Annotated in this window: 92 protein-coding genes (2 of these 92 cut by a window edge); 34 read left to right on the top strand and 58 right to left on the bottom strand. The window is 43.0% G+C overall.

Annotated elements, in window-relative coordinates; translation table 11 throughout:
• From B2746_RS01515 to B2746_RS01540, 6 genes are all read right to left on the bottom strand, one after another.
• On the bottom strand, nucleotides 1–770 hold the beginning of the coding sequence (locus B2746_RS01515) for a bifunctional UDP-N-acetylmuramoyl-tripeptide:D-alanyl-D-alanine ligase/alanine racemase (protein WP_290790181.1). The gene continues 1,705 nt to the left of window position 1, outside the view; 770 of the gene's 2,475 nt are visible here — the first part of the coding sequence; its start codon is at nucleotides 768–770; its stop codon lies off the left edge, out of view.
• Nucleotides 771–772: 2 nt separating this feature from the next.
• Complete coding sequence (locus B2746_RS01520; RefSeq protein WP_290790184.1) at nucleotides 773–1,732, bottom strand: TerC/Alx family metal homeostasis membrane protein; 960 nt, start codon at nucleotides 1,730–1,732, stop codon at nucleotides 773–775.
• Between the two features lie 6 nt (nucleotides 1,733–1,738).
• Entirely contained in the window at nucleotides 1,739–3,445 is a 1,707-nt protein-coding gene (gene gldG, locus B2746_RS01525) for a gliding motility-associated ABC transporter substrate-binding protein GldG (protein WP_290790186.1), read from the bottom strand.
• Nucleotides 3,442–4,173: a gliding motility-associated ABC transporter permease subunit GldF gene (gene gldF, locus B2746_RS01530; protein ID WP_290790189.1), complete on the bottom strand. Its 732-nt coding sequence runs from the start codon at nucleotides 4,171–4,173 to the stop codon at nucleotides 3,442–3,444. Before gldF ends, gldG begins: the two co-directional genes overlap by 4 nt.
• Before the next feature lie 227 nt (nucleotides 4,174–4,400).
• Nucleotides 4,401–4,733 (bottom strand): HesB/IscA family protein, encoded by a 333-nt coding sequence (locus B2746_RS01535; protein ID WP_290790192.1) that lies wholly within the window; start codon nucleotides 4,731–4,733, stop codon nucleotides 4,401–4,403.
• A gap of 21 nt (nucleotides 4,734–4,754) precedes the next feature.
• On the bottom strand, nucleotides 4,755–5,918 hold the full coding sequence (locus tag B2746_RS01540; protein WP_290790196.1) for a cysteine desulfurase family protein: 1,164 nt from the start codon (nucleotides 5,916–5,918) through the stop codon (nucleotides 4,755–4,757).
• Between the two features lie 78 nt (nucleotides 5,919–5,996).
• On the opposite strand from B2746_RS01540, the gene mce reads away from it, so the two are divergent.
• The gene (gene mce / locus B2746_RS01545; protein WP_290790198.1) at nucleotides 5,997–6,407 is read left to right on the top strand and encodes a methylmalonyl-CoA epimerase; all 411 of its coding nucleotides are present in this window, start codon (nucleotides 5,997–5,999) and stop codon (nucleotides 6,405–6,407) included.
• 254 nt (nucleotides 6,408–6,661) lie between these two features.
• Here the strand turns inward: mce and B2746_RS01550 are convergent, their stop codons facing one another.
• The 4 genes from B2746_RS01550 to B2746_RS01565 all read right to left on the bottom strand — a co-directional run bounded on the left by B2746_RS01550 (nucleotide 6,662) and on the right by B2746_RS01565 (nucleotide 9,582).
• Nucleotides 6,662–7,096 carry a VOC family protein gene (locus B2746_RS01550; protein WP_290790201.1) on the bottom strand — a complete coding sequence of 145 codons (435 nt, stop codon included), beginning with the start codon at nucleotides 7,094–7,096 and terminating at the stop codon, nucleotides 6,662–6,664.
• 115 nt (nucleotides 7,097–7,211) lie between these two features.
• Nucleotides 7,212–7,943 carry a ribonuclease III gene (gene rnc / locus B2746_RS01555; RefSeq protein WP_290790204.1) on the bottom strand — a complete coding sequence of 244 codons (732 nt, stop codon included), beginning with the start codon at nucleotides 7,941–7,943 and terminating at the stop codon, nucleotides 7,212–7,214.
• Between the two features lie 55 nt (nucleotides 7,944–7,998).
• Nucleotides 7,999–9,252 carry a beta-ketoacyl-ACP synthase II gene (gene fabF / locus B2746_RS01560; protein ID WP_290790206.1) on the bottom strand — a complete coding sequence of 418 codons (1,254 nt, stop codon included), beginning with the start codon at nucleotides 9,250–9,252 and terminating at the stop codon, nucleotides 7,999–8,001.
• 93 nt (nucleotides 9,253–9,345) lie between these two features.
• The gene (locus B2746_RS01565) at nucleotides 9,346–9,582 is read right to left on the bottom strand and encodes an acyl carrier protein (RefSeq protein WP_026751146.1); all 237 of its coding nucleotides are present in this window, start codon (nucleotides 9,580–9,582) and stop codon (nucleotides 9,346–9,348) included.
• Nucleotides 9,583–9,774: 192 nt separating this feature from the next.
• On the opposite strand from B2746_RS01565, the gene B2746_RS01570 reads away from it, so the two are divergent.
• Nucleotides 9,775–10,206 carry a GNAT family N-acetyltransferase gene (locus B2746_RS01570; RefSeq protein WP_290790209.1) on the top strand — a complete coding sequence of 144 codons (432 nt, stop codon included), beginning with the start codon at nucleotides 9,775–9,777 and terminating at the stop codon, nucleotides 10,204–10,206.
• Here the strand turns inward: B2746_RS01570 and B2746_RS01575 are convergent.
• Complete coding sequence (locus B2746_RS01575) at nucleotides 10,198–10,872, bottom strand: HAD family hydrolase (RefSeq protein WP_290790212.1); 675 nt, start codon at nucleotides 10,870–10,872, stop codon at nucleotides 10,198–10,200. The two genes, B2746_RS01570 and B2746_RS01575, sit on opposite strands and share 9 nt — an antisense overlap.
• Nucleotides 10,869–14,294 carry a transcription-repair coupling factor gene (gene mfd, locus B2746_RS01580; RefSeq protein WP_290790215.1) on the bottom strand — a complete coding sequence of 1,142 codons (3,426 nt, stop codon included), beginning with the start codon at nucleotides 14,292–14,294 and terminating at the stop codon, nucleotides 10,869–10,871. The genes B2746_RS01575 and mfd overlap by 4 nt, the downstream gene beginning before the upstream one ends.
• A gap of 126 nt (nucleotides 14,295–14,420) precedes the next feature.
• Between mfd and B2746_RS01585 the strand changes: the two genes are divergently transcribed.
• Nucleotides 14,421–17,411 (top strand): T9SS type A sorting domain-containing protein, encoded by a 2,991-nt coding sequence (locus B2746_RS01585; protein WP_290790217.1) that lies wholly within the window; start codon nucleotides 14,421–14,423, stop codon nucleotides 17,409–17,411.
• Nucleotides 17,412–17,439: 28 nt separating this feature from the next.
• Here B2746_RS01585 and B2746_RS01590 read toward each other — a convergent pair whose 3' ends face one another.
• Complete coding sequence (locus B2746_RS01590) at nucleotides 17,440–17,799, bottom strand: transmembrane 220 family protein (RefSeq protein ID WP_290790220.1); 360 nt, start codon at nucleotides 17,797–17,799, stop codon at nucleotides 17,440–17,442.
• Between the two features lie 121 nt (nucleotides 17,800–17,920).
• On the opposite strand from B2746_RS01590, the gene B2746_RS01595 reads away from it, so the two are divergent.
• Nucleotides 17,921–18,670 (top strand): ferredoxin--NADP reductase, encoded by a 750-nt coding sequence (locus B2746_RS01595; RefSeq protein WP_290790223.1) that lies wholly within the window; start codon nucleotides 17,921–17,923, stop codon nucleotides 18,668–18,670.
• Between the two features lie 11 nt (nucleotides 18,671–18,681).
• On the opposite strand, the gene B2746_RS01600 is transcribed toward B2746_RS01595, so the two are convergent.
• From B2746_RS01600 to dtd, 5 genes are all read right to left on the bottom strand, one after another.
• On the bottom strand, nucleotides 18,682–18,951 hold the full coding sequence (locus B2746_RS01600) for a hypothetical protein (RefSeq protein ID WP_290790226.1): 270 nt from the start codon (nucleotides 18,949–18,951) through the stop codon (nucleotides 18,682–18,684).
• A 50-nt stretch (nucleotides 18,952–19,001) separates the two neighbouring features.
• Nucleotides 19,002–19,289: a hypothetical protein gene (locus B2746_RS01605; RefSeq protein WP_290790229.1), complete on the bottom strand. Its 288-nt coding sequence runs from the start codon at nucleotides 19,287–19,289 to the stop codon at nucleotides 19,002–19,004.
• A 20-nt stretch (nucleotides 19,290–19,309) separates the two neighbouring features.
• On the bottom strand, nucleotides 19,310–20,764 hold the full coding sequence (locus B2746_RS01610) for a glycine--tRNA ligase (RefSeq protein ID WP_290790231.1): 1,455 nt from the start codon (nucleotides 20,762–20,764) through the stop codon (nucleotides 19,310–19,312).
• 88 nt (nucleotides 20,765–20,852) lie between these two features.
• Nucleotides 20,853–21,212, bottom strand: a complete 360-nt coding sequence (locus B2746_RS01615) for a nucleotide pyrophosphohydrolase (RefSeq protein ID WP_290790233.1) — start codon at nucleotides 21,210–21,212, stop codon at nucleotides 20,853–20,855.
• A 76-nt stretch (nucleotides 21,213–21,288) separates the two neighbouring features.
• On the bottom strand, nucleotides 21,289–21,741 hold the full coding sequence (gene dtd / locus B2746_RS01620) for a D-aminoacyl-tRNA deacylase (protein ID WP_290790235.1): 453 nt from the start codon (nucleotides 21,739–21,741) through the stop codon (nucleotides 21,289–21,291).
• Between the two features lie 19 nt (nucleotides 21,742–21,760).
• Between dtd and B2746_RS01625 the strand changes: the two genes are divergently transcribed.
• On the top strand, nucleotides 21,761–22,540 hold the full coding sequence (locus B2746_RS01625; RefSeq protein ID WP_290790238.1) for an MbnP family protein: 780 nt from the start codon (nucleotides 21,761–21,763) through the stop codon (nucleotides 22,538–22,540).
• A complete protein-coding gene (locus B2746_RS01630) occupies nucleotides 22,537–23,523 on the top strand; it encodes a cytochrome-c peroxidase (RefSeq protein ID WP_290790241.1) in 987 nt (328 codons plus the stop codon). The genes B2746_RS01625 and B2746_RS01630 overlap by 4 nt, the downstream gene beginning before the upstream one ends.
• A 45-nt stretch (nucleotides 23,524–23,568) precedes the next feature.
• On the opposite strand, the gene B2746_RS01635 is transcribed toward B2746_RS01630, so the two are convergent.
• Entirely contained in the window at nucleotides 23,569–24,219 is a 651-nt protein-coding gene (locus B2746_RS01635; protein WP_290790244.1) for a hypothetical protein, read from the bottom strand.
• Between the two features lie 86 nt (nucleotides 24,220–24,305).
• Between B2746_RS01635 and B2746_RS01640 the strand changes: the two genes are divergently transcribed.
• Nucleotides 24,306–25,799: a lipopolysaccharide biosynthesis protein gene (locus B2746_RS01640; protein ID WP_290790247.1), complete on the top strand. Its 1,494-nt coding sequence runs from the start codon at nucleotides 24,306–24,308 to the stop codon at nucleotides 25,797–25,799.
• Between the two features lie 101 nt (nucleotides 25,800–25,900).
• Here B2746_RS01640 and B2746_RS01645 read toward each other — a convergent pair whose 3' ends face one another.
• A complete protein-coding gene (locus B2746_RS01645) occupies nucleotides 25,901–26,539 on the bottom strand; it encodes an MBL fold metallo-hydrolase (protein ID WP_290790250.1) in 639 nt (212 codons plus the stop codon).
• 70 nt (nucleotides 26,540–26,609) lie between these two features.
• On the opposite strand from B2746_RS01645, the gene B2746_RS01650 reads away from it, so the two are divergent.
• A complete protein-coding gene (locus tag B2746_RS01650) occupies nucleotides 26,610–30,086 on the top strand; it encodes a hypothetical protein (protein ID WP_290790252.1) in 3,477 nt (1,158 codons plus the stop codon).
• Between the two features lie 48 nt (nucleotides 30,087–30,134).
• Here the strand turns inward: B2746_RS01650 and creD are convergent, their stop codons facing one another.
• The 3 genes from creD to B2746_RS01665 are packed head-to-tail and all read right to left on the bottom strand — an operon-like array spanning nucleotide 30,135 to nucleotide 32,891.
• Entirely contained in the window at nucleotides 30,135–31,928 is a 1,794-nt protein-coding gene (gene creD / locus B2746_RS01655) for a cell envelope integrity protein CreD (protein WP_290790254.1), read from the bottom strand.
• 36 nt (nucleotides 31,929–31,964) lie between these two features.
• Nucleotides 31,965–32,261 carry a winged helix-turn-helix domain-containing protein gene (locus tag B2746_RS01660; RefSeq protein WP_290790256.1) on the bottom strand — a complete coding sequence of 99 codons (297 nt, stop codon included), beginning with the start codon at nucleotides 32,259–32,261 and terminating at the stop codon, nucleotides 31,965–31,967.
• 12 nt (nucleotides 32,262–32,273) lie between these two features.
• The gene (locus B2746_RS01665; protein ID WP_290790258.1) at nucleotides 32,274–32,891 is read right to left on the bottom strand and encodes a hypothetical protein; all 618 of its coding nucleotides are present in this window, start codon (nucleotides 32,889–32,891) and stop codon (nucleotides 32,274–32,276) included.
• Nucleotides 32,892–33,013: 122 nt separating this feature from the next.
• Here B2746_RS01665 and B2746_RS01670 point away from each other — a divergent pair, with 122 nt between their 5' ends.
• From B2746_RS01670 to B2746_RS01690, 5 genes are read left to right on the top strand one after another with little or no spacing between them, the layout of a single operon-like run.
• A complete protein-coding gene (locus B2746_RS01670; protein WP_290790260.1) occupies nucleotides 33,014–35,533 on the top strand; it encodes a DUF5686 family protein in 2,520 nt (839 codons plus the stop codon).
• Between the two features lie 48 nt (nucleotides 35,534–35,581).
• A complete protein-coding gene (gene glpK / locus B2746_RS01675; protein ID WP_290790262.1) occupies nucleotides 35,582–37,081 on the top strand; it encodes a glycerol kinase GlpK in 1,500 nt (499 codons plus the stop codon).
• Nucleotides 37,082–37,109: 28 nt separating this feature from the next.
• The gene (locus B2746_RS01680) at nucleotides 37,110–38,663 is read left to right on the top strand and encodes a glycerol-3-phosphate dehydrogenase/oxidase (RefSeq protein WP_290790264.1); all 1,554 of its coding nucleotides are present in this window, start codon (nucleotides 37,110–37,112) and stop codon (nucleotides 38,661–38,663) included.
• 15 nt (nucleotides 38,664–38,678) lie between these two features.
• The gene (locus B2746_RS01685; RefSeq protein ID WP_290790267.1) at nucleotides 38,679–39,389 is read left to right on the top strand and encodes an MIP/aquaporin family protein; all 711 of its coding nucleotides are present in this window, start codon (nucleotides 38,679–38,681) and stop codon (nucleotides 39,387–39,389) included.
• Nucleotides 39,390–39,435: 46 nt separating this feature from the next.
• Nucleotides 39,436–39,951, top strand: coding sequence for a RidA family protein (locus tag B2746_RS01690; protein WP_290790271.1), 516 nt, complete (start codon nucleotides 39,436–39,438; stop codon nucleotides 39,949–39,951).
• Here B2746_RS01690 and B2746_RS01695 read toward each other — a convergent pair.
• From B2746_RS01695 to B2746_RS01710, 4 genes are all read right to left on the bottom strand, one after another.
• On the bottom strand, nucleotides 39,932–43,321 hold the full coding sequence (locus B2746_RS01695) for a TraB/GumN family protein (protein ID WP_290790274.1): 3,390 nt from the start codon (nucleotides 43,319–43,321) through the stop codon (nucleotides 39,932–39,934). The genes B2746_RS01690 and B2746_RS01695 overlap by 20 nt on opposite strands.
• Before the next feature lie 113 nt (nucleotides 43,322–43,434).
• Nucleotides 43,435–44,622, bottom strand: coding sequence for an aspartate aminotransferase family protein (locus B2746_RS01700; RefSeq protein ID WP_290790276.1), 1,188 nt, complete (start codon nucleotides 44,620–44,622; stop codon nucleotides 43,435–43,437).
• A 288-nt stretch (nucleotides 44,623–44,910) separates the two neighbouring features.
• Nucleotides 44,911–46,005: a type IX secretion system outer membrane channel protein PorV gene (porV, locus tag B2746_RS01705; protein WP_290790279.1), complete on the bottom strand. Its 1,095-nt coding sequence runs from the start codon at nucleotides 46,003–46,005 to the stop codon at nucleotides 44,911–44,913.
• Nucleotides 46,006–46,016: 11 nt separating this feature from the next.
• Entirely contained in the window at nucleotides 46,017–49,970 is a 3,954-nt protein-coding gene (locus B2746_RS01710) for an MBG domain-containing protein (protein ID WP_290790282.1), read from the bottom strand.
• Between the two features lie 235 nt (nucleotides 49,971–50,205).
• Between B2746_RS01710 and B2746_RS01715 the strand changes: the two genes are divergently transcribed.
• From B2746_RS01715 to B2746_RS01735, 5 genes are all read left to right on the top strand, one after another.
• Nucleotides 50,206–50,727 (top strand): gamma carbonic anhydrase family protein, encoded by a 522-nt coding sequence (locus tag B2746_RS01715; RefSeq protein WP_290790285.1) that lies wholly within the window; start codon nucleotides 50,206–50,208, stop codon nucleotides 50,725–50,727.
• Nucleotides 50,728–50,796: 69 nt separating this feature from the next.
• The gene (locus tag B2746_RS01720) at nucleotides 50,797–50,967 is read left to right on the top strand and encodes a hypothetical protein (protein ID WP_290790288.1); all 171 of its coding nucleotides are present in this window, start codon (nucleotides 50,797–50,799) and stop codon (nucleotides 50,965–50,967) included.
• 50 nt (nucleotides 50,968–51,017) lie between these two features.
• Entirely contained in the window at nucleotides 51,018–51,356 is a 339-nt protein-coding gene (locus B2746_RS01725) for a hypothetical protein (RefSeq protein WP_290790291.1), read from the top strand.
• 134 nt (nucleotides 51,357–51,490) lie between these two features.
• The gene (locus B2746_RS01730; protein WP_290790293.1) at nucleotides 51,491–53,854 is read left to right on the top strand and encodes an ABC transporter permease; all 2,364 of its coding nucleotides are present in this window, start codon (nucleotides 51,491–51,493) and stop codon (nucleotides 53,852–53,854) included.
• 93 nt (nucleotides 53,855–53,947) lie between these two features.
• The gene (locus tag B2746_RS01735; RefSeq protein ID WP_290790296.1) at nucleotides 53,948–55,210 is read left to right on the top strand and encodes a PQQ-dependent sugar dehydrogenase; all 1,263 of its coding nucleotides are present in this window, start codon (nucleotides 53,948–53,950) and stop codon (nucleotides 55,208–55,210) included.
• Between the two features lie 173 nt (nucleotides 55,211–55,383).
• On the opposite strand, the gene rsgA is transcribed toward B2746_RS01735, so the two are convergent.
• Genes rsgA through B2746_RS01760 form a run of 5 tightly spaced genes read right to left on the bottom strand, consistent with a single transcriptional unit; the run spans nucleotide 55,384 to nucleotide 60,117 of the window.
• A complete protein-coding gene (gene rsgA / locus B2746_RS01740; protein ID WP_290790299.1) occupies nucleotides 55,384–56,310 on the bottom strand; it encodes a ribosome small subunit-dependent GTPase A in 927 nt (308 codons plus the stop codon).
• Between the two features lie 38 nt (nucleotides 56,311–56,348).
• On the bottom strand, nucleotides 56,349–57,359 hold the full coding sequence (locus tag B2746_RS01745; protein WP_290790302.1) for a vWA domain-containing protein: 1,011 nt from the start codon (nucleotides 57,357–57,359) through the stop codon (nucleotides 56,349–56,351).
• Entirely contained in the window at nucleotides 57,356–58,273 is a 918-nt protein-coding gene (locus tag B2746_RS01750; protein WP_290790305.1) for a hypothetical protein, read from the bottom strand. Before B2746_RS01750 ends, B2746_RS01745 begins: the two co-directional genes overlap by 4 nt.
• A gap of 3 nt (nucleotides 58,274–58,276) precedes the next feature.
• Nucleotides 58,277–59,146: a DUF58 domain-containing protein gene (locus B2746_RS01755; RefSeq protein ID WP_290790309.1), complete on the bottom strand. Its 870-nt coding sequence runs from the start codon at nucleotides 59,144–59,146 to the stop codon at nucleotides 58,277–58,279.
• An 11-nt stretch (nucleotides 59,147–59,157) separates the two neighbouring features.
• Nucleotides 59,158–60,117: an AAA family ATPase gene (locus tag B2746_RS01760; protein WP_414655275.1), complete on the bottom strand. Its 960-nt coding sequence runs from the start codon at nucleotides 60,115–60,117 to the stop codon at nucleotides 59,158–59,160.
• A gap of 185 nt (nucleotides 60,118–60,302) precedes the next feature.
• On the opposite strand from B2746_RS01760, the gene B2746_RS01765 reads away from it, so the two are divergent.
• The gene (locus B2746_RS01765; RefSeq protein WP_290790314.1) at nucleotides 60,303–60,776 is read left to right on the top strand and encodes a lipocalin family protein; all 474 of its coding nucleotides are present in this window, start codon (nucleotides 60,303–60,305) and stop codon (nucleotides 60,774–60,776) included.
• A gap of 80 nt (nucleotides 60,777–60,856) precedes the next feature.
• Here the strand turns inward: B2746_RS01765 and B2746_RS01770 are convergent, their stop codons facing one another.
• Nucleotides 60,857–62,566 carry an NAD+ synthase gene (locus B2746_RS01770; protein WP_290790317.1) on the bottom strand — a complete coding sequence of 570 codons (1,710 nt, stop codon included), beginning with the start codon at nucleotides 62,564–62,566 and terminating at the stop codon, nucleotides 60,857–60,859.
• Between the two features lie 82 nt (nucleotides 62,567–62,648).
• Between B2746_RS01770 and B2746_RS01775 the strand changes: the two genes are divergently transcribed.
• The gene (locus tag B2746_RS01775; protein ID WP_290790320.1) at nucleotides 62,649–63,671 is read left to right on the top strand and encodes a hypothetical protein; all 1,023 of its coding nucleotides are present in this window, start codon (nucleotides 62,649–62,651) and stop codon (nucleotides 63,669–63,671) included.
• Between the two features lie 5 nt (nucleotides 63,672–63,676).
• On the opposite strand, the gene B2746_RS01780 is transcribed toward B2746_RS01775, so the two are convergent.
• The 4 genes from B2746_RS01780 to B2746_RS01795 all read right to left on the bottom strand — a co-directional run bounded on the left by B2746_RS01780 (nucleotide 63,677) and on the right by B2746_RS01795 (nucleotide 70,462).
• A complete protein-coding gene (locus B2746_RS01780; RefSeq protein ID WP_290790322.1) occupies nucleotides 63,677–64,747 on the bottom strand; it encodes a fatty acid desaturase family protein in 1,071 nt (356 codons plus the stop codon).
• A 53-nt stretch (nucleotides 64,748–64,800) separates the two neighbouring features.
• Nucleotides 64,801–65,286, bottom strand: coding sequence for a YcxB family protein (locus tag B2746_RS01785; RefSeq protein WP_290790325.1), 486 nt, complete (start codon nucleotides 65,284–65,286; stop codon nucleotides 64,801–64,803).
• A 3-nt stretch (nucleotides 65,287–65,289) separates the two neighbouring features.
• Nucleotides 65,290–66,651 (bottom strand): alkaline phosphatase D family protein, encoded by a 1,362-nt coding sequence (locus B2746_RS01790; RefSeq protein WP_290790328.1) that lies wholly within the window; start codon nucleotides 66,649–66,651, stop codon nucleotides 65,290–65,292.
• 433 nt (nucleotides 66,652–67,084) lie between these two features.
• On the bottom strand, nucleotides 67,085–70,462 hold the full coding sequence (locus tag B2746_RS01795) for a vitamin B12-dependent ribonucleotide reductase (RefSeq protein ID WP_290790331.1): 3,378 nt from the start codon (nucleotides 70,460–70,462) through the stop codon (nucleotides 67,085–67,087).
• Nucleotides 70,463–70,786: 324 nt separating this feature from the next.
• On the opposite strand from B2746_RS01795, the gene B2746_RS01800 reads away from it, so the two are divergent.
• Together B2746_RS01800 and B2746_RS01805 are read left to right on the top strand one after the other, a co-directional pair.
• The gene (locus B2746_RS01800) at nucleotides 70,787–71,539 is read left to right on the top strand and encodes a DUF2490 domain-containing protein (RefSeq protein ID WP_290790334.1); all 753 of its coding nucleotides are present in this window, start codon (nucleotides 70,787–70,789) and stop codon (nucleotides 71,537–71,539) included.
• Nucleotides 71,540–71,597: 58 nt separating this feature from the next.
• Nucleotides 71,598–72,356 (top strand): geranylgeranylglyceryl/heptaprenylglyceryl phosphate synthase, encoded by a 759-nt coding sequence (locus tag B2746_RS01805; protein ID WP_290790337.1) that lies wholly within the window; start codon nucleotides 71,598–71,600, stop codon nucleotides 72,354–72,356.
• A 2-nt stretch (nucleotides 72,357–72,358) separates the two neighbouring features.
• On the opposite strand, the gene B2746_RS01810 is transcribed toward B2746_RS01805, so the two are convergent.
• From B2746_RS01810 to B2746_RS01825, 4 genes are read right to left on the bottom strand one after another with little or no spacing between them, the layout of a single operon-like run.
• A complete protein-coding gene (locus tag B2746_RS01810; protein WP_290790340.1) occupies nucleotides 72,359–73,288 on the bottom strand; it encodes a M28 family metallopeptidase in 930 nt (309 codons plus the stop codon).
• 23 nt (nucleotides 73,289–73,311) lie between these two features.
• Nucleotides 73,312–74,601 (bottom strand): M28 family peptidase, encoded by a 1,290-nt coding sequence (locus B2746_RS01815; RefSeq protein ID WP_290790343.1) that lies wholly within the window; start codon nucleotides 74,599–74,601, stop codon nucleotides 73,312–73,314.
• Between the two features lie 44 nt (nucleotides 74,602–74,645).
• Nucleotides 74,646–75,377: a LytR/AlgR family response regulator transcription factor gene (locus B2746_RS01820; protein ID WP_290790345.1), complete on the bottom strand. Its 732-nt coding sequence runs from the start codon at nucleotides 75,375–75,377 to the stop codon at nucleotides 74,646–74,648.
• Nucleotides 75,378–75,387: 10 nt separating this feature from the next.
• Nucleotides 75,388–76,446, bottom strand: coding sequence for a sensor histidine kinase (locus B2746_RS01825; RefSeq protein WP_290790348.1), 1,059 nt, complete (start codon nucleotides 76,444–76,446; stop codon nucleotides 75,388–75,390).
• A 195-nt stretch (nucleotides 76,447–76,641) separates the two neighbouring features.
• Between B2746_RS01825 and dxs the strand changes: the two genes are divergently transcribed.
• Nucleotides 76,642–78,570: a 1-deoxy-D-xylulose-5-phosphate synthase gene (dxs, locus tag B2746_RS01830; protein ID WP_290790350.1), complete on the top strand. Its 1,929-nt coding sequence runs from the start codon at nucleotides 76,642–76,644 to the stop codon at nucleotides 78,568–78,570.
• A 97-nt stretch (nucleotides 78,571–78,667) separates the two neighbouring features.
• Here dxs and B2746_RS01835 read toward each other — a convergent pair whose 3' ends face one another.
• Nucleotides 78,668–78,985 carry a hypothetical protein gene (locus tag B2746_RS01835; RefSeq protein WP_290790353.1) on the bottom strand — a complete coding sequence of 106 codons (318 nt, stop codon included), beginning with the start codon at nucleotides 78,983–78,985 and terminating at the stop codon, nucleotides 78,668–78,670.
• Nucleotides 78,986–79,310: 325 nt separating this feature from the next.
• Between B2746_RS01835 and B2746_RS01840 the strand changes: the two genes are divergently transcribed.
• Both B2746_RS01840 and B2746_RS01845 read left to right on the top strand, forming a co-directional pair.
• Nucleotides 79,311–79,883, top strand: coding sequence for a murein L,D-transpeptidase catalytic domain-containing protein (locus B2746_RS01840; protein WP_290790355.1), 573 nt, complete (start codon nucleotides 79,311–79,313; stop codon nucleotides 79,881–79,883).
• 94 nt (nucleotides 79,884–79,977) lie between these two features.
• A complete protein-coding gene (locus B2746_RS01845; protein ID WP_290790358.1) occupies nucleotides 79,978–84,984 on the top strand; it encodes a PKD domain-containing protein in 5,007 nt (1,668 codons plus the stop codon).
• On the opposite strand, the gene B2746_RS01850 is transcribed toward B2746_RS01845, so the two are convergent.
• From B2746_RS01850 to mscL, 3 genes are all read right to left on the bottom strand, one after another.
• A complete protein-coding gene (locus B2746_RS01850) occupies nucleotides 84,976–85,755 on the bottom strand; it encodes a segregation and condensation protein A (protein ID WP_290790361.1) in 780 nt (259 codons plus the stop codon). The two genes, B2746_RS01845 and B2746_RS01850, sit on opposite strands and share 9 nt — an antisense overlap.
• A gap of 58 nt (nucleotides 85,756–85,813) precedes the next feature.
• The gene (locus tag B2746_RS01855; RefSeq protein ID WP_290790363.1) at nucleotides 85,814–86,848 is read right to left on the bottom strand and encodes a DUF3078 domain-containing protein; all 1,035 of its coding nucleotides are present in this window, start codon (nucleotides 86,846–86,848) and stop codon (nucleotides 85,814–85,816) included.
• A gap of 82 nt (nucleotides 86,849–86,930) precedes the next feature.
• Complete coding sequence (gene mscL / locus B2746_RS01860; RefSeq protein WP_290790366.1) at nucleotides 86,931–87,344, bottom strand: large conductance mechanosensitive channel protein MscL; 414 nt, start codon at nucleotides 87,342–87,344, stop codon at nucleotides 86,931–86,933.
• A gap of 84 nt (nucleotides 87,345–87,428) precedes the next feature.
• Here mscL and B2746_RS01865 point away from each other — a divergent pair, with 84 nt between their 5' ends.
• Nucleotides 87,429–88,319, top strand: a complete 891-nt coding sequence (locus tag B2746_RS01865) for a DMT family transporter (RefSeq protein WP_290790369.1) — start codon at nucleotides 87,429–87,431, stop codon at nucleotides 88,317–88,319.
• Here B2746_RS01865 and frr read toward each other — a convergent pair.
• Both frr and B2746_RS01875 read right to left on the bottom strand, forming a co-directional pair.
• The gene (gene frr, locus B2746_RS01870; RefSeq protein WP_290790372.1) at nucleotides 88,316–88,879 is read right to left on the bottom strand and encodes a ribosome recycling factor; all 564 of its coding nucleotides are present in this window, start codon (nucleotides 88,877–88,879) and stop codon (nucleotides 88,316–88,318) included. The two genes, B2746_RS01865 and frr, sit on opposite strands and share 4 nt — an antisense overlap.
• Nucleotides 88,880–88,917: 38 nt before the next feature.
• Nucleotides 88,918–90,045: a glycosyltransferase family 4 protein gene (locus B2746_RS01875; protein ID WP_290790375.1), complete on the bottom strand. Its 1,128-nt coding sequence runs from the start codon at nucleotides 90,043–90,045 to the stop codon at nucleotides 88,918–88,920.
• A gap of 141 nt (nucleotides 90,046–90,186) precedes the next feature.
• Between B2746_RS01875 and B2746_RS01880 the strand changes: the two genes are divergently transcribed.
• Nucleotides 90,187–91,023 (top strand): transketolase, encoded by an 837-nt coding sequence (locus B2746_RS01880; RefSeq protein WP_290790378.1) that lies wholly within the window; start codon nucleotides 90,187–90,189, stop codon nucleotides 91,021–91,023.
• Here the strand turns inward: B2746_RS01880 and B2746_RS01885 are convergent.
• The gene (locus tag B2746_RS01885) at nucleotides 91,020–92,240 is read right to left on the bottom strand and encodes an FtsX-like permease family protein (protein ID WP_290790380.1); all 1,221 of its coding nucleotides are present in this window, start codon (nucleotides 92,238–92,240) and stop codon (nucleotides 91,020–91,022) included. The two genes, B2746_RS01880 and B2746_RS01885, sit on opposite strands and share 4 nt — an antisense overlap.
• Before the next feature lie 24 nt (nucleotides 92,241–92,264).
• The gene (gene rbfA / locus B2746_RS01890; RefSeq protein WP_290790383.1) at nucleotides 92,265–92,651 is read right to left on the bottom strand and encodes a 30S ribosome-binding factor RbfA; all 387 of its coding nucleotides are present in this window, start codon (nucleotides 92,649–92,651) and stop codon (nucleotides 92,265–92,267) included.
• 96 nt (nucleotides 92,652–92,747) lie between these two features.
• Here rbfA and B2746_RS01895 point away from each other — a divergent pair, with 96 nt between their 5' ends.
• From B2746_RS01895 to B2746_RS01905, 3 genes are all read left to right on the top strand, one after another.
• Nucleotides 92,748–94,568: an ABC transporter ATP-binding protein gene (locus B2746_RS01895; protein ID WP_290790386.1), complete on the top strand. Its 1,821-nt coding sequence runs from the start codon at nucleotides 92,748–92,750 to the stop codon at nucleotides 94,566–94,568.
• 25 nt (nucleotides 94,569–94,593) lie between these two features.
• A complete protein-coding gene (locus B2746_RS01900) occupies nucleotides 94,594–96,705 on the top strand; it encodes a S9 family peptidase (RefSeq protein ID WP_290790389.1) in 2,112 nt (703 codons plus the stop codon).
• A 116-nt stretch (nucleotides 96,706–96,821) separates the two neighbouring features.
• Nucleotides 96,822–97,931 (top strand): Gfo/Idh/MocA family protein, encoded by a 1,110-nt coding sequence (locus B2746_RS01905; protein ID WP_290790392.1) that lies wholly within the window; start codon nucleotides 96,822–96,824, stop codon nucleotides 97,929–97,931.
• A gap of 87 nt (nucleotides 97,932–98,018) precedes the next feature.
• Here the strand turns inward: B2746_RS01905 and B2746_RS01910 are convergent, their stop codons facing one another.
• The gene (locus B2746_RS01910; RefSeq protein ID WP_290790395.1) at nucleotides 98,019–99,122 is read right to left on the bottom strand and encodes a TraR/DksA family transcriptional regulator; all 1,104 of its coding nucleotides are present in this window, start codon (nucleotides 99,120–99,122) and stop codon (nucleotides 98,019–98,021) included.
• Between the two features lie 38 nt (nucleotides 99,123–99,160).
• On the bottom strand, nucleotides 99,161–102,550 hold the full coding sequence (gene ileS, locus B2746_RS01915; protein WP_290790397.1) for an isoleucine--tRNA ligase: 3,390 nt from the start codon (nucleotides 102,548–102,550) through the stop codon (nucleotides 99,161–99,163).
• 178 nt (nucleotides 102,551–102,728) lie between these two features.
• On the opposite strand from ileS, the gene B2746_RS01920 reads away from it, so the two are divergent.
• A complete protein-coding gene (locus B2746_RS01920; protein ID WP_290790400.1) occupies nucleotides 102,729–104,861 on the top strand; it encodes a gliding motility-associated C-terminal domain-containing protein in 2,133 nt (710 codons plus the stop codon).
• 337 nt (nucleotides 104,862–105,198) lie between these two features.
• Here the strand turns inward: B2746_RS01920 and B2746_RS01925 are convergent, their stop codons facing one another.
• Both B2746_RS01925 and B2746_RS01930 read right to left on the bottom strand, forming a co-directional pair.
• Complete coding sequence (locus B2746_RS01925) at nucleotides 105,199–106,047, bottom strand: hypothetical protein (RefSeq protein WP_290790403.1); 849 nt, start codon at nucleotides 106,045–106,047, stop codon at nucleotides 105,199–105,201.
• A gap of 42 nt (nucleotides 106,048–106,089) precedes the next feature.
• On the bottom strand, nucleotides 106,090–107,385 hold the full coding sequence (locus B2746_RS01930; protein ID WP_290790405.1) for an OmpA family protein: 1,296 nt from the start codon (nucleotides 107,383–107,385) through the stop codon (nucleotides 106,090–106,092).
• Nucleotides 107,386–107,586: 201 nt separating this feature from the next.
• Between B2746_RS01930 and B2746_RS01935 the strand changes: the two genes are divergently transcribed.
• The gene (locus tag B2746_RS01935; RefSeq protein WP_290790408.1) at nucleotides 107,587–109,605 is read left to right on the top strand and encodes a tetratricopeptide repeat protein; all 2,019 of its coding nucleotides are present in this window, start codon (nucleotides 107,587–107,589) and stop codon (nucleotides 109,603–109,605) included.
• Here B2746_RS01935 and B2746_RS01940 read toward each other — a convergent pair whose 3' ends face one another.
• Complete coding sequence (locus B2746_RS01940) at nucleotides 109,606–110,223, bottom strand: FMN-binding negative transcriptional regulator (protein WP_290790411.1); 618 nt, start codon at nucleotides 110,221–110,223, stop codon at nucleotides 109,606–109,608.
• A 100-nt stretch (nucleotides 110,224–110,323) separates the two neighbouring features.
• The gene (locus B2746_RS01945) at nucleotides 110,324–111,631 is read right to left on the bottom strand and encodes a hypothetical protein (RefSeq protein WP_290790413.1); all 1,308 of its coding nucleotides are present in this window, start codon (nucleotides 111,629–111,631) and stop codon (nucleotides 110,324–110,326) included.
• A gap of 193 nt (nucleotides 111,632–111,824) precedes the next feature.
• Here B2746_RS01945 and B2746_RS01950 point away from each other — a divergent pair, with 193 nt between their 5' ends.
• The gene (locus B2746_RS01950; protein WP_290790416.1) at nucleotides 111,825–112,880 is read left to right on the top strand and encodes a sensor histidine kinase; all 1,056 of its coding nucleotides are present in this window, start codon (nucleotides 111,825–111,827) and stop codon (nucleotides 112,878–112,880) included.
• Nucleotides 112,846–113,559: a LytR/AlgR family response regulator transcription factor gene (locus B2746_RS01955; RefSeq protein WP_290790419.1), complete on the top strand. Its 714-nt coding sequence runs from the start codon at nucleotides 112,846–112,848 to the stop codon at nucleotides 113,557–113,559. Before B2746_RS01950 ends, B2746_RS01955 begins: the two co-directional genes overlap by 35 nt.
• A 7-nt stretch (nucleotides 113,560–113,566) precedes the next feature.
• Here B2746_RS01955 and B2746_RS01960 read toward each other — a convergent pair whose 3' ends face one another.
• The 3 genes in view from B2746_RS01960 to B2746_RS01970 are tightly spaced (each overlapping or abutting the next) and all read right to left on the bottom strand, a layout consistent with a single transcriptional unit that may run on beyond the window.
• Complete coding sequence (locus tag B2746_RS01960; protein WP_290790421.1) at nucleotides 113,567–113,962, bottom strand: hypothetical protein; 396 nt, start codon at nucleotides 113,960–113,962, stop codon at nucleotides 113,567–113,569.
• A complete protein-coding gene (locus B2746_RS01965) occupies nucleotides 113,959–114,711 on the bottom strand; it encodes a class I SAM-dependent methyltransferase (protein ID WP_290790424.1) in 753 nt (250 codons plus the stop codon). The genes B2746_RS01960 and B2746_RS01965 overlap by 4 nt, the downstream gene beginning before the upstream one ends.
• Nucleotides 114,702–115,343, bottom strand: partial view of a DUF2071 domain-containing protein gene (locus B2746_RS01970; RefSeq protein ID WP_290790426.1) — the 3' portion only. Its footprint extends 96 nt past the window's final position; only the last 642 of its 738 coding nucleotides appear in the window; its start codon lies off the right edge, out of view — the gene reads right to left on this strand; the stop codon is at nucleotides 114,702–114,704. Before B2746_RS01970 ends, B2746_RS01965 begins: the two co-directional genes overlap by 10 nt.

Genomic DNA, 115,343 nt, shown 5'->3' on the forward strand with positions numbered 1-115,343 from the left:
GCAGATACAATACGCAGATCCGCCTCCGGATGCTGTCCCCATCTCAGTAGCTGCTGCCCTTCTTTCAGTTGCCCTTCTATATAGGAATTGATCCAGTCTTCCTGATAATGTGAAATAATAAGCTTACAATTGAGAAAGAGTTTCCATTTCTCTTCCAGTTTATCTTGCATCGACGCAAACCCTTCACTATGTGCCAAACCAAGATTGGTAAAAATTCCGATAGTTGGTTGAAGAATTTGTTGCAGTTTATCCATCTCCCCATTTCGTGAAATGCCGGCTTCAAAAATCGCGAGCTGGTGGCCCTCATTCATCAGCCACACACTAAGAGGCACACCAATTTGAGAATTATAACTACGGGGACTCCGAACAATACTGAAATCCGGTTCCAGCAATTGGTTCAACCATTCTTTTACGATTGTTTTCCCATTGCTACCCGTTATCGCAAGCAGGGGAATACTAAATCTGGAGCGATGATAGGCCGCCAGCACCTGTAAGGCCTGAATGGTATCCGGCACCAACAGCAGGTTGGCATCCGGATAAGAAGCTGCCTGAATTTCTTCACTGATCAGAAAATTCCGAACACCCTGCTGATACAAAGCGGAAATAAACTGGTGACCATTTCTGCTGTCTGAAACCAGTGCAAAAAAAAGCGTGGTTTCCGGAAAAAGCAGTTTTCGGCTATCATTTAATAAATGCTGTATAGTGCTGTTCTCTGCCCTTTGCAACCAACGGGCAGCTGTGATTTCAGCAATATCAGCAATGCGGTACATGTTTAGCTGGGTTCTGAGTCGGTGGTTGCAGTATCCTGCAACGCTTTTTTGTTCGCCACCATTATAGAATATACAATGGAAGCCCCTATACAAAATACAATCACCAGCAGCGATACATACACCGGCAGCTTAATATCAAAAAATTCAATCAGCATTTTAACGCCGATGAAAACCAATACCACCGCAATTCCCTGTTGGAGGTAGGAGAATTTATTCACGGCACCTTTCAGGAGGAAAAACAGGGAACGTAACCCCAATACAGCAAAAATATTGGAGGTATAAACCACCATGCGATCCTGTGAAATGGCGAATACAGCAGGAATTGAATCCAGTGCAAAAATAATATCGGTGGTCGCCAGCATTATCACAACTACAAACATGCTGGTATAATACCGTTTACCATCTTTCCGGATCGTGTATTTACCACCACCATCATGCGCAACAAGGGGAAGAATCCGTTGCAGGAATTTATATACGGCATTCTCTGACATATCGGTTTCTTCATCGTGTTTGGCAGAAAACATTTTGATACCGGTATATAATAAGAGGGCTCCAAATACATATAGCAGCCAATGGAACCGTTCTATCAGAACAATACCCACGGATATAAAGATGATGCGGAAAACGATGGCGAGGACAATGCCGATCAGCAATACCCTCGGAACATAATCTGTTTTAACACCAAAAAAAGTAAAGATGAGGATGAATACAAAGATATTATCAATACTGAGCGACCATTCCATCAGGTAAGCACTCAGGTATTCCAATGCAGGTTTCTGTCCATCTTCAAACCATACAAATACAAAAAAAGCAAGCGCCAGTGAGACCCAGAAAATGGTTTGTCCCAATGCCTTTTTGATGGTGATCTCGGTTGATTTTTTACTCATCAATCCCAGGTCAAAAACCAGGGCGAGTACTACAACTACTCCAAATACTAAATACGTAATCTGTTCAGGTGTCATGTATATTTATTTGTGCTGAAAACGACGCTTTCGGATGAATTGAAAAAGCCATCCAAATACCACCATCAGCAGTACGGGTAAGGCGATATTAATAAATTGCCAGTTGGTCTTACTCTCTTCCAGTTTTTTCTGATCAAGTAAGCGGAGACTGAAATCTTTCGAACGTGTTTCCATAATTCCAGATTCATCCACGAGGTATTCGATGGCGTTCTGGATAAAATCACGGTTCGCAAATTGAAATTTGGTATAGGGATTCATGCCCATTGGCATCGGCCCTTCATTTTGTGTTACTGCATTGAGCGCAATATCGCCATCCGCAATAACAATCATTTTATTTTCCGGTGATTGGGCATTCATGGTTTGACCAAGTGATGCAATCAATTCTCTTTGTTCCGTATTCAGTCGGTTGGCATAAAGTGAGGTGAATTGTCCCTCCAGCAAAACCGCCACCGGTACTGCTGATTTGTTGAAGGTATTAAAATCGGCTTCTGACTGCACGGAATTCCAGCTTACTTTAGCCGGTGTTTCGAGTGTACGTGCCTGTTGTGAACTTGCCAGCAGGATGGTTTTACGAATTCCTTTCGCCTCCACCGTATCAATGGTATTGGGAAATTGGGTTAATACATAGTCCAGATTTTTTGCAATCGGATGACCACTGTAATTGGATAAAAGCGGATTGTAAAACCAGGGTAATAATTCAATCTGCGGTTTGCCACCCACTGAACCGATAACCGAAGGCATTTTATCAGCGTTCAGATCCTGCAATAAATCCTGGTTGATTCGAACTCCATAACGGAATAGCTGATCATCCAGTTCGAGTCCGCGATCAAAGGCAATAAATTCATTTTGCGTTCTTTGCAGACTATCCATTTCTGCATAAAGCTTATCAATCATCCAGAGCAGCTTTCCCCCCTGCATTACGTACTGGTCGAGTTTGATTTTCTGTTCATCACTGAAAGCCAGGGTTGGTTTGGTAATGATGAGCGCATCAAAGACGGGCGGAATCAAGGGAACACTATCGATCGGTAAAATGCGGAAGGCATAATTTTTTCGTAACACATTTTCGATAAGATCCACCACCTGGTCGGTTAGAGGCTGTCCATTTCCTACGAGGTATCCGATCAGCGGCACCGTATCCTGATTCAATTGTTTGATGGCATTGGCAAATTTAAATTCCAGCAATGCTTCTGCTGTGTTGAGCGATTCCAATCCGCCGCTTGCACTCACCCCCTGCAATAAATCAATGGCGGTTGTTCTGCCTTTCAGGCTGATCACAGCACCTGGAAAAACCAATCGTTCTTCCTGTCCCTCACCTTCCTTTGTTTGCGCTTTGATATTGGTTGGATTCAAACCGAGTTGTGAGAGTGAATCATATAGGAAGGCTTTGGCTGTATCATTCAATCCATCTCCCGGTTTAATGAACTGAAAACGCAGGTTGGATTTGCCAACAGCTTTGAATTCCCGAAGCAGGTCGTTGGTACTGGCGGCTAGTTTTTTGAACCCGGCGGGCATATCGCCATTGAGTAAGACATCGATCTGAACCGGTTCATCCAGGCTGGTCAGTAATTTTCGGGTGGGGGCAGATAGGGTATACCTGCCTTCTGCGGTGAGGTCCATCCGCATCGGCATTTGCTCAGCAAGCCAGTTGATTGCCAGCAGTAATAGCAACAGCAGGATCCAGTAATATTTGTTGGAGAAGATTGTTTTTTTCATACAGCCTGGTTCAGTGCAATTTTTCGGTTGGTGATCAAAAGGAAAAAAGCAAGGAGGCTGCCGAAATAAATAATATCCCGACTATCAATTACACCCCGGCTGATACTTTTATAATGAAAATCGATTCCGATTTTTTGCAGCAGGTAATCGGCTGATCCTTCCAGAGCCGGCAATTGGCTGAGGGCATCAAATCCGGTATATAAAATAAAACACATAAAGGCACTGAGTAAAAAAGCGATTACACTATTCGAGTTAAGGCTGCTGCACCAGGTTCCGATGGCGGTGAATACGGCAGCAAGTAAAAACAAACCGATATAGGAGCCGATGGTTGCCCCCCAGTCGATTCCCTGATCAACCGCCAGCGCTTCCACGCTGAAGGCATAAAGAATGGTTGGAAGCAGTGCAATCACTACGATGGTATAGGCACCCAGGAATTTTCCAACCACCAATTGGGTGGCGGTAAGCGGGCGGGTTGCCAGAATTTCAAAGGTTCCGGCTTTGAATTCATCGGCCCAGCTGCGCATGGTTACAGCTGGCACCAGGAATAAAAGAATCCAGGGAGCTAATTGAAAAAACTTATCCAGGCTTGCATATCCATAATCCAGGATACTGGAATCAGGGAATACAAAGAGGAACAAACCATTTAACAGCAGGAATACGACGATGGCAACCAGGCCCGTCAGACTTCCCAAAAACTGCCTGATTTCTTTTTTTGCGATCGACCACATATGGAGTAAAAATAAGGGGAATAAGGGGAATAGTCAATGGTGAATAAGTGAATGATGTGAATAGTCAATGGTCAATAAGTGAATGAGGTGAATAGTCAATGGTGAATAAGGTGAATTAAGTGAAAGGTAAGTGGTAAATTGGGCAAATATTCACTTTTTTCACTTCCTTCACCTTATTCACCATTGACTATTCACTATTCACCTTTCAACTTTCACCTTATCTCCTCCTACACCGCAAAGCTTTCGCCGCAGGCACAGGTTCTACTGGCATTCGGATTGCTGAAATAAAATCCTTTGCCATTTAGACCGTCAGAAAATTCCAGGGTAGTATTTACGAGGTAAAGGAAACTTTTAAGATCGGTTACCACTTTAATGCCATTATCTTCAAAAACCTGATCAGCAGGTTTACTTTCATTATCAAAGTCAAGTTTGTAACTGAGTCCCGAGCAACCGCCTCCAACTACGGATACCCGCAGGAAATAATCGCCGGTTTTCTTCACATCTGCTTCATCCAGCAGCTTCACAACCCGCTCTTTCGCTTTATCACTTACAAATAACATAATTGGTTTCTTTTAAAGGAATTATGCAAAATTACGACTATTTAGGTTGGGATGGAACAGCTCCAATACCTGCTCGATTTCGGCTTCGGTGGTGAAGCGGCCGAGGCCGAAACGGAGGGCGGAATAGGAGCGCTGATCCGGGAAACCCATCGCCTTCAGTACATAAGACGGTTCCAGGGTGGCAGAAGTACAGGCAGATCCTGCAGACAACGCAATTTTCTTGTTAAAATGCAGCAGCAGGCTATTGGAATCCCGATCAGGAAAGGAGAGATTAAGGGTATGAGGCAGCCGGTTGACCGGATGCCCGTTCAAAACTACACCGGGCAGGGATAATAATCCATCCTGTAAGCGGTTTCTTAATTGTTCCAGCCTTCCGGATTCTTCCGGCATTTCCTTTAAGCAAAGTTCCGCCGCTTTTCCAAGGCCTACAATACCCGGAACATTCAGAGTGCCCGATCGCACCCCCCGTTCATGTCCACCGCCATCCAGTTGAGGGGTCAATTTTACCCGGGGGTCTCTTCGCCGTACATAAACGGCTCCAACACCTTTGGGTCCATAGAATTTATGTGCGGAAAGGGTGAGCAGGTCGATGCCATCGCGCTGTACATCCACCGGTATTTTTCCAGCGGCCTGAGTGGCATCGGTAAAAAAAAGTACGCCGTGCTTTTTTGCGATCTGACCGATTTCTGCAATGGGCTGGAGCACACCGGTTTCGTTGTTGGCATACATGATGGCAAGCAGGATGGTATCGGTACGAATGGCTTTTTCCAGCTCCTGCAAATTGATGAGTCCGTTGGTATCTACCGGTAACCAGGTGATTTCTGCGCCTTTCTTTTCAAGGTGTTTACAGGTATCAATTACGGCTTTGTGCTCGGTTTCACAAGTGATTATATGGTTTCCTTTTCCGGAATACATTTCTGCAGCCCCTTTTATGGCCAGGTTCACTCCTTCTGTTGCGCCTGAAGTGAAGATGATTTCCTGGGGCACTGCACCAATCAGGCGGGCAACCCGTTCCCGGGACAGTTCCACGGCTTCGGCTGCGGCCCAGCCATAGGCATGGGTTCGGCTGGCGGCATTCCCAAAATGCTGTTGGTAATAAGGCAGAAATTCTTCCAATACCCGCGGATCAACCGGTGTGGTGGCATTGTTATCAAGATAAATGGGAAACTGAAGATTTGAACGCATACGTTAAGAACATAAAGTTAGCCCGATTCGTTGGGATGAAAGCTTTGCGGCATTTATACATTTTTTATAGCTTGCTACATGAACAAAATTGAACATATCGGGATTGCAGTGAAAGATCTTTCAAGCTCCATCCCTTTGTATGAGCTGCTGCTGAATACGCCCTGTTATAAAACGGAGGAAGTGGAAACAGAAAAGGTGCGGACGGCATTTTTTAGTGTGGGGGATAGTAAGATTGAATTGCTGGAAAGCACTGATCCATCCGGAGTTATCGCCCGTTATATTGATAAAAAAGGCGAAGGCGTGCATCATATTGCTTTTGCCGTGGAGGATATCCGTGCTGAAATGGCCCGCCTGCAGGCTGCCGGCTTTGAACTACTGAGCGCCGAACCCAAACCCGGAGCGGATAACAAACTGGTTTGCTTTTTGCATCCGAAGGGAACAAATGGGGTGTTGGTGGAGTTGTGCGAGGAGGTGAAAGGTGAAAGGTGAGCCAATTCCGGTAAAAATGAACCAATTAAAGGCAAAATGAGCCAATTAAACAGCATTTTGAGCCAATTATTTGATAACATGAGCCGATTCAGTAAATTACAACTAGTTGAAAATCATAATTATATTTATAATTTTCAATAATTGCACCACCTAATCCTTCGTAATCCTCCGTCTTCCTTCGTATATCTTACGGTCTGAGCTTTGCCCTCCATTTGCCCACCTTCTCTTTACTTTCACTTTAGCCGCACTCTACCTTATTGGGCTGAATTAGGGTCATAATCTACCATCCACTCAATCCCAAATCGATCTCTGAACATACCAAAATAGGATCCCCATGGACTGTCAGCCATGGGTACTTCAATTTGTCCTCCTGCAGAAAGGCCATTAAATAATTTATCCGCTTCTTCTTTGCTTTCTGCGCTTATTGAAATTTTGCTTCGGTTCTCGTTTTCGTTGACTTTCCCGAGGAATTCAGGCACATCATTTCCCATCAACAGATTGGATTTTCCGATTGGCAGAGCAATATGCATGATTTTGTTCTCCTCCTTTTCTGCTACGGGAAATTCAGCACTTGCCAGGTCTTTAAGTCGAACAAGCTTTGCAAACTCTCCGCCAAATACTGATTTATAAAACGTAAAGGCTTCTTCGGCATTGCCATTGAAGTTGATATGAGGATTGATAAGTGGCATGGGCTGTATTTATAGTGTTATCCAAATCTAACCCTTCCCCTAAAATTCAGTGTGGTATAAAAGCGCCAATAAGGAGGATGTTTGCGCCATTCCCCCACCCGTCGGGTAAACCCTTTCAGGTTTCACTTTCCTTATTCAGTCCCAGTTTCACTACGGCGGCCTGGGCGGCAACCTGGCTGGCGTCTTTTTTATTGTAGGCTTTACCCTGGGCGAGCAGTTCGCCATCAACGACAGCACCGATGGTGAACAGGCGGCGGCCGCCTTCGAATTTCTCTTCGAGGGTTTCGAATTCGAGGTTTTTGCCGTTTTTATTGGCCCAGCCGTAGAGTTTGTTTTTATGATTGATTTCCAGAATTTCCAGGTCATCCATAAACATATAGGGAAGGATGATCCGTTCCAGCACCCAGGTTCGGGTTTTTTTGAATCCTTTATCGAGGTAAACTGCCCCCACTACCGCTTCCAGGGTATTCCCGAAAATCTGGCTCACTTTCAGTGAATTATCAAACTTGTTGAAGTAGACGATTTTTTTTAGTCCCATTTTGATGGCTACCTCATTCAACGTAACACGGTTCACCATTTTGGAGCGCATTTCCGTCAGAAAACCTTCTTCGCGATAGGGATATTTTTTAAAGAGAAAATCCGCTACAATACCGCTTAGAATAGCATCACCCAGATACTCCAGCCGTTCATTGTTATCAGCAGAAGAATCTTTCACCGACCGATGCGTCAGTGCTGTTTTGTACAGGTCGGTATTGCGTGGCGCAAAACCCAGGACGTTCTTCAATTGTTTTTTGAATTCCGTCGTTTCGGGAGAGGAGCCTTTCAGAATGCTATCAAATAAACCCACAGATTTCGTTTAGTTACCGGGGTCAATATAAGCGATTGGCGCCAGACTTTATAAATTAACCTTCAAATTTCTTCACAATCACGCAGGCATTATGCCCTCCAAAACCGAAGGTATTGCTGAGTGCTGCACGTACCGGACGCTTCTGTGCTTTATTAAAGGTAAAATTCAGTTTGGGATCCAATTCGGGATCGTCGGTAAAATGATTGATGGTAGGAGGAATAATATCGTGCACCACGGCCTGAATAGCTGCAATTGCTTCAATTACTCCTGCTGCACCCAGGCAATGCCCGGTCATGGATTTGGTAGCGGAGATATTCAGGTTATAAGCGTGGTCTCCAAATACATTCATGATGGCCTTCACCTCGGCAACATCACCCAGGGGTGTGGAGGTTCCATGTGTATTAATATAATCGATATCAGCGGGTTGCATTCCGGCATCTTCCAGGGCTGCCAGCATTACATTCCGAGCACCGAGTCCTTCCGGATGCGGCGCCGTAATATGATGCGCATCGGCTGTTGCACCACCACCGGCAATTTCACAGTAGATTTTTGCACCGCGGGCTTTGGCATGTTCCAGTTCCTCAACAATCAGGATACCGGCTGCTTCTCCCATTACAAAACCATCCCGGTCTTTATCATAAGGGCGACTGGCAGTAGCGGGATCATCATTGCGCTCGCTCATCGCTTTCATAGCATTGAACCCACCTACACCGGCTTCGCTGATAACAGCTTCAGATCCACCGCTTACAATAATATCAGCTTTACCCAGCTTAATAAGATTAACCGCTTCAATAATGGCATTGGTGCTACTTGCGCATGCACTCACCACCGCAAAATTGGGTCCTCTCAGATTGTGCCGCATGGAAATTTGTCCGGCTGCAATGTCAAGAATCATCTTAGGTATGAAAAAGGGATTGAACCTTGGGGTTCCATCGCCCTTGGCAAAATCCATCACTTCGTTTTGGAAGGTAATGAGTCCGCCGATTCCACTGCCAAAAACTACCCCGATTCTGTCCGGATTAATATTCTCCTTATTCAGTCCGGCATCTGCCATGGCTTCATCAGAAACCACCAGTGCAAATTGCGTGAACCGGTCGATTTTGCGGGCTTCTTTTTTATCAAGAAACTGCGTTGGATCAAAGTTCTTAACCTCACAGGCAAACCTTGTTTTGAATTTGGATGCATCAAACAAAGTAGTGTTGGCCGCACCGGGAGTGCCATTAATCAGCCCTTCCCAGTACTCCTGCAGGGTATTCCCGATTGGAGTAAGAGCGCCCATACCTGTGACTACAACTCTTTTAAGTTCCATGTAGATTGCCGGATTTTAAAAGTGAATAATCCGCCTTCTTAGCGGAAATGCTTTCGAGAGGCGGATTAAATATTGCCTGTAACGGAGTTCCGTTTACTTAGCGTGCTCTTCTAAATAAGCAACAGCCTGGCCTACAGTAGTTATAGTTTCAGCCTGCTCATCCGGGATAGAGATATTGAATTCTTTTTCGAATTCCATGATCAGTTCTACTGTATCCAGAGAGTCAGCTCCAAGATCATTGGTAAAAGAAGCTTCGTTAGTCACTTCTGCTTCGTCTACTCCTAATTTGTCAACAATGATCTTTTTAACTCTTGTTGCGATGTCTGACATTGTAGTAAAGTTTAGTTACGGCTGCAAAAATATACTTTTTGGGTAAATAACAATTTTTGCTGCTTTTTTTAATTTCCGGGGACAAAATACTACTCTTTTACTAACACACAGTAGTAATTTCCGGAGGGGGCGGTTTTCGGTAGACCTATTTTTGTAATTTAGGAACCCGAACAACACACTAAACAACAGCAGATGGCACTAAAAATTATCGACCACGGTACTCCGGAATACAATCAGATGATCAAACTTCGGGATGAGATTCTGAGGAAACCGTTGGGACTTAGTTTTAGCCAGGAGGAACTGATGCAGGAAAAAGACCAGATTCTGATTGGCGCATTTGATGAAGATAAGATGCTTGGCTGTTGCATGCTGGTAAACGAAGGTGATGGAACGGTTCGCCTGCGACAGATGGCTGTCAACAATAATCTGCAGGGTAAGGGAATAGGACGTGCCCTGATGAATTTTGCGGAGAATATTGCCCGCGACCAGGGATTCAAAAAACTCACCATGCATGCCCGTAAAACCGCTATTGGCTTTTACGAACATCTTGGTTACCAAATCAGTAGCACCGAGTTTGAAGAGGTAACCATCCCCCACTTTGTGATGGAAAAGCGCTTACGATAAGGGAAGTCGGGGCTTAATTTCCTGATCCGTTCCAATAAATTCAAGTCCCTCTTCCACCAGCAATAATTCCTCAAAATTTCGAATATTCCATTGTACACGATCTGGTTGATAAACCGGATTATTCAGCGCTATTACCTGCATTCCAGCAGTCAGGGCTGATCGGATACCACTGTCAGAATCTTCAAAAACCAGGCAATGTTCCGGTTCGACGCCTAATTTTCCTGCTCCCTTCAAATAAGGTTCGGGGTCGGGCTTGCCTTTACTGACATCTTCAGCGGTTATGCTGTCAGTAAAAAACCGATCCAGCTGATGCAATTTTAAAAAATGCCAGGCCCGCTTATGAGGCGAACTGGTAACGAGCAGAAAAGGCACATTACGTGCAGTTAATGCCGCAAGAAAAGGTTCCACTCCAGACATGAGGGCAGGTTTCATCCGCAAATCATAGGCAACACCATCATCATAAATGGCTTGTTTGCGCGCATCGTCTGATTGGTGAAAAAGGGTATGGATGGTTTCCCAGGTGGTTCGGCCATGTATGGTTTCTTTAATCACCCGTTCATTAAACTCCACTCCTTCTTTTTCAGCCCATCCTCCCCAGAATTCCTCAATAACCGGATTGGAATCCAGAATTACGCCATCCAGGTCGAATAATATTGCCTTTATCATATCGTTTGTTCTTTTGTTTCCAGTTGATTTGTTCCCAGTACCTGTGAATGCATCCGTTGCAGGAATAACAAAATTGTTGCCATGTCTTTCATACCATCCACTACCAACAGGAAATTTTTTCCGCTTTGTTTTAATCGTGCATTGTTGGTATAGGTCTGCAAATAGGATAAGATGCCATGAAATAAGCCCGATTCAAAATAAGGCGAATCATGTTTGTTAACGAAGAAACATTTCAGCACCTGATCTCGCAACAGCAATTTTTCGAATCCTAATTCAACACTGAGTTTTCGGATTCGTACTGTATCAAAGAGATCTTCTACCTGAGGTGGCATGGGTCCGAACCGGTCGGCCATCTCCTGATGAAAGGCCTGCAATTCTTCTTCGTTATCGCAGTTATCCAGTCGCTGGTAAAGTGATAAACGTTCACCGATACTTTCCACATATTCATCAGGAATCAGAATTTCCAGATCCGTATCAATGGTACAATCCTGCACATAATCTTCCTGTTTTGCAATTTCCTCTTTAAACAGTTCTCTGAAAGAGGTGCGTTTCAATTCACGGATGGCTTCATCCAGAATTTTCTGATACATTTCAAACCCGATATCAGCCATGAAACCGCTTTGTTCTCCTCCCAGCAAATTACCGGCACCGCGTATATCCAGATCCCGCATCGCGATCTGGAATCCGCTGCCCAGTTCACTGTGCTGTTCCAGCGTCTGTAATCGTTTTTTAGAATCCGATGGCAGGGTACTCATTGGTGGAGCCAGTAAATAACAGAAGGCTTTTTTATTACTTCTGCCAACACGACCTCTCAACTGGTGCAGATCACTTAATCCAAACTGATGTGCATTGTTGACAATAATGGTATTTACATTGGGAATATCCACGCCGCTTTCCACAATATTGGTACAAACCAGTACATCGTATTTTTTATCAATGAAATCCAGAATGCGTTCTTCCAGTTCATGACCTTCCATTTGCCCGTGTGCATATCCGATACTCAAATCCGGACAATGACTTTGAATGATGGCAGCCATTTCCGGCAGGCCCTTCACGCGGTTGTGAATGAAGAATACCTGTCCACCTCTTTCAGTTTCAAAATAAATTGCATCTCTGATAAAATCTTCATTGTAAACCTGCACTTCTGTTTGAATCGGCTGACGATTCGGCGGTGGCGTATTCATGATACTAAGATCACGCGCGCCCATTAAACTAAACTGCAGGGTTCTTGGAATAGGTGTTGCCGTTAGTGTAAGGCAGTCCACATTGGTACGTAGGGTTTTTATCTTTTCTTTATGGGCCACACCAAATTTCTGTTCCTCATCAATGATCAGGATACCGAGGTCTTTAAACTTAACTTCTTTGCCAAGAATACCATGTGTACCAACAAGAATATCGATTTTACCTTCTTCCAGTTTTTTGAGTGTTTCTTTTTTCTCTTTGGAGCTTTTAAAACGGTTGATATAATCTACTGTAACCGGAAAATCTCTCAACCGGTCTGAAAATGTTTTATAATGCTGAAAGGCAAGAATAGTTGTGGGAACCAGGATAGCAGCCTGTTTACCATCCACAACCGATTTGAATGCGGCTCTTACCGCGACCTCCGTTTTACCAAATCCCACATCACCACAAACCAGGCGATCCATGGGTGAAGGAGCTTCCATATCTTTTTTTACATCGGCCGTTGCCTTGCTTTGATCGGGCGTGTCTTCATAAATAAAAGAAGCTTCCAATTCTGTTTGCAGATAGGTATCCGGTGCATGCTGAAAACCATGCTGGGCTTTACGTTGCGCATATAACTGAATCAGATCAAAAGCAATTTCCTTCACTTTTGTTTTCGTCTTTTCCTTCAGTTTATTCCACGCATCGCTGCCGAGTTTGTTCACTTTGGGAACCGTTCCTTCTTTGCCTGTGTATTTGGAGATTTTATGCAGTGAATTAATATTCACATAGAGGATATCGCTGTCTTTATAAATTATGCGGACGGCTTCCTGCAATTTTCCATTTACATCCAGTTTTTGCAAGCCGCTGTAAACACCCACCCCATGATCAATATGCGAAACGAAATCGCCGGGTTGTAATTCTCTTAGTGTACGTATGGTAAGGGCTTTGTTTTTATTATAAGCCTGCTTTACCTTGTATTTGTGGTAGCGTTGAAAAATCTGGTGATCGGTGTAACAGAGAACCTTGTTTCCTTCGTCAATAAATCCACCGTGAATGGCAACGGGAATGGGAGTGAAATGGATCTCTGCTTTCAGGTCAGCAAATATGCTGTACATCCGTTCGAGCTGTTTGGGATTTTCGGCAAAAATGTAGAGACTGAGTCCTTTCTTTTCCCATTGCTGCAGGTCTTTGATCAGCATTTCAAACTGCCGGTTAAAAGCAGGTTGGGGTTTGGTTTGAAAATCCACTTCATAGGTCACTCTTCCTTTCCAGGTGGAATGGCCTTCGAGTTCAACGAGATGGTGTGCTGAAAGAATCTGTTCAATTTCTGCAGCTGTCAGGAACTCTTCTTTTTTTACGGCAGTTCGGATGAGTTTATCTTCCTCCTCTTCTTCCTTTACCGGAAAGGTTTCTGTTCTTTGTAAAAACAGTCCCAGTTCTTCTTCCTGCAATTCCAGGCGTTCTTTTACAAACTGCCATTCATTCATCCACACAACCGTATTGCCGGGCATGAAATCGAAGAGTGAAATACTGGCTTCTTCCGGCATCTCTGCCTGCAGATTCGGAATGATGCTTACCTGCAAAAGTTTACGTTCACTTAATTGTGATTCCGGATCAAAGAGGCGGATGCTGTCCACTTCATTTCCGAAAAGCTCCACCCGATAGGGTTTTTCATTACCGAAGGAATAAATATCGAGGATGCCTCCCCGAACGGCAAATTGTCCGGGTTCATACACAAAATCGGTTCGGGTAAATCCGGCATCGGTCAGTTGTTCGTATAATTGAATGGTATCGAGTGTGTCGTTGACCTTGATCCGGATTATATTACCGCTAAGTGTTTCGGGCTTAACCAGTTTTTCAACCAGGGCTTCCGGGTAGGTGATGACAATTTTTTTATTACCACCGGCACTCAGGCGGGTGAGGGCTTCTGTCCGTAACATTACGTGGCTGCTGTTTAGGAGCCGGTAATTTTTTTTGGTCCGGAAAGAGGAAGGGAAATAAAAAAGATCGAGTGCATTACTCAGGTTTTCCATGGTATTGTGGAAGTAAGCGGCTTCTTCGGCATCGTTTACTACCACAATATGGTTAAGCTGTTCGGTAATGGAATGTCTGAAAATGCTGGTCAGAAGAAATTCCGGGGAGCTGCCGGAAAGGTTTTTCAGCACGAGGTGCTGGGGTACAGACAAAGTGAGCTTGTCCGCCAATTGAAAAAGGCGGGGATCCTTTGCGTACTGCTCCAGTAAGTGTTCCAAATTCATTACACACAACCGCCTTAAAACAGGGCGGAAGCTGCAAATGTAATACGAATAAGTTTTTATATCTTGTGTCAACCACTAAGCTTATAAAAACGTTTAGATTTAGAACGTTTGTTTTAATAACTCCGTATGAACAAAGCAATCCTAACTGCTTCACTTACCGCTGTAACACTGACCATGGCCGGATTATTACTTATTTCCGGTGAAAATGAGCATTCCGCCACCATTAACCGTGGCAATAAACCAAGAAAAAAGAAAACGCAGGCCGAACGGGCATTTTTCAGTCAGCAGCGGGTGCAATATGAATATGATATGCTGAAGGATGGTGGCACGGGAAAATTTCCGTTAGGCATCCATGACAGGGAACTTTCCATGGCGAAACGTATACCGGTAAAAGAGACGGTGCAGGGAGACTGGTTATCGCCTTTCGCAGATAATTCCTATACGGCGGCCGGGCCGGTAAATTTTGGAGGTCGCACCAGAACCCTGGCTTTCGATAAACGATTTGGAACCGGAAGTAATCAGGTAATCATTGCCGGTGCTATCAGTGGTGGAATTTTTCGTTCAACAGACGGGGGCAATTCCTGGACCAATGTTACTCCTGAAAATGAAATTCACAATGTTTCTGCTATTGCGCAGGATCCCCGTGCCGGTCAGGAAAATACCTGGTATGCCGGAGGTGGCGAAGCACTTGGGAACTCGGCCTCTCCCTCAGCAGGCGGTGCCTTTTATTTAGGAAATGGTTTATTTAAATCAACCGATAACGGGGCCACCTGGCAACGTCTTGCCATTACATTTCAGGGAAACCTGGAAGTATTTGATGCACCATTTGATATCGTACATAAAATTGTGGTACACCCATTAAACGGACATGTGTATGTTGGAGCGCATCGCCGATTGATGCGGAGTACGGATGGTGGAACCAGCTTCACGGATGTATTTTCAGGTTCACAGGCGGCGGCGGCGGATAATGGACAAATGGATCTGGCAATTACCAATACCGGGCGTATATATTTGGCCGTTAATGGTGGTTTTGCAGATCAGAACCGACGGGGATTATGGTTTTCTGAAACCGGGAATCTCAATTCATGGACCCGGTTTGCAGGTGGACAAACGCTCAATACCGATTCAATAACCGGATGGAGAGCCAACAGTTATACCAATTCCGGTGCTGTTTCAACTACTTCAAAACGAATTGTATTGGCGCTTGCACCGTCTAATAATAATATTCTATATGCGATGTATGAGAATGGATTATCGCAGGAAGGAACCAGTGGTTCACCGGAAGCAGATCTTTTCAAATTTGATTTTACTGCTTCTACCTTTACGAATCTTTCATCGAATATGCCCAATTTTCCCGGACAACGGGATGGCATAGATCCATTGGCCTTACAGGGTGGTTACAATATGATGGTGGTAGTGAAACCGGATAATCCGAATGTGGTATTTGTTGGTGGCACCAATCTATATCGCTCTACCAATGGATTTTCCAACACCACGGCAACAAGCTGGATAGGCGGATATGAATACTGGGGAGCCAGTGCAACAACCTTTAATGTACAGACCTACGATAATCATCACCCCGATGTACATAACCTGGTCTTTGATCCAACCAATGCCAACCGGGCAATCTGTGCAACAGACGGTGGAATGCATATCACGGAAAATATAATGGGAACTGCAAATGAAACCAATCCGGTGAATTGGGATATGATAACCGGATATCAGACTGCACAATATTATCATGTAAACATTCAGCACAGGGATGCAGCCACACAGGTAAATAATTTTATCGGTGGGATGCAGGATAACGGAGCTTCTTTCCGCAATAATTCAAACGATCATGTGGAAGCCGGGTCTGGTGATGGTGGTGCTGCGGCAATTGGAAAATTCAACAATTTCAATGATTACACACTATTTGTATCAAGTCAGCTCGGTTCGGTGGCGCGGTTAACGCCGGGTGCAGCCACTTCGATTGAGCCAAATGGATTAACTGCTAATCCGGGTGGTGGAGAAGGTGAATTTGTAACCTATTATACACTTGACAATGATAATCCGGAAAACCTGTATTATGCCAATTATAACCGGATCTTCCGGACAACAACTGCAACCACGGTAACCAGTGGAACTGGCTGGACAGAATTAACGGGGGTTGCATCGGCATTGAATCCTGGAAGTCCGGGTGGAACTGATATTGGCATCCGTGCCATCAAATTAACCTATGGCCCCTATAGCACTTCCAGCACCATGTATATCGGAACAACAGAAGGAAGGGTATTCCGGTTGAATGATCCAAAAAATGCGGCAGCTGCAACACAACCGGTGGAGATTACTCCGCCTGCAATCAATACTATTCTTAATACTGCGCGGGTGAATGTTGGAAGCATCGCTGTGAATCCGAATAATGACAATGAGATCATGGTAGTTTATACCAATTATCAGGTAACAGTTGGTGGTAATGTTCAACGTGAATTTAATATCTGGGTAACCAACAATGCTAAGGCCGGGAATCCTACCTGGAAACTGGCGGAAGGCAATCTTACTTTGCCGTCTATCCGCAGTTGTGCCATTGTTGCCAGAAAAGACGGCTCCGGCAATGAATTCACAGAGTATTATGTTGGTACTTCGGTGGGTTTGTATAGTGCAATCAGTATTCAGGATTCTCTTACGGCAAACCGGCCGATTGTTTGGAAACGGGAAGGTGGCCGAACCCTGAATTATGCAGTGGTTACCTCTCTTGCATATCGTCCGCAGGATAATGTGTTGCTGGTTGGAACCCATGGTAATGGTATGTATTTTACCACGATTCCGCAACCCAATTTCAAACCGAATGTAGGAACGGGTGTAAATGATCCGATCCGGAATGATAAAAACTTTATTCGTTTCTCCTATCCTACCATTACTTCCGGCGATCTGCAATATCGGGTAGGTAATATGTTTGAAGTAAAAGAGATGGTGGTTCAGGTATATAACCTGAATGGACAGCTGATGTTAAAGAAAACGAGTGGCTATCAGAATGGATCATTGGATGTAAGTCGATTGTCCAAAGGCACTTATATCCTAACCATTACCAGCAGCGATTATAAGCAGCAGTTTGTTAAGAAATTCCTGAAGAATTAAGAGGGCTTAAGTACCCGACGGGAAAAATTCATTTCCGCATCCAATTCAATCCTGCAGATAGTAATAAAATCAGCAGTCCGCCGAATTCGCGGGATTGTTCAATCCAGGGTTTGGTTGCTTTCATGGAAGTAACGAGGCTTTCGGCATCGTGGTCCTGAATCCAGCTGAGCACTCCATTGGTGGCAAGGAATAAATAGAGGGCATAACCAATATAAACAAGTGCAGAAATCAGGTACAATAAGGGGGGAAACTTCTTTTTCAATGCGAGCCGGCAAAGCCAGGCTCCCCATAAATAAAGTGGTATCCACACATACGGATCCGGATCATTGTATTGAAGTGCAGCGCTTAAAATAAAGAGCACAATAAAAATATAGTTAACCCATTTCATGTGCCCAAGTTCGGGAAAAACTTTTCTCCTTTTTCTCCTTTGTCTCCTTTGTCTCCTTTGTCTCCTTTTCTCCTTTGTCTCCTTTGTCTCCTTTTCCTTATCTTACTACAAATTGCTGCCTATGCTCCAGCCCTGGCAAACAGGAACGGTCATTCGGATTGAGAATGAAACTTCCAGTACCAAACGTTTTTGGATTCAGGTAAATGAAATGGAACGATTTGATTTCAAGCCGGGGCAGTTTGTGACGCTGGACCTTCCTATACATGAGCAGAAAAACAAACGCTGGAGAAGTTATTCCATTGCTTCCTGGCCGGATGGAACCAATGTATTTGAACTGGTTATTGTTTTATTGGAAGGCGGACTTGGTACAGAATATCTTTTCAATCAGGTAAGTGTAGGATCTGAGTTGACACTTCGCGGGCCGGCAGGTGTATTCGTTTTGCCGGAAACCATTGACCGCGACCTGTTTTTTGTTTGTACCGGAACAGGAGTGGCGCCCTTTCGATCCATGGCGCATTATATTCTTGAGAATAATGTTCCTCATCAGCATATCTACCTGATTTTCGGCTGTCGAAAATTTGGAGATTGCTTATACGGACCTGAATTAAAGCAATTGGAAACCATGGTTCCCTCCTTTCATTATATTCCAACTTTTTCAAGAGAGGAAGCAGGTGATCATCTGGTCAGAAAGGGATATGTTCATCAGGTATATGAGGAAATTTGCCGCGAAAAAAAGGAGGTGGCGAATGAGGGTGCCTATCGCGCCCATTTCTTTTTATGTGGATGGAAGAATATGATTGATGAAGCAAAACAACGAATTCTCGCATTGGGATACGAGAAAAAAGACATTCATCTTGAGTTATATGGATAATACCTGATTTCTTAGGAATGCTTTCGCACAACGGAAGAACCGGATTTATGTAAACTTATAACGGGAACTGTTTCAATCAGCGGCTCTTCCTGATCGGAATGGAGCTTGTGTAAACGAAGAATTTCGGCATGGTTGGTAACCATTTCCGTCTCTAATTCAAGAATTCTTTTCTGGGATTTTTTCAGCTGCCTGGACCGGCACACAAAACCAAGCAACGCACCGGCGGTGAATACCGCAATAGCGCCTAATAAGACGACCATGTTGATACTGGATGGCATCATAGATATTGGTTTGGTACTATAACGCCCGTTTTTTGGGCCTTATTGCCCGTTTATTGGGAGGCTCGCTTGTTTTTCGATAAATCGCCAGCGGCCAATTCCTTTTCCATTAAAGGGACAACGGGTGTTGCGGCTTGTTGATTATACTTAGCATGCTGAATATCAGCCAATTGCTTCTGAAGTTGCAAAATTTCAGCATGGTCCTGCATTTTCTCCCGCTCCAGTTCCAGAATTTGTTTCCGGAGCGATTTTACCTGCATCATCCTGAATAACAGGCCTACCACAAAAGCCGACCCCAGTCCCAGGGCCAACAGTCCAAAGTGTACAGTAATTTGCATCATAGTGTCTGTCAATAAAATTGTTACGACGCGATGGCTTTTTCAACCATCCCTTTTACGGCACTCATAGGTATTCTTTCCTGCGTCATACTGTCCCGATACCGAACGGTTACCGTTCCATCTTCCTTTGTCTGGTGGTCGATGGTTATACAAAACGGTGTTCCGATGGCGTCCTGCCGGCGATAACGTTTACCAATGGCATCCTTTTCCTCGTAAAAACAACGGAAGGATCCCTTGCATTCGTCCATCAGCTGGCGGGCGATCTCAGGCAGGCCATCCTTCTTAACTAAAGGTAAGATGGCCAATTTTATTGGACTTAACTTGGGTGGAAACTTTAATACAACCCGACTGTCTTCCTTGTCGGCTGTGCTAAGGTCCTGTATTTCATAGGCTTCGCTGAGAACCATCATCACCGTGCGGTCGAGCCCGATGGAGGTTTCAATTACATACGGAATATAGTTTCCATATGGTTTTCCATTCGCGTCCAAATCATTATCAAAATACTGCATTTTTTTCTTACTGTACTCCTGATGATTGCGAAGGTCAAAATCGGTACGGGAATGAATTCCCTCCACTTCTTTGAAACCAATAGGGAAATTATACTCTATATCACAGGCTGCATCCGCATAATGCGCCAGTTTAACATGATCGTGGAAACGGTATTTATCAGCCGGAATACCCATGCCGAGGTGCCATTTCATGCGTTCTTCTTTCCAATATTCATACCATTCTTTCTGCGTGCCGGGGCGGATGAAGAATTGCATCTCCATTTGTTCGAATTCACGCATGCGGAAAATGAACTGCCGGGCCACGATTTCATTGCGGAAAGCCTTTCCTACCTGCGCAATTCCGAAGGGGATTTTCATCCGTCCGGTTTTTTGCACATTCAGGAAATTTACAAAGATACCCTGAGCGGTTTCCGGCCGCAGGTACACCATATTATCGTCGTTTTCCCCGGATACTGCTCCAAATTCGGTGGCAAACATGAGGTTAAATTGCCTCACATCGGTCCAGTTGCAGGTTCCGCTGACACTGCATTTTATTTTATTTTCCTCAATCAGGGATTTGAGTCCGGCGAAATCTTCTTTTGCCAGGAGTTGCTCCATTTTGTTCACCAGCGCTTTGGAAGCTTCTTCCGGAAGGGTATCGGCAAAACCTTCAATGAGGTGATCTACCCGGTAGCGTTTTTTGCTGTCCTTATTATCGATCATCGGGTCACTGAAATTATCCACGTGACCGCTGGCTTTCCAGGTGGTGGGATGCATAAAAATGGCTGCGTCAATCCCTACAATATTTTCATGCAACTGGGTCATCCATTTCCACCAGTCGTCGCGGATATTCTTTTTCAGCTCGCTACCGTACTGGCCATAATCGTATACCGCACTTAGTCCGTCATAGATCTCACTGCTCTGAAATATGAAGCCATATTCCTTACAATGGGATATAATCGCCTGAAACTTATTGTTATCATTTGCCATAAGTGCGCAAATATAGGAATAGGTTCGGAATCTTCCTTCTCACCGGTCGGGTGCCACCGGTCGGGTGCCACCCGACCGGTGAGAGGGATTACTGCAGTTTGGGGTTGGAGCGATGGCGATCCTGGTCGCGGGTATTTTTTTTGGCGATGTTTTTCGCAAGGGCGGCGCTGAGGTCTACGCCGGTTTGGTTCGCCAGACAAATCAGCACCCAGAGGACATCGGCCATTTCATCAGCCAGATGATCACCAAAATCAGCCCCCTTGCCAGGACTCTTTTCCGATTCCTTGAAGGATTGCTCTCCGTATTGACGAACCATCAGCCTGCTCAGTTCCCCCACTTCCTCCATCAAAATACCCAGATTCGTGAGTTCATTAAAATACCGCACCCCTACCGTGCGGATCCATTCATCCACCTGCTGCTGTGCTTCTCTTATAGTTATTTCTTTCATATGCTACTTTTATTCACCGGTCGGGTGCCACCGGTCGGGTGCCACCGGTCGGGTGCCACCCGACCGGTGGAGGGAGTTATTCCTTGTTTTTGGTGTCGATGAGGATGGTAACGGGGCCGTCGTTTATAAGGGAAACCTGCATATCGGCGCCGAAAACGCCGGTAGAGATGGGTTTACCCAAATCGGCCTCGAGCCGGGCAATGAGTTTTTCATAGAGGGGCACCGCCACAGGTGGCTTACTAGCACGGATATAAGAGGGCCGGTTGCCTTTCTTCGTGCTGGCATGCAGGGTAAACTGGCTCACCAGCAGCAAATCGCCCCCGGTTTCCAGCAATGAACAATTCATCACCCCGGCAGCATCATTAAAAATCCGAAGCTGCACAATTTTAGGACTCAGCCAGTTGATATCCTCGTCAGTATCCAGATCCTCTATCCCAACCAGGACCAATAAACCCGCACCAATAGCTGCTGTTTGCTTTTCGTCGATTTCCACGGATGCCCGTCGAACCCTTTGTATAACTACTCTCATTAATTTGTACCTTTCCTGTGTGAGAATCGAAAATAGATATTCTGTACTGATCCTGCTCTGCTGGACTCTATTGATTTTACCATCCTGTCAAAAAAATATAGGGGATGAAAATCCGGCAACAGCCCATCTCGAAATCCGATTTCACCCACAACTGGATGGCTTCCCGCTAGAATTAGGCAGCACTTACCAACTGCCAACCGGGGAATCCTTCGAACCTACCGTTTTCAAATTTTATACCGGCAATATCGCGCTTCAGCAAAATGGAGGATCGCTTATTTCAACTACTAAGGATCCCTATTATTTAATAAATGCGGCCAGTACTGAAGAACTAATTCTTCGTACCAGCATTCCGGAAGGAAATTATACCAACCTTGAATTCTTATTAGGAGTTGACAGCGCAAGAAATGTGAGCGGAGTTCAAAGCGGTGCACTTGATCCGGTCAAAGGCATGTTCTGGACCTGGAACAGCGGTTACATTTTTGCCAAACTGGAAGGAATAAGTCCGCAATCAACCATTCAGGGAGATCAGGTTGAATACCATGTAGGCGGATTCCGGGTCCCTTATAATGCAGCTCAAAAAATAAGGCTGGCAATCCCAAGGTATGGCAACTTTCAATTGAAAGCCGGACAAACCTGCATCATCGATATTGATATTAACCTGGAAAACTGGTTCACGGGACCCTACCCGTTAACCATTGCAAGTCATCCTGTTTGTATGACACCGGGGGAATTGGCCTGGAATATTTCCCGCAATTTCAGCGGACTCTTTTCCGTTACCAATCTCAGCATTGAAGAATGAAAACCATTTTTTACATCTCGGTTATCCTGCTTTTATTTGCGGTTGCGCAATGGGGTATCGGTTGTTCAAAAAAAGACACGGATGGAAATAAACTCAACCTGATTCAATTTCCGAAACCCGCCGACTGGCCTGATCCTGTTTACGATTTCGCATCCAATCCGCTTAGCAAAGAAGGCGTAGCGCTTGGGAAAAAATTATTCTTTGACGGACGCCTTTCGAAAGATGGCAATTTCCCCTGCGTAAGCTGTCATCAGCCCTTTGCAGCATTCGCTACGTTTGAACATGATTTCAGTCACGGTTTTAATGACCAGTTTACCACGCGAAATGCACCCGGCTTATTTAACCTGGCCTGGCATAGCAGTTTTCATCATGATGGCGGGATTACCCACCTCGATTTGCAACCGCTCGCACCGATTACAGCTCCCAATGAAATGGCAGAAACCGTTCAGGGAGTCTTGGATAAACTGAATGCAGACGCAGACTATCAAAAGCAGTTTGCCAAAGTATTCGGTACCCCCGAAATCAGTACGGCGAATATGACCAAAGCTTTATCGCAGTATATGCTGATGCTGGTTTCCTCCAATTCCAAATACGATCTGGTGAAACAGGGAAAAGCCGGTTTTGATGTAAATGAAGAAGCCGGTTATGCTATTTTTCAGGAAAAAAAATGCACTACCTGTCATGCAGAACCGCTTTTTACCAATCTTGCATTTGAAAGCAATGGATTGCCATTAAATCCATCTTTAAATGATTTGGGGCGGATGAGCATCACCGGCAATAAAGCCGATTCACTGAAATTCAAAGTTCCCAGTCTGCGAAATGTAGCACTCACTTTTCCTTATATGCATGATGGCCGTTTCTGGAATCTGCAGGATGTATATGATCATTATAATAAAACCATTCCACTTTCCTCTGTTGAACGGTCACTATTAACTGAATTTCTCAAAACGCTGACAGACGAGAAGCTGGTGAATAATCAATAGTGAATGGGGTGAATGGAGTGAATGGGCGATCCGATTTTTCACGACTCAGTTTTCTCCTCTCGATTTCCTCCGGCTTCTTACAGCTTCCAGGGCAATGCGCTCTTTTTCCAGTTCAGCCTGTTGGGCTTGCAGGGCGGTTGAGTTTTCCGTAATTTTTTCTTCCAGTTGTAGTTTTCTTTTTGCCAGGTCGGTACTATCGCTTAATAAAGAATTATATTTTTTCTCTGCTTTTTTTATGAGTTCTTCCTGCGCCAATATATCCAGATTCAGCTGGTGTTCTTCCACATCCGGAACCAGATTATTCAGAAACTCTCTGGCATCTTCCACTCCATGCTGATCCCCGGCAGCTTTCGCTGTAATCACCTCATTCGGTTTGGTAACCACCATATATACAACAGCGGCTTCTTTCTCTTTTCTGCTTTTACGCTCCACTTTCAGGTAGGCATCATAGCGATCATTCCCTGCCTGCACATTCCGATATACTTTATAATCCTTTGAACTTGCCGACTTATGTCCTTTTTTATTGAAATGTTCTTCAATTGCGGCTTCAATTGTTGAAGGTGCATAAGGCAATTCAATTACTGCAGCAGGCAATTTTGATTTCTGGTATTCAGCAATTCCCTGAACAGATTTGGCCTGTCCGTTTACCAGAATGGCAGAAATTAAAAAGCATAAAATGAAGCTGATCTGTTTCATAAACAAAGTTTTTCGTCATTCAAAGGTACAAAAAGCAGGCTGCCTGTTGATTTCCGTTTATTTTTGTTTCAAACAACCAATAGCCATTGAGTGGAATTAAAAAGTTAGCCGGACAAACAGTCTGGTATGGCGTACCCACCATCGTTGCACGATTCATGGGATACCTGATGAATATGGCCCTGCCCTTTTTATTTGAGCAGCCGGCTGTAACAGCAGATATCACTCAGGTATATGCGATGATTCCCTTCCTGAACATTCTCTTCACCTACGGAATGGAAACTGCCTATTTCCGATTCAGTCAGGATAAAGATAAAAACCAGCTTTTTAATACGATCTCTATTTCGCTTTTCGCCACCAGCCTGGTTTTCGTGCTATTGCTGTATTTCAACCGATCCACCATTGCCGGCTGGGCAAGTTTGACCGAACATCCGGAATACATCAATTTTATGATCGGCATTTTACTCTTCGATACCCTTTCCACCCTACCCTTTGCTAAACTCAGGCAGGAAAACCGACCGAGAAGATATGCCTTCGTACGACTGCTCGGAATTGTAGTAAATGTGCTGATTGTTTTATTCTTTCTTGGCTTCTTACCCTCTTATATAACCGAACATCCGGATAGTCCGCTTCGGCTCATCAACCAACTCGATATTGGAATCGGCTGGTACCTGATTGGAAATCTTATTGGCAGTATACTCACCTTTCTCCTCCTCCTTCCTGAACTCCGACAGTTTCAATGGAATTTTGATTTGGCCTTATTCAAAGAAATAATGGCCTATAGTTATCCGCTGATTATTGTTGGTTTGGGCGGGATGATTAACGAAGTATTGAGCCGCCTCATTTATCAGCATGTGGTTGATTTACCGGAAGCCGAAGCCAAGCATGAGTTGGGCATTTTTGCGAATGTATACCGGCTTTCTGTACTAATTACCATTTTTATTCAGGCTTTCCGGATGGCCGCCGAACCTTATTTTTTCAGCCAGTCAAAGGAAGAGGGTGCCCAAAAAGGCTATGCCCGCGTGATGAAATTTTTTGTGCTTGCCTGCTGTTTTATGTTCCTGCTGATCGGCCTCAACCTGGATTTTTTAAAGTGGGTCATCACCCTGAAATCGGCTGCCTGGGGCGATGGGATTTATATTGTACCAATACTTGCCATGGCCAATATTTTCCTGGGAATCTATTATAATCTGAGCATCTGGTTCAAACTAACGGGAAAAAATCTCTATGGTGCTTATATAACCATTATAGGTGCTGTCATCACCATCGTATTAAATATTCTGCTCATTCCTACACTTCATTACCTGGGTGCGGCACTGGCAACATTTGCCTGTTATACTGTGATGATGGTATTGAGTTATTACTGGGGACAACAATATTACCCGGTTCCTTATGCGAAAAAGAAACTCATCTCCTTTCTGGTGCTGGTGACACTGATTGTGCTGCTGCACCGGCTTATCCTGATGGCCTATTCGCCGCTTTGGTTCAGTATTGCCACCGGCCTCCTGCTCTTCCTTGGATTCACCTATTTTGTGAGCAAAGTGGAAGCAAAAGAGATAAGAAAGGTGAAAGGTGAAAGGTGAGAGGTGAAAGGATAGAAGTGAGAGGTGAGAGGTGAAATTAAGGCTCTAATTTTTCACCTTTCACCTCTCCTTTCACTTTTCACCTCTCACGTCTCACCTTCTCACATGAGAAACGGATTCATCCGTTTCTCAAACCCTATTGTTGTACTTTCTCCATGACCGGGATAAACCCGAACAGCATCCGGCAGGACGAACAATTTTTCCCGGATACTGTTGAGCAATTGCTGGTGATTGCCTCCGGGAAGATCCGTACGACCAATGCTTCGGCGGAATAACACATCCCCGCCGATCAGGAATTGTTGCTTTTCGCAATAAAAACAAATATGTCCGGGTGAATGTCCGGGTGCTTCAATAACCAACAATTCATCTTCCCCAAGCAGCACCCGATCGCCACCGCGTAAATAGTGGAGCGGGCCATCATAGTTTTGGAAAGGCAGGTTCCACCGTTTCCCTGCTTCCGGCGCATAATCCAGTACGATTTTTTCGGCTGGATGCAAAAACAGGGGTAAACCCCAGGTTTCATGAACAAATCGGTTACCAAAAACATGATCAAGATGACAATGGGTATTAAGCAACTGTTTGGGATGAAGATTCGTAGATGTAATAAAGGATTTCAGCTGTGCTTCTTCGCCCTGGTGGTAACAGCCGGGATCGATGATCAGACAATCGCCAGCTTCGTTATATAACACATAAGTATTTTCTGCAATGGGACTGAATTCAAAAAAATGGATTGTTAACATAGCTGTATTATTTGGGATGGATTTCCGGGTTACCCCTGAAAACCATAATTTTAGACCACAATCACCGGGTATGCAATTTCCGAAGAATCATTTGTTTTTGCGCGTTTGTACCAAGCTATCTCTGATTTTAATCCTTTTCCTATGGAATGGTATCACCCCCTTACGGGCACAGGTGAACATGGTGGAATTTGGAAAAAACAGGGTCCAATTCAAAAAGTTCAAATGGCAATATTATCAAACCGACAATTTCAATACGTACTATAGCCAGAAAGGGGAGCCACTGGCCAAAACTGTTGCCCAACTGGCCGAAAAGGAATTGCCGGAAATGGAAACCTTTATGGAATATGGCCTTCAGCGCCGCGCCAATATCGTACTGTATAACAGTTTCAATGAGATGCAGCAGACCAATATTGGTTTAACCACCGATTGGCAGGTGAATGGTGGAAATACCAAACTGGTTAATAATAAAGTGGTGGTTTACTATAACAGTAACCATGAACATATGCGGATTCAGGTTCGCCAGGGTATAGCAAAAATTCTGCTGGATAATATCCTCTTTGGCGATGACCTGGGTGAATTTGCGGCCAACCAGGCCCTGCTTGATCTTCCCAAATGGCTCACCGACGGATTTGTTTCCTATGCTGCAGAAAACTGGAGTACCCAACTGGATGACCAGTTGAAATCAGCCATGCTATCCGGACGGTACAGGAATTTTTATCAGTTTGCGTTTGATCAGCCGGATCTTGCCGGACATGCATTCTGGCGATATATTGAAGAAATTTACAAGAAAGACAATACTAAGTATTTTCTTTATCTCGCACGCCTTTACAGAAACCTGAACGGTGCTTCCAACAGGATTGCCAAGAAAAAATTCAAGGAAGTGCTCTCCGACTTCATGACCTATAATGAAGACAAATACTACAAGGATATTCGGGGTCGTCGGAATAATCCCAAAGGCACAATGTCTGTTGTGGAGGAAGTAAATAAAAACCTCGACTTCTATAATTTCACGCCCAATCCTGTTGCCAGAAGCCAGGCCTATGCCGTGGTGGAATACAAAAAAGGATTACAGTGTGTACTTTTCTATGAAGATTATGTGACCAAGAAAGTGCTGTTGAAAAACGGTATACGTAATGCAGAATCCAGACAGGATCCTCATTATCCGCTTCTTGCCTGGAACGGGAAAGGAAACAAATTACTGGTTGTATATAATACAGAAGGTAAAATCAGGATGTTTACCTATGATATTTTCTCCCGGATCAAACGGGATAAACTGGTGCTTGATCAGTTTGAACAAATCCAGGATGTAAAATTCATGAACGATGATAATACCCTCCTGCTGAGTGCTGTAAAAAATGGACAATCGGATATATTCACCTTCAAAATTGATCGGGAAAGAGAAGAACAGATTACCAATGATATCTATGATGATCTGGATCCGAATTTCGTAAGCTTCCCTAATAAAATGGGTATCATTTACGCTTCCAATCGTCCGTCGGCAGATGCGCCATCAACCGATACGGTGCTGCCTTCCAATTACAAATACAATATTTTCCTGGTAGATAATTTCAATAAGAGCGAATTCAAGCAGATTTCACAACTGAGTAAACTCCGTTATGGAAATGCGCGGAATCCAACACAATACAATACGAATCACTTCACGTTTACGGCGGATGAAAATGGGATCAACAACCGTTTTGCCGGCTTCTTTTCTACCACCAGAGCTGGTGTGGATACCATCTACCAGATTGGGGATGATATTCTTCGGAATCCGGAATACCGCGACATTGATTCGCTTTTGAAATTCTACGACAAAACGGAGCCGGATACTATTTATACTTTCTCCATCACCAACGATTCGGCCTATGTATTTCCGATCACCAATTATCAGAGTGGTTTGAAAGAAACTAAAGCTGCAGGTGATGCTGATATAGTGAGCGAAATGCGTCGGGAAGGTGATTTGCTTTTCCTGTATAAATTAAAAGTGGATGAGAATACCCTTCGGAAAAGAAATATAAATCCGCGTCCGACAGATTTCAGAAAACGAAATATTGACCAGTTGCGAATGGCAACAGGTCCGGCCGCACAATTCCAACCGGCTCCATCGACGGATAGTTCAAAAACGGTTCCAAACGTTGAGTTTGAATCGGAGTTTGCGGATGAAGCGGTTGATTCAGCTGCCATTGCACGTAACCGGCAAAGGCGTGAGGAAGTGCAGGAAGCCTCTGTTTTAAAGAAGGCTGGGCGTTTTGATTATACCTGGAAATTTTCTGTTGATCAGGTTACCGGTTCGCTCTTTAATAATGATGTGCTGGTAACCCGATATGAACCCTTCACCGGATCATTGCCAATTAACAGCAGTGCCAATAACGGTTTTAATGGTATGTTCAAAGTAACGGTGTATGATCTGATGGAAGATCTTCGCTTTACCGGAATGTTCCGTTCTCCGTTGATTAATACAGCCGGACAGGGATTTCCTATCAATGTGGGGCAACCGAATGTTTTTGTTCCAGGTTCACAGTCATTGTTTAATTCAGGATCTGAATACCTGGCGAGAATTGATTATTTGAAACGCCGGTTTGATTATACTGCACTTTATTATCGTCGCACCGATGTTGGTTCTGCCGGACTCGGTGGTGGTATGTTTGCTCCGGCTAAGCTTTTTACCAACTTATATCAATTGGGTGTTAAATATCCATTCGATAAAATACGGAGTCTTCGTATCAATGCAGGCGTTCGTTCGGATAAAGTAGTGGTGAAAGCAATTTCTGATCCTCCGGAAACCCTGCTACTGGATGACTCCAAACAGACCTATGGTTTGTTACGTCTGGAATATGTACACGATAATTCCATTCAGAAAACCACGAATATCATGAATGGATTGCGGTATAAGGTTTACCTGGATTATAATACCCAACTGGCCAATACCAATAAGGATATTGCCGGCCGCACTACCTTCAATTTTGGATGGGATGCCCGTTATTATTACCCTATTTTCCAGAATTTTATATGGGCTGGTCGTGCTGCGGCCGACTTCTCCTGGGGTGATAAAAAAATCGTGTATTACCTGGGTGGACAGGACGGATGGTTGTTCCCGAAGGCGAATAATGAAGTACAACCTCAGGATCCGGATTATGCATTTCAGGCACTTGCAGTTAATATGAGAGGACACCGGCAGAATATAACCAATGGTAATAATGCGGTGGTAATAAACAGTGAATTCCGCTTACCGGTATTCACCACCTTATTGAAACGTCCGATCAACAATGCTTTCCTCCGCAATTTCCAGCTTGTACAATTTGTGGATCTGGGTACTGCATGGAATGGCAGTTATAATGGCATTCAGCGTCCGTCCAGAGTGTATCAGGAGGGAAATGTACAGGTTAAAATCAAAGCCGGTGGTGTTGGTCCGTTTGTAGGTGGCTATGGATTTGGTGCCCGCTCAACCCTACTTGGTTATTTCCTGCGTCTGGATACCGGTTGGGAAATGAATGGCGTGTTCAAAGGAAAACCGATCTGGCATTTTGCCATGGGAATTGATTTTTAATAACGACCAATAAACGAATTAAAAAAGCCGGCAAGTGCCGGCTTTTTTTCATGCAGGATACCAGTTGATTTTCCGGGTCCCAAACATAACCAAAGCAAGTATGATGAAAAGTCCGATACTTCCCACCAGTAAGGCAGTATCTTCCAGACGAACCAATACAAATGCAAAAAGATACAGGCAGCTCAAAACCAAACCAAATAAGGAGGCTGTTTTCCAACTTTTGAAATGTGCGCTGGCGTAAAATGTAATCAATCCTATTGTGGCAACAGCAGCAATAGCATAAGCGGAATCAAAGGCTATAAATTCACTTAGAGAAAGCAGGAGCGTGTAAAAAACAGAAAGAGCTATTCCGATTAAAACATACTGAATTGGGTGAACCGGTTTTTTCTGCATCAGCTCTATAACAAGAAATAAAGAAAAAGTAAGCCCAATAAACAGAATGGCATACTTGACACTGCGTTCTGTTTTGGAATATTGATCAGCCGGTTGCACCATCGATACACCAAATGAAAAATCTTCCTCATTGAATTCTGCATCACGCATGATGGTACCAAAGGGCAGGTTGGCTTTGCTGAAGGACCAGTTCGCAGTAAATCCACCGTCTTTTACCAGATGTTCTGCAGGTAAACTGGTACCATCAAAAGATGGGCTGGGCCAGGAAGACGCCACAGCATAGGAACTATTTCCTGCCAATGGAATAAAATGAAGCTGCTCACTACCCTTTAGTTTTACTTGTGTTGAAAACTCGAGTCTGGACAAATCAATCCCCGTTAAATCAACCGGTGCTGATAAGCCGGTTTTCAGCACTTCTTTGTTCGGTAAGCCGGGAGCCAATTCCAATTTCTGTTGCCCGATTTGAACCAGCACTTTTTCTTCGATTCCTTTTATATCGGATAAGCCCAGGCAAACGCTGGCTTCTTTCCAAAGAACTTTTTCTACACTGATATCTTTGGGTAGCTGAATTGTAAAATGACCATTGAATTTTGTATCAGTGCGATACAACAAGACATCGTAAATACTTCGTTTCCGTACTACCGGATTAAGTTCACTACCAACTTTCAATTCCTCTGGCAGTAGAATAAGTTCTTTCCTGATTTTCACTTCTTTGCCTTTATCATTTTGAAACTGTGCTTCATACGGAAGTACAAGAAAGAGTCCGGATAATTTTTGTGCACCGGCCCAACGCTGGCTTACTTCCCGAACGATTTCCTGTTGTCTTCCTTTTCGTTCCTGTACAAGGCTTGAAATGAAGAGCGTGGGTACCATCATCAGCAGGATGAGTACACCGGTAATAATCCCCTTAAAAAGAATGGGGGAATTTGATTCAGCGGGTTTGTCCTCTGCAGGGACATTCAATTGTTGTTCCATACTTGTTTGGTGAGTTGTATAATTGGTTGAAGAATGAACAGGGAAAAAATCAGTGGAAAGAAGTTCGTTGATATCAGATCGTGTGAGATAAGATCCAAGAATAACTGAAGCGATCAGCGACGCGGTGATTGCCAACCACCAGGCCCACCGATATTGATGGTCGAATATTCTGGCAATTTCCACAGCAACCACAGAATAAAATAGAAGGATAACAAAAAGCAGCAATACAAATAATTTCAAGCGTTGTCCATAAGCTGGTATGAATCGGAGAATAAGGCTGGTTCCAATAAATAATCCGACCACTGCTGGCAAGCTGACAATTATAGTTATAGGCAATGTTAGAAGGAAAAGCACCCCTCCACCACCACCTTGTGCCAGCATCATTTCCAACATTAATAAACCGCCAAAGCAAAGGGCTGTTTTAATCCAGATGGAAGCGGCCAGACTGGCTGAATGAGATATTATATTATTCAAAGCACTTTGTTTTACAAAGTTTAAAGACAAAAAAATTTATTGCAGGGATCTGATCATTTTTTCGAGTGCATCAAGATGTTGTTTGAATGCTTTTTCACCGGCTTTGGTAACTGAATAAGAGGTATTCGTTTTTCTTCCGATAAAACCTTTCTGCACTTTCAGAAAACCATTGTCTTCCAGGGTTTTCAGGTGCGAGGCAAGATTTCCATCAGTTACACCGATCAGTTCTTTCAGTTCATTGAAACTGACCTTTTCATTCACGAGCAGGGAACTCATGATACCGAGGCGAATACGGCTATCAAAAACTTTATTTAACTGTTCAATTGGATTCATTTCAGTCGCTTCTTATTTCCGTTCGTATTTCCACCACATAGTGAAACCGTATACAATGTGCAAGATACCAAATCCAAAGGCCCAACCAACTAAACCATTAGTTGGAAACCATAAACAAAACAAACCGGTAAGCACCTGACCATATCCCAGAAAGCGGATTTCACCCACGGTATACTTACTTCCATTAATAAGTGCAAGGCCATAGAATAGAAGTGAGCAGGCTGCCACCAGCGAATAGTATTGAAGATCCATCAGGCGCAAAATGAAAATTCCGCCTACAACCATTGGCAACATGGTGCTCCACATCAATTTTCGGGCGGAGGGGCCCCAAATGGCAACACCTTCTTTTTTGGATCGGGCATAGGTGAAAATGAAAGCCAGTGCAAGGGCACTGATAAATACCAGTGCGGCAACCACCAGCAGGTCCTGTTTCAGGCAAGCCGGGCAGGCAGCTGAAGAACCATAGGCATGTTTATAATAGGATTTGATGTACCCATTGGCCACGAAGGCACCGGCAAGGGCGGAACATCCGGCAGCCACTCCACTCCAGCCACTCAGGCTGATAAAACGGCTGCTTTTTTCCATCATCTGGCGGATTTCCCGCAGGTCGTGAAACGAACTTGTTTCCATAGTAACTAAAGCACTTTGTGATCCAAAGTAAATAAACGGTTTCCAAACCGCAAAATTTTCCTTTTTAACACATCTGTTAAATTAGGTAAATCGTTCTTTCTATGTGTTAATTTTGCTGTTCTATGAAATTGAGACCCTTTCGCCAGCGGGCATTCGGGCTAGTGCTAACCTTATTGATTACCTTATTTACCCAGGCGCAGACCAAAACTATCCGGGGCTATGTGAAGGACAAGTTAAGTGAGGAAAGAATCCCCTTTGCATCCATGAAGTTTATCGGATCATCCCAGGGGGGATTAACCGATTCTGCAGGAAGTTTTGTTTTTCGTTTTAATGAGTGGCCAACAGATACATTGGAAATAACTTATGTCGGATACCAGGATTATCGCATTGCGATCAATTCAGACATGATTAAGATATCCGAAGACGGGAACCTGCTGGAACTCGTTATTTCAATGGAAAGGGGCAAATATGCTTCGGCCGTAATTGTAAAGCAGAAGATAGACCGCGGTTACCTGATGTGGAAACGGATCAATAAAAGGAAACCATTTAATGACCGCTATCGTTTTAATAATTTCACCTACGAACTATACAATAAACTGGAACTTGATCTTAACCGGATCAACAAAGACAAACTGAAAGAGCTGGGGCCTCTGAAGCCCTTCGATTTTATTTTTGATAATGTAGATACTTCGGAGGGGCAGCCCTTCCTTCCCGTTTATCTGACAGAAACTATCTCCAATTATTATTACCAGAAATCGCCCTGGAAAACCCGCGAAATTATTAAGGGCGTTAAAACGATGGGGGTTGAGAATGAAAGCATTTCCAAACTACTTGGTGGTACCGAACAAAATATCAATATCTATAACAACTTTATTCCCGTATTTGATAAACAGTTCGTTAGTCCTTTGAGTGATAATGGTCCGGCTTATTATAAATACACCGTATTGGATACCCAGTTTGTAGCCGGACAAAAACTGATTCATTTTGTATTTCAGCCAAAGCGAAAAGGCGAGAACACGTTCGAAGGGGATGCATGGGTTCATGATCCCACCTGGGCTATTCAGAAAATGACGCTTAATCTTAGCCGGGAAGCCAATATCAATTTCATTGATAAATTATCTCTGATACAGGAGTATGCATTAATAGATGATAGTACCTGGTTTCTTGCAAAAGATAAATTTGTGGCCGATGTGGCGCCCATTGGAAAAACCAGATTTGGTGTAATCGGCAGGAAAACAACCACCTACCGGGATGTAGTTGTTAATGAACAATATATCCGCGACAGTATTGCTAAAAACAAAGTGCAGTCTGAAATTCTGTTTGCTGAAGGGGCCATGAAGCAACAGGATAGTTACTGGACAGATTCGAGGCATGAATCGTTGAATAAAAATGAAAAAGCGATTTATGCGATGATTGACACTTTGCAAAAAATGCCCATTTTCAAACGCTATGTAAATACGATCAATTTCCTGGCAACGGGTTATCGGAATGTGGGAAATTTTGAAATTGGTCCCTGGTATAACTGGTTTACCGGTAATCAGTGGGAAGGTTTCCGTACCCGCTTTGATTTAGGCACCAATACCAAATTTCATAAAGACCTTTACCTGCACGGTTATCTGGCCTATGGCTTCGGCGATAAGGCATTCAAGTACAAGGCAGAAGCCAAATATCTTTTCAGCAGATCACCCCGTTCTTATATTCATGCCAGTTATACAAAGGACCTTGACAATGGTCAGGTTTATTATGATGAAATAAGTACGGATAATATTTTCGCTTTAACCATTCGCAAGCCAGGCATCCCGATCAAGTTCATGCAGATCCAGGAAGCCAAACTGGAATATTTCAGGGAATGGTCGCCGGGTATTTCAGCCACCATTATTGGAACACATAAAAGTTTTGATCCACTTAAAAATATTCCGCCTAAAGAACTATTTCAGAACAACGGACAGAAAGGGAGTGCACTTACCAATTTTGAAATGGCCGTTAAACTTCGATTCGGATACAATGAGCGATTCCTTGAAACCAGTTTTAACCGCTTTAGTTTGGGCAGCTCCTTCCCTATTATTGAATTCCTATATGCCCGTGGATTTCCGGGTGTATTAAACAGTGATTATAACTATAACAAATATTACCTGAGTGTATCCGACTATGTTAAGATTGCACCGTTGGGAAATTTGTATTACAATGTTTTCGGAGGAAGAACCACCAAAACATTGCCATATATGATGCTGAATGTTGCTCCAGGAAATGAAATCTATTATTACAATAAATATGCATTCAACCTGATGCAGCGATTTGAGTACATCCATGACCGTTATATCGGTTTTAATGTTGAGCATAATATAGGAAATGGAATTTTCCGACTGATACCACTTACAAGGAAACTCAAATTCCGTCAGTTCTGGAGTGCAAAAGGGCTGACAGGCGATCTGTCTGAGGCAAATCGTGCATTAAATTTTGATAATGATTTTAATCAGTTTCAAAACCTCGATGGTAAAATGTACCTGGAATTAGGTACCGGCGTGGATAATATTCTAAAAGTTTTCAGATTGGATTTTGTCTGGAGAGTAGGTCCCCGCCCGCTTCCGGCAGAAAGAGTTGGCCGCTTTGGAATTTTTGGCAGTTTCCGTTTGGCATTCTAAGCATGAACCAGTATATTTTGCTATCTTATTAAAGCAAAATTACGATGCATGCCAGAAAAATTTATTTTATCGCTCGATCAGGGCACTACCAGCTCAAGAGCCATTTTATTTGATAAATACGGACAAATCTGTCATGTTGCGCAGAAAGAGTTTACACAGATCTATCCCAAACCCGGCTGGGTAGAGCACAATGCGGAAGAGATCTGGTCTACCCAGTTTTCTGTAATGGCGGAAACCATCGCAAAAGCATCGCTTTCCACTTCTGATATTGCAGCTATTGGCATTACCAATCAGCGGGAAACAACGGTGGTATGGGACCGTAACAGTTCCAAACCCATATACAATGCCATTGTATGGCAGGATCGTAGAACAGCCGCTTATTGTGATCAATTAAAAGCAGACGGACTATCATCCCATATTCAGAAAAAAACCGGACTGGTATTGGATGCTTATTTCTCTGCCACCAAACTCAAATGGATTTTAGATAATGTAAGTGGTGCACGTGAAAAAGCGGTGAAAGGAGAATTGGCGTTTGGCACCATTGATACCTGGCTAAACTGGAAACTCACCAATGGGAAGGTACATGTAACCGATGTTTCGAATGCCAGCAGAACCATGCTGATGAATCTGGAAACATGCGAATGGGATGAAGAATTACTCCAACTCTTTGATATACCGGCTTCTGTGTTACCGACAATCATTGCAAGCAGTAAAGTATATGGAGTAACTGAAACGGTTGTAAAAACGGCCAATATTCCTTTGGCAGGAATTGCAGGTGATCAGCAGGCAGCTTTATTTGGCCAGCAATGCACCACACCGGGCATGGTAAAAAACACGTATGGTACCGGGTGTTTCATGCTGATGCATACAGGGGAAAAAATTGTTCATTCAACGAATAATCTGCTAACCACGGTTGCCTGGAAACTGAATAACCGGGTTGAATACGCAGTGGAAGGAAGTATATTTATTGCAGGTGCGGTTGTGCAGTGGCTAAGAGACGGATTGGAAATGATTCGATCATCTTCGGAAGTTGAAGAATTGGCCAACCGGGTGGAGAATACGGATGGAGTATATATTGTACCTGCATTTGCCGGCCTTGGAGCACCGCATTGGAATCAGCATGCAAGAGGAACTGTATTTGGATTAACCCGGGGAACCAGTCGCGCACATATTGCCAGAGCCTGCCTGGAAAGCATTGCATATCAAACCATGGATGTCTTAAAAGCAATGGAATCAGATGCAGGATTACCCATAAAAGAATTACGTGTAGATGGAGGTGCTACCATCAACAATATGCTGATGCAGTTTCAGTGTGATTTATTGCAGGTACCGGTTATCCGTCCGGAAGTATATGAAACCACTGCATTGGGAGCGGCATATCTGGCCGGATTAGGTGTTGGTTATTGGGAAAGCACCGCAGATATCCAACAGCAATGGAAGGCAGCAAAAGAATTTCAACCGCAACGCACCAACGAAGAAATGCGTCCTTTTAAACGGGGCTGGGAAAGAGCCATCAAGGCAAGTATTGCATGGGCCGATGAACAGTAGATGAACTAATCTGAACAAAAAAATGAGTATGGTACGCAGCAGCATGATAACTGAGCTAAAGAATAGTTCCCAATGGGATATCTGCATCGTTGGCGGAGGTGCCACCGGATTGGGAATCGCTATTGATGCAGCATCCCGTGGTTATAAAACAATTTTGATAGAGCAGGCTGATTTCGCAAAAGGCACTTCTTCCCGTTCCACTAAACTGGTGCATGGAGGAGTTCGGTATCTCCAGCAGGGAAATGTAAAACTGGTAATGGAAGCCTTGAAAGAACGGGGTCGCTTACGGAAAAACGCTCCTCATCTGGTGAAAAATCAATCCTTCCTGCTGCCCAATTATAAATGGTGGCAGGGACCATTTTACGGTCTGGGTTTAAAAATTTATGACTGGATGGCGGGTGATCTTGGACTCGGTCCCTCTCTTTTCCTATCACGCGAAGAAACGCTGGAAAGAGCGCCCACACTGGATCCGGAAGGATTGAAAGGCGGTGTGTTATTTCATGACGGGCAGTTTGATGATGCCAGATTGGCCATCAATATGGCGCAAACGGCAGCAGAACAGGGGGCGGTTGTTTTGAATTATATAAAAGCCGGACGTCTGCTGAAAGAAAACAACAAACTGGTAGCGTTGGAAGCCATCGATCAGATCAGCGGTGATACATATACTATTAAAGCCTCCTGCATCTTTAATGCTACCGGCGTATTTACAGATCACTTAAGAAAAGCCGATGATCCCAAAAAAGAACCGGTTTTATCATTAAGTCAGGGTACCCATCTGGTGGTTGATAAAAAATTTCTTCCCGGCGATACGGCTATCCTGATTCCGGAAACCTCCGATGGGAGGGTATTGTTTGCAGTGCCCTGGCACCAGCATACCATTATCGGCACTACTGATATTCCGGTATCGCAACCCAGTATGGAGCCCATTCCCAAAGAGGAGGAGATTCAATTCATATTGGATAATATCAAATTGTATCTGGCAAAAGATCCTCAGCGATCCGATGTGCTGGCTGTTTTTTCAGGCTTGCGGCCATTGGTAAAAGGGAATGCCAGCAGCACGTCCGGATTATCGCGTGATCATTTCATTGAGGTAAGTGAATCCGGCCTGATCAGCATAACCGGAGGCAAATGGACAACCTATAGAAAGATGGCAGAGGATGCGATCAAGGTAGCAATACAGGAAGGTAAACTGGAAGATCGGGCATGTGTAACTGCCGAACTTTCCATACATGGCGCGATGAAGGTTCCCAATTACACCGACCATGGTTATTATTATGGTTCTGACTGGGCGAAAATTCAGGAGCTGCATAAAGAACATGCGGAATGGGCAGAGAAAATCCACCCTGATCTGCCTTATACAAAAGCAGAAATCATTTGGGCGGTGCGTGAGGAAATGTGTATGACGGTTGATGATGCATTATCAAGAAGAACACGCGCCATATTATTAAATGCGGGTGCTGCAATAACCGCAGCCACTACAGTTGCCCATTTAATAGCGACAGAGCTGCAGCTCGACCGGCAATGGGAGCAGGAACAGATTGATGCATTCTGCAGTATTGCATCCAATTATTTAGCCAAATAAATCAACGCTTGCTATATGATGAATCCCTATTTAGCCGAATTTATAGGAACGGCTGTATTACTTGCATTTGGAAACGGTGTGGTGGCCAATGTTTTACTCAAACATTCAAAAGGAATTAATGGAGGATGGATTGTTATCAGTTTTGGCTGGGCAATGGCCGTGTTTCTGGGTGTCTTTGCTGTTTCAAAATTCAGTGGCGCACATCTGAATCCGGCAGTGAGTATTTGTTTGGCATTGACTGGAAAATTCGCCTGGACAGAAGTGCCTTTTTATATTTTGGCACAGGTAGCAGGAGCTTTTAGTGGAGCCGTATTGATGTGGCTTTGTTATAAAGATCATTTCAAAGCAACGGAAGATCATGGGTTAAAGCTGGCAGTTTTCAGTACTGCTCCTGCAATTAGAAATCCAATCAGTAACCTGCTCACAGAAACAGTAGCCACTGCGATTTTTTTGTTACTCGTATTGCTGATCATTGCACCTACCAATAGTTTGGGAGCCCTGGATGCCCTACCGGTGGCTCTGCTGGTATTGGGTGTTGGATTATCATTAGGCGGACCAACAGGCTATGCCATCAATCCGGCGCGTGATTTAGGCCCGAGGATTGCGCACTTCCTGTTACCTTTGGGCCGGAAAGGCAGCAGCGACTGGAGTTATGCCTGGGTGCCGATAGTGGGTCCCATTGCAGGCAGCTTTCTCGCCGCCGCCCTTTACCAACTTCTGATGTAGGATGTAAGATTTTACATCCTACATCCTACATCTAAATTCTTACATCATGATTCGTTTTCTTAACCTTCTATCATTTCTATTTATCATGTCAACAGCAGCAGCTCAAAGTCCAGAAGAAAAATTAGCCCAGCTAGGGGTTCAATTACCTCCCGTTTCAAAACCGGTAGCGAACTATGTAAACATTGTACAAACCGGCAACCTATTGTATTTATCCGGAAAAGGTCCAACTACGCCTGATGGAAAAGATATTACGGGCAAAGTAGGGAAAGACCTTAGTATTGATGAAGGATATGCAGCAGCTCGTACCGTTGCATTCAGTCATATTGCAGTGTTGAAAGACTACCTGGGTGATCTTAAAAAAGTAAAGCGGGTAATTAAAGTATTGGGCATGGTGAATTGCGAAAGCAGCTTTACCCAACAACCCAAAGTAATGAATGGATATTCCGATACCATGGTTGAAATCTTTGGTGAAAAGGGAAAGCATGCCCGCTCTGCAGTAGGCTTTCATGCATTGCCAAATAATATAGCCGTTGAAGTGGAAGTTATTGTAGAGATTGAATAAAGGCTTCCAAAAGATCGTTTATTTTGTATGCATCAAACATTTCATCATAATAAACGCCATTGAATTCACCGGGTGTGGCATGCATTTTCCCTTTTATCGGATAAGGTCCGGCCACACCCAGGTATTCTTCCTGCCCATCTTCGGTTTTAAAACTTACTTTATATAGAAACAACCGGTGTTTCTTTCCATCAATTTTCTTTGTTATTTCTTTCAAAAATTGCAGATCTGCCTCACCGGATTCATTCCAAACTTCTCTAAATAAGTGAGACTCCGCAATACTTAGCTGGTTGCGAAGTGCAGGTGGAAATGTTTTCTCCAATCCGGCATCCGATAGTTCTTCCCATACTCTTAAACGGTAAAATGGATCGGCCGCCAGTTCCTGAATTGTTTTTAAAGGTGCCGCTTTTTTTTGTTGGGTCAACGCTTTAAAAGCAGCATACTTAACATCTTCATTGCTGTGCAACACAAAGCTATCCAAGCGCTGGCGACTTCCCGCATCATCATATGCAATCAGGAGATCAAGAAGTGCATCGAAATAAAGTGGCAGCTGGATATTTAAAGAGCGCTGTTCAATAATGTATTCATCCGCCAAAGCGTACAAGCTGGATTGGACAGTCTTCAATTCGTCCCCGCTAATAAGATTTTCCATTTTCATGTCATACACTATTCCAGGTAAAATTCTGCTTATCAGGGAATCATCTTTGTTTTTAAGAATAAGCGGGAACAATCTCCTGGCCAGTTCCAGACTGTCTTTCATGGATCCATATAAAATACCTGCATTTCCTGCAGTAGGCAGTCCGGATTCCATCAATTGTTCCAGAATAGAATAGGTTTCACTGGTGTACATTCTCGCCAGAACTGATAGCAATGGATATTGCAATTCTGTAATTCTTTCCTTTAAACCAGGGTAGGCTTTTCGAATGAAAGCTACAGTTGAAGGATCGTTCAATTCAAGTATCCGTTTGATCAGTTCATCATGCGTACAGTTAGACCGTTCACTGAAATCAATCATTGGATGCAGAAGGGCTTCATGGAGCTGAGGCAGATCGGATGAATCGATATAAACCCATTCCAATGCAGCTTTTGCTTCCTGAAATGCCAATGAGTCGGGCAATAATAAATCGTTCAAAACAAGTTTAGCTTTGGATCGGGTATAATTATTGGCTGATGGCGTTTCAATCTGGAAGGAATCAAACATTTTGCGATAAGCAATTGAATTAGCTACCTCTGGCGACATCACGCAGGATACGGAGTAGAGCGTATCTCCGCTTGCGAGCAACTTTACCCTTCGTACGTTATGTGTTCCCTCCAAATCAATATTCGCATCTGCGGAAATCCTGCCATTCAACTGATTCAATTCATACTGAAGAATACTATCCGACTCTCCAATAAAATAGGTCAACTGTTCTCTGAAAAAACTGCTGTCTCCGGAAGATCTGTAGTATTTATTCAAAGGGTCTTTTTGCACATGAACTGTAACTGCAGAAGTTGAATCATATAATACAAAACGAGTTGATCCTTCCGTCAGATCATCTGAATTTTCAGGATAGAAGCGCCCTGGAGACTGAATAGAGAAATTTTCATAGGCAGGGTGTCCCTCCAATGTTTTGGATGCTGTATAGGGAAGAAATCGGATTCCGTTTATAAACCGGTCCACTTCCAAACGCTGCTGGTCGGTTGGAAAATATCCCACCAGTATGGAATATCGCCGGTTACCTCTGTTTATCACATTAAAAGTGACATGTACAGAATCCTTTTCTACTTTGGTTCCCAATAACATGGAAACGCCCGGAAAGCCATCAAGTGTAAAGAAAGAATGATTCAGTAATTTGTGCGTGGTGTTATCGTCGTACTGATTAATCAGCTCCTGAAAATACAGGCAGTCAAGCCTGGAATAATATCCCTTCCGGGTTTCCATGGCTGTAAAGGAATAAAAAATCTTCGTTTCAGGATCCGTGCCCGAATAGGTTTCATTGTTCCAGGAGGAGTCGGTGTTTTTGGAAGAATAGGTCAATTCAACGGGCGACTCAAAACTGAATTGTTTTAACGCGTAAATTTTTCTTCTCCATCCTTTGACTGGTGGTGGTAACGGTTTTTTATTATTTACAAATGAATTGAAAAAGGTGGCAGCCTGATGCATTTTTATTCCTGCTTGCGACATGGAAATAATCATATTCATAACAATACCGCCTGGTACAGGATGAACTACCATGTTTACAAAACCATCTTTCGTGGAAGCTTCAATTTCGTAGGCTTTTTTTCCATTGAGTAACCAGGAGGAATCACGGTATAATTTTCCTTCTGTTGCGTAGAAAGATGGCATCAGCTGACATACGGAATCGATTTCAGCTTCCGATTTGTTAATAAGTGGAATATATCCCGACATAAAACCGGACATGCTGAGCGGATCGAAATACATGCGTGCCTGATGAAATCCGCCCATGCCATCCAAACTGGAGGCAGCTCCGGGCATTTTAATACTAAAATCACCATCCCCCCAATGAACCTCCTGCCATTTGGCTGAAGGCAGCTGAACCAGGTACTTATCCGGTGCAATCCGGTTGTCAGATTCAACCGGATCAACTTTATAACCTTTATTTCTCAATAACTGAATTATACCCGAATCACCGGAAAGATGTGCTGCACCGACTGCATAAAAACAGGATCGTAAGGCAATCAGACTATCCATTTTCTTCACCATATTAAAATTACGGTGATTCATTTTCCATGCTCCATAATTTCCACCCGCATTGGTTACAATCTCATACATCCGGTCCAGGTTACCGGAGAGATAAATAGCCACATACTGGTCCATAATTTTCTGCTTCTCCTTATCACTGAGCAGGGCTGCTTTAATTCTGTCTTCGAGTTCCGTTGGTTTTGCATCAAGCTGATCTTCGATGACTTCCAATGCGCCGATCCATTTACCTTCTCGTTTTGCGATGCCATATAAAAAAGCATCTACAAACGTAGGCATATCATCTTCTTTACGAAATCCTTCCGTCCAGTTATCTGCTTCGGCATCCAATTCTTTTAGCGTGATGGCATCCAGTCTTTTTGCAAACTTTTTTTCAAGTGCAGATTTATATTTCTTTTTTTGAGCAGTGGTAATATAGTCCTTTAACAGGGAAACAGGGGCATTGATATCACCTCCTTTTCTAACCCAGGAAGCTACCAGTTCATTCATATCATTCATATCCAGTTCACCGGCAAATCCATCCACTGATTTGATAGATGCATACAAGGAATCTGTAAAATGAAACAGGCGTTTATCCTGCAGGTGCATGGTACCGTAGAGATAAGAAGGCGCTTTCTTATCAGGAGAACTGATCCGCCAAAGCAGGGTTGCTTCAGAATGTTGATTTTGCAAGGGCTGGTTTTGAGCAATTGCAAAAAAAGACAGGAACAGAAAAAATAGAAATGAAATAGGGGCGCGCATCATACGATATTGTTGGCACCCAAAATACTACCTAAAATTGGAGCTTACAAGCCTTCGTCGTTGATTGCCTTTAAAATGGTGGAACAGGCTTTTTTAATTTCCTTTTTAGAAATGTTGAGTGGAGGTGCAATGCGCAGGCAATTGGCTCCGAAAAGAAACCAGTCGGTCAGAAGTCCGTTGGCGATGCAACGATCAATAACCCGCTTATTTACCTCGAAACTTTCAAATTCTACCGCAATCAGCAGGCCTTTTGAACGAACAGCTATAATAGCAGGGTGAACCAACAGCTTTTTGAAAAGGGCTTCCTTTTCCGGTATTTTCTGTATCCATTTTTCTTTGAGGAGCACTTTCATAGCGGCTAATCCGGCTGCGCAACTAACAGGATGCCCTCCGAAAGTGGTGATATGTCCGAGTACCGGGTTCAGGGTAAACAGATCCATCATGGATTTGGCTGCAACAAAAGCCCCGAGCGGCATACCGCCACCCAATGCCTTTCCCAATAAAAGAATATCGGGAACAACAGTATATGCCTGGAATCCCCATAAATAACCGGTTCGTCCGAAGCCTGTCTGGATTTCATCCATGATCAGCAGGGCACCTTTTTCTTTGCAGCGCTTATGAAGTTCAGCCAGCCAATCGGGATCAGGCGGATTCACTCCTTTTTCAGCCTGCACGGTTTCAAGAATAACGCAGGCTGTTTGAGAAGTAATCTGTTCAAAAACGGAACGGTCGTTGTATTCCAGGTGAAGGATTCCCGGCAACAGCGGGCGATAGGCATTCCTCCAGTATTCATCTCCCATCAGACTCAGGGCACCCTGTGTAGAGCCATGGTAGGATTGATTGAAGGCAATCATCTGCGTTCTGCCGGTAACACGCTTGGCTAATTTCATAGCCCCTTCGGTAGCTTCTGCTCCGGAATTGGTAAAATACACCGAATTGAGGCTGGCAGGCAGGTGTTCTGCGAGTAAACTGGCATAGGCTACCTGGGGTGTTTCCACCAGTTCACCATAAACCAGTACATGCAGGTATTCTCCTGCCTGTTTACGGACGGCTTTGATCACTTTGGGATGACAATGACCCACATTACAAACACTGATGCCTGCAATCAGGTCAATATACTGTTTGCCGGACCGATCGGTCAGTCTTGTGCCCTTTGCCTTTACAATTTCAATTGCAAGCGGCGCCGGGGAGGTTTGGGCGATGTGCTGGAGGAAAAGTTGACGTTGGTTCACGTTGCAAAGTAAAAAGTAAAAAGGAGAACGTAAAAAGTGGGTTTACTAAACGCCGGAACTCCCACTTAATTGGTAAATCTGGGAAAAACAAAAGACAGGATTTTGCTCCTAAAGCGGCTGCCTGATCCATGATCAGGTACAACACAGCTTGTTGCATCACTAAAGCAAATTTCAGATGGATTAGAATTCTTTAGGAATGGCACCTGTACTGAACCAATGGTTAAGATCAAAATATTGCCCTGTTCGGGTTGAACAAGGCAGTATTAACACAGCGTATAGTGGGTATTTTTACTCGTTAAATGTAAATCCGATTCCCACACTGATGGTATTTGAAAGCGGACTTTTTCCGGTGCCTTTTCCATTTGGAGCCCAGTAAGAAAAATCAAATCGGGTAGTCTTGTATTTCATCCCAAATCCGGCAGTAATATGATTTGCTCCGCCATCAGATTCACTACCCATGCGATACCCTGCACGCAGGGAAAACTGTTTGCGGAAATTTAATTCCGTGCCAAACGATGCCCTCCAGCCATCACCATTCAGCGATTCACCCAGGTTTTCAAGAACCGTTTTTTCATAATAAATTTCAGGATCCTCACCGGGCTCCATTCCTGCAACCAGTGATTTATTGAGATCGGTGGTAAAGGCCAGGGCTAAATCTTCTTCCAATTGAAAATTATAGGCCGCTCCCAGCCCAAAATTAGCTGGCAGATATTCTTTCCCGGGCGCATTATTCTGATAGCCAATCCGGGTTCCCAGATTGCTTATTGCCATACCGGCAGTAAACCCTGAACCTTCCTCCCGTAACCCATTAAAATAAACGGAAATATCACCTGCAAAAGCATTTCCTGCTTTGTACTGCGTTTCATTAACACTGCCTATACCCAAATTGGATTGAATATACCGGAAACCAAGACCCAGTCCGATTTTATCAGACAACTTCAAAGCATATCCCAGATCAGCCGACCATTCATATGGATTAACGGAGGCCAGTTTGTTGCCATTGAAATCAGTAAGACCAACATCTCCCATATTAAAATATCGAAGAGAAAAGCTAAGGCTGTGTTGCTCGTTCAATTGATGGTAACCGGTTAATCCGGCCATGTACATATTATCAGTCAGATCCCGCATCCAGGGTGTATAACTTAAGGCAATTCCTGAGGATGCATCCGCAAATCCCAGTTTTGCCATATTCCAACGCGCGCTATATACATCAGGAGAAGTTGCCAGTGCCGCATCACCCATTCCACCAGCTCTGGGATCAGTTGAAATTTTCAAAAAGGATACTGCATTCGAATTCGTATTAACAGCCGTTTGCGTTTTTCCAATAAAGGCTGCTCCAATAAGAAAAGCAGTTATTAAAACTGGTTTATAGTGTCTTAACATGTAACAAATTTTTACTTGATTCTGATTTTTTCTGAATACCTGAATTGGTTTCCAACCAGGCGAACCACATAGATACCCGTTGCGAAACTGCTTACATTAAACTGGTATTGATTTAATCCTATAGCAACCTGTACCGGTTGTTCAATTAATTTTATCCCACTTATTCCATACACCTGAATCGTAAGATTTTTTGGGGATTCGCTGTACACATGAACATCTAGCGTATTCAAACTGCTGCAAAAGATCTTTGATTGTGTACCGATAACTGAAAGAGTTCCTGGCAGGTAGCTGATGGTATAATTAGCAGCACTTGCACCTGAAACAGTAATGGGATATAAACCCGGAAATGATTCTTTCTGTGCTGTAGTCTTGATTACAGGAGCCTGGGTTAGAACCGTTGCTGTTTCGTTTTTCACGAACCCGGAATAACTTACCGTTAGCACGGGATTATCCGTTTTCATTTCTTTGACCTGATTATCAGCTTTAATGGTAAGTACTGCTTTTTTCACGATCAGTGTTATAGTCACTGATGGTGCTGCCAGATATGTTGCATTTCCATTTTGTGATGCCTTTATAGTAGTGGTTCCCGCTCCAACTATCTGAATCGTTCCATTATTGATTAAGATAACTTCCGGATTATAATCACTATAACTGACCGCTAATCCGGAACTGGCTGTTGCCCATGCTGCGAAATCTGCATCTCCATAGGTTTTTTCAGCAATGGCCGTAAAATTGATGGACTGTGATTGTTTCAGCGGCTCAACCGTTAATATACCCGGAACCCGTTTAATAGTGTAGTTGGCAGCTTCTCCTCCCGTGATCGAAATAGGATAGTTGCCTGCCGGTGAAGATTTAACTGCTGTTGTGCTCAGTATAGGTTTCGGATTCAAAACCGAGCTGGTTTCTCCATATACAAATCCAGTTACGTTGAAAGTCAGTGTGGGATTTTCTTCTCCCTGTTTTCTGGTTTTATTTATAGCGGTGATCTCCAGGCTGGCTTTTCTTACAGTAAAGGTTCTGCTTACCGGATCAGCCGGAGCCCAGGTGGCATTACCTGCCTGAGAGGCAGTAACGGTAACTGTGCCGGTTCCAACTATATTTAGCTTACCACTTACCATTTTCACGATTGCCGTATTGCTGATGGTATAACTTACAGGTAAACCGGAACTTGCAGTGGCATTGGGATCAAAGGCCGGATCTCCATAAACCTTATCTGCTATAGGTGGAAAATTGATAACCTGTTTTTTAGCAACAACAGTTTCAATGACCAGTGTTCCGGGTATATAGGTGATGGTATAATTTTTTGCACCTGCTCCAGATATTGAAATCGGATAATTGCCCACCGGTGATGTTTTAGTTGCGGTAGTCGAAATTATTGGCGGCGTTTGTAAAACCGCTGCTGTTTCACCATACACAAATCCTTTATAGGTTATGGTAAGTGGCGGGTTATCCGCATTCAATAATTTGCGTTTATCATCGGCTTTGATCTGCAGGGGAGCTTTTGCTACATTGAACGTGATGGTTACAGGAGTAGCGGCACCATAATTTCCCTGACCGGGTTGCGTGGCTGTGATGGACACAGTTCCTGTACCTTTTATAGTTGCTCTGGTTCCTGTAATGGCTACTATAGCATTATTGCTGCTGGTTAACGTTACCGGTAAACCGGAACTGGCTTTGGCTGAGAGAATAAAAGCAGGATCGCCGTAAATCTTATCCGGGATGTCAGTAAAAGTAATTGTCTGGCTGTTGGCAATAGTTTTTACGGTTCCTTTTAATCCGGGTTTCAGGTAAACCGGACCAGCAGAAGGAATATTGGTTTCATAAACAGTAAAATCATAACTAACGCCGGAAGTAAGTCCGCTTACTGTAATTTCATTTTTAGCATCATATAAAACGGAAAAATTTCCCGTTGCAACCTGGGCACCAAGACCAAAATATGGATTAGGGCCATAACTCGAATAGTTTATTGGTTGAGCATCTGCAATCCCTGTTTGTTTTACAACCACCAACACTCTTTGACCGGTTCCTCTTGTGAAACTGGCTTTTACTGAATTGGCGGTGATATTCGAAAAAGTTAATTGTTTGGCAGCTTCAGTAGGATAAGCAGCAGTTTTAAAAATTCCGGATGCAAATGCTGTGGTAAGGTAGTAAAGATTTGTTCCAATTTTGTTGTATTCATACACCCTGAAATGATAATTGGTATTGGCTTCCAGTCCGGTAATTGTAAAGTTGCGCTGATCATTATCATATACCACAAAATCGCCGACATTCACCTGCTCTCCTAAACCAAAAGTGGCATTTTCATTATAATCTTTATGATCAACCGGCAGTCCGCTAACATCACCTGCTTTTCTAGCCACCAATATGCGGCGGCTTCCATTCCCACCATCTACGGCAAGCTTCAGGAAATCGACTCCTGTAGTGATGACTCGTAAACTTGAGGATGCAGTGGAAGGTCGTGCATCAGGAGTATATTGAATTACAGGAACGGTTGTTTTTAAATACATTGGGTTACGGATTCCATTGTAATCGAATACCGCGAAATGGTAGGTTATTCCCGGCGTTAATCCGGTTACCAGGGCCGATGATCCATTTACCTGGCCAACAACATAATTACCGGTTCCGATTTGGTCGCCTTTACCGAAGGCTGCATTGGCTATATAATTCTGGAAATCAACCGGACTGGCATCAACCGGGCCTCCGGCTTTCGCTAAAATCAGTCGATTTAACCCGTTTCCTTTCGTCCAGTTCAGGTTTATATTTCCGCCCTGCTGTCCACTGAGTGTGATAGTTTTGGTTTGTATGGTAGGGGTCGTTAAAACAACCGCGTCATCCTTACCGCTGCTCGTTGTCAGATAGGAGGTATTAACACCGCTGCCGTTATAATCAAATACTTTTACAAAATAGCGGGTTCCGGGAATAAGGTTATTCACCCGCACGTCATTATTCCCATTACCGTTGTATACAACAAACTGATTGGGTGCCACTGCTGTACCGGTACCAAAATCTGCACCGGCTATATATTCCTTTCCATCAACAGGAACAGCTGTTACCTCCTGTCCTGCCTGCATAATAATCAGCTTTTTTTCACCATTTCCTTTCACCACTATATTGGGGGTAAGATCTTTAGTATCTGTGTAATTTATTTCTACCGTAGAAGCCGTGGTTGGTCTGATAACAGTGCCAAAACTCGTTCTGCCGGGAGGCTTCAAAAAGGTAGGTGCATTCGTTCCGTTGGCTTCATAAATCGCCACATGATAGGTTGTATTCATGGAAAGTCCGCTGATATTGGTATAATCAAAGGACCCGTTGGACAACCGGTCAACCACGAAATTTCCATTCCCAATTTCCTGGCCATTTCCAAAAGTTGTACTGGATGAATAGCCGGTAAAATTAACCGGATCAGCATCCACCGGCCCACCGGCTTTCATTACTATTAACCGCATATCACCATCTCCCTTTACAATATTCAATTTAACGGTGGTGCCGGTAATATTATCGGCAGTTATACTTGCCTGTTTGGCAGGCGCACCAACGGTAGCCTGTGAACCGGCTAAAAAAGAACTGGTCAGGAATTGTGATGTAGCTCCATAGCCATTGTAATCGAACACGGCAAAGTGATAGGTGGTGCCAGGTTCAAGACCATTCACATAGGTACTGGTACCCGGACCATTCAATATAACAAACTCGCCATTTCCCATTGCAGTGCCCTTGCCAAAATCATCACCAACATAGGTTTGTCCATTAACCGGCTTACTTGTTACAGCCGCTCCTTTTCGTGCAATCACTACACGCCTTTCACCGCCACCAGTAACCGCAGGCCTGAACGCGATACTCATCCGGTTTCCTTCGATATAATAAAATTGAAGATTGGTACTTGGATTAGTTGGCGCCTGAGCATTCAGAATTGCGGGACAAATAAGTGCGCTAATAATTGTGATAAAAACAAGTAGATGTTTCATCATTTGATAAAATATGATAAGGTTATAAAAGAGCCTTGTATTACAAAGCGGTCGCAAATTATTATGCAATTAAAAAGACACAGGTTGAAATGAATCGAATTGATAACTATACAGACTGAATTGGTACTATCGGGGTTCGGAGTGTAACTAACCTGATAAATTGAAAGAACTCCGGGTTTAGTTTTTATTTACGACCTTCGGATTTGACTTTTTATTTTTCACTTTTAACTTTAAAATTGTGCCAACAATTTTACACGTAAACGGAGTATATCCACAGTTTGGAGAAGATTGTTTTATTGCTCCCAATGCTACCATTGTAGGAGATGTTGTTACAGGCGATCAGTGCAGTATCTGGTTTAATGCCGTGATAAGAGGTGATGTGAACAGTATCCGGATTGGGAATAAGGTGAATATTCAGGACGGAGCAGTTCTGCATGCTACCTATCAGAAAACCAAAGTACATATCGGACATAATGTGTCCATCGGCCATAACGCTATTGTACATGGCTGCACCCTTCATGATAATGTATTGATTGGCATGGGCGCCATCGTAATGGATAATGCCGTAGTGAACAGTAATACCATCATCGCAGCCGGTGCGGTGGTGCTGGAAGGCACCATTTGCGAACCTGGCAGCATATATGCAGGAGTTCCGGCTAAAAAAGTGAAAGATATCAGCCAGGATCTGATTCATGGAGAAATCAACCGGATTGCCAATAATTACCTGCACTATTCTGGCTGGTTTAAAGATCAGGTATAACCATTCGTCGAACTGGCCTGATTGTTGGATAATAATTGCTTTATCTACCCGTTATAAGCATAAAGCCTTATGAAACTGATCCGTTCTACATCCTTTTTTGCGACTGTTGCCGTATTTATGTTACTGGCCTCTTGCAGTGCATCTAAAAAATCCGGTTGTCCGTCCAACGGAAAGAATGTAGGTGCTGAACGAATCCTGAGCGGGGAAAAGACTCCTAAGGCAAAGAAATTCAAGGCCTAAGCCGTGAAGGCTGGCTAGCCGACGAAAACCGGAACCTCAAACCGTATCATATGTGCCCCGTACTCCAAACCCATGATGGCTTTACTGAAGCTGTAATTGATGAAGATGGCGGATTAAAACGCTTTTACGAAGTGGCTAACCTGCTGTCAGAAGAACTCCGGATCTCCTTTATTAACAAACTCGATGATTTTGACTCACTGATCTGGGATTTTCGCTATCATGGTCAGACCCTTAGTCTGCACTATAATATCTACACCGGCATCAGCCTGTATCCACAACAAACAGTGAACGCGGTTCCTCCTCAGAATAAAGCCGTAGCTGAAGTAGCCCGTTTCCTGGAATCCCGCTTATTGATCAACACCGTAAACAAATCCCTGATTTCTGATTAGGAGGGCCCAAAACCGGACAATTATTGTATCAAAATCGTACAAAAAAACCTTTATTGTTATAACTAACTCCTTCATTCTTAAGGGAATGAAAAGATGGCATTTTTTTAGACCGTATTTGGCTATAATGGCCAACCATGATTAGAAACTATCTGAAAATTGCCTGGAGAAACCTTATAAAACATAAAGCATTTTCGGGAATTAATATTGCCGGATTAGCCATCGGTATGGCATCCAGCATCCTGATTCTGTTATGGGTTCAGAATGAATTGAGTTATGATCGCTTTCATAGTAATGCAGATGAAATCTACCGTATTACTGCCGAAGCCAGTGAGTTCAAAGCGGCGGTTAATCCGGCCGGTATGCCTGTGGGACTAAAAGATGAATTGCCCGCCATTAAAAATTATGTTCGACTAAGTAAGCCGGTAAAACTCCTGCTGAAAAAAGACAACCAGCAATTTGAAGAAAAAAGGGCCTTCTATGCAGACTCTTCCTTCCTGGAAGTATTTTCTTTCCCTCTTGTGAAAGGAAATAAACAAACAGCTATGAACCAGCCCAATGCCATCTTACTTACCGAAGCGATGGCGTCCAAATACTTTGGTACGCAAGAAGCATTAGGCAAAACTCTTTTACTAGACAACCAGCTTACGCTTACAGTTACCGGCATACTTGCCAATACACCATACAATTCACACCTGCAATTCGATTTTATATTACCGCTGTCAACTGAAGCAAAACGTGAACTGAATACTATCTGGGGCAATTTCAATTTTTACAGCTATTTGTTGCTTGATAAAAATTCAACGCAAACAGGCGCATCGTTAAGGAAACTGGAGAATCAGATGCAGTCTATTTATAAAAAACATATCCCGGAAAGCACGCTTAAAGTTGCTTTCCAACTGCAACCTTTAACTGAAATACATTTACACTCCAATCTGCAGATTGATCTGCCCGGTCATGGAAATAATATTTATGTAAAGATTTTTTTCATTGTTGCCATCATCATACTCATTGTTGCCTGTATTAATTTTATGAACCTGGCAACTGCAAGGTCTGCAAGAAAAGCGAAGGAAGTTGGTTTGCGAAAAGTAGTTGGTGCATCCCGCACACAATTAATCGGGCAATTCCTGGGAGAATCTTTGGTTATTTCTTTCCTTTCTTTGCTGATTGCAATTGCACTGGTCTATGCTTTTCTACCCCTGTTCAACCAACTGGCGGGCACACAACTTTCGCTTGAATTAATCAATACCCAACTCCTACTGACGCTTATTGGAATATCCATTGCAACTGGATTATTAGCAGGTAGTTATCCCGCGCTTTACTTATCCGGATTCCAACCTGTTAAAGTATTGAAAGGTCCAATGAAGTTTAGAGAGGGCAATCAGTTTTTTCGCAATGGTCTGGTAGTACTTCAGTTTGCCGTATCAATCGTATTATTGATTGGCACCGTAGTTATCTACAAACAGTTACAATTCATTAAAACAAGAAATCCGGGTTTTGAGAAATCAAATCTCCTCTACATGTCGATGACCGGAGACCTCTGGAACAAACAGCAGTTATTAAAATATGAGTTGAATAAAAATCCGTTGACCAGCAATTATGCCATTACCTCTGAATTACCGGTTAATATCGATGCAGGGACCAATGATGTGGATTGGGAAGGCAAGGATCCCAACTCACAGACTATTTTTCCTTTTCTGAGAGTGAGTGAAAATTTCATTGATGTATTTCAGATTCAATTACTCAGTGGGCGCAGTTTTTCACACGACTTTATAGCAGACTCCAATAATTATGTTATCAATGAAACTGCCATGAAAGTGATGGGATTGAATAAAGAAAATGCACTTGGCAAATCACTGGCATTAAACGAAAAAAAAGGTACCATAATCGGAGTAGTAAATGATTTTAATTTCAAACCGATTCATACTACCATTGAACCTTTGATTCTGGAATTAAACAAATGGGGCGGACATGTAATAGTGCGGGCAGATCCGGGTAAATCGCGGGAAACAATAACTGCGATGGAAACCATTAATCAGCAACTGAATCCAAATTTCCCATTCTCTTTTAATTTTCTGGATCAGGATTTGGCCAACCTGTATCAGGGAGAACAACGCATCGGCAATATCTTCAACCTGTTTGCAGTATTGGGGATCTTTATTTCCTGCCTTGGATTATATGGATTATCTGCTTTTATGGCGCAGCAGAGAACCAGGGAAATCGGCGTTCGAAAAGTGCTGGGCGCATCAGTAGCGCATATACTGTACCTGCTTTCCCGAAGATTCACCCGGCTCATATTGATCGCCTGTCTGCTTGCATTACCGCTCGCCTGGTTCGCCATCAATAAATGGCTGGAGGGATTTGCTTATCATATCAATATCAGCTGGACCATTTTTCTGCTGGCACCTTTGGCGGCCTTGCTGATTGCCTGGATCACCGTTGGATATGAGTCTGTTAAAGCAGCCCTCTCCGATCCGGTTAAAAACCTGCGGACAGAATAAAATACCCCTAAACGGACAGATAATTATTGAGGACCTAAAAGGGAATAATTGGTAAGTTTACACCTCTAAGGTCACGCAATAAAAAATGTCATTATGAATCAACTCTTTCTTGGTGTTCTATCCGGAGCAGTATTAACATTGGCTGCCTGCAATTCGCAGACGCCCAACCATGCATCTGCATCCAGAACCACCCCGGAGCCGGCTGCTGCAGATACAACAGGCGCTCCGGTTGAAACCAAATCAGCCAATACGACGTACAAACCTGCATTTGCCGGACAAACCCGCATCGGGAGTGTTAAAACAACCACACCCTATATAATTACCCAGGTTAACACCGCTTTGAAGTCTCCCTGGGGATTAACTGAGTTGCCCGATGGCAGGTGGCTAATCACTGAAAAAGCAGGTAATTTGCGTATTGCTTCTCTTGACGGTAAACTCAGTGAGCCGATCAATGGCTTGCCGGCAGTAAATGCCAAGGGACAGGGTGGCTTACTTGGCATCACACTTGACCCTTCCTTTGCCGGCAACCGTATGGTATATTGGGTTTTTGCAGAACCACAGGAAAACAACGGTTCGCTCACAGCAGTTGCCAAAGGCAGGTTATCAGATGATGAAACCAGGATTGAAAATGCTGTGGTAATTTATCGGGCAACACCTGCGCATAACAAAGGCAATAACCATTATGGTGGCAGAATACTTTTTGATAAAGCCGGTAATCTATTTGTCAGCACAGGTGAACGTTCTGATAAATCAACCCGGGTGGAAGCACAGGACCTGAATTCAGGTCTGGGGAAAATCGTTCGCATCAATACAGATGGTCAGCCTGCAGCCGGCAATCCGTTTGTTAACCAAAGTGGTGCCCGTGCTGAAATCTATACCTACGGACATAGAAATGTTCAGAGTCTGGCTATTCATCCGGTTACCGGAGATCTATGGGATGCAGAATTCGGTCCACGTGGTGGCGATGAGCTCAACCTGATTCAACCAGGTAAAAACTATGGCTGGCCGGTTATTTCCTACGGTATTGAATACAGTGGAGAAGCCATGCCCGGAGCACTTACTCAAAAAGAAGGAATGGAACAACCTGTATATTATTGGGATCCCACTCTTTCTCCAAGTGGTATGACATTCTACAGTAGTGATGCCATTCCTGAATGGAAAAACAATCTTTTTATTGGCGGACTCAGTGGCATGCACATTGCCCGTCTGGTTATCAAAGACAATAAAGTAGTGGGAGAAGAACGCATTGCAGCCGATCAGAAAGATCGATTCAGAGCCGTTGCCGAAGGAAAAGACGGTGCACTGTATGCAGTGAGTGATAGTGGGAAGTTTTATAGGATAGGGAAAGGAAAGTGAAGGAGGTGAAGGAAGTGAATAAGGTGAATGAGGTGAATGAGGTGAATGAGGTGAATGGTGAATATTCAGAAGGTAGAATTAACAAGTGAATATAACAAAGGACTACAGGTGTGCTGTAGTCCTTTGTTATATTCACTATTCACCTCATTCACCTCATTCACCTTGTTCGCCTCCTAATAATTTTTATCCTCAATTGAGTCCAATATCGTACAATAGCTCACATACCTGTCCATATGAACTTTCCCTTCCTGGACAGCTTCTTTAACCGCGCAACCAGGTTCATTCATATGAAGACAGTTATTGAACTGGCAATTGGATAGAAGGTTTCGCATCTCTGGAAAATAATGAGAGAGTTCCTGCCGGGAAATGCCAACAATCCCTAATTCACGGATTCCCGGTGTATCAATAATTTGTCCGCCTCCAGGCAAATCAAACATCTCGGCAAATGTTGTGGTATGCAATCCCTTCCCACTCCATTCACTTACTTCCTGTGTTCTGAGTGCCATCTCCGGAAAAACAGCATTGATAAAGGTTGATTTTCCAACACCGGAATGACCACTGATCAGGGTGGTTTTATTCTGCAAAAGGAGTTTGAGCTCATCGAGCCCTAATTTTTCTTTCACACTCACCAGAAAAACCTTGTATCCGATCGATTCATAGATCTCTTCCAGCTCTGCATACTTATCCAATTCTTTATCCCGATAAATATCTGCTTTATTAAAAACGATGATGGCAGGAATATGATAGGCTTCTGCAGTACATAAAAAGCGATCGATGAAACCCTGTGAAGTGCGGGGTTCTTTCAAGGTGGCAAAGATCAATGCCTGATCCAGGTTGGAAGCAATAATATGATGTGCTACTTTTTTGTGAGGAGATGTACGGGCTATATAATTATCCCGGTCATGAATAGCCGTAATCATCACAGTTTTCTCCAGCTCATTTTCCATTTCAAAATCGACCCAGTCGCCCACTGCAATAGGATTCGTAGAAGTAATGCCATCAATCTTCAGCACGCCTTTTACGCGACCGTTGATTAATTGTCCATCTTCTGTTTTAAGTGCATACCAGCTACCCGTCGATTTATAGACCCTTGCCTTCATACTTGAATTCTATTACTGCGAAAGTACTGGATTTGCTCTTAGGGAAATTTTCTGAATAGTGTCAACCGCAACAACCACTCCAGACTTAAAAAAAGCAGGGCAGCCAGGGCAAGCGGAAGGAATCGGTCAGTATACTGACGTAAGGAGGTCACTTCTATTGTTGATTTTTCCAACTCATCGATTTCCTTGTACACATTTGTTAACCCTTCATTATCGGAAACCCTAAAATATTTGCCGCCGGTTTCATTGGCAATCTGGGTTAACAGTTTTTCATCAATATTCACTTTCTCTCTTTGCATAACCACTCTTCCGGATCCATCCTGAACCGGTATGGGAGCATACCCTTCGGATCCAACTCCAATGGTATATACTTTTATACCCAGACTCTTGGCTATTTCCTTAGCTGTAACAGGTGGTATTTGTCCGCCATTATTTTCTCCATCCGTTAAAAGAATCACCACTTTGGATTTGGATTTACTCAGGCGAAGCCGGTCGGCACTGGTAGCCAATCCGGAGCCGATGGCAGTACCATCTTCCAGCAATCCGCTTTGGATACCATCAATTTGTCCTTTCAATACATTTTTATCAGTTGTTAAGGGAACGAGGGTAAAACTCTCTCCGGAAAAAATCACAATACCCACCCGATCGGTTTTGCGACTATCAACAAAATCGATAGCAACTGATTTGGCGGCTTCCAGCCGATTAGGAGTAAAATCCTGCGCCAGCATTGAGCCACTGACATCAAGGGTCAGAATGATATCCACTCCTTCTCCCTGTACCTGCTCCTGATCGAAATGGGATTGCGGGCGGGCCATAGCCAGAATAATGCAGGCGATGGATAAGAGGCGAAGTATGAAGGGGAGATGTTGAAATCTGGTTTTGATTGATTTGGACCCGGCCGACCATCCTGCTGTAGTGGAAACAAGCAGGGTGCCTTTTTTTCTTCTTCCTTTTTTCCAATACCACCAACCCATAACCGGGATGATCAGGAGTAACCAGAGCACCCAGGGCCAGGCAAAATCTATTGTATTGAAATAATTTGCAATCACGCTCCCGGAGTTTTATAATGAACTTCATCTATAATTGAAAGTGATTTTCGAATCACTTCCAATGCATCTTCCTGTTCATTCACAGGTGGAATATAACGGGCAAATTTAACCGCATCAGCTAAACGTAATGTTTGCGCCAGCTGATATAATTGTTCTCTTGAAAGATCTGACTGAACTTTCATAACAAGCTGTTCATTGGTAGCATCCGGTGAAGTAACCAGTCGTCGATTCTTAAAATAAGTACGTGTGATATCATTCAGGCGGATAAAATAAGGCTTCACTTCAGTTACAGCCGGCAATCCGCCCTTTTTTAATTCCGTTAATTCTTTCAAAGCCAGCTCCAGCGCGGAGAGCTGGATTCCGGATGGTTTTTCCTTTTCAACCTCTGTTTTGTTTCGTTTCCACAATAGAAAAACTAGCAAGGCGATGGCAATCAGCGTTACAGCCGCAAGAATATAATTAATATAAAGTGTATCCATAGCAGGCACTTCCACTATGTCTTTGAGATCGTGATAGGGCTGATTGGGATCCATTGGACTGTAATCAACTGTTACTCGTAAGGAATCTGTCAAATAGCGATTATTCCCGACCGTTAATCCCATTTGGGGAATAACCCATTGTCCGGAATCAAATGACGTGATGGAAACTACCTGTTTGAAGAGAACGGTACTAACATTGTTTTGCGTGTCAATCTTGTTCCTGCTTATAAATTGAAAATGCGGAATGGTATCCAGATTAAACCATCCCATTCGGGTTGCCTGCGGTATTTCCACATCAAGTGTCAACAGAATAGGTTCACCTATCAGGATTTTATTTCGATTGATAGAAGCACTTACCCGTACTTCCTGGGCCTGTACGGCAACCAGGCCAATAAAAACGGTGAGCAACCATATGGTCAGGATTTTTTTCAGCATGAATCAGGCGCGTCCGATAAAAAATTTCTGTAACACTTTAACGTAATCTTCCCTGGTGGAAATATGCAATAAATCACAACCTGCTTTGTTGAAAGCCTGTTTGGCCCATTCGGTATGCTGAAAAAAGGCATCGTGGTGGGCTTTACGAACCCTGAAGTCGGAGGTATCGACAGTTACGATAGCACCCGTTTCAGCATCTTCCAGATCCAGTAATCCGATATCCGGAAGGTTCATATCCATAGGATCATACACTTTTATTCCAACCACATCATGTTTCTTTCCGGCAACTCGTAAGGCATCGGCAAAATTCGGATCAAGGAAATCGCTCAATACAAATACAATGCATTTCTGCCGGGTAGTATTATTAAGGAAGCGCAGGGCCTGCGTAAGGTCTGTGCCTTTGTTAAGCCCTTCCTTAGTGAGCAATTCCCGAACGATAAACAGTCCATGATCACGTCCCTTTTTTGGAGGCACATACAGTTCAATTCCTTCCGTGAAAAGAATAGCCCCTACTTTATCATTATTGCTGATGGCGGAAAAAGAAAGTACAGCACCAATTTCAGTAACCAGGTCTTTTTTTCTTGCATGAACGGTTCCAAATAAAGAACTGGCACTGATGTCGACCAGGAGCACAACGGTTAATTCTCTTTCTTCCTCAAATAATTTGCTGAAGGTGGCATTGAATCTTGCTGATACATTCCAGTCTATAAAACGGATATCATCACCTGCATGGTACTCACGCACTTCCTTAAACGACATTCCTCTTCCCTTAAAAGCAGAATGATACTCTCCCGTAAATAAATGCCGGGTAAGCCGCTTGCTTTTGATTTCAAGCTCCTTTACTTTTTTGAGTATGTCGGATGTGGTTAACATTAGTTTGTTTCTTACGGCACCTGCACTGCTCCTAAAATATCATCTATTACCTGCTCTACATTTACATTTTCCGCTTCGGCTTCATAGGTGAGTCCGAGGCGATGACGCAATACATCTTTCGCAATGGATTTTACATCTTCCGGTATCACAAATGCACGTTTCGATAAATAGGCATGTGCTTTGGCTGCCAATGCCAGATTTATGCTCGCACGAGGAGAGCCTCCATAGGAAATCAATGGTTCCAGTTTTGCCAGTCCATATTCAGCCGGACGACGGGTGGAGAAAACAATATCGATTATATACTGTTCAATTTTTTCATCCATATAAATCTGGCGGGTTAGATCCCTTGCTTCCACCAGTTCACTCATGCTTACCACCTGTTGGATAGCCGGTCCTTTCAATCCCTGAACCTGTTGGCGGATAATCAGCTGTTCTTCCTGACGGGTTGGGTAACCAACCACCACTTTCATTATAAAGCGATCGACCTGTGCTTCCGGCAAAGGATAGGTTCCCTCCTGTTCCAATGGGTTCTGAGTAGCCAGTACCAGAAAGGGTTCATCCAGTTTATAGGTTTGATCACCAATGGTAACCTGCCGCTCCTGCATTGCTTCCAGCAGGGCACTTTGCACCTTGGCCGGTGCCCGGTTGATTTCATCTGCCAGTACAAAATTGGCAAAAATGGGTCCTTTCCTAACCACAAATTCGTTTTTCTGCTGGTGATAGATCATGGTACCAATTACATCGGCAGGTAATAAATCAGGTGTGAACTGAATCCTGCTGAATTTAGCATGTACCGCCTGCGCCAGTGATTTGATCGTTAGCGTTTTTGCCAGTCCGGGTACCCCCTCCAGCAAAACATGGCCATTGCTTAATAATCCGATCAGCAGGCGATCCAGCATATAATGCTGGCCTACAATCACCCGGCCAACTTCTTCCCGAAGCCTGTCGATGAATGCCGCCTGGTGGCTTATTTTATCATTTAACTGCCTGATGTCTTCCGATGTTGGCAACATATAGTAAATTTAAGTATGCAAAATACAATCACAAGTTTAGCAATTCCTACGCCAATATCTGAAAATCAAGCAGTACGGCGAATATTTTTTTGCCCGTGCAATAAAAGCCAGAAAATAAAGTTATTAATACCAAATCCAACCTTATGATAAAAAGCAGGTTTACATGCATGCTTTTAACAGGCTGTTTAGTGTTATCCGGATTCTCTTCCTGCCAGAAGAGCAACGATGACGAACCTAAAACAAAAACAGCGCTTCTTACCTCCAGCTTATGGAAAATTTCTTCCATTGGTGTGGATCTGGATAAGAATAATACGGTGGATCTCCCTTATCCTCTGGAAAACTGTGAAAAAGATAATACACTGGAATTCAAATCGGATGGCACGGGCATTACCTATGAGGGTGCTACGAAATGTGATCCGGATGATCCTGACACCGAAAATTTTACCTGGTCCTTTAAAAACAATGAAACCATTCTTAGCATCGCCATTCCCGGTTCTTTCTTTTCAGGTGAAACCACCCTTATCACCCTGAATTCATCTACTATGGAAGCTTATCTGGATTTTACCGATCCTGATACCCAAACCGAAGTAAGAATTGTCTTCAAACTCATTCATTAATACGAACCTTCGTTCCATATTTTTTTATCTGCTGATTTCATAAACAAGCCCCTGTATGTCTATGCAGGGGCTCTATTTTTTCAACTCAAATACTTTCCAACGATCGGCATACGCCGCCCCACACCGAATGCCTTCGTGCTGACACGGATAATCGGACAAAACTGATTTCGTTTATACTCATTTGTATTTACCAGTTTCAATACCCTCCGAACCAGACTCTCTTCTATGCCTAACCGAATAATATCATCCGGACCAAATCGCCGCTCAATATATTGATACAATACCTTATCCAGGACATCGTATTCCGGTAAACTATCACTGTCTTTTTGTCCGGGTCTTAATTCTGCAGAAGGTGGTTTGGTAATGATATTAACCGGAATGATTTCCCTTTCCCGATTGATGAATCGTGCCAGTGCAAATACCTGCATTTTGTACACATCCCCGAGTACACTTAATCCGCCGGCCATATCGCCATACAGCGTACCATAACCCGTTGCCAGTTCACTTTTATTGGAAGTATTCAACAGTATATAACCAAATTTATTCGAGATAGCCATCACCAGATTTCCTCTTGTTCTGCTCTGGATATTTTCCTCAGCCACACTAAATGGCAAATTCCCAAATACAGGTGCCAGACTTTCTACAAACGCATCAAATACCGGTTTTATCGGGATGATATCATACGGATTGCCCAGGTTCTGACTCAGTGCAACCGCATCATTTACAGAATGATCAGTTGAAAATTGAGAGGGCATCAGAATCGCGCGAACATTTTCCGGTCCCAGGGCCTCACAAGCCAACGCCAGTGTTACTGCACTATCAATCCCTCCACTGCTTCCAAGAATCGCTTTTGTAAAACCCATTTTTTGAAAATAGTCCCGAATGCCCAATACCAGGGCTTCATGAATTTGCCGGATATTATTTTCTGCAGTGAGGTAGTCTATAATTTTTTCAGGATCATTTATTTTCGATACCCGCATATCCTTATTCAATGGACGCAAAAGAGCAGTGCCATCACTACTTCCTGCACCCATTTGCTCAAGGTCTGCAAGGATCATATCCTCTTCAAAATACTTCGCTTCCATCACCAGCTCTCCGGTTGCATTATAAACCAGACTTCCTCCATCAAATACAATCTCCGTTTGAGAGCCCACACAATTCACATAAAACATCGGCAACTTATACTTGCGGATGTTTGCCTTCACCACTTCCTTTCTGTCTTCATCGTGATCATAATCAAAGGGAGATGCTGAAATATTGATCATCAGATCAGGCTGTTGCGGCATTAACTGATCCATCGGACAAATTCGGTACAATGGATTTTCACTTAATGCCCACATGTCCTCGCAAATCGTTAAGGCGATTTTTTTTCCTTTAAATTCAAGCACAGTCCATTCATAGGCCGGCTCAAAATACCGGTACTCATCAAATACATCGTAGGTAGGCAGGCATGTTTTATGTGCCACACCCTGCACCTTACCTTCATACAATAGCCAGGCAGCATTGAAAAGGTCTTTCCCTTCCTTAACGGGATTACGAGCCGGACAGCCAACAATCACGCCAATTCCAACGCTCTCTTTTGCGATCCTGTCAACAGCAGCATAACACTGGTTGATAAAATCTTCAAACTCCAAAAAATCACGGGGAGGATAGCCACAAACGGATAACTCGGAAAAAACCACCAGATCAGCCCCTTTCTTACGGGCATCCCGGATAGCTGAAATGATTTTTTCGATATTCGCGCTGAAATTGCCAATATGATAATTCTGCTGTGCCAGTGCAATCTTCATGGGATTCAATATTTTTGTTGCTTGCGTTGGGAATACGAATGTACGTTATACAACAAAACCCCTACGCAAACGTTTTTTGCCCATGAAATGCAGCAAACTCCTGATTGCCGGAATCTTGTTTTTGGCAGCCTGTAAGGATAAAAAAGAAAATCGTCCGGATACTACTGGTATTACCCTAAATACAACCATTGAACGTTTTGATCAGGATTATTTTGCACTTGATTCAAACAACCTGCAGGACGGCATGAAACAACTGGGAAAGAAGTACCCCTGGTTCATCCATGATTTTACTGCAAATATCCTGGGTGCCGGCCCCTTGAACGATTCCAACCAGGTGCTGCCTATAGCCAACCGGCATTTTTTTACCAGCTATTTTCCGGTATATCAGTTGGTTCAAAAAGAACAGGCAAACCTGAGTGGGCAGGAGAAAGAACTGAATCAGGCATTTCGCACGATCAAATTCTATTTCCCTGATTATTCCATTCCACGTCTGGTTGCTTATCTGGGTCCTTTCGATGCACCCGGTGTAGCCCTAACAGATAGTGCTATCGCAATTGGACTGCAATTGTATGCCGGATTGGATTTTCCCTTTTATACATCGCAACAGGGACAGGAATTATTCCCCCTTTATATCTCCCGCCGCTTTGAAAAGAAATATATCCCGGTTAATGTAGTGAAAGCTGTATTGTCAGATATTTATCCCGATAAATCTGTCAGCTTTCCGCTCCTTGAAAAAATGATTGAACAGGGAAAATACTGGTGGCTGAACAAACAGATTTTACCGGATGCTTCCGATAGTTTAATAACGGGATTTACGAATCAGCAACTTGAATTTTGCGAAAAAAATGAAGGATTGATCTGGAATTTATTGTTACAAAGCGAGCATATCTATTCTACAGATCCGGGTATCATGAAACTCTATCTGGGAGAAGCTCCGGGCACACAGGGACTACCACCTGCAGCACCTGGAAATATTGGTCAGTGGATCGGTCTCCGTATTGTTGAGAAATTCATGGAAGAACAGAAGACCTCCCTCCAGCCAAGAAAACTGATGCAATTATCTCCCAGAGAAATTCTGGATGGATCCAAATACAAACCGAGATAATTTTATCAGGGATTTGCCCCCAGCGCTTTCATCATGCGAAAATGTGAAACCATGGATGCTGCCATTGTTGGATAACTATGATAGGGTAAACCATATTCTTTACAGGTTTCCTGCACTATCTTACTGATGGCAGGATAATGTACGTGACTTATTCTTGGAAAGAGGTGATGCTCAATCTGAAAATTTAATCCACCTACATACCAGTTAATAAACAAATTATCAGGAGCAAAATTAGCAGTTGATCTCACCTGATGTTCAGCCCAGGCGTTTTCAATTTGTGTAACTTCTTCAGATGCTACTTCAAATTCAGTGTGTTCAACCACATGCGCCAGTTGGAATACTAAAGCAAGTGTTAAACCCATCACCATATGCATCACAGCAAATCCCAGTGCCCAGGGGCCCCAGCCTACAAAATAAACGGGAATAGCGATATAGAAAACACCATAAAGCAATTTACTGATCCAGAAGACCAGATGGTCCTGAGTAGTCATTTTCTGCAAAGGTGTTGTATTAACCCGTTGACTCAGGTATTTATTAAAATCCATGATGAAGACCCAGGCAAAAGAAGAGATTGCGTAGACCAAAACAACATAAATATGCTGGAAGCGATGTGCAGGTACCCATTTCTGCGTACGGCATTGTCTCATCAATGGACTTTTGGCTATATCATCATCCATTCCATCCACATTGGTATAAGTATGATGCAGGATATTATGTTTGAATTTCCAGATAAAAGCATTTCCGCCCAGCGCATTCAGGCTAAGTCCCAATAATTCGTTTACCCATTTCCGTTGAGAATAACTTCCATGACAGGCATCATGCATTACGTTAAAACCAATACTAGCCAGCGTGGCACCCAGGAGGGCACAAAGTATGACCTGAATAAAAATTGGCATTGAAAAAGTTAGCAACAAAATATAGAACGTAATTGCTGCGGTAATCAGCACAATGGTTTTCATGTAAAGTTCCAGGTTACCTGTTTTTTTCAACTGTTTTTCCCTGAAATAATCATCCACTCTGGTTTTCAGTGTTTGTGCGAATGAATTTTGTTTGTTGTTAAAGCTAACTTTTGGCATATAGAAATCCTAATATAATACTGCAAGGTAAAGGTTACAGCTCGATAAGTTAGTTAATGTTTAGCTTGATTCAGCTTTCTTTTTATAAGATTTCTGATCTCCTGCTGATCCGTAATAGTTGCAAAAGCATCCTTGGGAACCAGAAAAAAGGAACGGCTGTCAAAATACAAATGAAAAAAATAAGGCGTCTCCACAAATTTGCTAAACCTGTCCCATTGCCATACCTGTCGCCCTCTTTCTGTATCGAGGGTCACTTCTTCTTCCTGAAACTGCATCATAAAATCATCCTTAAACGTATGCGATTTTTTATATATACTACGTGGAAGAATTCTCCATATTACCAGCATCAGAATCATCCAGATCGTAGAAAAAAAGACGAAAGACATTGGATGCACTTTCTTGAAATAAAGCAAAATTGCCGCAGCTATTGTGAAAACGTTCACAAGTATAACCAGGATTCTTATTTCAGGTCTTGTAAAAAAATGATACCGGAGGGCCTGAATAACCTGTTTCCGATCGTAGGTAAATGCTATCTGCATGAATTAGTTTGCTTTAAGTTCCTGTTGAGTAACCGACCAGTTTCCCAGATCTTCCCCATTAACACCAATAAACTGAACCTCTAATTTCCGGTTTCCTGCAGCACCACTGATTAAAATTTTTCCATAGTTCTGTTTTTGATCCAATCCAAAAACGCGATACGGATTATTTTTCTCTGCTTCTCCAAAAACATGGGTTCCTGATGTCAGTGGAGATACGGTGATATCATACAGCGGATAATTATTGACCCGTTTCAACTGAATAATTTCTGAGTGGTGTCTGTCGCCAGTCAGGAAAACAACACCACTGATTTTTTGCTCTTCAATAAAACCGGTCAATTCATTGTATTCGAAAGGAAAATCCAGCAGTTTATCAAAAGGTGAAACCGGATTCAATACCTGACTGCCAACAACAATAAATTTAAAACTTGCCTGGCTGCTGACCAATGCATTTTTCAACCAATCCAATTGCTCTGCACCCAGCATCCTTTTTTCCGGATTCGGTTGTCCGTTTACGGTAGAGGACATATTGTCTTCCGTTCTCCAGGTTCGGTCATCCAGCAGAAAAAAATCGACATCACTGTAAGAGAGTTTTGTATAAATTCCTTCTTTCCCATTTCCATAAGAAGGATTGGCCCAATAACTTTTAAACACTTCCCTTGAAACAGCTTTCAGGTGATAACTTTTTCCAAGGTCATTTGGACCGTAATCATGATCATCCCAGATAGCGTAATGCGGCATTGCTTTCAGGAATGACTGAAGAATGGGCATAGACCGATCACGACTGGCCCGGTACCAAAGTCCCCATTCTGTTGCATAATCCACATCACGTGTATACCAGTTATCACCCAGCCATAACATAAAGGCTGCCTTATCATTTGCCATGGTGCTAAATATGGAGGAATCCATTCCATATGGTTTACCCGGACGGTCATAGGACGGTTCATTAAAATAGGTACAGCTACCGGTCAGAAAACTGAAGTCAGGTGCCGGTTTTCTCCATTGCCATAATTCGCGGGTATTGAATTCACCACGATGGGCTGTTTCTTTTCCGTTCACCCAAATACTGAAATCATACCTGGTTCCGGGTTCCAATCCGCCTATTTCGGTTTGAACGGGATGAAATTCTGTTGGCCAGATACCCCTTCGATCGTCCATATTTACCAGCTTATATTTTGCCTTATTTTTTTCTCCTTTTTTCCAGTATTGAATAGCCAGGGATTTTATGTCAGTCAATGGTTCCAGCCAGATTTTAGCTGTACGATGATCAGTTTGTCCAATCATAGGCCCGGATACCAGCAAAGATTTTTGCTGGGCTGCTACCAGCCCTGACCAGATCAATAAAAGAAATAAGCAGGCATTTTTCATACAACCGGAGGTTTGAGGCTGCAAAGTAGTGAGAATGCTTAAAAACAAAACACCCCTGCTCAGATGAACAGGGGTGTTTTGTCAATTCATTTAACCAATCGGGCCTAGCGGATTGCCCTGCAATTCTTGTATCGGCCACTCGCCGCCTCAGACGGAGAAACAGCCCTGCAAGAAGCCAGGAAAACCACCAGAGCCAGGACAGCCATAAGTTTCTGCATAGACATGGATTTTGTTAACAATATCAGTTTAGGAACGCCAATTCCATGCCAATAGTATATTTCGAAAATCCAATCATTTTAGATTCTATATTGGAAATCAATAAGTTAAAAAATATAGAAGTAAAATTTTTCGACGAGTGAATGAATTAAAAAGCCCCCGGTAGAAACCAGGGGCCATGTTTCTATTAGAAACCGTCCATGTAAATTAGTTGGTGCTAGCTGCAACCGAGGCTATTGCCACAGTTGAGGCATTTATAACAGGTACCACTGCGAATGGTCAGATGTCCGCAGACATTACAAGCCGGTGCATCACTTTGCATTGACTTATTTGCCTGATTCAGGGCATCGAAACCTGAATTGGTAGCTGCTTTAACAGCAGTTGGTTTGGTCATTTTATTGGCTTCCGGATGTTTGGTTCCTGCCACTATTCGTACATCACTTAATTCGGGTGTTTTTTTTTCGAACTCTTTTTGGGCGATGGCCGGTTCATCCCAGGCGTCTTCTCCGGTATTCATAACTTCCGGCTTGTCGAGCACATGCACCAGATCGGTACGATTCAGGTACTCATAAGCCAGTGAGCGGAAAATAAAGTCGACGATAGAGGTAGTGCTTTTGATATTCGGATGATCTACCATTCCGGCAGGTTCGAAACGGGTGAACACAAATTTCTCCACAAATTCTTCAAGCGGTACACCATACTGTAAGCCAATAGAGATTGAAATCGCAAAACAGTTCAGCATACTGCGCATGGTAGCACCTTCCTTAGCCATATCGATGAAGATTTCACCCAGTGTGCCGTCACCATATTCGCCTGTACGAACAAACAGTGCCTGTCCATTGATCTTGGCTTTTTGTGTATACCCCCTGCGTTTGGCTGGCAGTGTACGTCGCTCCACAATACGTGCCAACTGCCGTTTTAATTTTGTATCAGGCGAGGATTGCACCCGCTTCTGTACCTCTTCCAATAATTCGTCTACGGTAAGCTTACCCAGGTCAATCATATTGGAGCTGCTGGATTTCTCATCTTTCAACTCTGCAGCTTCTTCTTTTTCTTCTTCAGTTTTCTTTTTCTTATCACTTTTATTGCTGAGAGGCTGACTGAGTTTGGAGCCATCCCGATAGAGTGCATTAGCTTTCAGACCAAGTTTCCAGCTTAAGTGATAACAGTCTGCAATCTCTTCCACGTTTGCTTCATTCGGCAGATTGATAGTTTTGGAAATCGCACCGCTGATAAAGGGTTGAACCGCACCCATCATACGGATATGACCATGTGCATGAATATAGCGTTCACCTTTTTTACCACATTTATTGGCGCAATCAAAAACAGCCAGGTGTTCAGGTTTTAGATAAGGAGCACCTTCAACTGTCATGGTACCGCACACATAATCATTGGCTGCATCTATTTGTTCGTCTGTATAGCCAAGCGCCTCAAGAAGATTAAAATTCCAGTCGTTGTATTGATCAGCAGTGAATCCGAGACGTTCCAGACAGGCTTCACCAAGACTAAACCGGTTGAATACAAATCCGATTTCAAAGGCTGCTTTCACTGCATCATCCAGTTTCTTGATTTCTTCCGCAATAAATCCTTTCTCACTAAGGGTCTGATGATTGATAAAGGGTGCTCCGGAGAAACTGGCAGAACCAACCGTGTATTTGATAATGGCTTCTGTTTCTTTCTCTGAATAACCCAGATTTTTCAATGCTGTGGGAACCGATTGGTTGATGATTTTGAAATAACCACCACCGCTGAGTTTTTTGAATTTCACCAATGCAAAATCTGGTTCAACTCCGGTAGTATCACAATCCATTACAAGGCCAATGGTTCCGGTAGGCGCAATCACCGTTGTCTGTGCATTACGATAACCATATTTCTCTCCCAGTTGTACAGCATCATCCCATGCTTTGGTAGCAGCTTTTAACAGGTAATCCGGACAATATTTCGCCTGAATTCCCTGTGGTTTGATACTGATTCCTTCATACGCTTCGGAAGCATCATAAGCGGCTGCCCGATGATTGCGCATAACCCGCAGCATATGTGTTTTATTTTCTTCGTACTTGGCGAATGGGCCGAGGATCTGCGCCAGTTCCGCAGACGTTTTATAGGCTACTCCGGTCATGATGGCAGAAATCGCACCAGCAATACCGCGTGCTTCTTCGCTATCGTATGGAATCCCGCTCACCATGAGCATGGTACCCAGATTAGCAAAACCTAATCCCAATGTGCGGTAATCAAAACTCAGTTGTGCTACTTCTTTTGAAGGGAATTGGGCCATCAGTACAGATACTTCCAATACAACAGTCCACAAACGACAGCTGTATGCATAACCTTCCACATCAAAAATATTCGTCTTTGTATCGAAGAATTTCATGAGGTTGGCAGAAGCCAGATTACATGCGGTATTATCCAGGAACATGTACTCTGAACAGGGATTGGAAGCCCTGATGGGTCCGCCTTCCGGACAGGTATGCCATTCATTGATGGTAGTATCATATTGTGTACCCGGATCAGCACAACGCCAGGCTGCATAAGCAATTTTATTCCAAAGCTCGCGGGCTGGAACTTTTTTCATAACGCGCCCATCACTGCGGGCTTTCAGTTCCCAATCTTCATTTTTTTCCAGCTTTTCGAAAAAGCTATTGGGAATCCGCACCGAGTTATTGGAGTTCTGTCCGCTTACCGTACGATAGGCCTCCCCTTCATAATCACTGGCATAACCTGCTGCGATCAATGCGCCCACTTTTTTCTCTTCTTCCACTTTCCAATCTACAAACTGTACGATTTCCGGATGATCCAGATCGAGGCAAACCATTTTGGCAGCGCGACGCGTAGTTCCACCACTTTTGATAGCACCAGCTGCACGGTCACCGATTTTCAGGAAACTCATCAGGCCGGAAGAAGTTCCACCACCACTCAGCTTCTCCCCTTCGCCCCGCACATTGGAAAAATTGCTTCCAACACCTGATCCGTATTTAAAGATTCTGGCTTCACGCACCCAGAGATCCATGATTCCGCCTTCGTTTACCAGATCATCATCCACACTTAAAATAAAGCAGGCATGCGGCTGGGGACGTTCATAGGCAGAAGTTGATTTTTTTAATTGTCCGTCCAGCTGATCAACATAGTAATGTCCCTGCGGTTTGCCGGTAATACCATAGCACTCATAGAGGCCGGTATTGAACCACTGCGGACTGTTGGGTACACAGGCCTGATCAAGAATAGAGTACACCAATTCTTCGTAAAAAACCTGGGCATCTTTTTCAGAAGCAAAATAATTGTAGCGCTCACCCCAAACGCGCCAGCAATGCGCCATCCGGTGGGCTACCTGTTTGGAAGAAGTTTCGCGGCCCAGGCTGCCATCTGCCTGCGGTACACCTGCTTTGCGGAAATATTTCTGCGCCAGGATATCGGTAGCAATCTGACTCCAGCCCTTTGGTACTTCCACATTATTCATTTCGAATACCACTTCCCCATTGGGGTTGCGGATAACGGAAGTCCTATAGTCGTACTCGAACTGATCGAACACAGACAGATCGTCGCGGGTGAAGCGACGGGGGAATTCAAGCCCCTTGGTGGCTGTTTTTTTGCTGGCCATACAATATTTTATTAGAATTTCTGTTAAGTAATCATGAAATCTCCATGAGGAGATCGTGAATAACGAAAATAGGAGCCTCACTCTTAAAAACCGACCCGTAAATATCCACCGATGTGGATAATCGATGGGGAAAGTTTGAATGTTCCCGTTCCTGCTGGATTTGCTACAAAATCCACATATTTATAAAAAATTAATTTGGTGATTCGGATCAAAATCCTTTGTGTTTTTGAATTGCTTTTACAAATTTACGATTTCAGCTCTCTATATTTTAACATGTTTCAAGGTGCAAGTGTACTAGTTTTGAACACCAAAATGTTTCGTTGTATGAATCGACTATTTAGTGTTTTTGTACTTATACTTGCTCTGTCTTTTTCGGTAAAATCCCAGTCGATCCATACTTCCTGGATTGCGGCATTCAATACAATAAAACTCAACGATAAATTCAGTATTCATTTTGATGCGCAGGAACGTTCCGGGGACCGTTTTTCAACCATGGCAACTCTATTATTAAGACCCGGACTAAATTATAAACTGAACGATCAATGGACAGTCACAGCCGGTTACGGTTATATCGCCAATCGTAGAAGTTTTTGGTTAACCGGTCCGGCTGATGAACCGATAAATGTTACCGGTTATTTGCCTGAGCACAGAATCTGGCAGCAGGCATTATTTACCCATCCGGTAATTGGTAAAAATACGATTTCACATCGTTTTAGGCTGGAACAACGATTTCTGATGCAGCCATCCATCAACAATTATAAACTTTCTGCTGATGGTAATACCTATGCGAACCGATTTCGTTATTTTTTCCGCTCCGTGATTCCATTTAAACAGGAATTTCCGTTTAAATCAGGATGGTTTGCCGGATTACAAAATGAGATTATGATAAATCTGGGAGATAAATCGGCCGTAAATGGTAAACTATTTGATCAGAACCGGTTTTATGTAAGTGCCGGTTATCGGCTGAAACCTGCCATAGACCTGGAAATCGGCTACCTGAATCAATATGTGGATGGCAGGGGATCAGCCTTCACCAATAACCATGTTGTTCAGCTCGCTGTCTACACCCGTTTATAAGCACAATTGGGCATACCAGCATTTTTTTGCATTTTTGCCTCTAGCCATTACCTTTTGAATGCAAAAAGGCACCTATCAACAGATATTAACAAGCAAAGCTGCAAAGCAGAAATCATTTGCCGTACTCGTGGATCCGGATAAAATTCAGCCTGCTGAAATTCCGGCGCTGGTACAATTGGCCATGGATGCCCGTGTAGATTACCTATTCGTTGGCGGCAGTCTGGTTATTTCCAATCACCTGGATGAATGTATTCAGGGTATCAAAGCCCTTACCGATATTCCGGTTATCTTATTTCCGGGAAGCCCTTCACAGATTTCCCGATATGCAGATGCCCTGCTTTATCTTTCCCTGATTTCAGGAAGAAACCCGGAGTTATTGATTGGACAACATGTGATCAGTGCTCCTTTTGTAAAACAAAGTGGTCTTGAGATAATGAGTACTGGTTATATGGTGATTGATGGAGGGGCACCAACCACCGTGTCTTATATCAGCAATGCGAGCCCTATCCCTTCGGATAAAAACGAAATCGCCCTCTGTACTGCACTTGCCGGTGAAATGCTGGGAATGAAGTTAATTTACATGGATGCCGGCAGTGGTGCTAAAATACCTATCCGCGAAACCATGATAACAGCTGTATCAGAACAGATATCAGTTCCTTTAATAATTGGCGGAGGCATCACCAATCCTGAAAAAGCGTATCGGAATTGCAGGGCCGGTGCTGATCTGATTGTTGTTGGAAATGCCATAGAAAAGGATCCGGGACTCATACGCGAAATGAGTGCGGCTGTTCATGCTGTCAGTAAGCCGGTCGTTTAAACTTATTGTAAATCAGCAGAATCAATCCGTTTCGGTGTATCCGCTCCATTCAGTAATCCATCAATCAGGATTTGTATCCCAATTGTAAGCGATGTCATATTAGGCAGATTCATCCTTTTTAATTCATCACAGGGTGAATGATAACAGGGCTCCCTGTCATCACTAGCCATCAGCGTATGTGCCGGTACTCCATTTTTTGCGAAAGGATAATTATCCGAACGTTGAAATAAATCACCTCGCTCTCGTCGAATTCGAATTCCGGAACCAGGCATTCTTTTTTTCAGAAGTGAATATAAGTCGGACTTGAGCATACCCGTTAGCATGATGGTGTTTTTTCCAAACTGAGGATAACCCAGCATTTCAAGATTAATACCGGCTACAATCTGCCTGGCATTGATATTTTCTGAAAAATGAGTGGAACCGATCAATCCGGCTTCTTCCGCATTGAATGCACAAAACAGTATACTACGTGTATGCGGACCTGTCATTGAAAGTTGGCGGGCAAGTGCAAGCAGAACGGAAGTGCCCGAAGCATTGTCGTTTGCACCGTTGTAAATTTTATCTTTCTTGTTGTAGTAACCAATTTGCACATGATCAAAATGTGCGGAAAGCAAAATATATTCATCCGGTTTTTCCGTACCCGGCAAGCAGGCAATCACATTACTGGTTGTGATGGTGGAATCGTCCGGATGACGATAAAAGGTCTGCAGAAAATTATCTGACTTAAAGGGTTTTAACCCCAGGAGTTTAAAATATGCAGCAATACTATCGGTGACTTCTCTGTTTTCAACTGAACCTTCCACCCTTCCTTTCAATCGGTCGCTTGTCAGATAGCTCATCCAGCCGCTGATATCGTCAAAAACAAGACTGCTATCTTTTTTTTGCTGTGCCGCAAGCGGGACAATCAGCAAAAAAAAGATAACAGCAAGCAAAAAAAATTTGTTAGTTAATTCCATTAACGCAAGCTCGAGGTATCAACGCGGCTCGGAGTGTCAGTGCCGGCAACAATGCTTCGCGAGCTTAATGCAATAGCACGGATAATCCGGGTCATATTTTCCATATCCAGGGTTTCAAATTCATCATCCACGGTGTGATAATATTTTTCACTATCCATTTTGGAAGTTGAAATGGTATGGGCTGGCACACCCAGTCTTGCCAGGGTTGCATTATCAGAGCGATAGAATAATTGCTGGTCCGGATAGGGATCAGGATGAAATGTAAAACCTGTGCCTTCAAGATTCTTCGCCATGATTTCACCCATGCTGGATTTATCATATCCTGTAATATAGGCGGAATTCTTACCCCACTTACTTTCTGTTCCAATCATTTCAATATTAAACATGGCCATTACAGAAGCCGGATTGAATTGTTTGGAAAAATAAGTTGCACCATAACCACCCATCTCTTCAGCCGTAAACGCTGCAAAAATGATGGTGCGTTCATTATTCTTTAATTTCTTGAAATACCTGGCCAGCATAATTACAGCAGTAGTTCCTGCAGCATCATCATTGGCGCCATTAAAAATCGAATCGCCATTAACCGGTTTACCAATTCCCAAATGATCATAATGACCTGAGAAAATTACATACTCGTCTTTTTTTGATTTACCGGGTAAAATTCCCACCACATTATGCAAATGAGAAACCTCAAACTGATGATTAGCTGTTATGGAAAAGGAGGTTACAGGATCAGCCGATAAAATAAAAACAGTGGAAGCCCCACCTTCCATCATCTGGCGCTTGAAAAAGGATAGGCGGCCAAAGTTGGATGCAAATGATGGATCCACTGCTATCAGTTTATTCTTACCGGAGGAAACATGACCATAAGCTTCCTGCATAAACTGAGCACCAGCCTTGATTTGCACCAGTTCAAATCCGGAAGTTTCCGTAATAACCAGATTTTCTTTTGGCGTAATTACAAAAAATTCAGTTGCCTGCAACTGCTTTCCATTTACCGTTGCTTCAGCTGAGCGCTGAGTTGGTTTCAACATTTTAAACGTCTGCAGATAACTGGTACTGTTTGGAGATTTCTCCAACCCGATCTTCTCAAATTCAGCAGCAATAAAATTGGCTGCCTTATCTATACCCGGCGTAAAAATCCGCCGCCCCTGCATATCATCGGCAGAAAGCGTTTTTTCAATTCGGCTGACTTCTTTGATATCAATATCGGGGCCTGCTTTCTTTTTCTTCTGTGCATTTGCCTGCAGCATCGCCAGCAATGCTGCTATTATCAATGTATATTTCATTTTAACTTCTAACTTCTTACTTCTAACTTCTAACTTCTAACTTCCTATAGGCTCATCATCTCCTTAAACTTTACCGTCTGCCTTCTGCTAACTTCAATTTTTTCGCCGCCTTTTAATTCCAGCAATAACCCTCCGTTAAAATAGGGCTCAATTTTTTCAATAAGTCGTAAGTTAACGATGTGTTTGCGATTGGCACGAAAAAACACTTTCTCATCCAGCCGTTCTTCCAGTGCATTCAGCGATTTAAGGATCAGGGGTTTGTTATTACCAAAAAACACTTTGGCATAATTCCCCACACTTTCGAATAAGCGGATATCACTCAACTTTACAAACCAGCAACGTTCACCATCTTTCACAAAAACCTGGTCATGTTCGCTGAGCAGACTTCTGTTGGTACTGATGGCCGGAGCCATTGCTTCTTTTTCTTCTGCGATATGAAGTTTATGAATTGCATCAGCAAGGCGTTTGGTATCTACTGGTTTTAGCAGATAGTCGAGTGCGTTTACTTCAAAAGCTTTCAATGCATATTCATCGTAAGCTGTTGTGAAAATAACATGCGGCGCTTTTTCGAGTTCACTCAGCATATCGAAACCGGTTTTACCGGGCATCTGAATATCCAGAAAGACCAGATCAGGTTGCAGGTTTTCAATTGCTTCAATCCCTTCGGATGCATTGGCGGCTTCTCCCACCACTTCAATTTCCGGGAATTCTGTCAATAATTTTCTCAATTCTGTGCGGGCCAATCGTTCATCATCGATTAGTACAGCCTTTATCATATGTGTTAGTTTAAGCGGGTTCTACAACCGGAATTTTCACTCTTGCTTCCACCATATTGCCATTGGATTCTTCAATCCGGAAATCGGCTTTATCTCCAAATAATAATTGTAAACGGTTCCGGGTACTGCTGATTCCAAATCCATCGCCATTAATATGGCTGGACAGACGACCGGTATTTTGAACCAGCAATTCATGGTAATTATCTCTGAAATCGGAAATAATCCGAACAACTCCACCCTTCATTTGCTTTCCGATGCCGTGTTTGATGGCGTTTTCTACCAATGTTTGTAACATCATTGGTGGTATAGGCTGATCCAGGGTATCCTCATCAATTTCATATTCAACTTTCAGCCGGTCTTCAAAACGAATATGTTCCAATGCCAGATAATCCCGTACAATATTGAGCTCTTTTTCCAATGGCACGGTTTCCGATTTTTCAGACTGCATACTGCTTCGCAGGATATTACTGAGCTCAGTTATGGCATCCCGTGCCCGGCTTGGGTTCTCATCTATCAGGGCCCGGATACTGTTTAAGGCATTAAAAATAAAATGTGGATTGATGTGCGCTTTAATCGTTTTCAGCTCCAGCTCCTTAACCAGGGCCTCCAGTTTAAGCGTGTCCACTTCCTGTTTTCTGCTTTTGGCTACATAGTGGTAAATATAATAGATGAGGGTCCAGGGTATAATAAACAGGCCAATATCAAGTGTAGCCCCCAGGAGCCGGGCAGGAAAATCAATTTTACGCTGCACATCTGTCTGAACATCAAATAGTTGCACCAATCCCATAAATACCAGACTACAAACCAGACTGGTAATTACAATGGCCACCGCCATGCGTGGAATCACTTTTTCGATCGGCAAAAGCATCCAGCCACTGCGTTTTATAAATGCCCGGAGCATATGGGTGGTAAAAATACCCGAGCCAAAAATCAGCGCTACCCTTACAAATAGCCGTTGATCTATTTTGGACGGGGTAAATGTATATACGAAGATCAGCATGGTCAGGACCACGAAAGTCCATCCCAGAATCTGGCAGATCCAATAATATTTAATTCCGCGTGGAAGCATAAGCGCAAATCTAGCTGTTTGTGGTACCCCTAATATAGTGAATTGTATTAATGGCCAAATAAGTTGTGACGGGGGCAGGAGTCCGGGATGGATGGCATTCAACCATTTTGCGAGGTATTTGTTAAATTCTTTATATTGTACCAAACCGCTTCGGGCGGATTGTGTTCTGTATCTTTGACGCTTTATTTTTACCGAATGGATATTAAACCTGGCCCGCTTTTACAGCAAATCAATCAGCCGTCTGACCTCAAACAGCTTGGTAAAGAGCAATTACACCAGGTTTGTAATGAACTCAGGCAATACATAATTGACGTTGTAAGTGTGCACGGTGGCCATTTTGCCGCAAGTTTGGGCGTCGTTGAGCTTACAACCGCCCTCCATTATGTGTACAATACTCCTTATGATCAGCTGGTTTGGGACGTAGGTCACCAGGCATATGGTCATAAAATCCTGACGGGACGCAGAGATAATTTTGCGTCTAACAGGAAATATGGTGGCTTATCAGGCTTTCCCAAACGCACTGAAAGTGAATACGATACGTTCGGTGTTGGCCATTCCTCCACCTCCATTTCGGCTGCTCTGGGTATGGCTCTGGCTGCGAAATATAAAGGGGAGGATCGGAAATCGGTGGCTGTAATCGGCGATGGCTCTATGACAGCAGGAATGGCTTTTGAAGCTATGAACCATGCCGGGGTATCCGATGCCGATATGCTCATAATTCTGAATGATAATTGCATGAGCATAGACCCCAATGTTGGTGCACTAAAAGAATACCTGACCGATATCACTACTTCTCCGGTTTATAATAAACTCAAGGATGATGTATGGAAAGCATTGGGGAAATTGCCAGTTGGCAGTAATTTTTCCCGCGAAATGGCATCCAAACTGGAGCATTCTATCAAAGGAATGGTGAATAAAAGCAGCAACCTATTTGAAGCCCTTAAAATCAGGTATTTCGGCCCTATTGACGGGCATAATATTACCAAACTCGTTGATACATTACAAGATCTTAAAAATATACCCGGACCAAAAATCCTTCACATAATTACCGTGAAAGGGAAAGGTTATGAGCTGGCGGAAAAAGACCAGACCAAATGGCATGCCCCCGGATTATTTGATAAGATTACGGGCGAAATATTCAAGAAAAAATACGATACTCCCCAGCCGCCCAAATACCAGGATGTATTTGGACATACCATTCTTGAAATGGCAGAAAACAATCCTGCTATTTTTGGAATAACTCCAGCCATGCCTTCCGGTTCTTCCCTGAAAATCATGATGGACAAAATGCCGGATCGGGCTATTGATGTGGGCATTTGTGAACAGCATGCTGTAACCGTAAGTGCGGGGTTGGCTACGCAGGGAATGAAGGTCTTTTGTAATATTTACAGCTCCTTTATGCAAAGAGCCTATGACCAGGTAGTGCATGATGTAGCCATTCAGAAATTACCTGTGGTATTTTGCCTGGATCGTGCCGGATTGGTTGGTGAAGATGGTCCAACCCACCACGGCGCATATGATATTCCTTACTTCCGCTGTATCCCCAATTTGATTGTCAGTGCACCGATGAATGAATCAGAGTTGCGCAACCTTATGTATACTTCACAGTTGGAATCAACCGAACTTCCCTTCGTAATTCGCTATCCGAGAGGAGAAGGTGTAATGCCTGATTGGAGGACAGAGTTGAAAGAAATCCAGATTGGTAAAGGTCGTAAACTAAAAGACGGGGATGAGATTGCCATTCTGAGTTTTGGTCATCCCGGAAATTTTGCTGCAAGTGCCATTCGGGATGTAAAACAATATGGCATTAATCCAGCTCATTATGACCTGCGTTTTGTGAAACCTATTGACGAAGACTTGTTACACGAAGTATTCCAGCGTTATCCCAAAATCATAACGGTTGAAGATGGCACCATTGTAGGGGGATTTGGATCTGCAGTGCTGGAATTCATGGCTGTACATAATTATCAGGCGCAGGTTAAAATGCTGGGCATTCCTGACCGCATTGTGGAACATGGCAGTCTCAAAGAATTACACCGTGAATGTGGTTATGATGCAGCTGCAATTGCCGACACCATAAAAGAAATGATGAAGGATAAGGTCAGTGTCCAGCTATTTCAATAATAGCTTTAATCAGAACTTGTTGAAGGTTCTCAATTGAGTAAAAAACAGGTTTTTTTTCTGTGGCTCACTTCTACTTCTGCATTGTTAGAAAGGATGATTACACCGCCTGAACCCGAACAAAACCGGCATCGGATAATAGTTCTTCATAATCATGAATCGGCTTGGCTGAACAGATGGAAGGCTGCTGAACAAAGATGAAATTGGTGTAACTGACAGAAGCTTCACAGTACAAAATATCGTTGATTTCTATTACCTGAAATCCCTTTAAAGAAGGAATGCAGAGTTTGGGTTGCTGCGTAGCCGTTACTTTGTTAAGAACTGGGTCATACCACCTGGGCATCCACTTTGGGAAAACCTCCTCATCCTGAATATCCTTCCGTATATTCTTCCCTTTCAGCCGCCAATGAAGAAGCATTTATCATCATTTTTAGAGCGAATCAGTCTTTTGTTGATCATACATTTGATTATTTGCACAATCCCGCAACGGATCCCTTATTATTTAAAGCAAGGTTCTATCCATCCTTTAGGGCAATTGCTCTGGAAGCGGGAATATCAAGATTATATGGTGGTATTCATTACAGATTTTCCATTGAACAGGGACTTATACAGGGCACATAAGTTGCGAAAAATATTCAGAAAAAACTCCGTTTTAAATAGCCCCCCAAACTCTCGTATCCTGTTAATTTTTTCTTGTATGTGTGGAATTTTAAGTAACCTGCATCTCTCCGGAAATGCAGGTTATGCTTTTAAAATACATGGTAGTTGCCAGTGGTTTTATGTGCTTATCCGGAAAATCGGTTACCACCAATTCGGAGCGCTTTCAGGTTAAGGCTTTCCAACTTAAATTGCTGGCAGAACGAAAGGGGTATAGTCCCAATCGTGTGTTTTTAATTGATATGAAACAGGCTTCCGGTTTAGCAAGATTTGCCGTTTATGACCTGAAGAAGAACCGCATCGAAAAAAACGGCCTCGTAACCCATGGTCGTTGCAATAAGCTCTGGCTCTACGGCCGCAATTATTCCAATAAAATCGGAAGCGGCTGTACCTCACTTGGGATTTATAAAATGGGAGCATCCTATCAAGGCAAATTCGGACTGGCTTATAAATTGCACGGTTTGTCTTCCACTAACAGCAATGCCTATGCACGCTATGTGGTTCTGCATGCGATGGACTGTGTTCCCGAAAATTCTGTACACCCCAGTCCAATTTGCCAGAGTGATGGCTGTCCGGCTGTTTCACCTTCTTTCTTAAAATATTTACATGCTGCAATTCAACTGGAACAAAAGCCAATTCTACTGCAGGTATTTGAATGAATCACATTTAATTTTTTAATCATACAAATTCATTGTTAAGATAACTTGCAAATAAAGACTTCAATTTCTATCTTGTCGGATTATTAAACCTGAATTGAAAAAACCTTTCCTATACCGATTTAAGCAGCTACAACTGCGCTATTTAACCATAGGAGGTTACTTTATTCTTAGTTTGCTTTTTGGATTACATTCCCAGGCTCAGGTCAAAGCTGATTTTACCTCTAAAAGCGTTGAAGGCTGTGCGCCTTTTCTGGTAGAACTGGAAAATACTTCCACTGGCACTACAGCTGCAGCTGAATACAAATGGGAACTAGGAAATGGAAATACTTCGTATTCCCGCGATGCAGCAGCTATTTATTCTAATCCGGGAACCTATACCATCCTGCTTACTATTTCAGAAAATGGTGTAACTGCAACCCGGCAACAAACGATCCGGGTCCATTCATCTCCGACGGTAAATTTTATTGCAGATACATTGATTGGTTGTGCCCCATTGGAAGTGGGCTTTACAATTCAACCCAACCCCGGAGAGAATACAAACGGATATTCCTATTTCTGGGATTTTGGAGATGGAACTGTTTTGGAAACCAGCACTCCTGCCAATATTGAACATAAATATACATTTGGCCAGTACAATTCAGTCAGCCTGGTTACTACGAATCAGTGGGGCTGTCAGACTAAAATCCGGAAGGATTCATTTGTAGTTATTCACAATACCCCAAAAATTACTTTTTCTTCCATCGATAGCATATTGTGTAACGACAATAGTACTATTCAGTTTATAAACAATTCTACTGATCCGGAAGATTTAAATTTCGTTTGGGAATTTGGAGACGGCAGCACTTCAACAATTAAAAACCCTTTACACACCTATGCAGAAAAAGGCCAATACAATGTTACATTAAGAGCCACCAATGAATCAGGCTGCAGTGCATCTTTAAAGAAAGAGAATTATATAAATGTTTCTTATTTTAATCCATTTATTAAAATTCCGGAAATCACCTGTTCAAATAATGAAATACAATTAAAAAATAATAGTAAGCCATTGCCATCCACAACACTTTGGCAAATAGAAGGATTTGGAAGCGGAAATAGTTTTCAGTTACATGAAGCAAGGTATACGATTCCTGAACCCGGAACATATACTGTCAGAATGATTAATGAATACAGTCCAAATTGTAAGGATACTACTTACCAATCAATAAACATAAATCCTATTCCGGATATTGGAGAAATACAAGCAACAGAGCTGCCCTCCTGCGAATTTCCTGCAACATTTGTTTTAAAAGACACCTGCTCAATTTCATCTAAATGGGAGTGGCGTTATGAATTTAATGACCCTACTATTATTGGAGACCAACGATCGCTTAATTTTGTAACTAAAAACTTGAATGGTTTTTATGTTAAACTTACTTCTTTTTCTGAGCATGGGTGTAACGCTGAAAAAGTACAACTGATTCCATACCAGCCACCTGCTGCAATAAAACTTTCGAACCTTAGTTCCCACGATCCTGCCCTTATTAACGGATGTACAAATAATATGTATCAGTTCAGGCTTGAAACTGATCTCGATATTGTATCGTATAAATGGACAATCAATGAATATGATACAATTCTGACTGAAGCAAGTCCGATTTTCAATCTATCCAAGGCAGGAATTACTTATGTTTCAGTAGAATTCATAACAAGTTCTGGCTGCAAATCATCGCTAACGCATGGTTCAATCACAATTGATTCTCTACCAAAATTTTCCGCTGTATTACTTTCTGACCCGGAAGTTTGTGGAAACACACCCGTTTATATAGAAGGAACCGGTATCGAGAATGTTTCATCCTGGTTTTATGATTTTGGAGATGGAAACTGGCGGGTTGGACATAGTAATACGGAAACAGGAAAGTTCTTATACGGACACAAATATCAAAATGAAGGCACCTACAACATTAAAGTATTGGCATCCAATGTTAATTGTTGGGACTCTATTGAAATCAATACACCAATCATTGTAAAACCACCCTTTCCGTCCAAATCCAGATCAATTTATAATTGTGAAAACACCCGCGGTGAGATTCAGTTTTTTGACGGATCAAATCAAACTGATAACTGGGATTGGGATTTTGGCGATGGCACAACGCTTTCCTATACAGATGCCCGCCCGGTAATTTCACATACTTACACACAATCAGGAACTTATAATGCAGTACTTACGAGCACAAGTGGCTCATGTACCGTTCATGACACTACTGTGGTTCGGGTTCTTTTAAAACAATCACCCAGATTAAGTACAACTGCGCAGGAAATTTGTCCTAAACCAGGAAGTATAATTGATTTCAGAATAGACAAATTTGAATCTAACTTCTGGGATTATAACAGATCGCAATATGGTTTTTATGGATTGATTAATGAAGATGGTGAGAATATACCTATAGCCTATGTTAAACCCTTTGATTCTACCGGAATTGATTTTGGTATTTCAACAGAAAGTTTAAAACCTGGCACCTACTCCATCAGAGCAATTTCAGTATCGTTTGAATATATATGTAATGATACCTCATTACCCTTAACTATTACTGTCAAAGGCCCTGTTCCGAAACCATATTTTACAATACCAAAATGTGGTGAAAATTTTATCCTGCTGCAGGATTCATCCAAGCCTTTCGGATCAATCTCAATTACCAACTGGGAATGGATATTCCAAACAGGACTAACCAGCAATTCAAGGGAAAGTATTGCTGTACCTTATCAACCAATTAGTCAATGGGCTTCTCATGAAGTAGTACAACTTAAACTAACAGATTCCGAAGGTTGCGAATCCATTAGTATTTTATCCATACCAACAATTTATAAAGTAGTTGCAAAATTCACAGTAAATCCCACTGAGATTTTCACGCAAACACAGGCAATATTTAATAACCTTTCTGAATTCCCACCCCAAAAAGAAATTAGATACGAATGGAAGATTAATAATGTTCCATATTCAAACGAAAAAGAACCCGGCTATACATTCACCAATCCAGGCCAATATACAATTCAATTAATTACACGATTTGCAGATAATTCCTGCGCTGACACAATGGACCAGATAATTGTAGTTAAATATCAAAATGTCAATTTTAAAACTCAAACCGGTTTTGTAAAAAACAGTGGTTGTCCACCACTTGTAGTGAATTTTAATGCTACTGTGGTGGGTGATCCAATTATTAGTTGGGATTTTGGCGATGGTTCAAGATCGGAGAACAGCTTTTCGCCTACACATACATTTCACCAACCTGGCAAATACTACATTAAAATGAATGCCATTTTCCAGAATGGTCAAAGAATTGAAAGCATTGATTCAGTAGAAGTGAAAGGATCCATTCCTGCCAATTTAATGGCTGATAGCTGGTCAGGTTGTATAACTCAGATAGTTCAGCTTGAAACTTCTGCACCAGGGCTGTTGTATGCCTGGGATTTTGGCGATGGCACTGTTCTCACCAATAACATAAAATCAGCCAATCATACTTACCTGAACGCCGGCATCTATCAACCATCCCTGCTTGTAATAGATTCTTCAGGTTGCAGACAATTAGGTGAAGCCCCGGAATCAGTTATTATTGACAGCTTGAGTCTATCTTTAAACTCCCTGCCCGAAAGATTCTGTGAAAACGCAGTCATTCAGTTAACTCCAGTTATATCCAGTGTGGCAGAACAGGCAGGTCACCCGCTTTCCTACACCTGGGATTTTGGAACCACCGCGTTAACAAGATTTTCCAATGAACGAAATCCGGTAGCCAATTATGGCTCCACCGGTTCTCATACGCTGCAATTAACCGTACTGTCTCCGCTCGGCTGTACAAAAACGATCTCCAAATTAATTAGCATTGATAAGCTGGTAAGGGCACAAATCCTTTCTCCTGACCTGGTTTGCGAAGATAAGTCCATTCAGTTAGGGGCCCAGGCTGCCGGAACAAACCTTCGCTGGAACTGGAATTTTGGAAATGGACAAACAAGCCACGCCCAGGAACCTCCACCGGTCCAATTTAATGCTGGCACCTACCTGGTTCAATTGTACACTATTAACCAGGCTTGTATTGACACAACAGAAAAACTGGTACGGGTTTCCCCTCTTCCCACTATTCAGCTAAAAGAAGCCGACCTGGAAATTTGTACCGGCCAGTCGATTGAATTGCAGGCAACTGGTGCCGTAACCTATTCCTGGTCACCTGCCACCGGTTTGAATAATCCAAGCATTGCAAATCCTATTGCCAATCCTGGTACTTCGGGCAACTTCATGGTTACCGGTACTTCTGCAGATGGCTGCAGTGCAACAAATCAGGTAAACATCACCGTTATACCAGATTATAATCTAGAAATTTCACCGGACACCGGCATTTGTATAGGTAATACAGTACCCATTCGTGTAAGTGGTGGTGCAAATTATGAGTGGATAGGAACTACTGCCGGATTAAGTTCAATAAGCAGCCCTAATCCAATTGCAAAACCAGACCAATCAACCATCTACCGGGTACGATCAACTGCTGCTGCCGGTTGTTTTCCCAAAGAAACCGAGATCAATATTCAGGTGTATCCCATACCAATGGTTTCATTGGGCCAGGATATAACTACAAGCGCTACTTCAACGGTTACACTTAGCGCACAAACCAGTGCAGATGTTACCACCTGGTCCTGGAGTCCTGCAAATTTCCTTAGTTGTACCAATTGCCTTCAACCACTTGCTACCCCTTCGCAAGACATGGTTTATACACTTGAAGTAAGTAATGAAAATGGATGTATTGCCAGTGATGAAATCAAAATCATTGTGGGATGTGATGAAAACAAAGTCTATATCCCGAATGCCTTTACACCCAATGGTGACGGCAAAAACGATCGCTTTCAAATCCAGGCAACCGGAATAAAAGAAATTGAATCTTTCCAGATTTATAACCGATTCGGTCAACTCGTTTATGAAATTAAAAACGGAGACCCATCCAATTCATCTCACGCATGGGATGGCCGTTTTAAAGGAATGATACAGGCTTCGGGAACTTATGTATATTTTATTCAGCTTCGCTGTTATAACAACCAGCCGATTGTTCGGAAGGGATCCGTAGTATTACTATATTAATACAAACTCATCCTCCTGACGCTCATCGTTCCATTCAACAATGAAGTTATTGCGGCCCTCTCCGGTTATGATGGTCATGTATTTTTGCTGTACCAGCTCAAGCATACTCAGAAAGGTGAAAATAGCATGAATCCTGTTTTCACAGATCTCGAATAATTTTTCGAAACTCATGGTCTTTTTCGTACGACAAAGATCCAATACATTCTCCCGGCTTTTTTCCATGGTATAATTGTATTGCACCACTGTATGTACCGGTTTATTATTGCGGTCATATACTTTCTGCATCACTTTTTCAAACGATTTCATCAGTTTGAATAAAGTGATTTGCTGAATTTCTGATCCTTCACTCGCTTCTTCTCCAATATGCCCCAGTTCTTTATTGGCATTCCCTCTTTTCACCATCAGCATCCGGACTGCTTCCATTTCCGTAAGCTCCGCCGCCGCCTGCTTGTATTTGCGATATTCCAGCAATTTGTCCACCAGTTCCTGACGGGGGTCGATTTCATTTCCCTGCGCATCGATCTCTTTTCTTGGCAACAACATTTTGGCCTTGATGCGCATCAATGTGGAAACAAATAGAATGAACTCACTCGACATCTCGATATTGAGTTTTTCTTCCCCATGAATAAAATCAAGAAAATCATTGATGATGCGGGTAATCGGAATATTGTAAATATCCAGTTCATCCCGCTCAATAAAGAACAACAACAGATCGAAGGGTCCTTCGAACTGTGGCAGTTTGATCTGGTAAGAAAGTTGCTGCGCGGCCATACTTCACAAAAATTAAACTTCCCGGCAAAAGTACCGGGAAGCAGGAAAGATACGAAACTTAAAATTTTGCCGACAATCCGACGCCCAACAGGGAGCGAATCTGTGTTCCCGGAGAATCGCCATTGGGACCGAATTGCTTGACATCATCATCATAGATCAAATCAAGGTTATATGTAACACTCAGGAACTTATTCACTTTCATCGCAATGGAATTGGTCCAGAAAACATCGATATTCTTAGGCTCCGCGCTAATCTTAACATCCGTCAAAGGATCCCGCTTGCCCAGATAATTGGAAAACAGGTCAAGTCTGGATTTATAAGAAACATTCTTGAAAACTTCCTTGAAAAAGTTGGCAGAAAAATAAGCACCTGCTTCAATAGATACTTTTCTGGCCGGATTTACGCCATATAGAGCAGCCAATGGAACTTCCTGTCCGCCATCCGGCAAGGGTATGGAACCATCCTGATAATAATAACTATACGGATCATTGCTTACGATAACCCATCTCGCAGAAATAGGCGATAACATTACACTAAAATAGGAAACAGGTTTCCATTCAACACCCGGAGAAACCAACAGGTAAGCGGGTGCAAATAAGCCCGAAACACGCCGGCGGATTCCTTTAGCCAGATAATCATAATCATAACCATCCGTCATCTGGGTACGGAGATTGAAAACCCCAACAAGCGCCCATTTCGGATTCAACTGATGCCCCGCTTTGCTGTAAAAGTCTATTTTATCATCTGTCTTACGGGTACCAACTGAACTGGTCCGCTGTACAGCATATCCAAGATCAAGGTTATTATTCCAGAAAAAATTCCCTTTTTTCTTATTGGCAAAAAGGGTTGAATAACCGGCTACTGAAATGGAAGACTTTTCCGCTCCCGCTGCCCAGTTACGTGCACTACCCTGTGCCAGACTAAAATTGAATAACCCTCCTCTACGCCAGCCTCTGGCATTGTATTTATAGGTGGTATCGTCGTGAGTAGTCCTTTCTGCAACTTTTTTCAATCCAGATACAGTTGCATCCTGTGCCTGCAGCATATTGCCCAACAGCAAACTGCCTGCCAGCAGTGTCATGGTTTTTTTCATAGTAATCCTGTTCTTTCGTTGATAAAAAAGGGCATTTTGAAATCGTCAAAATGCCCGTGCAAATATATATAAAGAAGAATTATTATTTCTTCCTGAGTTCATCTCTTATTTCAGCAAGCAATGTTTCTGTGGGCGTTGGTCCTGCTGGAGGAGCTGGTTCCGGAACAGGAGGACGACGAAGTATTGCTTTAATAAAGATATAACACACAAAGGCCACAATTATGAAATCCAGGGTAGCAGTAAGAAATTCTCCATACTTGAATGTGATCGCCTCTTTTACCACAGCATTGTTTGCATCCATTTCAGCTTCCCGGATTGTAAGCACCATCTTGGAAAAATCTTTTCCACCGGTAATTAGTCCAAGGATGGGCGAAATTAATCCGCCTGTAAAAGACCCTACTAATTTGGTAAAAGCAGTGCCCATCAAAAAACCGATGGCAACATCTACCAGGTTTCCCTTGGTTGCAAAGGCTTTAAAATCGGAGAAAAATCCCATAATAAATGATTTTAGGTTTTGTATGGTAATAGTTTAAATATCCAATTATTTTTCCAAACTACGCTGAAAGCTGAAATTTGCTTTATGTTCATTTCACCCAGACTGCTCAATTGGTTGCTTTTTGTTTCACTTGCCCTGATCTGGGGCAGCTCATTTATCCTGATGAAAGCAGGAATGCAATCACTTTCAGCTTATCAGGTGGCTGCCATCCGGATGCTTAGTGGTGGATTGATTTTGTTGCCATTTGCATGGAAATCTTTTCGTGAAATTCCCCCAAATAAAATCTGGTTGATTATTCTATCCGGGTTTCTGGGTAGTTTTTTCCCGGCATTTTTATTTTGTATTGCCGAAACTAAAATTGACAGTTCGCTTGCCGGAATCCTGAATGCCCTGACCCCACTTTTTACCATCAGCATTGGAGCACTATTTTTTCAGTTGCAGGTAACAGCCACAAAAATTGCAGGAGTGGTCCTGGGATTTATCGGACTTTGTTTGCTCTTTATAGTAAGAGGGAATTTAGACTTTAGCTATCTCTCCTATTCCTTTCTGGTTATTCTGGCAACCCTTTGTTATGGTATAAATGTAAATATGGTAGCACGTCACCTGAAGGGAATTGGCTCTGTCAGTATCGCTTCCTTTGCCTTTGCCTGCCTCATTCCGCCATCTTTATTTATTCTCTGGAAAACCGGCTATTTTACTGATTTCAGCAGCACTTCAATATCAACTACCTGGTGGATGTCCACTTTTGCGTCCATCATCCTCGGTGTAATGGGAACGGCCCTCGCCTCCATCATATTTTATATGCTGGTGAAGAGGGCCGGAACATTGTTTGCATCCCTGGTTACCTATGGAATTCCATTTGTTGCCATCGGCTGGGGATTACTGTTTGGCGAATCCATATCCATCCTTCAGATTGCCTGCCTGCTTATTATTCTGGCGGGTGTTTATTTGGTCAACCGGAATAAAAAGGCTTAAACAGCCATGATCTCTTTTTCTTTCTGAGCCAGGTGTTTATCAACGAGTGCAATATGTTTATCAGTCAGATCCTGTACCTCTTTTTCAGCATCTTTTGCCGCATCTTCACTCAGTCCGTCTTTCTGTAATTTTTTAATCTGTTCAATGGCTTCTCTTCGAATACTGCGGATCGCCACTTTAGAATGCTCGCCTTCTCCATTACATCTTTTTACCAGCTCCCGGCGACGCTCCTCCGTAAGAGGAGGAAGGAACATGCGGATCATTACGCCATCATTCTGCGGATTGATCCCAATATTGGAGTTAATGATTGCCCGCTCAATTGGTTGCAGCATATTCTTTTCCCAGGGCTGAACCGTAATAGTTCTGGCATCCGCCGCAGTAATATTAGCTACCTGGGCAATTGGAGTTGGTGAACCATAATAATCAACTACAATTCCGTCCAACATCTGGGGATTGGCCTTTCCTGCCCTGATTTTCACTAATTCCGCTTCCAGGTGTTGAATCGCTTTTTTCATGGAATCACTGGCATCGTCCAGGATCATGGATAATTCTTCCGTCATTGCTTATAAATTATTCGGGCAAATCTAAGGAAATGGAATTATTTCTTCTCTATTACCGGAGAATCTGAAAGGGGAACCAGTTTCCCTCCCGATTGTTTACGGATCTCATTATTCGAAGTAACGAAGAATTGCGGCTGGCGTTTCCGAACCAGATAAAGTACTCCAATTAAACTGAAGAATATTCCAAAATAAAGGGTCATCAGGAAGGTGCTGCCCATTGTATGAAAGATGAATCCTATTGTTACCATTCCCGCATTGAGGCTCATCAGACTAATGGCAATTGTTCTATGAGAACAGCCAAGGTCCAGAAGCAGATGATGTATGTGATTGCGATCTGGTGAAAATGGGGAGCGCCGGTTAAACATTCGGATTCCAAATACGCGAAGAGTATCAAGCAATGGTATCATCAGAATTCCAAACCCAACAGCTGGTGAAGCATGGATGGAATAGGAATGTCCAGGCACCATGGCTACATTTATAAATTTCACAACCAGCACGGCGTTTACCAGGCCAATTAACAGGGATCCCGTATCACCCATAAAGATTCTGGCAGGCTGAAAATTGAAGATTAAAAAGGCAAGTACCGAGCCAGCCATTGAAAAGGCAAGTACTGCTTCCGGCATATGACCGGTGAATACAAAATAAGTTCCGAAAACCGTTGTTGAAAGTAAACCCAGACTTCCTGCCAGTCCGTCCACTCCATCAATAAGATTGAATGAATTCATTACTACAATTGCCGTCAGATAGGTGAAAATAAGACTGAAAGTTTCAGGTAATGCATAAACGCCAAGAAAGCCCTGCATACTTTCAATTTGCAAATCGCCATAATAAATCACGATAAATGCTGCCAGTACCTGACCTATAAATTTTTTAACTGGTGAAATGATGATGATATCATCTTTCAATCCCATATAAAAAATAACTACAGAAGCAGCCAGGTAAAACTGAAGATGTTTGGCCTGCTGAAAATTGGCAATCAATAAAACAGCAAAAAGAAATCCGGCAAAAATACCCAGTCCCCCGAGGGCAGGAATAGCAGCCTGATGAATTTTTCGCTCATCTGGTATATCATAGATTTTTTTCATGGCTGCTACCCGGATAATTACGGGAATAGCCAGAAAAGTAATTGTAAATGCGATAGTTAAAGCGAGAATTACGTCAAACATGTGCTGCTGTTTCCGGTTATTTTACTAAAGCTCCTAAAAAAATTGTGCCCTGAGAGTATAAACGAAAAAAAGCTTTCTTTAGTCTTATTCTGCCGTAAAGATCTGGCCAAATAAGTTAGATTTGCCCCACAAATTTTGAATATGGCCAGTTTAGAGGAAATTGCTTCCCAAATCAGACGCGATATTGTTCGGATGGTACACGGTGCTTCCAGTGGTCACCCGGGTGGTTCACTTGGCTGTGCTGATTATTTCACCGCCTTGTTTTTTAAGGTGATGAAGCACCAGCCTGAATTCAATATGGATGGCCGGAATGAGGATCTTTTTTTTCTGTCAAACGGACATATTTCTCCGGTTTATTATGCTACCCTGGCTCGTTCCGGCTATTTTGATAAGCAGGAACTGGCTACATTCCGCAAGTTGAACAGCCGACTGCAGGGGCATCCGGCTACCCATGAACACCTGCCGGGTATCCGGATTGCCAGTGGTTCACTGGGGCAGGGAATGAGTGTTGCCATTGGAGCAGCGCTCGCAAAAAAGCTGAACAATGACCCTCATCTTGTTTTCTCCCTCCACGGTGATGGTGAACTCGACGAGGGCCAGAACTGGGAAGCCGCCATGTTTGCAGCCCATCATAACGTAGATAACCTAATCTCTACCGTTGACTGGAATGGCCAGCAAATTGATGGTTCCACAAAAAAAGTAATGGATCTTGGAGCGCTGGATAAAAAATTCGAAGCATTTGGCTGGGAAGTACTGATTCTTGAAAAAGGAAATGATGTGTCTGCTGTGGCAGATATGCTGGAAAAAGCCAAAACCTTTACTGGTAAGGGTAAACCCATTGTTCTACTAATGAAAACAGGAATGGGTGCAGGTGTTGATTTTATGGAAGGAAGTCATGAGTGGCACGGCATCGCACCAAATGATGAACAATTAGCTAAAGCGCTGGCTCAGCTTCCGGAAACACTCGGTGATTATTAACCAAGATCCATTTGGGATGCAGCTGCTTTTCTGGCCGGTAACCAGGACGCCAGAAAGGCAACGATAATTACTGTAGCGGAAACCAGTAGAAAATCAGGTAACATTATTTTTACCGGATACTGATTGATGACAAAACTTCCACCATCCAGCTTCACCAGTGCAAATTTTTGTTGGGCCCAGCAAATGAGTAATGCCAGTAGCATGCCGACCCCGGCTCCAATTCCGGCAAGCAGAAATCCCTCACTTATAAAAATGGACTGAATTCTGCCTGAGGATGCCCCCATTGCTTTTAAAACCTGAATATCTTTCTGTTTTTCCAATACCAGCATGGTTAGCGATCCGATCATAGTAAATGCTGCCACTACGAGTATTAAGGATAGCAGGATATAAATCACCCATTTTTCCATCTGCATCACACTGTATAATCCCTGGTTTTGCTGATACCGGCTGAGAATAGTGTATTCTTTACCGAAAATTTTGCGAAGTGAGGCACTTACTTCCTCCTCATCAGCCCCTTCTGCCAGGGCCAGTTCAATACCGCCAAATTCATCTGGATCCAGGTTTAGGAGTCCTTTTAAAAAATCCAGATTGGTCAGCACATACTTATTATCAAATTCCTGCTGAATGGCAAAGGCACCAGCGGTATAAATATTTTCTGCTATAAGTGCAGACATCGGGTCGGCAATATTAATGCCAGCGCCTCTTTTAGGTAAATAAGCAGTTATCGGAAGCAGCTCCCGATCACTCCACAACCCTAATACGGATTCTACCCCAACCCCCAGTATAGCGCGCGGTTTTTCTTTTGTGCCAAGATCAAATTGACCCACTTTGACATATTCTGCCATGGTGGTAACCTTTGTATACTGACTGTCCACCCCTTTCAGAAAAGCAATGGTTTGAGCTTCGCCATTTTTTAACAACGCTTTCTCTTCCAACACTTTTGACCAGGCTTTGATACCCCGAATGCCAGTCATTGCCTTTTCCTGTTCCGGACTGAGTTTGAGAAGTTTACCCTCTGCCGGAACGATCTTGAGTTCGGTATAAAAAGTAGCATAAAGTGATTTTACCAAATCCTCAAACCCGTTAAATACGCTTAAAACAACGATGAGGGATGCTGTTCCTACTATTACAGCCACCACACTAACCCACGCAATGATATTGATGGCATTGGTTGATTTTTTCGACTTAAAATAGCGCCAGGCGAATAAAAAATTCAAGGGGGGGTGGTTTATGGGAAAAGGTTAGGCTTCCGGTGGAGTTTCACCCGGATTTTCTTCTTTTTTGATCTTGTCAAACACTTCTTCCATCTTGAACACATAATCCAGCGTATCATCGAGGTAGAATTGCATTTCAGGAATTCGTCTTACCTGGTGTTTGATGGCCGCAGCCAGTCCTTTTTTTATTTCCCAGGCGCGATCCTCCAGTTTTTTCATGGCTGCTTTAGGGTCGGCAACTTTAAAAAGACTGATATAGATGCGCGCTTCCAGTAGATCCGGGGTCATTTTAACAGAGGAGATGGAAACCATACCACCATCTATCATGGTAAGACCAAGATGCTGGAATACCTGATTCAGTACCCCCTGAATTTCGCCGGCTACCTGCTTCTGTCGTTTTGTCTCCTGTTGCATAGGGGTCATCGCTTGATTACTGCAAAGAAACAAAGAATTCGGGAGCTTCCCCACCCTAAATTGATGTAGGTTTGCAGTTTCTATTTAATTGGTGAAATGAAGAAATTTTCGCTTGTTTTTAAATACCTGGCAGATAAAAAAGGCAATATTGCCCTTTATTTTCTGTTCAATTTATTCTCCATTCTTTTCTCGCTGGTATCTCTGGCTATGCTGGCTCCTTTCCTTCAACTGCTCTTTGGGCTGGAAAAAAGACCGGTTCTGAAACCGACCTTTGAATGGACCGCCTCCTCCGCTATTGATTCCATGAAGTACCAGCTGAGCGTGCTGATTGATACCCAGGGTGCTGTTCCGGCCCTTGCTACAATTTGCGTGGTCATTATTATTTCGATCTTTTTCAAGAACCTTTTTCTCTATATGGGTTTGCGTATGCTCACGCCAATGCGAAACCATGTGATGACCAAACTGCGGGCTGAACTCTACTCTAAAATTCTCAATCTGCCTATCGGTTATTTTACCGAACAACGTAAAGGAGATATAATCAGCCGGATGAGCAATGATGTAAACGAAGTGGAATGGAGTATTATCGGCGCCATGGAAGTGCTGGTAAAAGAACCACTTACCCTGATCATCATTGTTAGTTCACTGATTTTTCTGAGTCCGCAGTTATCACTGTTTCTGGTGGTTTTATTACCCATTATGGGATTCGTAATCGGGCGGGTGAGTCGGAGTTTGAAACGCCAATCCAACCAGGCTCAGGTACAACAGGGATTGTTATTGTCTGTACTGGATGAAACCCTGGGTGGTATGCGGGTTATCAAAGCTTTTAATGCGGAAAACCTGATTTCTGAAAAATTCGGAGGAATCAATAAATTTTTAAATCATATCCGAAACAGTATGAACTTCCGCCGTGATCTGGCTTCACCGATGTCAGAATTTCTGGGGGTATTGGTATTGTGTGCGATTCTCTGGTTTGGCGGACAACTGGTACTGAAAAATGAAGCCGGACTGGATGCCGCCGGCTTCATCACTTATATTGTTTTCTTCACGCAGATAATCAATCCGTCGAAAGCATTCTCCAATGCCTTTTATAATGTGCAGCGGGGTACTGCTGCCATTGAACGAATTGAAGAAATCATCAAAGCGCCGGTAAAGGTGGAAGAGGCTGCTTCTCCAAAAACCCTGACTTCGTTTAACCATAGCATTGAGTTCAGAAATGTTTCCTTTGCCTATGATGATGCTATTATACTTGAAGATATCAACCTTATAATTGAAAAAGGAAAGACAATTGCATTGGTAGGATCATCGGGCTCCGGGAAATCAACACTGGCCGACCTTGTGCCCCGCTTTCATGATGTAACAAAAGGAGAGATTTTAATTGATGGTGTGAATATCAGGGAATATTCGCTTTCTTCGGTTCGTGATCAACTCAGTATTGTAACCCAGGAACCGATCCTGTTTAACGATACCATCGCTTCCAATATTTCGCTGGGTATGCCCACTGCCGATCAGGCTGCAATTGAACATGCAGCAAAAGTTGCCAATGCACATAATTTTATCATTCAGAAAGAAGGAGGTTATGAATCCAATATCGGCGACAGAGGTTCAAAACTAAGCGGGGGCGAACGGCAACGTCTGACGATTGCCCGAGCGGTTTTGAAAAATCCACCTATTTTGATACTGGATGAAGCCACCAGTTCACTGGATACAGAAAGTGAGCGCCTGGTACAGGATGCCATTGATAATATGATGCAGCATCGCACCAGTATTGTAATTGCTCACCGGCTTAGTACCATTCGCCATGCAGATGAAATTATTGTATTACAGAAAGGCCGGATTGTTGAGAGAGGCAACCACGATAGCCTGCTATCACAACAGGGATTTTATAAGCGGTTAGTGGATATGCAGGAGGTAAAATAAATTTGAATTACACAAATACTGACACATGAGACAACTCTTCCTTGGCATTTGCTTCCTGGGATTGACGGGGATCCTAACAGCCCAGCAACCAGTGAGCTATGAGCAGGCATTTAAAGGGGCACCAACCAATATCCTGAAGCCTCTGCCAATGATCAGCAAATGGATCGATGGCAAACATTTTTTGGAAACACGTACTGAAAACAACGTTCGCAAAACCTATAAAGTGAATGCTGCAACGGGTGTTGCTGAGGAATATACAGCACCGGTAGCTGGTAGTACTTCACCTGCGGTTCCGGCCATTGCGGTTGCTGGTGCCCGTAACCAAACGACTTCTCCTGATGGAAAATATTTCGCCTATACCAAAACGGATAATAACCTCTATGTGCAGGAGATTGCTACCAAAAAAGAAATCCAGCTAACTAAAGACGGAAATGATTCTGTTCTGAATGGCTATGCTTCCTGGATCTATTTTGAGGAAATTCTGGGAAGAGCTTCCAGATATAAAGCATTCTGGTGGAGTGAAGATGGTAAACATCTTGCATTCATGCGTTTTGATGAAAGCGGCATGCCTGTATTTCCGATTTATGTAGCAGATGGACAACATGGATCGCTTGAAAATAACCGTTATCCTAAACCTGGCGATAAAAATCCGGATGTAAAAATTGGTGTAGTCAATCTGGAATCACTTACTACTACCTGGGCGGATTTCAATGCAAAAGAGGATCAGTATTTTGGTACGCCGGTTTGGACGCCAGCCGGACAGCTTTGGATTTCCTGGATGAACCGTGGTCAGGATCAGTTGAAGGTATATAAGGTGGATTTGACGGCCGGATCTAAAACCCTGATATACGAAGAAAGTCAGAAAACCTGGATTGATCTGGATGATACGGATCGGTTTGAATTTCTTCCTTCCGGAAAAGGTTTCATTCTGCGCAGCGATGTCAGCGGCTGGAAACATTTTTACCTGCATGATATGAGCGGCAAACGTCTGGCAACGCTTACCTCCGGCGATTTTACAGTAGGTGCGATTCACAAAATAGATGAGAAAGCCAAACGTCTTTATTTTGATGCGCGTAAGGAGAACAGTGCCCGTACAGATTTATACAGTGTGGGAATGGATGGTAAAAATATGGTTCGTCATTCATTTGGCGATTATACTTTCCGGGGTATGACCATTTCTCTTGATAATAAACAATTTATTACTACCTACTCCAATCTTCAAACTGTTCCAACGATGGTGGTGGTTGATATGAAGGGAAAGATCTTGCGTGAATTGGGAACTTCTAAAGGAACTGATATCAACCTTTATGCACAACCGAAAAGGGAATTGATTCGGGTGAAATCGGGAGATGGATTATTTGATCTGCCTGTATTGATTACCTATCCGATCGGGTTTGATCCGGCTAAGAAATATCCGGTGATTATTAATATTTATGGCGGGCCGAATGCGGGTACCGTGTATGATACCTATCGGACAAATCCGGCGGAACTGTGGTGGGCGCAGGAAGGATTGGTGCAGGTATCGATTGATAACCGAAGCAGCGGGCATTTTGGAAAAAAGGGAATGAATTTCATTCACCGTCAATTAGGTAAATACGAGATTGAGGATTATATGAGCGCGGCAGGCTGGTTGCGTAAGCAGTCCTGGATTGCAGGCGACCGAATTGGGATCACCGGTGGAAGTTTCGGCGGCTATATGACTGCCATGGCATTGACTTATGGATCGGATTATTTCACCCATGGTATAGCCAATGCATCCGTTATGGATTGGTCTTTGTATGATACGCACTATACAGAGCGATTTATGGATACACCAGCTGAGAATCCGGAAGGGTATAAAGCTACTGCCGTGATGACTTATGCGGATCGCCTGAAAGGCACACTGCGTATTGTGCATGGCACAACAGATGATAATGTGCATATGCAGAACAGTGTTCAGCTGATCAGCCGTTTACAGGATTTGGGCAAGCAATTCGAGATGATGATTTATCCGAATGAGCGGCATGGAATTGGAGCGAATGTCCGTGCCAAGCGCGATCACCTGGTTGCCGAGAATGCCAGCTTCTTCTACAAGCACCTCCTGAACAGACCCGTTCCTGAGGTATTCTGGAAAAAAACCGAACGTAAAGCCTTTTAAGTGTCAGACAGGTGTTAGAACGCTGTTAGAGAGGTGTCAGACAGATATTAGAACGTTGTTAGACATGTGTCTGACACCTTTCGTAACTTAGTTCTAACACCTATCTGACACCTATTATGACAAATCGCCGTGAATTTCTTACGAAACTCTCTGCCCCTTTTCTGGCAATGCCGGTACTGGCAGAACTCGGAATCAATTGTACGAATGAACCCTATAATGGTCCGATTCTCAAAGTTGCCTTAATGGGACTTGGAGGTTACGCTACCAGGGTGGCAGAAGCCATGCAGACCTGCAAAAAAGCAAAGATTACCGCATTAATCAGTGGCACACCCGATAAGCTAAAAACCTGGCAGGAGAAATTCCAAATCCCGGCAAAAAATTGCTATAACTACGGAAATTTCGATGCAATCAAAAACAATCCTGATATTGATGCAGTTTATATCCTCACGCCCAACGCATTACACCATCCACAAACACTTCGAGTAGCGTCTGCAGGCAAACATGTTATCTGCGAAAAACCTATGGCTCTAAACGCCAGGCAGGGAAAAGAAATGCTGGATGCCTGTAAAAAAGCCGGAGTTCAACTCCTCGTTGGATACCGCATGCATTTCGAAGCCAATACCGTTGATCTTATTAAACAACGTATAGATGGACAATTCGGAAAAATTCTTTTCTTTCAGGGACTTAGCGGCTTTCGGATCGGGAACCCCAGCCAGTGGCGACTCAATAAAGAATTAGCCGGGGGTGGCGCTATGATGGATATAGGTATTTATTCAGTTAATGGTGCCCGTTATATGGTAGGAGAAGATCCAGTCTGGGTAACTGCTCAGGAAACCAAAACCAACCCCATGCTTTTCAAAGAAGGAGTTGACGAAACCATTCAGTTCCAGATGGGTTTCCCCGGCGGCGCAGTAGCGTCCTGTCTATCTACTTATAACATGAATAATCTCGATCGTTTCTTTATAACTGGCGAAAAAGGATTCGCAGAACTATTACCTGCATCCGGTTATGGCCCCATAAAAGGACGAACCCATAAGGGAGAACTCAATCACCAACACGTCATGCATCAAACCACGCAAATGGATGAAATGGCGGGTATCCTACTGGAAGGTAAAAAGCCCCTGGTGCCCGTTGATGGTGAAGAAGGATGGAAAGATCTGGTAATCATTGACGCAATTTACAAAGCAGCGGCCACCGGACTTAAACAATTGATTAATTACAAATAATTCCTATCCAATAGGGAGGAAAATAAAAAGCGGAAGCCGCATCTGCAGCTCCCGCTTTTTACTTTTAACTTCTAACTTTTTACTTTTTCACTTGTTCATCGTGTTTTTCGCTTCAATACTCAAAGTAGCATGAGGAACCGCACGCAAACGCGCCTTATCAATCAGCTTACCGGTTACCCGACAAATACCATAGGTTTTATTCTCAATACGCATCATGGCTTTCTCCAGGTGATCAATGAAGGTGATTTGGCGACTCGCCATCTGGGCAAGCTGTTCACGCTCCATACTTACGCTACCATCTTCCATGGTCATATAACGGCTTTCGCTTTCATCTCCACCCATCTCATCTTTACGGGTGATCAGTCCCTGTAAATAAGCCAACTCTTTTTTAGCGGCATCCAGTTTCTTGTTGATTAACTCTCTGAACTCTGCCAATTCTGCATCACTGTATCGCATAGTAGGTCCGGTTTGAATAGGTGCCTCCTGATCCAGCACACTTTTCGTGAAATCAGGATGGTACGGTTTTACTGTTTTTGTTTTTATATCTGGCACCACAAACTTTGTTGGCCTTTTTTCTGGCGGTGGTGCAGGTTTCTTTATAGGAATAGGCGTCGTCTGTTTGGAGTCGTCCTTTACGGTAGCAGGCTTCATCACAGAAGGCTTTCCTATTGGCTGGCGAATCGTTTTGATTGCCGGCTTTTTCTTATTTCCAGCTTTTGCCGCTGGTGCTGGCTTGGCGGCTACTGGAGTGGGCATTTTACTGATGTCTGTTTTTTTAGTTTCTGTTTTATTTGCCGGAGCCGGAGTTGGCGCAGGTGCCGGAGCTGGTGCTTTTGCTGCAGGGGCTTTTGCCGGAGCCGCTTTAACTGGAGCAGCCTTAGCCGGCGCCTCTGCTTTTTTCGATACTGCCTTTGCAGGAGTAGGAGCAGGTGCCACTTTTACTGGTTTAGCCGGCGCAGCCTTGGCTGCAGCTTTTGCAGGAACGGCTTTACCAGCCGGCTTAGCAGCAGGTGCTGGTTTAGCAGGTGCTTTTGCAGGAGCCGCTTTCTTTGCCGGGGCCGGTTTAACCGCCGCTTTTTTTGCAGGAGCAGCTTTAGCAGCTACTTTATTTCCCGCCGCCGATTTTGCCGGTGCAACTTTTTTCGCCGATCCGGCTGATTTACCAGCCGGTGCTTTCTTGTTGGTTGCCATATTTATTCCTTTTTCCGGTGATCAATGTCCTATTTTTATCAGGATCTGGTTACTTTATTGACCCAAACTTTGACCTCCTGCTCATTTACTTCTACAGGAGTAGCATCGTTTAGCTGATCTACCAATTCGAGCTCATCCGCCAATACCTCCGTTTTAATGTAGGAAGCGAATTGCTTAACCGCATCCGCCAGGTTTCCGATATCCGCTAGCTTTATAGCGATCCGATCAGTGAGTTCATAGCCATTGTCCTTCCGAATTTTCTGGATTCGATTGACCAATTCGCGGGCATTTCCCTCCTGCTCCAGCTCGGGTGTTACCGTAACATCCAGGGCTACCGTCAGTGCTCCTTTGGAACTTACCAACCAGCCCGGAATGTCTTCACTGGATATTTCAACCTCATGGATTTGTAATATTAAGGGTTCGGTATCAATTTCCAAAGAATATGATCCTTCTTTTTCCAGCTTTGAAATAGCTTCCTGATCAAAGGCCTGAATTGCGGCACTTACAGCTTTCATTTTTGCCCCTACCCGCTTGCCCAGCGCCTGGAAATTCGGCTTTATTTTCTTCTTTATAAACCCATCCGCATCGGTCAGATACTGCAATTCCTTCACATTCACTTCCGATATGATCAAATCCTCTACTTTTTTCAACTGCTCTTTCATAGCCGGATTCAATACCGGGATCAGTACCCGCTGGAGCGGCTGCCGAACCTTGATATTAACCTTTTTTCTAAGTCCCAATACCAGCGAAGATGCATCCTGTGCCAACTGCATCCGCTCTTCAAGCCCACGGTCTATCCGCGTTTCATCCGCTACCGGATACCTTAGGTGATGAACCGACTCCCCTTCCAGACGTCCTGTTACATCATTCAGATTCCCAAATAACCAATCCGCAAAAAACGGCGATACCGGAGCCATCAAACGGGAAATTGTCTCCAGACATTCATATAAGGTCTGATACGCTGCAATCTTATCCTGACTATAATCCCCCTTCCAAAACCGCCTGCGACTAAGCCGAACATACCAGTTACTCAGAAGCTCATCCACAAAATCTTCTATCAATCGTCCCGCCTGAGTCGGTTCATAATCATCAAATGCCGCAGTCACTTCCCTGACAAGGGTATTCAGTGAGGATAAAATCCACCGGTCTATCTCCGGCCTATCTGCAAGCGGGATGGCAGCCTCCCTAAAGGAAAATCCATCCACATTTGCGTACAGTACAAAAAACTGATAGGTATTGTATAATGTCCCAAAGAATTTCCGCTGTACTTCGCGAATTCCTTCCTGATCAAACTTTAAACTGTCCCACGGTGATGCATTCGTAATTAAATACCACCTCGTTGCATCTGCTCCATAACTTTCAATGGTTTTGAACGGATCCACCACATTTCCGAGCCGCTTACTCATCTTGTTTCCGTTCTTGTCCAATACCAGGCCGTTTGAAACCACCGTCTTATACGCTACACTATCATATAGCAACACACCCAATGCATGTAATGTATAAAACCATCCACGGGTCTGATCCACCCCTTCCGCAATGAAATCAGCCGGATAATTCTGTTCAAATGGCGCATTGAACGGCTGATCCGCCCCTATTTTCAGTTTTTCCTGATCAAGCCCCCATTGTGCATAAGGCATTGCTCCGCTATCAAACCAAACATCAATTAAATCCGGTTCCCGATGCATCGGTTGTCCCGTTTCACTTACAAGTACCACTTCATCTACATAGGGCTTATGCAAATCAAGAATACCATCATGCAGGTAATGTTTGTTTATATCACCGCCCAATACCTCATTCGCCTTTCTGATTTCTGCATTTAATTCCGCTATTGACCCAATACATTTTTCCTCTTTTCCATCCGCCGTTCTCCAAATCGGAAGAGGCGTTCCCCAGTACCTGGAACGACTCAAATTCCAGTCCACCATATTCTCCAGCCAGTTTCCAAATCTGCCTTCACCCGTTGCCTTTGGTTTCCAGTTGATGGTTTTGTTCAATTCCACCATCCGGTCCTTCACCGCAGTTGTTTTTATAAACCAGGCATCCAGCGGATAATATAAAACCGGCTTATCAGTTCTCCAGCAATGCGGATAACTATGTTCGTATTTCTCCACTTTAAATGCCCGGTTCTCTTTCTTCAGCTTCACACTTATATCCACATTCACATCCACATAATTCGGATCATCCTTATAATTTTTTACAAAGCGACCACTGAACTCTCCCAACCCCTCCACAAATTTTCCTTCACGATCTACCATCGCCAGAAAACCGATTCCATATTTTTTTCCAACCTTATAATCATCCGCTCCAAATGCAGGAGCCGTATGCACAATACCGGTACCATCTTCGGTTGTTACAAATCCATCGCAAAGTATACGGAATGGATCACCTCCTGCATTAACCGGACTATTCGCTTCATAGGGCAATAACTGCTCATAACGGGCATGCTCAATGGAAGTGCCCTTAAACTCAGTTAACACTTTCCAGGGCAATAACTTCGTTTCTGCTGCGTATCCTTCAAAATCTCCATTCTCTCCCTCCGGCTTGAAATACTTACCCAACAAAGATTTCGCAAGCACAATATTTACAGGTAAATGAGTATACGGATTAAAGGTTTGAACCAATACATAATCAATATTGGGTCCTACTGTTAAACCGAGATTACTTGGAAGTGTCCAGGGAGTTGTAGTCCAGGCAAGGAAGAATAGTTCCTGAGAGGTGAGACCCGAGACTTGAGACGACCCAATCGCATCAAAAAGAAACTGCGTTTTTTCGTTCTGAATGGCTTTAAACATCGCCACTGCCGAAGTATCCTTTACATCCTTGTAGGTACCCGGCTGGTTTAATTCATGCGAACTTAATCCGGTGCCGGCTGCCGGTGAATAGGGCTGGATGCTTACACTTTTGTACAGCAATCCTTTTTCATGCAGTCGCTTTAACAGCCACCACAGTGTTTCAATATATTCATTTTTAAAGGTTACATAGGGGTCTTTTAAATCAACCCAGTAGCCCATTTTATTGGTAAGATCATCCCATTTATCCTTGAAACGCAAAACTGCTTCCCGGCATTTCTGGTTGTATTCTTCTATGCTGATTTTTTTACCGATATCTTCTTTTGTAATACCCAGTTCTTTTTCAACTCCCAATTCAATCGGTAATCCATGTGTATCCCAACCACCCTTACGTTTAACCTGAAATCCCTGCATCGTTTTATACCGGCAAACCAGATCTTTAAGTGTTCTTGAAATCACATGGTGAATCCCGGGCATACCATTGGCACTGGGCGGACCTTCATAAAAAACAAAGGAGGGCGCGCCTTCCCGCACAGCAATACTTTTCTCAAATGCCTGCTGCCGGGTCCATTTTTCGAGAATACTGTTCTCGATCGATGGCAAATTCAACTGTTGAAACTCACGATACTTGCCTGCCATAAAATAACTCGCTGATTCTTATGTACTTATAATAATTGAACAATCGAAATAGACGCGAAGTTACTGAATTTTGACGGCAACCCTCCACACAGTGAACCAGTACCGCAGGTATTTGTAATTTTAGAGAGAAGCCAAACTTTTGCGCACCACCTGCACTGCCTGCCAAATGGGACTCCTTATGGTTTGTCTGCTAACCGGATTCATCGTCCGGGCCAATCAAATTTTTGTTACAACCACAGCCAATGAAGGTGCCGGTAGCCTGAGAAATGCCATTCAATTGGCAGCTTCCAATGGAGTCCTCGAAAAAGACAGTATCCTGTTTACTTTCACCGGTTCTGACATGGCTGCGTATACCATTCACCTCAAAACCGAACTGCCGCCTCTTAGTTCGAATCTGTTGATTGATGGAAGCCGTAATTCAGGTGTTTTTGTACCTCTTATAAATGCAGGGGTTATTTTGAATTTTTTGGGTCCCCTTAGCTTTAATCGATTTCATTTTCTTCGTATTCAGGACGCAATGGATATTACCATAACCGGACTTGTTTTTCAGAATTTATTGGGGCCATTTCAATTTGAACTGGCTGTTGCAGGAATTCATATAACCAATGCGCAGCGCATACAGATTGGGGCAGAAGGACAGGGTAATTTATTTTCCGGTGCACTCATCTCATTGGTGAATGAAACAAGAAACAATACACCCGCAGGCACCATCGAAAATCTGCTGGTTGAAGGTAATCTATTCGGGCTGTCCAGTCAGCTCGAAAAAACAGCCAACAATGGCATTTATCTGGCAAGGTCAACGCAACTGCGCTTCAGAAAAAACACCTTTGTAAACTCCATTCTTCATTTGGTGGAAGAAGAAAATTCAACTGGTTTTTTTGTAGAATTCTCCAATAACCGCTCCAATAACATAGATGGACAACCGATTTCGGATGGAAGTTTTTTATTAAAACTGGATGGTGCGGAAAACAGTTCCGCTTCTTCAGTTATTGAATATAATTTCTTACATGGTACTGATCGATTGCTGGAACTCAATAATCTTAAACATCCTGTTCAAATTAGCGGCAACGCTTTGTTATCATCTTCCACCAGGCCCTGCTCTCCTGTTCGTTTGGCTATTAGTTTAAACAATTGCAAACAGGTTACTATTGGTACACCTGAAGGTGAAGGTACGAATGCAATTTTTGGTTCAATCTGGCAAAACGGAGCCGGGAAAACTGAAATCTGGCAAAATCAACTACTTGGAGAGATTCACCTTCCGGCTGGTACAACCACTTCGACCAATACCATTACCTATTATTTTGAAAATATTCTGCGTGGGAAAGCAGAACCTGGTGCAATCGTACAGCTTTATGGAACCAATTGCGCTGATCCCTGTCCCTTGAGAACCTATATCAATTCAGCAACAGCTGATGAAGATGGTAACTGGATGATCTCCCATAATTTTTTAGCAGGTGCCTATTTCCTCACTTCCACCAGAAACGGACAATCTGGCGAATTCCAGGATATGGCATTGGACCCATCTTCAAAAATCCTTTATAATGACATTAAGATTACAGATGATACCTGCAATACCGGTTCCGGTGCGTTGGAAATATCCAATCCGGCAATAAACCTGAATTCCCTGCTGCTCGAATGGAAAACAGAAAACGGCGAACTGGCCGGAAATGGAAAAACTATAAGCGGACTCCCAGCCGGAACCTATTATCTCGAAAGCTCTAAAGGGGGTGCCGGATGTCCTACACAAATTGGCCCGTTTGCAGTTCAGGCAATCAATATTGAATTTCCTCCTGCCGTAACAAGAGAAATCTGGACTGAAGCAAATTCGAAGTTGGACCTCTTATTGGAATCAGATTTCGGAACCACTTTCTTTCTATTTGATCAGGCTGGAAATTCAGCTATTCCAATTGACAGTTCTTCAACCGGCCAGTTTAATCTTAACATAGAATCCAGTGATCGCACCTATTATATACGAATGCAGAAAGGAACCTGTAGAAGCAATAGTAATACCTACCGAATCAGGATCAGAAAAGCAGCCGGACTGTATTTCCCAACAGCTTTCAGTCCGAATATGGATGGAAAGAATGATCAGTGGCGTCCTGTCACCAATGATTCTTTTGAAAAGTATAAACTACAGATTTACAACCGCCTTGGTCAAATCGTTTTCGAAACACAGCATGCAGAACAAGGCTGGGATGGCAATTTACGTGGAATAATGCTGGGGGCAGGAATCTATACCTGGACCCTTGAAGCCCTGGACCGAGCCAACGTACAAATACGAAAACGTGGCCAATTCCTGCTTCTAAGATAATACTATGGACATCCTAAAATGCACGTTATCAATATAGAATAAATCCCTCAGTAGATTTACTGAATAGCAGAAGTAAAGTTCCCAACAGGCAGGCCTATCCGAGAAAATTTCAAAGATTTTGTGTTAAAAATCTCATTTACAGCAAATAAGCAGGTCGCATTTTTCCACATTTTTCGCCTTTGGCACAATTTCTGGACACTATTTCTTCTATAAAGCAAAACAAAACTGATGACACAGTCGTCTTAAAAATACACCAGGTCAACTGGTAATCTTTCTACGGTTTAGGGTTTAGGGGTTAAAATAGGGGGTTGTCTAGCCCCCTTCCTCTTTTTTGGTATTACCTGATTTCATTTATCCATTGTTCAGCAAAACTGCGTGCGGTTTCAACAACCGGCTTTCCTGCCCGGAATGCCATTTTCCATCGATTCCCTTTGCTTTCATATGTCTTGTTTACAAAATATTTAGTTCCATTCTTTTCAATCACCTCCGCACCAAAATCAATATCGCTGGTTTCATCCAGAAATTGCTGCAGGCGGGTTTTCACAAAAAGCAAATGATTGGAAGGGTACTTGTTTTCCCATTGTTTCAATGAACGCTGGTTTCCGGCTTCCGAATCTTTCACAAATTGCGGATAATTCTTCCGATAGCTGGCGATCTGTTTATTATTAGGATCCTCTGCCAGTTTTTGCTGATTCTTTAAATCTGTCAGCATTTTCTCAAACATGGGTTTCATGGAAGGATCCGCCTTTTTTACAGAAAGCTCCATTTCTGTAATAGATTTATTCATTTGCTTAATCATATCCTGATGCATCTCTTCCGGTGTTTGTGGTGTAAATAATTGAGGCTTTTCTTTCTCGCGCATATCATTATACTCTTTAATAAATGCCGGACTGTTAACCTGTTTTTTTACATAATTCAACAAACTGGATGTAACTGCGGCACGATTACCCATGGCGATATTTTTTGCATTCTTTACACCCTCCTGGTCCAGCGATCCATAAAGAAACCCGCCGCTCACTTTTAGGTCAGCAGCTGTTTTACTGATACCAAGTTGTTTTAGAAAATCATCCGTCATTCGGGATGCCTTTACATAAGAAAAAAGGCAAAAGGAAAGCACAAATAGGGCAACCGGAACTGCGTATTTAATTCTTTTTAAAAAGGTCATTCTTGGATTGATCTGTTTCATAATCTGGAAAGGTTTATTGTTTATTAATAGTAATTGAAAAATCTATTGTTTAATGAATTCCACTCTTCGGTTTTGCGCACGGCCCTCTTTTGTTTTATTATCACCAACCGGCTCCGCTTCTCCTCTTCCATCCGTATCAATCCGGGAAGCATCGATTCCAAATTCAGTTCTAAGAGCATGCTTGACAGCTTCTGCACGACGTTTTGACAAGTCCAGGTTTACCACTTCACTATCATCACTATCCGTATGCCCAATAATTTTTACTTTAAGATCAGCTTCACTTTGCAGCAAACCGGCAATCTCTTTAAGTATTCCACTGCTCTGTGGTTGAATTACTGCAGAACCCCTTTCAAACAAAATACCCGTTGTAGAAAATTTCCCCTCTTTTAATAATTTGTTCCTTGTATCTGGCAAGCCTTTTGCCAACCAGATATTTCCAATGGTATAGCCAACTTCAGCCTCATCACCTCCATATCTGCGAACCAAAAAATACAATTGATTGATAGAAGTCCCAGGAACTATTGCTTTGGGTAAATCATATAATTTTGTTTCATTAAACCAGATTCTGAGCCGTTCCTTTTGCACCTGCATAGCAACATGAATAATAGCATTGAAATAGTTTTGCAGTGCTCCATATTTTTTAAGATCAGTAGAGAGGTATCGTTTATTGTTCTCATAGGTATATAGATGAATCTGGGAGTCATTATTTCCAAACGGCTGAATATTCAATTCTGTGGCAAAATTTGCAGCATATCCTTTCAACAACTCATTCGCTGTGGTGGAATAGGTACCGGATGCCAAAATACCAAAAGCCATTACAGGAAAAGCTGCTTTTGGATTTGTCCTTCTTAATACAAGATCAAACTCAACCGTAAAATTTTCCGATAGCGTATCTTTATTATCAGTCAAATAAGTTGCATTCTGATACAATTGAACCCATTTTCCTTTCATTCCATCCAGCGTTACAACTTCACCAGTTCCATTGGTATTCCAACCAACCGGCAGCTCGCCAATAGGATCAGAACTAAAATCCGTATAGTAAACAACTTTCTCTCCGGCAACAAAATCATACTTACTGTAGGATCGGACACCTGTTGCAGCAACAGGTGATTTTTCTTTTGAAGTATCCTTTACTGCATCCTGCGTTTCAACCATCTCTTTTCCTTGTCCTTCAATTTCATCAAGCGTTTTATCAATTGCTTTGTCAACCTTTCGGTCTATCCGATTATTGACCTTCGCTGTTGTTTTTGATTTAACATTCTTAAGGAATTTTTCCGCCTGATCAAATCCTGTTAATGGTCCTGCTGCCAGAGCAAGTAACAGTATTATTTTATACATCACTTTGCAATTTTTTGTGGCACAAATCTCAGCTCGTTCACAACCAGCTACAATAGCATAGGTTATGAAGTGTAGAAATACCTGCATGAACCGGAATTAAAATTCCGGTTCACAACTCATACAAAAGAATGTACGTTTCATGCCACTTCCACATTTTTTCCAACTAAGTGAGCATCAAATTTGATGCTTCAAACTTGTGCTATGAAATTGTATTGTTATATACTGCTGCTCTTCCTATCACTGGATATCCAGGCGCAAACAAAAAAAACAGCGGCAGCTGCACCAATGCCGGATGTTAATCAGCTTATTAATATGAGTCCTGAAGAAAGGGAGGTTTACAAGAAAAAGTTGATGACGCAAGCAGCAGAATTTGCAGATCAAAATAATCTAAAAATTAATCCCGCTGCCTTCCCGGACCTTGAGCTAAAACCACCAGCAAAGGATATCAACCGGCTTTCCTTGATTCCTTCCCGTCCACCTAACAGGCAGGAAATAACTGCTAACCTTCAGCAATCCATCAAACAAATACAAAAAGGAATCCCTGCTCCACAAATCCAGGAAATCAACAAGCTGATAAAATCCATACCAGTGGAAGAAATAAATGATAAAGCAATTGCTGAATTTTATCACGATAATCCCAAAGCAGGTATTCTAATGCTGATGGAAACAACCGCCAATGATCCGGATGAAATCAATAGCATGAATAACCTTGCAGCCATGTTAAACATGTGTGGTGTTGAACAAAAAGCGATTCCACTATTGATGTATGCGCTGGAACAGGTTCCCAATAGCAGTACCCTGCTGAATAATATGGGACAGGCATATATGGGACTGGGCGAAATGCAAAGAGCCATGGATTTTTTTGATCGATGTCTGGCTATTGATGAGCTGAATCCGGAAGCCAACCACAGTATGGGGATGTTACACTATTACAAAAAAGAGTACGAAAAGGCAATGCATTATTTCGAAAAGGAATTGAGTGTTTCGTTGCGCAGATCCACACTGGCGATGGCACATAAAATGGGGAAGAAATTTGATTTGCGTGCTCTTGCCAAACAACGGAATAAATACAAAGGAGCAGGTGAAAAAGATTTTTTTGAAGAGATAACCCTTGGCAAATTCTCCTTGCCAGAATTTCCGGCATCAGCAAAGGATGTTGAACTGCGAAAGATTGAATTGAATACCTATGCAGCAAGTGTTCAGGCAGAAATGTTATTCTGGATGAATAATGCCATTCAGACAAATGCAGCCGCCAGTCAGAATGCAGACTCCTATCCGGGTATCTACTCCGATCTCGTTGAAGTGATGCTGGATGAATTAAATGATGAATTTACACCGGAATACCTGATACCCTATGGTGATTCGGAAACGGAAGAGGTGGCAGGCATCCTGCATAACAACGCATTGGAAATAACCCGAATGAAATGTCCTGAAGCACCTCCCGGCAGCAGTATAAGCGTGCAGGAAGAATTTGAAATCGCCTGTTGTGAGCGGCAAAAAAGACCTTTGGCAGATAAACTGATCAATGAATTGGGCGCCTATGTAAAACCCATTTTTGACTTGGGACAACAGCGATGGAAATCGTATATCAACCAGCTTGTAGCAATCGTGCAACTGGATCCCACCCCTTCCAACCAGGCCATGGTATATCATGCAGTATCCGGATATTTTAATTTTTTAAACCTGGGAATGATTTATTACACCGGGGGCGAAGTCAATAATTTATTGGTCAAATGCGTACCCGATTATAATGGAACGAACCTCGACAGTCTTGTACAGGCAGATCGGGAATGGCGGCTGGGTTGCCCTTCCTGGTTAAATATTGAAGTGGACCTCGGCGGAGCCACTGTAAAAGCGGATTGTAATAAATATTCGATTGAAGCGGGGGCTGCCCTGATGGCCGGATTTGAACATGAATTCAGAACAGGAAAATCAACAATCCTGGTTGGTGTAGGAATAAAGGACAAAGTAGCCAGAATTCTTAAAATCGAAGCCAAATCCCAATTCTATCTGACTTTTGACAACAACAAGGAGTTTTCTGATTTCGGGATTCGAAATACCTATAAACTGGGACTGAATGTTAATCCACTTCCAATAGGTGGTATCAAGGTTGGTGCCAACTATGCCGGAATTGAATCGGTTAACAACAAAAGCCTGCTTTCCGGTACAGATGAATACAAAGTAAGTGGAAAAGGCGCAATTGCTGCCTTGTTGAATTGATCATTTAGCCCCTGGCAAGGATCGCATATAAGCTGCTAAATCTTTTTCAGCCGTATCTTGACTGGATTCCAATTCAGTTGCGATACGCTGAATTTCCATCAGATTTTTATTCTGGCTTAGTTTTTTCTTACCCTGCAAATCAATTACTTCAAGGTCAAATGCAAGGATCCCTTTTTTCATACCTGAGCGGTATTTTTCAGGCAGGCCTTTCCATTGCTTTAAATATCCGGATTCGTAAGTAAGTATGAGTTCTTCCAACATGTCCTCAACGGCATTTTCATCTGTTATGATGACAGCCCTTCCATATGCATGTACGGCCAAATAATTCCAGGTTGGTACAGATTCCTGCTTGTCATAATGAGCCGGTGAAATATAGGCATGTGGCTGACTAAACATTATCAGCGAAACAGCAGATTCAATGTGTTTTGCCTGCTCATTCACCAAAGCAAAATGCGAACGCAAAATCAGCTTGCCTTCTTTTTCAAGTATAATAAAAGGCAGTTGAGAAGCAACCGGTAATCCATCCACTACTGTTACTATTGTAGCGAAACTGTACCGCTTCATAAAAGCAATCATCTCCTCCTTTCCCTCAAATTTAAATGCTGACGAAATATACATAGTTGGCTTTAGAATTTATTCCCTGCAATTTCATAAAAATTCAGAATAGTTCAGTAGTAAAAAACTACCATTCAGACATAATTCTGAATGGTAGTTTTATTCATAAGTTTTTCTCTTTCACCCGCTCTATAATTAAGCTGCCAACTTTTCTGCCAAGCTCCAATCCCACTTCATTATCCGTTCTGAAATGAATGCCTCCCTGAAACCTGGACTCAGCACCATCTTTTGCGCGCTGCCTGAAATATAGCTGGTCGGCGGGGAAAAAATACGACATGATTTCTGCCATCACACTTCCCAGCATTGCATGGCCTGATGGATAACCCGGAAATGGAGGAGTGAAATATAAAACCGGTTTAAAGCTCGGATCATACTGATCCGGCCGCGTACCCCAATAGGTATATTTTGCGTCCCAACAGGAAACAAAGCCATCATACATTCCAATGGCAGTTACAGCATAAATTAGTGCTGCTTTTGGAGGGTCCAAATGAAGATTATGCTCAAATAATTTTTGCTTCAGGATATCTGCCCAAAAGGATTCTGTAGCAAAATAAAAGGCATTTCCTGTAGAGCGAAAACCTGGTTTGAATGCGCGTAATTCATCCATGTCTTTGGCAAAATCCGGAGGTGGACCGGGACGAAAATGGTCCGGACTTTTTAATATCACCGTTTTACTCAGTCCTGCAGTGGGAAATGACGGCTCACCCTTCCATATTTGTTTTCCATCTGGGCGCTTTCCATCCCATTTGCTGGCAGGTGAAAAGTCTTTCACATATTCCAGTTCATCTACGGCAATTCTTGCACCCAAATCAAAACCAGCTTTTGTATCACTGGGATAGGCTAATCCGGCGTCCACTCGGGATAACATAGCCCGCTCCGCCATTCGCAAAGCTGAATCGGCCAATAAAGGAAAATATTTTTTAATAACAGTAACGGCTACCCCTGCGGCTACAGAAGTTTCACAGGGGAAAGAGGGCGATTCAGGAATAGGTCCAAAACGCTTTACCCGCTTATCTGCCTGCACCGGACGATCCTTGTTATGGCGATATTTTTCCTTCCAGGCTACAACTGTTGCATCATAAATAGCCACCTGCAAAACAAGAAAGGAAACCGGTCCGGTTTCACCTGCTTCGGACGACATCCATAAATCATAGATCCAATTCACCCATCGGTATCCAGGCGAACCGGCACTCCAGTATTGAATCTGTGCCAATGAAGAAGAATCCAGCAGAGCCTGACGCTGTAGCACTTCTGCTATTTCATTCTTATTGACGGAACTCTTGTTAATTGAATATTTTTTTCCAGTAGAAATAAACCAGGTTGGCCAATCACCAGCCTTTGAATCAGCCTGACAAAACCCGGACAAATGATTTCCCAAAATCAATAATAAAAAAAAGAGCAATGATTTCATTTGATAACATTTTGAAGCAACCTAATTGAAAAATGTGCAGTAATTTTTGCATGGCTACAGACACCCTTTTCCGGTCAACAATCTGTATACTGCAGTTGGTAGCCGCAAAAATGCCGCTCGTAGACCTATTTTCAGGAATTATACAGTTCCCGTTTTTTCCTCCATATTTATGCTTACTTTTTGGACTTATAAAATGAGTTCCCTTACCAAAAATAATCTACGTTTATACGGATGGATCAGCCTTTCCTATTTACTACTAAGGTGGCTGGTTTATATACCATCCAACCCTCGTAATGCCGGAGCCATCATAATCAACGAGTGCTGGCGAATCAGCTACCTGACTGTGCTCACTATTTTATTCTACGAAACCCTGCTTCCTCATATAAGAAAAAGTGTATGGCATGCGATCCCAACCATTCTATTGAGTATTTTCCTTTATTCCTTTGGCATGTTTCTTTGGCGAATGCTGGGAATTGGTTTCGGTATCTACACGCCCTTTGGATCCGGCGGTGAAACAATGTCGGTAGGCGATCAGTTTGCAAATGGGATTTCCGCATTTCTTTTTTTCTCCATCATCCGACATCTGTACCGATATACGAAATTGAAATCTCAGGCTAAACAGATGGAAATTGAAAAACAGGCTGCAGAATTAAACTATTTAAAATCTCAGACAAATCCTCATTTTCTTTTCAATACACTCAATAATATTTACGCCCTTTCATTAGAGAAATCAGATCAGGCACCAGAATCCATTATGCGTCTTTCTAAAATTCTCCGGTTTATGCTGTATGAAACCAATGCCAACTCCATTTCAATAGAAAAAGAAATACAGATTATCAAAGATTATATAGCATTGGAGAAACTGCGCTACGATGATAGCCTGCATGTGAATTTTACGCACCTGATTCAGTCCTCTCCAACCAATCTGCCTCCGCTCCTCCTTATACCATTGGTTGAAAATGCCTTCAAGCATGGTAGCTCAGAAACCATAGCATCACCATTTGTACAGATTGATCTGAAGGTAGAAAGCAATCTGCTGGAAATGGTAGTAAAAAACTCCATTGAACCAACTGAAACAGGCACCCCCATACTTGAAAATATCGGCCTGTCCAATATCCGAAGGCAACTGGAACTATTATATACCAACTATCAATTGAGTTGCCGGAAAGAAAACAGCATTTTTACCGCGCAGCTATTAATAAATCTAAACAGTTATGTCAAACCTGGCCTGCATAATAGTAGAGGATGAGCCTCTGGCAGCAAGAATTTTAATCGAGTATATTGACCAGCTCAGCTCACTCGAACTGAAAGGGCATTTTAAGAATGCCTTACTGGCAGCAGATTATTTGCAAAAAAACCAGATTGATCTAATTTTCCTTGACATTCATTTACCAAAACTGAAAGGCATGAATTTCCTGCGCACCCTTACCAAAAGGCCACAGGTAATCATCACAACTGCCTACAATGAATATGCCGTAGAGGGATTTGAATTAAATGTAGTGGATTACCTGCTGAAACCAATTGAATTTGATCGGTTCATGATGGCAGTAAACAAAGTCAAACGTATATCATCAGAAAATTCAGTTCAGTTCATTCCCGCACCATCCACTCAGACAGCAGAAAAAGATTACCTCTTTGTTTCTGTTCAAAAGAAAAAAATCCGGTTGGAATTGGCAGATATAATTTTTATTGAAAGTCAACGGGAATATATCCGAATTCTGACTACAAAAGGAGAATTCCTTACTAAGGTCAGCACAGTTGAAATAGAATCCAGATTACCCTCCAGGCAATTCGCCCGCATTCATCGCTCCTACATAATCGCACTCAACAAAATAGAATCATTCACAGCCGAGGAGGTCGAGCTAAAAGGCCACACACTTCCCATCGGCAGGGGTTATCGCGAAAAAATACAGCAATTATTATCCTGAAGCTCCGTCAACCAATGGCAGATTTAAAAAACATTACTGTAAGGTATCCCCAAACAAAACTGAAAAACAGATGGACTGCCGTTTCAAAACTTTTACCCTTCCAGTTTACAGATGAATAACCAGTAAATTGAATAATCCATCTAATCAGCCAAAAAAAACCCAGACCCAGCGAAATTCTTTTTCCAAGAGGAGTTTCAATCAATTCCGCAGCACTTGTAATGCACAATAACCCAATCAGAAACACAACCAACGCAATAAAAAATGTGTGTACAACCATCATTTCCCTATTTATCACACTTAAACCAGCCAGTTCTTTCTTCCAGTTAAAATAGCTGGGAAAAATAAGGTGTAGTAGAGATAATCCAATGAGGAACCAGCCAATCAGTTGTAAATGTTGAATCATTTTTTCCGTAAAATAAATTTTCTTATAAAGGGTGTCAATTTATTTTCAGTTTCAATCAAAAGAGCCGATTCATCAAATGTGTTAATCCATTCTGATCTGCCGTAAAAATGGAAAAAACCAAAATTGAACGCAATAAAATTAGGAATATCACGCAAATGCTCTATGATTATAATCCGTCCATTATCAGTCAAAATTCGTTTCAATTCCTTGAAAAAAAGGATCCTTTCTGAGCTAATCCGAATTTCATGGGCTGCAAAAATCAGGAATATTAAATCAAATTGGCCTGATTGAAATTCCAATTTCCTGGTATCCAGCAATATTATATCGCTTTCAGGCGGATATGCCCTTCTTGCGCGTTCAATTGACGGTTCAGTATGCCTTTCAGGATTGTAAAAATCTCCCTTTACAAGAATGGCCTCTGGAAATTTATCTGCAATAATTTTACTGGTTTCATCAAAGCCGGCATTTATAGAAAGTATTGATCTGAGATTGCCTGAAAAACAGCTTGACATCCAGCTAAACTGGTAAAGATCAGAGTAATCATAAATGTAGTAGGATACCACCAGAGATAAAAAAACGGACATTAAAGCAGCTATTCCAACGGTTATGAACAGATCATGTACGAATCCCTTCAAAAAAATACCGGTAACAAAAACAATCAGCATTATAGCCAATGCCAGAACATAAAAATGCCAGTTGAACCGGATAATATTCTCAACCCCCTGAAATTTTTTTCGCTTTACTTCCATGTGTCTTTTCTACCTTTTTTCCAATAATAGGGTATATCCCGAATTTCGAAAGCATTGGCTAAAACAGCACCATTCAGATTCAATTCTTCCAAAAAATCAACTTTAGTATGCAAAATTTTTAATGGAACTGGTATCCAATTACTTCGAATACCTTCAATAATTAACACCTTCCCTTCCTCTTTAAGATAACTGAATGTATAGGGCAAGGGTCCGGCAAATCTTCTAGCTTCCTTCCAATTACTGAACGGAGAGTTTGTAGGCAGGGCTACGTCAGGCTGATCTCTGCAAAACTCAACCAGTAAACCGGAAGATGCAGCAGATATAGTAGTAGTTTCCCGCTTCTCGTCCATAATTATGGAAGCAGTTCGATAATTATAGTGCGTAAAAATGGATCCCAGTAATTCCATCCATTTCTTATTCGTTTCTGACCGGAGGATAAATAGACCACGCATTTTTTTTCCTGTACTGGTTGTATAGCGCACAAATACCCGATATCCGATCAAAAAAAAATCGTTCCCCAAAAAGGCAGGAAACCCTTTAGGTCTCAATCTTTTTGTCTGAACCATCGCAACCGCAATAAAGCCCCATTGATTTTCGTGCAAATCCAATTCCAGGCAGGGAGGTATCAAATG

This window comes from Flavihumibacter sp. UBA7668, from assembly GCF_002483205.1.
Taxonomy (GTDB): Bacteria; Bacteroidota; Bacteroidia; order Chitinophagales; family Chitinophagaceae; genus Flavihumibacter.

Coding starts and splice junctions, on each gene's coding strand:
- B2746_RS01725 (WP_290790291.1), top strand. CDS start 51,018: ATGTGCCCCGTACTCCAAACCCATGATGGCTTTACTGAAGCTGTAATT.
- B2746_RS01605 (WP_290790229.1), bottom strand. CDS start 19,289: ATGATGCAAATTACTGTACACTTTGGACTGTTGGCCCTGGGACTGGGG.
- rsgA (WP_290790299.1), bottom strand. CDS start 56,310: ATGAAGGCAAGGGTCTATAAATCGACGGGTAGCTGGTATGCACTTAAA.
- B2746_RS01590 (WP_290790220.1), bottom strand. CDS start 17,799: ATGAAATGGGTTAACTATATTTTTATTGTGCTCTTTATTTTAAGCGCT.
- dtd (WP_290790235.1), bottom strand. CDS start 21,741: ATGAGAGTAGTTATACAAAGGGTTCGACGGGCATCCGTGGAAATCGAC.
- B2746_RS01875 (WP_290790375.1), bottom strand. CDS start 90,045: ATGTTTGACGTAATTCTCGCTTTAACTATCGCATTTACAATTACTTTT.
- B2746_RS01790 (WP_290790328.1), bottom strand. CDS start 66,651: ATGAAAAATGCCTGCTTATTTCTTTTATTGATCTGGTCAGGGCTGGTA.
- B2746_RS01570 (WP_290790209.1), top strand. CDS start 9,775: ATGGCACTAAAAATTATCGACCACGGTACTCCGGAATACAATCAGATG.
- B2746_RS01925 (WP_290790403.1), bottom strand. CDS start 106,047: ATGAAACAGATCAATCCAAGAATGACCTTTTTAAAAAGAATTAAATAC.
- B2746_RS01685 (WP_290790267.1), top strand. CDS start 38,679: ATGATGAATCCCTATTTAGCCGAATTTATAGGAACGGCTGTATTACTT.
- B2746_RS01750 (WP_290790305.1), bottom strand. CDS start 58,273: ATGCTGAAAAAAATCCTGACCATATGGTTGCTCACCGTTTTTATTGGC.
- B2746_RS01690 (WP_290790271.1), top strand. CDS start 39,436: ATGATTCGTTTTCTTAACCTTCTATCATTTCTATTTATCATGTCAACA.
- B2746_RS01795 (WP_290790331.1), bottom strand. CDS start 70,462: ATGGCCAGCAAAAAAACAGCCACCAAGGGGCTTGAATTCCCCCGTCGC.
- B2746_RS01950 (WP_290790416.1), top strand. CDS start 111,825: ATGAGTTCCCTTACCAAAAATAATCTACGTTTATACGGATGGATCAGC.
- B2746_RS01520 (WP_290790184.1), bottom strand. CDS start 1,732: ATGACACCTGAACAGATTACGTATTTAGTATTTGGAGTAGTTGTAGTA.
- porV (WP_290790279.1), bottom strand. CDS start 46,005: ATGTTAAGACACTATAAACCAGTTTTAATAACTGCTTTTCTTATTGGA.
- B2746_RS01850 (WP_290790361.1), bottom strand. CDS start 85,755: ATGGCCGCGCAGCAACTTTCTTACCAGATCAAACTGCCACAGTTCGAA.
- fabF (WP_290790206.1), bottom strand. CDS start 9,252: ATGGAACTTAAAAGAGTTGTAGTCACAGGTATGGGCGCTCTTACTCCA.
- B2746_RS01665 (WP_290790258.1), bottom strand. CDS start 32,891: ATGGAAACAAGTTCGTTTCACGACCTGCGGGAAATCCGCCAGATGATG.
- B2746_RS01960 (WP_290790421.1), bottom strand. CDS start 113,962: ATGATTCAACATTTACAACTGATTGGCTGGTTCCTCATTGGATTATCT.
- B2746_RS01780 (WP_290790322.1), bottom strand. CDS start 64,747: ATGCCAAAAGTTAGCTTTAACAACAAACAAAATTCATTCGCACAAACA.
- B2746_RS01785 (WP_290790325.1), bottom strand. CDS start 65,286: ATGCAGATAGCATTTACCTACGATCGGAAACAGGTTATTCAGGCCCTC.
- B2746_RS01965 (WP_290790424.1), bottom strand. CDS start 114,711: ATGGAAGTAAAGCGAAAAAAATTTCAGGGGGTTGAGAATATTATCCGG.
- B2746_RS01815 (WP_290790343.1), bottom strand. CDS start 74,601: ATGAAATATACATTGATAATAGCAGCATTGCTGGCGATGCTGCAGGCA.
- B2746_RS01615 (WP_290790233.1), bottom strand. CDS start 21,212: ATGAAAGAAATAACTATAAGAGAAGCACAGCAGCAGGTGGATGAATGG.
- B2746_RS01920 (WP_290790400.1), top strand. CDS start 102,729: ATGGTTTGTCTGCTAACCGGATTCATCGTCCGGGCCAATCAAATTTTT.
- B2746_RS01840 (WP_290790355.1), top strand. CDS start 79,311: ATGCTTTTAAAATACATGGTAGTTGCCAGTGGTTTTATGTGCTTATCC.
- B2746_RS01660 (WP_290790256.1), bottom strand. CDS start 32,261: ATGAATCCAATTGAACAGTTAAATAAAGTTTTTGATAGCCGTATTCGC.
- B2746_RS01805 (WP_290790337.1), top strand. CDS start 71,598: ATGCAAAAAGGCACCTATCAACAGATATTAACAAGCAAAGCTGCAAAG.
- B2746_RS01680 (WP_290790264.1), top strand. CDS start 37,110: ATGGTACGCAGCAGCATGATAACTGAGCTAAAGAATAGTTCCCAATGG.
- B2746_RS01905 (WP_290790392.1), top strand. CDS start 96,822: ATGACAAATCGCCGTGAATTTCTTACGAAACTCTCTGCCCCTTTTCTG.
- B2746_RS01800 (WP_290790334.1), top strand. CDS start 70,787: ATGAATCGACTATTTAGTGTTTTTGTACTTATACTTGCTCTGTCTTTT.
- B2746_RS01540 (WP_290790196.1), bottom strand. CDS start 5,918: ATGCGTTCAAATCTTCAGTTTCCCATTTATCTTGATAACAATGCCACC.
- B2746_RS01865 (WP_290790369.1), top strand. CDS start 87,429: ATGTTCATTTCACCCAGACTGCTCAATTGGTTGCTTTTTGTTTCACTT.
- B2746_RS01600 (WP_290790226.1), bottom strand. CDS start 18,951: ATGATGCCATCCAGTATCAACATGGTCGTCTTATTAGGCGCTATTGCG.
- B2746_RS01595 (WP_290790223.1), top strand. CDS start 17,921: ATGCTCCAGCCCTGGCAAACAGGAACGGTCATTCGGATTGAGAATGAA.
- B2746_RS01820 (WP_290790345.1), bottom strand. CDS start 75,377: ATGATAAAGGCTGTACTAATCGATGATGAACGATTGGCCCGCACAGAA.
- B2746_RS01930 (WP_290790405.1), bottom strand. CDS start 107,385: ATGTATAAAATAATACTGTTACTTGCTCTGGCAGCAGGACCATTAACA.
- B2746_RS01575 (WP_290790212.1), bottom strand. CDS start 10,872: ATGATAAAGGCAATATTATTCGACCTGGATGGCGTAATTCTGGATTCC.
- B2746_RS01825 (WP_290790348.1), bottom strand. CDS start 76,446: ATGCTTCCACGCGGAATTAAATATTATTGGATCTGCCAGATTCTGGGA.
- B2746_RS01935 (WP_290790408.1), top strand. CDS start 107,587: ATGAAATTGTATTGTTATATACTGCTGCTCTTCCTATCACTGGATATC.
- B2746_RS01900 (WP_290790389.1), top strand. CDS start 94,594: ATGAGACAACTCTTCCTTGGCATTTGCTTCCTGGGATTGACGGGGATC.
- gldG (WP_290790186.1), bottom strand. CDS start 3,445: ATGAAAAAAACAATCTTCTCCAACAAATATTACTGGATCCTGCTGTTG.
- B2746_RS01835 (WP_290790353.1), bottom strand. CDS start 78,985: ATGCTTCTTCATTGGCGGCTGAAAGGGAAGAATATACGGAAGGATATT.
- B2746_RS01765 (WP_290790314.1), top strand. CDS start 60,303: ATGATAAAAAGCAGGTTTACATGCATGCTTTTAACAGGCTGTTTAGTG.
- B2746_RS01895 (WP_290790386.1), top strand. CDS start 92,748: ATGAAGAAATTTTCGCTTGTTTTTAAATACCTGGCAGATAAAAAAGGC.
- rbfA (WP_290790383.1), bottom strand. CDS start 92,651: ATGCAACAGGAGACAAAACGACAGAAGCAGGTAGCCGGCGAAATTCAG.
- dxs (WP_290790350.1), top strand. CDS start 76,642: ATGGATATTAAACCTGGCCCGCTTTTACAGCAAATCAATCAGCCGTCT.
- B2746_RS01535 (WP_290790192.1), bottom strand. CDS start 4,733: ATGTTATTTGTAAGTGATAAAGCGAAAGAGCGGGTTGTGAAGCTGCTG.
- mce (WP_290790198.1), top strand. CDS start 5,997: ATGAACAAAATTGAACATATCGGGATTGCAGTGAAAGATCTTTCAAGC.
- B2746_RS01755 (WP_290790309.1), bottom strand. CDS start 59,146: ATGTTAACCACATCCGACATACTCAAAAAAGTAAAGGAGCTTGAAATC.
- B2746_RS01585 (WP_290790217.1), top strand. CDS start 14,421: ATGAACAAAGCAATCCTAACTGCTTCACTTACCGCTGTAACACTGACC.
- B2746_RS01610 (WP_290790231.1), bottom strand. CDS start 20,764: ATGGCAAATGATAACAATAAGTTTCAGGCGATTATATCCCATTGTAAG.
- B2746_RS01710 (WP_290790282.1), bottom strand. CDS start 49,970: ATGATGAAACATCTACTTGTTTTTATCACAATTATTAGCGCACTTATT.
- glpK (WP_290790262.1), top strand. CDS start 35,582: ATGCCAGAAAAATTTATTTTATCGCTCGATCAGGGCACTACCAGCTCA.
- mscL (WP_290790366.1), bottom strand. CDS start 87,344: ATGGGATTTTTCTCCGATTTTAAAGCCTTTGCAACCAAGGGAAACCTG.
- B2746_RS01880 (WP_290790378.1), top strand. CDS start 90,187: ATGGCCAGTTTAGAGGAAATTGCTTCCCAAATCAGACGCGATATTGTT.
- B2746_RS01650 (WP_290790252.1), top strand. CDS start 26,610: ATGCAATTTCCGAAGAATCATTTGTTTTTGCGCGTTTGTACCAAGCTA.
- B2746_RS01630 (WP_290790241.1), top strand. CDS start 22,537: ATGAAAACCATTTTTTACATCTCGGTTATCCTGCTTTTATTTGCGGTT.
- B2746_RS01670 (WP_290790260.1), top strand. CDS start 33,014: ATGAAATTGAGACCCTTTCGCCAGCGGGCATTCGGGCTAGTGCTAACC.
- B2746_RS01565 (WP_026751146.1), bottom strand. CDS start 9,582: ATGTCAGACATCGCAACAAGAGTTAAAAAGATCATTGTTGACAAATTA.
- B2746_RS01855 (WP_290790363.1), bottom strand. CDS start 86,848: ATGAAAAAAACCATGACACTGCTGGCAGGCAGTTTGCTGTTGGGCAAT.
- B2746_RS01735 (WP_290790296.1), top strand. CDS start 53,948: ATGAATCAACTCTTTCTTGGTGTTCTATCCGGAGCAGTATTAACATTG.
- gldF (WP_290790189.1), bottom strand. CDS start 4,173: ATGTGGTCGATCGCAAAAAAAGAAATCAGGCAGTTTTTGGGAAGTCTG.
- mfd (WP_290790215.1), bottom strand. CDS start 14,294: ATGAATTTGGAACACTTACTGGAGCAGTACGCAAAGGATCCCCGCCTT.
- B2746_RS01645 (WP_290790250.1), bottom strand. CDS start 26,539: ATGTTAACAATCCATTTTTTTGAATTCAGTCCCATTGCAGAAAATACT.
- B2746_RS01940 (WP_290790411.1), bottom strand. CDS start 110,223: ATGTATATTTCGTCAGCATTTAAATTTGAGGGAAAGGAGGAGATGATT.
- B2746_RS01730 (WP_290790293.1), top strand. CDS start 51,491: ATGATTAGAAACTATCTGAAAATTGCCTGGAGAAACCTTATAAAACAT.
- frr (WP_290790372.1), bottom strand. CDS start 88,879: ATGACGGAAGAATTATCCATGATCCTGGACGATGCCAGTGATTCCATG.
- B2746_RS01910 (WP_290790395.1), bottom strand. CDS start 99,122: ATGGCAACCAACAAGAAAGCACCGGCTGGTAAATCAGCCGGATCGGCG.
- B2746_RS01770 (WP_290790317.1), bottom strand. CDS start 62,566: ATGAAGATTGCACTGGCACAGCAGAATTATCATATTGGCAATTTCAGC.
- B2746_RS01635 (WP_290790244.1), bottom strand. CDS start 24,219: ATGAAACAGATCAGCTTCATTTTATGCTTTTTAATTTCTGCCATTCTG.
- B2746_RS01775 (WP_290790320.1), top strand. CDS start 62,649: ATGAAATGCAGCAAACTCCTGATTGCCGGAATCTTGTTTTTGGCAGCC.
- B2746_RS01550 (WP_290790201.1), bottom strand. CDS start 7,096: ATGCCACTTATCAATCCTCATATCAACTTCAATGGCAATGCCGAAGAA.
- B2746_RS01945 (WP_290790413.1), bottom strand. CDS start 111,631: ATGAAATCATTGCTCTTTTTTTTATTATTGATTTTGGGAAATCATTTG.
- B2746_RS01720 (WP_290790288.1), top strand. CDS start 50,797: ATGAAACTGATCCGTTCTACATCCTTTTTTGCGACTGTTGCCGTATTT.
- B2746_RS01955 (WP_290790419.1), top strand. CDS start 112,846: ATGTCAAACCTGGCCTGCATAATAGTAGAGGATGAGCCTCTGGCAGCA.
- ileS (WP_290790397.1), bottom strand. CDS start 102,550: ATGGCAGGCAAGTATCGTGAGTTTCAACAGTTGAATTTGCCATCGATC.